The following is a 115,343-nucleotide window of genomic DNA, read 5'->3' as shown; positions in this document are numbered from 1 at the left end:
AAAAGTGAAACATTTCTGCAATATTATGCTGAACGACTTGAAGACCAGCTGCTGGCTCTTGCTCGCGCAGTTCAAATTGCGAAGCCTAACTTCCAAGGCGACGGCGATCAAAATGCTCTTGCTAAGCTCACTGAATCAATTAATAAGCATCGCGATTATGAACGGCGCTTGCTCGCACGCGTAAGGCAGTGCCAAAAGGCTGTAGAAGAAGCGCGCAGTGATCAATTCAGAGATCAGTGGCGAGGTTGGTTACATAAAGAAAAAGAGCGATTGCAGAAGTGTCGCAACGCGCTAACGCAACTGGAAGAGCAACTGACAGCGGCTCAGCGCCAACGAAGCTCACAATAGAGGATAAAATGAAAAGACTATTTCAATGTATCATCGGGATTAGCACTGCTCTTATTTGTCAGTTTGCTGTTGCCAACACGGAAGTTGATATTCCTGAGGTAATCGAAGTTATCAGCGTTGATGGTAAAGATCTTGGATTCCGCCTGCTAAACCAGCCAGAATCACTTACTTTAGCCCCCGGCGAGCACGTATTAGAGCTCAGATACAAAGATCTATTCGAGGACGATGAGGGGGCACACGCCGTTATAAAATCCGTTCCTCTTTATATCCGATTCGCTGCTATCCAGAACGGTGAGTTCTCGATAACTCTGGATGAACCCGAAGATGAAGAAGAAGCTGAGAAGTTTGCCAAGAACCCAAAAGTAGCGTTGATAAACAAACAAGATGGTCAGCCTGTTGTTTCCCGTCAGGTAACTCAGGTCAAACAGCAGCAAAACTGGTTGGCTAACCTACTGGCCCTGCCTGATAGTGAAGAAGTGTATGAAGCACCATCAGGTTCTGCCGTTGCAACGCCGGATCCAGCCACTGCGGTACCAGCAACCAAAGCCGGTGCAGTCGTAACAACACCAGCAGGAAAGTTGCCGCAGGAAGCGTCGCCAAAAGCATTGGAAATGCTCAGATATTGGTGGCAAGAAGCTGACGTTGAAACACGTCAGGCATTTATCAAAGAGATATTGAGTCAGTAACAGCACTTCTATTATCAGCCATCATTACTCGTTAAGAGTGTGATGGCTGACATTGCCAGTTCATCAAATAGTTAGCTATCTTCCAGTTATCTTTCTCGCAATAGCAGAGCTGTTAATATGAAGCTGGATTTAGATATCAAAAACTATTTTGAACACCTCGTCGCCGACCGTATTGCCAAGTTAAATATTGACGAATCCAATGACGTGGATTTCCAGTCAGATTTAATGTGCCTTGCGCTGAATCAGCTACCACCCAGGTATATCCGCCACGAAGTTGATATGGCTTTCTATCTGCCAGCCAATGAGCGTCTGCAAATGGAGATGCAGGCAAAAGATGCTGTCGAAAAGTCGTTGGGCTTTTTACGAGAAAGAGAAAACGAGAAAAACTAAAGAAAAGTGTTGGGGGTGGCGACCTTACCAGCCACACCCCGGCACACGAGTCATCTGCTGTGGCTGCTCCCTTCCGGGCCTGACCAGATTCACAAACTATCGTTGCGGGGGGACCAATAAGGCCACCATAACACAGCCCCGAAAGGCGCGGCGACTATAGCGTAAAGCCGCCGCGATATGCAAGTATCAAAGTCGTGATTTACAAAAAGTCGCCCAGTTTATCTTTCAACGATTTGAGCTTCTCGTTTTCCTTAAGCTTTTCGTCCAGTTTCCCTTCTAAATCACCCTTAAGTTTTTGGCTCATCGCCGATTCCAAATCCAATGAAATGTCAGGCGCGGTCATAGCACCGGATATATGCAGCGGGATCTCAACATCGGTCAGGTCATCGGTGCCTTTACCTCCCTGCCCTTCCAGGCTGGCAACAAGCGCCACCAACAGACGATAATCCATATCCTCTTTCAGTAAATTGACATTGCCTTTACCGTTGAGCCTAAGCAGCGGCGACATCATAAGAAGATCTGGGTTGGTAACTGAGCCATCTTTAATGTTGAAAGAACCGGTAAGAGAAGTGAAATCAGTTTTTTGAGGCGCATTTTGTTCAGCTTCGCTACCAGTCAATGTGGCATAAGTCGAACGGATCAAGTGAGGCACGTTGATGCCATTAACCGCACCGTCTTTGAATTCAAAATTCCCCCTGCCCTGCGCTTTCGCTTTGACTGCATCAGGTGTCAAACCGACCCCTTTCACCCGCATGCTCACGCTGGCTTTACCTGAAATAAGTTCTTTCTCTGCCAATGCTTTCACCAGAGGCAACGCCTCTACATCGCGAACCTGAGAACTCAACTCGTAACTTGCAGGATACGGATTACCATTCACATGGGCAGACAAAGCAATGTCGCCGCCATAAAATTTAGCCAGAAGCGGCGCAACGCTGGCTTGGCCCTCTGAAATTTTGACTGCCAACGATAGGTCCTGAACTTCCAGCCCACTCGCTTTGAGCAGTTTCACTGCCAGCGTGCCGGAAACATCTAACCCTTTAAGCCCTTGTAGATTGGGCTCCTCAGCTGGCCCAGCAGGAGCACCTTCCTCGTCAGCATGTTCAGCCTGACCTTCCTGTTGTGGTGGTAGCAATGCGTCAACATCAATGAGATCAGAGGCCAGCTCAAATCGAACAACTGGCACCGAATGATGGGCCACGGATAAACTGCCATCCAGGCGCTGACCATCAAGATCAATCGTTAACGGCTTGAGTGAAGCGAGCTTGTCTTCAAGCAGGTAGTTCAAATTGGTAGAAATCTCCAGCTTCGCTTTGCCCTTAGGTAAGGCTTCGCCCTCGGCCTCCAAATTCAACTCTAAACTGCTAATCGAGATCTGGTTCTGTTGCTCTGGGATGGTCAACTCACCGGTTAGTCCCAGAGCCGCAGTTAACTCTGGCGTACTCAAATCGATCTGACAATCAAGTCTTCCCTTCATACCTGCAGCAACCGGCCCCAGGAAACACTGCTCTACGACAACTTGTTGGCGTGTGTTGGCTGTTAAGTCTTCGGAAACCAGTGATAAATCGCTGAGCGATACACCTCCAAGGTAAAAACCGTTAGGAAGTAGTGACTTTTCAGCGGCCGGAGCCTGCGGCTCTTCAGGCTTATCCACTTCAGGCTCTGACTCTGAAGCTAGGTCATCTAGGTTAGTTACCCCGTCCTTGGTCTGGATACGAAGAGTCGCACCAGACAACGCGACTTCATCAATAACAATCTGCCCGCTTAGCAGAGGCATGAGATCTACCGCCACAGAAACTGATTCCACCTGCAACATGGGTTGCTCCGGAAAGCCCGCAGCATTACTCAGCGAAACGCCGTCGACGGCAAAACCGATGGATGGGAATAACTGTAAGCCGATATCTCCCTCAATACGCAGTGTCCTACCAGTATGTTGTTCCACTTGCGTAGTGATTTCTGGTTTGTATTTGTTGGGGTCAAAAATCATCAATACCACAACAATAATGGCGATCAATACGCCGACAACGATGGCTAAGCCTTTCAGTAATTTTCCCATCACGTTCACCTGATCACAGTTCCTTTCGTTAAGTGTAGGCAGAATTTGCGTTAGAATATGCCGCTAATGCAGCAAAATAAAATCATGTTAACCTTTTGAAAATGAAATAATCATTGCCGACTCAAATTTTCGAGTAGCAAGTGCGAAGTCTCAGGATGTGACAATGTTAAGAAGAGTAAGTTTACTATTGATGGCACTATTGGCTGCGCCTGTAATGGCTGAAATGCCAGATGGCGTATCTCCAATGGAGCAGGAGTGTTACCAGCAACTCGAAGGCTTTATTGTTCTGAACAATGCGCCAGAACAAGGAGAGCTGGAAGGTGTATCTCAAGTGGGCTTAAGCTCAGAAGAACTTCAGATCATCATAGATCAGGAAGGTTACTGTTCAGCATGGCAGGCATTAGTCGAATCTTATATCCGTCAGCACGGTGAGGTTTTGGACTCTGTTGAACGTATGACAGGGTTACCCACCCCGGGCAAGAAATAGATTTTTAGCGCTTTCTTGTTGATAAAAGGCCGCAGTCTCACACTGCGGTTTTTGCTTTAACCGTCGAACGTATGACTTCGGTTCGAGCAAAGTTCCCGGATAAACCAAGAATTAGCACTCAGCTAATCGACTTCGCTTAAGTTTGTACATCGAGTCGTCAGCATCTGCGAGAAGCTCTTCGGCAGTACGCTTAACCCCCAAAAACAATGATATCCCTGTGCTCACTGAGCCTTGATAGATAAGGTCATTCATCTGGAAAGGTTGCTGAATGGATGATTGAATTTTACTCGCTATTTCATCAGCATCTTTACGAGCCAGGTTCTCATCAGTTTCTAAACTCTCCAGCAGTACCACAAACTCGTCACCACCCAATCTTGCAACCGTATCGTAGTCTCGGACAACAGATTTGATGCGTTGAGCCACCTCAATCAGGTACTTGTCGCCAACCAAGTGACCATAGGCATCATTGAGAGATTTAAAGCGATCGATATCGACAAAGATCACCGCACCATATATTTGATGACGTTTGCTGATCAGTAAGGCGTGAGTCAACCGGTCATACAACATCCGTCTGTTTGCCAATCCCGTCAGTTCATCTGTTGAAGCCGCATGTTGCAACTTCTCTTCCAGCAATTTCCTGTCTGTTATGTCCGTCGAGATCCCCAATATCCCAATGATCTTTTCCGGCTCGGAAGTGCTTCTGACTGGCGTCTTTACCTCCCAATAAAACGTCTGACTACCATCAGGATTATCTACGGTTATCTCCTCCTGAGTATGCTCCCCAGCTAAAACTCTAAGATCGACTTCTCTTAAACGAGTTACCGTTTCGGGTGGAAAAAAATCGTTATCAGTGAATTCGAATAGAGTGGTCTCTGTACACCCGAAAAGGTCGAGCGTCAGACGGTTGGCATAAAGGTATTGGGAGTGTGCATTCTTGATGTAGACATATGCGGGCACGTTATCGAGCGCATACTTGAGCTGCTCAATCTCGACCTTTGCCCCATTATCAATCCGTTCTTTCATATCCAAAGCTATACAAACCTAATCAGGCAAAGTACTACTTATCTCTCTGCAATGTGTGCACATGCGAACAAAATCAAAAAGGTAAGACTCTGAAGATACGAAAAAAATCGGCTTAATTCGAAGACATAGATCAGAGATCTATAACCTGGCTACTTGGATGAGGGAAGCAAGTAGCCAAGTTGTGCGATCAAGCTGAAAGCTCGTCGCAAACCTCAGCAAAAAAAGGCTTGCGCCATGCCTGCGTTATGGCTGGCTCCCCTCGGGCCTGTTTCTCTTCTTCATCCCATTTCCATTGGTAACTGAGAAAGTCATTTAGCAGACGCTTTGACGCTACCAGTTCCACCGGAAGCCCCGTAGTTTCCGCAGCGGACTCAGCAGCCGCTCTTAGCTTCTTGAGCGCGGGTTTGTAATCGCTATAGTCGATCAAACGAGTGAGTTTTGCTGGATAGGCCTCTTCAGGCCAGGACTGACCATGTTCGATGGCCTCAAGTATCTTACTGCCGTACTTTCGAATAACCGAAGGAGGCAGGCCGCCCAACTGTCGTAGATCATGCATCGACTGCGGTTGTTTCTGCGCAAAAGCGATCAGCTGTTCATCCTTACAAACAAAACCCAGCGGTAAATCTCTCTCTCTGGCCTCTTGATTTCGCCAAACAGCCAGCTCCTGCAACACAGCCAACTCAGCGGGCTTTAACAACCAGCCGTTCTTAATATCCCTGTATTGCAATGACTTAGGTGTTTGTTTAAGCCGCTCATTCACAAAACGCTGGCACTCTTGCTGACAAGCCTCCAACCAATTCTGCGCGGTCAATTTCTCAAGCAACTGCGGGTAAATCTTAAAGAGAAAATCGACATCCAGCGCCGCGTACTCCAGCTGAGCATCAGACAGTGGCCGCTGCAGCCAGTTGGTACGTGCATGCTCTTTCGCCAGTACCTCGCCAAGCAGCAACTCCACCAGCTTGCCATAACCAGGGTTCACCGCTAATCCTGCAAAGGTGGCTGCGATCTGCGTATCGAATACAGGCGCGGGTACCACATTCAAATGGTGCCTAAACACTTCCAAATCCTCACCACAGGCATGCAGCACTTTAACGATGGATTGATCTGCCAGGATGGCGGCGAGATCCCGAAAGTCTTCGATTGGTAATGGGTCTATCAGGTAGGTACCAATATCATCGCAAATCTGAATCAAACCTAAGCGAGGATAAAGCGTTCTCTCCCTGACAAATTCAGTATCGATCGCCAGTACCTTGGCCTGACGCCACTGCTGACACAAAGCAAGAAGGCGAGTCTGGGAATCGACATATTCGGCCGATGAAAGGATATCTGTCACGGGAAACTACTTTGATTAAAAAAGGCGTTGCCCCGATCTTAACGGGGCAACACCTTTCAATAAAGCACTACGGCGTGTTTATCTTTGCCTATCAGCTAGAATCTTATCCGTAGATCAAGCTGTTTGAGCTTGCTTTAACTCCTCATCGCGAAGTTCGCGACGCAGAATTTTGCCAACATTGGTCTTTGGTAGTTCCTCACGGAACTCAACAATTTTTGGCACTTTGTAGGCGGTAAGGTTCTTACGGCAGTGGCGAATCACCTCTTCCTGGCCCAGCTTCTCGTCTCGACGAACGACAAACAACTTAACGATCTCGCCGCTGACATCATGGGGCACACCAATCGCCGCACACTCAATGACATCATTGTGCAGGGCTACCACGTCTTCAATCTCATTAGGGAACACGTTAAAGCCACTCACAAGAATCATATCTTTTTTGCGGTCAACGATGCGGAAGAAGCCCTCTTCATCACAGGTGGCAATATCCCCAGTACCAAACCAGCCGTCTTTCAGCACTTCTGCCGTAGCATCTGGGCGCTGCCAGTAGCCCTTCATTACCTGCGGCCCTTTCACCTGAAGTTCACCTGCTTCACCGATAGGCTGCTCCATGCCCTCTTCATTTACAATACGTACTTCCGTCGATGGCGCTGGAACACCAATGGTACCGCTGAAACCAGTGCAGTCGTATGGGGATACCGTCACCAACGGCGCACACTCAGTTAAACCATAACCTTCCAGCAATGGCTTACCCGTGGTTTCCTGCCAACGCTCTGCAACCGCTCGTTGCACGGCCATACCGCCGCCCAACGACAGACGCATCTGTTTGAAATTGAGTTCAGAAAAGCCTGGGGTATTTAGCAGCCCATTAAACAGGGTGTTTACGCCGGTTATCACGGTAAACGGGTACTTGGCCAACTCTTTGACAAAGTTAGGCATATCCCTTGGGTTGGTGATAAGTAAGTTCTTGGCACCTAACTGCATAAAGGTAAGCATGTTCGCGGTCAGAGCGAAGATGTGATAAAGCGGCAGCGCAGTCACCACGAACTCTTTGCCCTGCTCAAGCAGCGGCCCAATAACCTCTCGCACCTGTTCGAGGTTTGCTACCATGTTGCGGTGTGTCAGCATGGCCCCTTTCGCGACGCCAGTGGTGCCGCCGGTATACTGCAGGAAAGCCAAATCTCCACCGGTCAGTTCCGGCTTGATGTACTGCATATGTTTGCCGCGAGACAATGCACGACGCAATGACAAAGCACCCGGCAGATTGTACTTGGGCACTAAACGCTTAACGTAGCGAACAACAAAGTTAACCAATGGACGTTTAGGGCCACTTAGCTGGTCACCTAACTTGGTCAAAATAACGTGTTTAACCGGAGTCTCATCAACCACTTTTTCCAGCGTATGGGCAAAGTTCGACAAGATGACGATGGCTTTGGTGCCGGAATCGGTAAGCTGGTGCTTCAATTCTCGTGGCGTATACAAGGGGTTGACGTTTACCACCACCATGCCGGCTCGCAGAATACCGCAAAGGGCGATTGGGTATTGCAGCAGGTTTGGCATCATGACAGCAACACGATCGCCCTTCTCAAGGCCTAAATCCTGTTGCAAATACGCAGCAAAGGCGCGGGATTGTTCTTCTAGACGACGATAAGTCATCGTCTGCCCCATATTGATAAAGGCGGGTTGGTCGGCGTAACGACTAAAAGCGCCTTCAAAAATATCCAGCAGAGATGAATAGTGGTCAGGATCAATAAATTCTGAAACCCCTTTGGGGTATCGTTTTAGCCAGACCTTCTCCACGGGCTTCTCCTCATTTTCAGGCGTTTAAGACGCCACTCGTTATGATTATATGGGTGAATGTAGGGTTTGGGCATTTCACCTTAACAGGCAAGTATGCACACAAATGAGAAGAATATAAAACGCTTGTTTAAAGTATTTGCTCCAGCCCACAATTATTGGTGTCTGGATCAGGGTTTAAGAACGCTCTGACAAGTGTTGCCAGCCGATCCGCAGATTCCATATGGGGGTGGTGGCCCCCACCAATCCGCTCCAGTGTCAGCGTTTGAAACCAGGATCTTCGCTCACTGATTGCCTGCTTGACCATCTCATAGCCAGAAACACCTTCTACGACCAATGTCGGCGCCGACACTGCCCTCACCCAGGCTTCAGCCTGTGCAGGTGTCACCCTGAGTGGCGACAAGGTGCGAAGCTTAGGATCTGAGCGCCAATGCCAACCAGAATCTTTTTGCTCCAGATTACGTGTTACTAGCAACTTAGCAGCCGCCTCAGGCAGACATGGCTGTGCCGCAACACGCGCCTCAATTGCTTCTTGCTCTGTTTGATAGCTTGAAACAGCCCGTGGTTGGCGACGCCGGCTTAAAATCGCCTTACGCAGGATCTCTGGTGCTGTTTCTGGGGCCCAGGCCATGGGACCAACCGCTTCTATGGACACCAGGTGTTTAACTTTGTCAGGAAAGCTCCCTGCAAACATGGCTGCAGCCAGTCCGCCTAAACTGTGTCCCACCAAGTTCAATGGTTGGTTGCCAAACAATTGATAGAGGGCATAAACCTCATCGACATAATCGACAAAGTGATACTGCTCCTGCTTATGATAGGAGTGACCATGGCCAGGCCAATCGATTGCCAGCCAGGGTAGCTCTGGCGCGGCCTGCATCAGCGGAATAAAGCTGGCGGCATTGTCCAGCCATCCATGAAAACAGAGAATGGGTTGTGATGGTAACGCTTTATGTGTGGAAAGGGCCGCGATACTGCGGCCCTCAACATCTAGCAAATGCTCATGCATCATTTTGCGACTACTTTTTGACAAACTTCAGAGTCATGCGATCGCTCTCGCCTATCTCTAAATATTTCTCTCGGTCCTGCTCACCCAGCGCCAGCGTAGGGGGAAGCGTCCATACGCCTTTTGGATGGTCTTTGGTATCTTTGGCGTTGGCATTAATTTCCGAAGAAGCTACTAGCTCAAACCCGGCTTTTTTAGCCGCTTCGATCGTTCTTTCCTGACTGACGTAACCTGACTTAGCACGGGCTTTGTCATCATCGGTAACGGCGGAACGATGCTCAACAACGCCAAATACGCCGCCAGGTTTAAGCGCTTTATGGACGGCAGCAAACACCATCTCCATCTCGCCGTTCATTTCCCAGTTGTGCAAGTTGCGGAAAGTTAACACCATATCCGCACTGCCCTCGGGAGCAATATCCAGATGCGTAGGCGGCGCCAAAATGGTCTCTGTCACCGGGCCCCACCATGCTTTATTGGTCTCAATGGCTTCTCTATATTCTTTGCCGATCCTCGCGCGATAAGCCAAGCGGCGGTTGGATTCATCAATACCTTCTACCTGAAAACCCGCTGCAACAAACTGCCCTTCCTGTTTCAAATAAGGCGCCAGAATTTCGGTATACCAGCCACGTCCCGGCCAAAGCTCCACCACAGTCATGTCTGGTTGAATACCAAAAAACGCGAGGGTTTCGGCAGGGTGGCGATATTGGTTACGTGTGAGATTGGCTTCGGCACGACGACTATCTTCGGCCAGAACTTTTAAGGTTGCGACTTTAGGGTCCGCCTTCTCAGCAAATGCCACGGCACTACCTAACGTTAATGACGCAGCTAAAAACATCAGCGCTGACCGATTAAATCTGAGTTTCATTTTTTTCTCCCTGAAGCTTTTATTGTTTTTGTTTAAGTTGGTCTGTTGACCCTACAACTGGAAACATAAAGCAGATCACCTGCGATGTTTAATCAGCGTTGTAGCGGTACAAATAACAGATGGTTTAGGCGTAAAGATCAACACCTAAGATGTTACTAAGTTCTTCACGCTTGGGGGCCTCGTCTACTTGGCGGTATGCATCAACGGCTCTGAGATTACGATTACTAGGCTGATCGTAGCTGGTAGACTGGCTTTGCAGCAGTTGAAGTGCCAATTGTTGTTGATCAGAAACGGACGCTGAACCCGAACTTACGGGCGTGACGACAGAGGCAGCATCAACCGGTGAAGGCTGTTTTCCCGAGGTAGCAGAGCCTGTACCCGCCACATTCGAAGCAGGTAAAAAGCCAGTATCCGCTGGACCAGGGAAAGAGAAGAAAGGGTTAACAGTTTGTACTTGCACGGCCGTGTAGTGGTTAACTTTAACCTAACCACTACACCAGCTTTTTAACATTAAGGCAAGACTGCAGGCTTGGGTCTGCTAGCGTCCTGGCAGTTTTTTCCAGGTGACTTCGTTGCGCAGATAGATGGGCTCCACATCGGCGCAATCCTGCACTTCGCCCGCCAAAAGTTTTGGTAGTGCAAGCTTGGCCATGCTGGCCGCCGAAGGAAATTGAACTCTATCCGTGATCTCTAGCTCTGAAGCTAACCCTTTGAGTTGATCGCCATAGGTACCCCAGCCACTTCCAACGCCAATCCACTTCCCAGCCAGCGGCTCTGCTTGCTCAACCAGTACGTCGGGTTTGATCACTTGCTCTGGCCAACTAGGCTGACACTTGCCATCAGACACCTCATAAGCAGCCACATATATTTCTGCCATACGCGCATCAATCGCGGCAATCAACTGACGATGCTGGTGAAGTTCAGAGGCTTCCAATGCCATTGCCTCCAAGGTGGAGATGCCTATCATGGGCCGGTCAGCGCCCAGCGCCAGGCCTTGGGCAAAACCCACGCAGATCCTCACGCCGGTAAAACTACCCGGTCCACGTCCAAAGGCAATCGCATCCACATCACCAATTTTCAATTCCGCTTCTGCCAGCAGTTCATCCACCATGGGCAGCAACCGTTGGCTATGTTCTCGAGGAGAGATCGCATAACGGCTGATTAACTCTGCACCATCATACAGTGCCGCAGAACAGGCTTCGGTACAGGCATCCAGGGCCAAAATTCGGTTTTTACTCATCTGTTAGTCACTTTTATCGCCTAAGGCGAGCACATCAGGTTATTCAGTGGTTTCAGCTTTATCTGTTGTCAGCGACGCCAAAAACTCGGTGGCGCGCCCTTCTGTTCTTGTTCTCGGCATAGGCGGCAGGCTGGACAAGAAAATCTGGCCATAGCGCCGGGATACCAAGCGACCATCACAAATCATCAATACGCCTTGATCCTTTACATCTCGGATCAGTCTTCCGGCGCCCTGCTTCAAGGTTAATACGGCTTGTGGTATTTGCACTTCTGCAAAAGGGTCTCCGCCCCGTAACCGACAGTCTTCTATTCTTGCCTGCAAAAGCGGCTCATCCGGCGCGGCAAAGGGCAGCTTATCAATAATCACACAACTCAGTGTGTCACCTCGAACATCGACCCCTTCCCAAAAACTGGCGGTCGCTAGCAATACGGCATCACCAGCTTTCACAAACTGATCCAACAATAATCGCTTGGGCGCCGTACCCTGAACAAATACGGGGTGGTCAATCTGGTCCGGTAATAACTCAGCTATCTGATTCATCATCCGGTAGCTGGTAAACAGAAAGAAGCAACGCCCGCCACTGGCCTTAATCAGTGGCAATGCAGCCGCCAACAGGTCGGAGGCAGCTAATCGCGGGCCAGGCTCTGCCAGCTTTCTTGGTACATAAAGCAGGGATTGAGACTCGTAATCAAAAGGACTGGGTAAAAACAGTGTATTGGCATCTTTGAGGCCCAGTTGATCGCAGAAATGATCAAACTTCTCACCTACCTGCAAAGTCGCAGAGGTAAATACCCAACTGGCGGTCAAGTCATCCATGTGCTGACTGAAACGCTCAGCCACATTCAACGGCGTAATATGCAAAGCCACATGGCGTTTAGTGGTTTCATACCAGTAACTGAAGCCAAGCGCGCCAACATCGCACACCTTCTTCATTGCGGACTTATAGCTAGCGCCGCGCTCAAACAGTACATCCAGCTCTTTACTACGACCAATAGCCAGCTTCATCACATCATAGCCAAAGCCAATGGCATCATTCAGTCGCTCGATACCTACCTGTATCGCTTGCTCCTGACTTTTATTGCGCCAGTTACCACGTTCGGGATCAGCACCAAACAAAAGCCGAAAGTCTGCAGCGGCTTTTTCCAGCATGTCAGCCGCTTTACCCAGCTGCTTGGTATCTTTTAACTCAGTCAAATAGACGCGTCGGAGATCTTTAGACAAGTCGGATAATTGCCGGGTTGAAACATTCTCACCAAAATAACTGGCGGCGATATCAGGCAACTGGTGCGCTTCATCGAAAACGACCAATTGTGCATCAGGAATAAGCTCGCCAAAGCCTACGTCCTTTAGCACCATATCGGCCAAAAACAGGTGGTGATTCACTACCACCAAATCTGCATCTTTAGCTTTTTTTCGCGCCTTAGTGAGATAACATTTGGCGAAATCAGGACAATCTTTACCGAGACAGTTATCGACCGTGCTGGTTACGTATGGCAGTGCGCGGCTATCTTCCGCAATATCGGCCAGCTCACCGATATCCCCATCTTCGGTTTCATTACTCCAACGCTTAACTCTTACTAGCTCATCGATCAGAACCGGATCACGGATCTCCGACTGCTGAAACAGGTGCTGTTCTAATCGATAACTGCAGAGGTAGTTTGCTCTCCCCTTAAGTAATGCGATATCAATCGGCTTGCCGAGTGCGTCTCGAATCAGTGGAAGATCGCGATGAAAAAGCTGTTCCTGGAGTGCTTTGGTACCCGTCGACAAGATGACTTTTTTGCCCGACTCGATAGCCGGAACAAGATAAGCGAAGGTTTTACCCGTTCCCGTACCTGCTTCAATCACTACCTGTTTTTTATTGACAATAGCGTCACCGATGGCGGCTGCCATTTTTCGCTGTGATTCTCGAGGAGAAAAGCCTTTGATGGCCTTTGAAAGCGGACTGTCTTGTTCGAAAAAGCGCGCTACAGGGTGCAAGAATGGGCTCGACGGTTTGCAAAACGTGGGGGCATTCTACGTGAGATAAGCCCTGCCCCCAAGTGCTATCACTGGACCTTTTTCTGTTTCGCTATCTCACCGTTAACAAATACGGTATCAAAATGACTAAAGCCAATTTTGAACAGTAACTTGTTGGGGTAAACATCCTTGCGCATTGGCCACTCCAGCTCGTTATCAAATACCATACCGTACTCAGTAACGACGACGGCGTGAGGTACCTTCTTCGCATTGTAGGTAAACCAGACTTCCCCACCTATTTTCATCGCTAACGAATACGCAAAATCTTCACAGTCGCCTGCAAAGCGACTCTCAATATCAGTATAGATACGGACTTCATTAGCCTTGTCGGCAACGTAATAGAAGTTATCACGTGCTTCCTGAAACAGAGTGAGGTCTTCTTTAAGCTCCGAAAAGCTGGCATGAGCTTCTGTTCCCTGCAAAGTGAACAGCATAAGCCCACACACAATCCCAATAATTCGCATACAACGCACTTCGTTGAGAATGAGGAAGGCGTAACATAATGGATGTAAAAGGAATGTAAACAGAGCAAAATCAAATTAGCGACATACAACGCTAATATACTGTAAATCATATAGAAAAGCCGGCTTTACTTTAGAGTCTCCTAATTTTAAGCAAACAGATCTAATCCGCCGCCTCTGCCTTTTTCGTCTGGTTTTGTTTCTGACTGCTCTACTTGTTCATTATTTACGGCAGAGCCACTTGAGTGACTTTTGGTATCTCTACCTTCATTCACCTCTCCAGCATCAACAGCTTGCTCCAGCGCTTTTGCCAGACCATGTTTATTTGCGGGTAAAGCAGGTATAGAGCCTTCGGACTCCTCTTCAAACAGAGATTGCTGTGCGTGGGTCTCGTCATGAGCTTCACGCATCTGCTGTTTTAACGCATCGAGATAAGTGAGCGTTTCCAGCTGCTCTGTTTCGGTTCTATGCTCCTCATCCTTTTTGGCAATAGGGCGCTTCGTCACACGATTAACCTGCAGCTCCTGTTTCGACATTGGCCGCGTATGATTGATGTTCGGAATAAAGGGAATGAGTAAGTCCTGACTCACCTTAACCTCCCGTTGCTCTTGTGTGAAAACCAACTCCTTCTGGTTAAATTATCGTCAATTTTTGGCAAAACTTGAATTCTGCTGGCCATTTAACCCTCTGCAAGGCAGACTGCTGTTCTCAGATGCAAGGTTTTCTTCCCGTCGCCAGCCAACGAAAGCGCATCAAAAATCACTTTTTCTGCATCAATATTCGCTTTTTTATGGTTTTATGCTGAAAAAACACTTGAAATCCGCTTCAAGCTTGGTTAGCTTGAGCACTCGCGTAGGGCAGAGTGCCCATCAAACAAACGAGTAAAACGCACGGAATTAAAATGACAATCTTCCTAAGCACTGAAATTCATCACCATCATCACCACGAACAGTAGCCTTACAGGAAGATTGTTCGCTGGAGGCTATAAGAAGATGCCTTCCGGCGGTCACCGCAAATAAGACAACCCTCGGAATGCATCGCACCGAGGGTTTTTTAATTTTTGGACAAGGATAAACAGATGACTGACAACACGCGCCTTCGCATTGCGATACAGAAAAAAGGTCGCCTCAGCGATGAGTCGAAAAAGCTGCTAAAAGCTTGTGGCCTTAAGATCAACATGAAGGGCGAAAGCCTGATCGCCCATGTTGAAAATGCGCCGATAGATCTGTTACGAGTTCGCGATGACGATATTCCAGGCTTGATCATGGACGGCGTGTGTGATTTGGGTGTGGTTGGCGAAAACGTTTTAGAAGAAGAACTTCTAACCCGTCAACGTGCCGGTGAAGCCGCTGACTATGTGCCACTGCAAAAACTCGACTTTGGCGGTTGCCGCCTGTCGCTAGCCGTAGATAAAGATTTCGATTATCAGGGTCCCCAATCACTGGCTGGTAAACGTATCGCTACCACCTACCCCGAACTACTGCGTCGCTTCTTCGACGAAAAAGGCATTGAATTTGATGCCTGTCTGCTCAGCGGCTCAGTGGAAGTCGCCCCACGTGCAGGTTTAGCTGACGCCATCTGTGACTTGGTTTCCACAGGCGCAACACTGGAAGCCAATGGCCTTGTAGAGACTGATGTCATTTATCGTTCTCAAGCTCGCCTGATCCGTCGCAGTGGTGATTTCAATGCGGAAAAACAGGCTCTGCTGGATAAGCTCTTAACCCGCATGCAGGGTGTGATGCAGGCGAAAGAAACCAAGTACATCATGCTGCACGCACCAAAGACCAAGCTGGAAGAGATCACAGAGTTGTTACCAGCCGAACATCCGACTGTGATGCCTCTGGCACACGATGATGAAAACGTGGCTATTCACGTCGTCAGTACCGAAAACCTGTTCTGGGAAACCATGGAGCAGCTGAAAGCACTGGGTTGTAGCTCAATCCTGGTATTACCTATCGAGAAAATGATGGAGTAACTCGCTGTGCGTACAGTTAATTGGCAGCAACTATCAGCATCTGAGCAGGCGAGTGTATTGTCTCGTCCAGCTATCAACGCAGGTGAACAGATCCGAGAGTCAGTCTCAGAGGTGTTGTCTCAGGTAAAAAACCGAGGCGACGCCGCAGTTATCGAACTGACGGAAGCGTTCGACAAAGTCCAATTGTCTCAACTGCGAGTGACTCAGGCGGAGATAGATACCGCCGTCGCTAATGTTGACGACTCACTAAAAGCAGCGGTTGAACAGGCTTGCAACAATATTCGTGCGTTTCATGAAGCGCAAAAAGCCGCGCCACTTAGCGTAGAGACTCAGCCTGGTATCCGCTGTGAAATGGCTACCCGCGCCATCGAATCTGTTGGTCTTTATATTCCCGGCGGCAGCGCACCACTGGTATCGACCGTTACCATGCTGGCGATACCCGCTCAGATCGCGGGTTGTAAGCGAACCGTATTGACCTCTCCTCCGCCGATTGCGCCAGAGATTCTTTATACCGCTCAGTTGTGTGGTGTGGATGAGATCTATGCCATCGGCGGTGCCCAGGCGATTGCAGCAATGGCGTTTGGTACCGAAAGCATTGGCAAGGTCGATAAAATCTTTGGTCCCGGCAATAGCTATGTCACCGAAGCCAAACAACAGGTCAGCCAGAGCCACGCCGGTGCAGCTATCGATATGCCAGCCGGTCCATCAGAGGTTCTGGTAATCGCTGATGGCGAAGCCAACCCCGACTTTGTTGCCGCCGATCTACTATCACAAGCAGAGCATGGCGCTGACAGTCAGGTGGTTTTGGTGACACCTTGCGAAGGCATGGCAGGCGCGGTGTCTGCCGCAGTGGCTGAGCAACTGGCGCAATTGAGCCGAGAACAAACTGCCGCTAAAGCCATCGACAACTCAGTCATTATAGTGTGTGCCGACCTAGAAGAGGCTGTTGCTATCAGCAACTTATATGGCCCAGAGCACCTTATTATCCAAACCCGCGAACCTCGCGAGTTACTGGATAGCATCGAGCATGCTGGTTCAGTCTTTTTGGGCGACTGGTCACCAGAGTCCGTTGGCGACTACGCCAGCGGTACTAACCACGTGTTACCGACCTACGGTTATGTGCGCACCTACTCCAGCCTCAGCCTGAACGACTTCTGCAAACGCTTTACCGTTCAAGAACTGACTGCTGAAGGTCTAGCTGCGTTGGCCCCCTGTGTAACGCGCATCGCTGATGCCGAAGGACTGGATGCACACCGTCGCGCCGTAACAGTACGCACCGATTTTTTGGAGAACAGCTGATGAGTTTAGGTGAAAAACTGATCCGCCCAGCGCTGAAAGATCTGGTGCCCTACGAGAGTGCTCGCCGCATCGGGGGTAATGGTGATGTTTGGCTTAATGCCAATGAAAACCCATACAGCCAGAAGTACCAACTCGACTGCAGCCGTTTCAATCGTTACCCGGAGTTTCAACCGCCAGCGGTGATCCAAGGCTATGCCGAATATACCGGCTTGGCTCCAGAACAGGTGCTTTGCACGCGTGGCGCAGACGAGGGCATCGAGCTGCTGATACGCACCTTTTGTGAACCCGCAAAAGACAGAGTACTGATCTGCCCGCCAACCTACGGCATGTATGCGATCAGCGCAGAAACCAATGCAGTAGAAACCGTGAAGGTTGTGGTTGATAACGATTTTCAGCCAGATGTTGAGGCAATCAAAGCCAACTCAAAGGGTGTGAAACTGGTATTCCTCTGCTCGCCAAACAATCCAACAGGTCACCTCTTGGAACGTGAGAGACTGCTTGCATTGCTGGACTATTTTTCTGAGCAAGCGCTGGTGGTCGTCGACGAAGCCTACATCGAGTTTGAAGCAGAAACGTCGGTTCAATCGCTATTGGCTGATTACCCAAACCTTGTCATTCTCAGAACCTTGTCTAAAGCGTTCGGCCTGGCCGGATTGCGCTGTGGTTTCACTCTAGCGTCGAAAGATATTATTCAGCAGCTAAGTAAAGTGATCGCGCCCTACCCGGTACCCGAGCCTGTGGCTCAGGTGGCAGCGCAAGCGTTATCGACCGACGGGCTTTCGACCATGCGCGCGCAAGTCGCTGAACTAAACACATTCAAGCAACAGTTTATTGCCGAGCTAAGCGCCTTAGGTGCAGATGCCTGGCCCTCCGCAGGTAACTTTGTCATGGTCAAAGTTGATGACGCCAAAGCCTGCATGAAAGCCGCTTTGGACGCGGGCATCATTCTGCGAGACCAAAGCAAACAGACCAAGCTGGACGGCTGTGTGCGTGTCACCGTTGGCAGTAAGGTCGAGATGGAAAGAACACTGGAAGCGTTACGGCTATTTTTGAAGGAGGCCGCATGAGCGCCGAAAAGATCCTGTTTATTGACCGCGATGGCACGCTCATCGTTGAACCCCCCACAGATTTTCAGGTTGATACTCTGGAAAAACTGGAGTTCGAGCCTAAGGTGATCCCTGCCCTGCTTAAGCTGCAGGCTGCGGGTTATAAGTTGGTAATGGTAACCAACCAGGATGGTTTGGGTACAGATAGCTATCCGCAGGCTGATTTCGACCTACCCCACAATAAGATGATGCAGCTTTTCGAGAGTCAGGGCATCAAGTGGGATGACGTGCTTATCTGCCCTCACTTTGAAGAAGATAACTGTACCTGCCGTAAGCCAAAACTGGGCTTGGTCAAACCTTACCTGCAGCAGGGTAAAGTCGATTTCAAAAACAGCTACGTGATCGGCGACCGTGCAACGGATATTGCACTGGCTGAAAACATGGGCATTGAAGGTCTGCAATACAATCCAGAAACCTTGGGCTGGGATGCCATCGTTGATCTCCTGCTTTATCAAGAGCGTACTGCCAGCGTTAGCCGTAAAACCCGAGAAACTGACATTCTGGTAGAAGTGAATCTCGATAAACAGGGCGGCAATCAGTTTGCAACCGGCGTAGGCTTCTTTGACCATATGCTGGAACAGATCGCGACCCATGGCGGTTTCCAGCTCAAGCTCACCTGCAACGGTGACCTGCACATTGACGACCACCATAGCGTAGAAGATTGTGCCTTAGCCTTAGGTGCAGCTTTGAAAGAAGCTCTTGGAGACAAACGTGGTGTTGGTCGCTTTGGCTTTGTACTACCAATGGATGAACTGGAAGCCAGCTGTACGCTAGATCTGTCTGGCCGCCCCTATTTCGTTTTTGATGGTGAGTTCAGCCGTGAAATGGTAGGTGAGCTTGCCACAGAGATGGTACCTCACTTCTTCCGCTCACTGAGCGATACCCTGGCCGCAACCCTTCACCTGAAAGTAGGCGCGGGCAATTGTCACCATCAGGTAGAAGGTCTGTTCAAAGTGTTTGGCCGTACCCTGCGTCAGGCAATCACCGTTACGGGTGATGCCCTGCCCAGCAGTAAAGGAGTGCTGTAAACGTGACCTCTGAGAACGAGAGCCATGAAATGGCGAGTACCAAACAATCGATTGTTATTATCGATACCGGCTGCGCCAATATTGCCAGTGTCAAATACGCGGTGGAACGCTTGGGTTATCAAGTGACAGTCACCGCTGACCACGAGCAAATCCGCAGCGCAGACAAGGTGTTCCTGCCAGGTGTCGGCAGTGCATCAGAAGCGATGAAAAACATCAGTAAGCGTGACTTAATCACGCTTATCCAGAGCCTGACTCAGCCAGTACTTGGGATCTGCCTTGGTATGCAACTGATGGCAGCCTTTTCGGATGAAGGCGAAGTAGATTGCCTGGGATTAATTCCAGACCGCGTCGCACCGCTAAAAGGTGGTGACGGACTGCGACTACCCCATATGGGTTGGAATGCGGTAATACCAAAAGCCGATCATCCGCTGTTTGCGGGCATAGAATCGGGCACCTATTTCTATTTTGTCCATAGCTTCGCCCTGCCTGTGTCAGAGTACACAGCAGCAAGTTGCGAATACGGCCAACAGTTTTCCGCATCGGTCAGCCGAGATAACTTCTTTGGCGTACAGTTTCACCCTGAGCGCTCAGCTCAGGCTGGAGCCACTCTGATTAAAAATTTCCTGGAGATGTAACGGATGATCATCCCTGCGTTGGATTTAATTAATGGCGAAGTGGTTCGCCTTTATCAGGGCGATTACGCCCAGAAAACCACCTACAGTTTTGATCCCGTCACCCAGTTTCAGCATTACCAGCAGGCCGGTGCCGAATGGCTTCACTTAGTGGATCTGGACGGTGCGAAAGATACCAGTGCCCGTCAGTTGACTACCATCGCTAAACTGATCGCCGAAACAAACGCCAAGATCCAGGTAGGAGGCGGTATTCGCAGCGAAGACGACGTTAAGCAGTTACTCGATATTGGTGCTGAGCGCGTGGTCATTGGCTCGCTGGCAGTTAAGCAGCCTGAGCTGGTCGCCGAGTGGATGCGCACTTACGGCCCTGAGCGTATCGTTTTGGCATTGGATATCAATATTGATGACAGCGGCAACAAACACGTTGCGATATCAGGCTGGCAGGAAAGCTCCGCGATGACGCTGGAGCAGCTGATTGAACATTATCTCGAAGTGGGCCTTAAGCACGTGCTGTGCACTGACATCAGCCGTGACGGTACGCTGAAGGGGTCAAACGTTGACCTCTACACCGAGATGTCTGCTAAATACCCGCAGATTGCCTGGCAAAGCTCTGGCGGTATCGGTCAGTTGACTGATATCTCTGATCTGAAGCCTGCGGGTGTGGCAGGCGTGATCGTGGGACGTGCCTTGCTCGAGGGTAAATTCACTGCAGAGGAGGCATTCCAATGCTGGCAAGACGCTTAATCCCCTGCCTGGATGTCCGTGACGGCAAGGTTGTTAAAGGGGTGCAGTTCCGCAATCACGAGATCATCGGTGACATTGTGCCGCTGGCGCAACGTTATGCCGAAGCGGGTGCTGATGAGTTGGTGTTTTACGATATCACGGCGTCATCAGATGCCCGTGTCGTCGACAAAAGTTGGGTAAGCCGTGTTGCTGAAGTGATTGATATTCCTTTCTGCGTTGCTGGCGGCATCAAAACCGTCGACGATGCCCGGCGTATTCTTCTGAACGGCGCGGATAAGATCTCAGTTAACTCCCCTGCCCTGGCGGATCCTAACCTGATCAGCGAGCTGGAAGCTGCTTTTGGGAAACAGTGTGTGGTCGTTGGTATCGACAGCTACTTCAATAAAGAGAGCGGTCAATACGAAGTTTACCAGTTCACCGGTGATGAGAGTCGTACCCAAAAAACCCAATGGCAAACCGTCGATTGGGTGAAAGAGGTTCAAAAGCGTGGCGCAGGTGAGATCGTACTGAACTGCATGAATCAGGATGGTGTTCGCGAGGGCTACGACATCGAACAACTCGCCAAAGTACGCGAAGTATGTGATGTACCTCTGATCGCTTCTGGTGGTGCGGGTGCCATGCCACACTTTAAGGACGTCTTTCAGCAAGCCGACGTGGATGGCGCGCTCGCAGCCAGCGTGTTCCACAAAGCGATTATCGATATTCAAGAACTCAAGCAGTACTTGCGTGACGCTAACGTGCAGATCCGTCCGTAACGGAACTGCCCAAGGATTTGGAGTAAAAACTATGCTGGATCAACAGGCTCGCGACGCTCTCGCCTGGGAAAAAGTAGATGGCATGATGCCTGCCGTAGTGCAGGACATCTGCTCAGGAAAAGTTCTGATGCTCGGTTATATGAACCCGGAAGCGTTGGATAAGACCCTGGAAACAGGCAACGTCACTTTCTTTTCCCGCACCAAACAGCGTTTGTGGACCAAGGGCGAAAGCTCGGGCCATTTCTTGAAGCTGGTAGAGATCACCGCAGACTGTGACAACGATACACTGCTGGTCGGTGCCAACCCTATTGGCCCCACCTGCCATCTGGGACACGAAACCTGCTGGCTGCCAGAGCAAGAGCCGACACTTAGCTTTATCGGCCAACTGGAAAAGGTGATCGCCTCACGTAAAGGCGCTGACCCAGGCTCAAGTTACACTGCCAGCCTGTATGCCAAAGGCACCAAGCGTATCGCTCAGAAAGTGGGCGAAGAAGGCGTTGAAACGGCCCTGGCGGCAACCGTTCACGACAAAGAAGAATTGGTTAACGAAAGTGCCGATCTTATCTACCACTTGTTGGTCCTGTTACAGCAGGAAGATCTAAGCCTTGCAGATGTCGCAGCCAAATTGAAAGAGCGTCACAACGTCTCAGGTTAATCGCAGCACTTAGTAAAATCTGAGTAAGTTGAATTCAAAAAAGCCACCCTAGGGTGGCTTTTTTCTTGATAGCCGAACATGTAACTACTTGTCAGAGCTCGGTTTGACTTCGCAATGCTGACTATTAGGGTTGTATTCGAATCCGTCTGCACAGGGGTATCGGGGACTGTAGTCCTTTTTTCCTTTGCTAGGGCTGTTTACACCTGAGGCTGGCAACGCCGGTTTGGGTTGTTCAGCCAACAAAGGGTCGTCCTTCTCTTTAAAAAGTTGCCAGCTGGAGGGCGGTAAATCTCGTCTTGGAGGTAAGCTAACACGACCGTCTCTACCTTCAGCATAAGGCGCTACGGGTTGATAACCTCTATCGGCCGAGGGCAATATTCGCTCATTCATTGGTTTGGCACTGAATGGCTTCACATATTCTGGTGCGCGAGGTGAGTAGATCGAAGATTTCGCATTTTTAGCACAAACACCGCCCGCCATGAGCATCATGGCAAACACAATGACCAAACCAAAAAACCTATGCGCTGTTCGCTGTATCATTCATCCACCTTGCATCACGCATGCAACTACGAATCCAATACAAGTTTAGTCTGCTTCAACAGATCAAGGTTCAGCATCAATTAGCAGAGCTGTTGCTCAAAAAGAAAAAAGCCCGGTGAAATCACCGGGCAACCAAAAATAGTTGGTAAAAATAGTATGACTAAAATTAAAGCTCTTCAGCTTAAAATATATTTGTACCAGCCATAGGCTGTTGGTTTACCACCACGCCTCTACTTGAGCACCGACGCGAATGTTGCCATCATCGCCTCCTGAGTCACCAGCAGTGTTGTTTTCGGCTTGATCACCCCAGAAAGAACCTGCATACAGACGGATAGTCGGACGCGCCCAGAAGCTTCGACCCGCACTCCACTCTTGCGCAACCATCACTTTGTAGAGATCTTGTTTATCATCCATCCATGCTTCTTGAACCTTATCGTAACCAACCTCTAGGGTGGTCTTCATGATATCGTTCCACTTGTACATGGGGCGTGCAACAAAGCTCATGCGAGTCGCATCTGTTTCGGCAACATCATCACCACTTGCTGTCGCTGCCTGATATAGTGCCGAGTAACCTAATTCAATATCCTTGCTCAACTTAATCACACCAAAGTCCATGATCCGGTATGAATCTTTATACGAGCCATCCCACCAGTAATTATTCAAGGATTCACCACCACCGTGGTTAGCCCATGCGGCATGTCCCATGGAATCCTTACCGTATTGAGCAACAATTTTATTGAAGCCACCCAAAAGCCCATGACTGATCTCTGCAGTAAAGAAGTAGCCGTCATTGTCTGTATAGCCTGCGTCATCCTGATTTTCAGTCAAATCAGTCCAACCATATATACCAATAAGCTCTAGACTTGCACCACTCCATAGTGGGATCCCTGCATATCGAACATCCAATTTATTGTTTTGGATAGTTTCATCATCAACCTTATTGTCGCCCTCAATACGTGATGGCGTATCAAAATTAGTCCAGGCGATTGATGCCTTGCCCGGCCCCATGTCGATTCCTTCCAAACCAACACCGTAGCCCGAGTTATTCACATAATAGAGGTCTAACCAATGGACGTCTTTTCTTTGGTAATAGCGCTTACCACCCCAAAGGGTTGCTTCTGGTGCAAAACCTACAACACCTTTAGCCTGAATATTAAACTGGCGAAGTGCAAAGTCGCCTTCAGCCCAAGGTTCACCGCCTTCTTCCGAAGGGTTTAAGGACTGGTAATCATTACCTTGATCTTGAATATCGGTCGCCCACATAGCTTCGACTTTAAAACTCTTACCGTCTCGACTATATAGCTCTTGTGCCAATCCTAATTCGACGTAGGTATCACACTCATCACCTAATCGACCAACAAAGTGCCCAGCAGCGCCACTTCCGTAACAAAGCTGTTCACCACCTGACGCTGTTGTTGACATACCTGCACGACCATAACCGTGAAACTCAACGGCCACAGCTTGAGAAGAGATAACTGCCATTGCAACTGCAGACGCTAGTGGCAGGAGCTTGCTATTTATTTTTTTCATAACTACTTCCTTTCATATATTTGACCCCAAAATAGGTCAACGACTTAATAGCTCGCGGAAGATAGTAAGATTGAAAGTTCAATAAAAAATATAATTAGCAATAAATTGAGACAGGACTCAAACAAAAAATAGATTCAAAAACATATAAAAAATAAAAGAAAAACAAAAGCGACCAATAACTAGAACATAAAGTTAACAAATAAAATATGTTAAGTACAAAGGCCCAATTTAAAAAACATAGTCAACCAGTGCAATTAATAAGCAATAAAACATAATAACAACTAATGTAGGTGGTAAAAATAACAACATATACAAAATCAACACTTTTAATCGAATTTGATAGCTACCAGCTACATATAAAAAATAATTCAAACCTCATTGAAACATTAACTTAATATTTCTGACATATACTGGAGCAAAGTGCGTGTTTTAGCCAAGATCAAGAAAGCCAAAAAATCAGTTAAACTACACCATAGATCGTGGGTTTTTGGCATCCAGATCACAGCCTGACGCACAAGATATTGTGTTAGATTTAGGCGATGCTACTATTGGTCAAATAAAGGACAGGATAAAAAGACGTTGAAACGGTTACTCTCCAGTGCGCTGTTAGCGCTGACAGCAGTGACAAGCGCCCAGGTTAGCGCAGGTGTAATAGGAAGCGACGAGCGTTCCCGCGTCGTTAGCGCCCACGTCTACCCTTATCGAGCTATCGGCCTTATCCAAACCGAAAAAGCCACATGTACCGCTACGCTCATCGACAAAACCCACATAGTTACCGCTGCTCACTGTTTATTCGACGTTCAAGAAAACAAGCAGTGGAAGCGTAATCCCTACTTTATTCCTGGGAAGAATGGTAGTGCCGCCGGCCCCAACGGGGTGTATCAAATAAAGCGTGTCTTTGTGGACAAGCAGTACATCCGTCAGGCAAAAAAAATCAAACCTGTCGCTCTGGCCCAATACCACGAACAATCCAATGCTGCATTCCACTCTTTTCTGACTAACAAGTTGGATCTGGACATAGCGGTCGCAGAACTCGACCGACCAGTTGCCGAACGCGTTGGCTTTATGGAGCTGAAAAGCGTTAACCGTAAAAGCCTGGCCCCCTATATTCACCTGACTGGTTACCCTTCAGACAAAACATTGCACACTCAGTGGACAACCCACTGCCAAAGCGATTGGGATAAGGGTAAGACGAAAGCCGCAGATACATTGATTCATAAATGCGATACCAGTCCAGGTATGAGTGGTGCCGTGGCGTACGTCAAAGATTTTGATGATAAATACTATGCTGTCGGACTATTCTCTGTGGGCACCATGAGCCACAATTTTGCTACAGCTTTTGATGACGGCCTTAGGGAGCGCTTGTTAGGCTGGAAAAATGGTATTGAAGATAACAATACCCTAGTGCATGAGTTTAGCCACGAGAAGTTCCACAAGATACACCTGTCAAATCAATGCACCTTCCCAATATATGCAGCAATTAACTACCGTAACCTGAATGGCGAATGGATAACCAGTGGTTGGCGCCATCTGGATGCTGGAGAAAGCGCCTACGTTGCCAGTACCAAAGACAAGTCCTACTACGTCTATGCTAAGGCAACCCACAATACGGCTATCAATTGGAAAGGGACTGACAAGTTCGAAAAGATTGGGAGCAGTAAACACGCTAAAAAGCACGGGATGAAATCAGTGAAGATTAAAGACGAAGTGTTTACGCCCCAATATCACCCCTTCCCCTGCTGAATACACAAGTAAAAAGGCGCCTCAAGCGCCTTTTTTAATGGTTAGACATTTTACTAAATGGCTTTGAATTGGTTACTTAGAGGATCATAGGCGTATCCTATATCCGCCAGTCTGTCGCTGAGCGATTCAGCATTCATCTCATAACAGGTGCTCAGGTCCCCAATATCATCACACTCTATCCGCAATTTTTCGTTCACAATGCCCAACAGAATGTAAGGATCAATTGAATAAAAGTTGGTTAAATCCATGGCGCTTCCCCCTCACGCACAACAAACCTCTGTTTAAAAGTAGTCAAGGAAACAGATCGCCGCTAATCTTGCCCGCCAACTGGTACGAGGTGTTGATCACAATGTGATGCATCTGGCGGATGCTTACATATACGCCCTGTGCCAGAATGAGAGAAATAACCAATAAAGACGAAAGAGCCTATGACGTACGCTGAGATTGTTGGCTGGGGTAAATGTTTACCACCGGCGGAATTGACCAACCAAGACCTGAGCACTTTTATGGAAACCTCTGATGAGTGGATCCGTTCTCGCACAGGGATTGCCGCCAGACGCATCAGCCATGTAGATACCTCAGTGTTAGCCGAACACGCAGCGCGCCAAGCGCTTGCAGCAGCGGATATCGCACCAGAGCAGTTAGACCTTGTTATCTTAGCTACAGCCAGCCCGGATACACTGGTACCAAATATTGCATCCAAGGTTCAGAGACAACTGGGTGCAATCAATGCGGCCGCCATGGACGTAAATGCCGCTTGCACAGGATTTGTCTACTGTTTGGAGTTAGCCACCCGCATGATCCAGGGCGGTGCCTACAAGCGCGCACTTGTTATCGGCGCAGAACGGCTCTCCTTTCTGTTGGACTGGAGCCAAAGAGATACTGCTGTCCTGTTTGGCGATGGTGCTGGCGCAGCGGTATTACAAGAAACCGAGCAGCCTCTTGGTTTGTTGCAAGCCCAGCTAGGTTGCGACGCGGAAGGACGAGACATCCTGGCTATCCCTAACTTTGGCACGGCAATGGACCGCTTTGACCAGAACAATGGCTACTTCCAATTTAACTTTATCGGTAGAGAGATATTTAAGCGCGCGGTGAAAGGAATGTGTGGCGCTGCACAAACGGTACTGGCTCGCCAAGAATGGCAGCGAGAAGATATTGATGTTGTTATTCCGCACCAAGCAAACAAGCGCATTATTGAAGCACTTTGCCAGCAGATGGATGTCCCCATCGAAAAAGCTTTTGTAAACATTGAAAACTACGGTAATACATCAGCCGCCACCGTCCCTATCGCCCTATGTGAAGCACTGGAGCAAGGACATATTAAGCCAGGAGATAAGATCCTTACCGCTGCCTTTGGCGCAGGCTTAACCTGGGCTTCCGCTATCCTCAAATGGGGCGATAGAGTCACCCCAATAAAAACGGTTGAATCAATGCTACCGCCCTGTGATGAAACAGCATTGCAGTTACTGGCAGATGCCATCAAATACTGTTTTGAGCGCCCAGAAGGTAAATAACCATGTCAGAATTTGCCACCGCCGCTGAGATTGTACAGTTCTGGTTCGAAGAATGTACGCCAAAGCAATGGTGGCAAAAGTCAGAACAGTTTGATCGCTTGGTTGCTGGGCGCTTTGAGGCGACAGTCGTGGCCGCGGCTCAAGAACAGCTTACCCATTGGCCTGATAACGCTGAAAGTGCACTCGCCAGGATTTTGCTGTTGGATCAATTTACCCGCAATATCTGGCGAGATAAGAAACAGGCTTTTGCTTATGATTCGCTAGCGCTGTCGACAGCAGAGCAAGCAATAGCCAAAGGCTATGATAAACAGTACCCCATCAATCAACGCGCTTTTTTCTACATGCCTTTTATGCATAGTGAATCTGCCGCAGTGCATGAGCGTGCGGTTCAATTGTTTAGTCAGCCGGGACTGGATGACAACCTCTCTTTTGAACTACGCCACAAAGAGATCATCGACCGATTTGGAAGATATCCCCACAGAAATCAGGTTTTAGGTCGTAAAAGTACCCCCGAAGAGCTAGATTTTCTGACCCAACCTGGGTCTAGTTTTTAACCAGATCAAACCAAGGCTCTGACCAGCTGGCTCAAGGCTTGTCTACCCATCTCGCTTCATATACGCTTAGCGACATTGCGCGCTTGCCGCACCTATATACCAATCACGTTTAGCAAAGGGACCCCACTCATGTTTGAGCAGATCTCCGCCGCCCCGGCTGATCCAATTCTCGGCCTCACTGAAGCTTTCAAATCAGATACTCGCAGCAACAAGGTAAACCTTGGTGTTGGTATCTACAAAGATGAAGCTGGCCAAACGCCAATTCTGGCAACGGTGAAAAAAGCTGAAGCGATCCTGCTGGACAATGAGAAGACCAAGTCCTACCTAAGCATCGAAGGTAATGCTGCGTACGGTGCTGCGGTTCAGGCCCTGTTATTCGGTAAAGACTCTGACATCGTGACAGCCAAGCGTGGCCGCACTGCACAGGCACCAGGCGGTACCGGTGCGTTACGCGTAGCCGCTGAGTTCTACGCCAGTCAACTGACTAACAAGAAGATTTGGGTCAGCAACCCAACTTGGGCCAACCATAACAACGTATTTGCAGCGGCAGGTCTAGAGATAGCCCAATACACCTATTACAACGCCGAAACCAAGGACTTGGACTTCGATGCCATGCTTTCTTCTTTGGAAGGCGCAGTTGCAGGTGACTTGGTGCTGTTCCACGGCTGTTGCCATAACCCAACAGGTATCGACCCAACTGAAGCGCAGTGGCGTCAACTGGCAGCACTGAGCGCTGAAAAAGGCTGGTTGCCTCTGTTTGATTTTGCTTATCAGGGCTTCGCCAAAGGCATTGAAGAAGACGCCACTGGCCTAAGAATATTCGCGGAAAGCAACGCTGAACTGCTGGTCGCAAGCTCGTTCTCTAAGAACTTTGGTCTCTACAACGAGCGTGTGGGTGCCTTCACTCTGGTTGCTAAAGACAGTGAAGTGGCTGGTACCGCATTCAGCCAGGCGAAATCACTGATCCGAGCGAACTATTCTAACCCACCAGCCCACGGTGCAGCTGTTGTTACAACGATCCTTAACGACGACGCTCTGTATGCAGAGTGGGATAAAGAAGTTGCCGAAATGCGTGACCGCATCCAGCAGATGCGCGACCTGTTTGTTGCCACACTCAAAGAGAAAGGCGTAGACCGTGATTTCAGCTTCATCGCTCGTCAGAACGGTATGTTCTCGTTTTCTGGTCTGACTAAAGATCAGGTAGCTGCGCTTAAAGATGAGCATGGTATCTATATCGTTGGTTCTGGCCGCATTAGCGTTGCCGGTATGACCCGCGACAACATGGATCAGCTTTGCACGGCAATCGCTGCGGTGATCTAATTCGAGCCATTCCATTTGCTCTTGTATGAAGGCCGCTAATGCGGCCTTTTATTTTTTCCATCCGTAAATGAAGACCTGAGTTCTTCGACACCCACGACCTCCGTACCTAACCACTTTCAAAATGCTATTCTCTCTACGAGCGAGGGGGAGCTATGCAGATAAATGCTAATTTCGATGAAACCGTAATTATCAATGCAGAACAGATGCAGTGGCAGAAAAGCCCTTCTCCCGGCGTACACCGAGTCATGTTGGATCGCATTGGTGAAGAGAAAGCGCGTGCTACCAGCTTGGTCCGTTATGCCCCAGGGAGCCACTTTGATAGCCATCAACATCCTGCGGGAGAAGAGATCCTCGTGCTTGAAGGGGATTTCAATGATGAACATGGTAGTTATCCAGCCGGGACCTATTTGAGAAACCCTGATGGCACCTCCCACTCACCGTTCAGTAATAATGGCTGTGTACTCTGGGTTAAGTTGCGGCAGTTTCAGGCGGATGATCAGGTGCAAGCACGTTTAGATACCCTCAGCACTGTTTGGAGCTCGCTGGCTGAAAACATTGTCCGCCTGCCCCTGCACCGGCATAACGAAGAGAAAGTGCAACTGCTTGAGCTGCAGGCTGGTAGCAAGTTGCCTATTTGCCCTGAAAAAGGCGGACACGAGTTAGTTGTCTTAGGCGGGGCGCTGGAGCACAAGCAAACCAAACTACTTCCATACAGCTGGTTAAGGTTTGCATCTCATGCACATGATGAACTGACAGCGCTTGAGTTGACCAAGTTGTACTGGAAGTCAGGACACCTGCCCTAACTTCCAAACGTTGCACTAAGGTCTGTCGGACCAAACGGCAAACTCATTGCCATTGGGATCGGTGAAATGAAAACGGCGGCCGCCCGGGAACTCAAAAATATCCTGAATGATGCTGCCTCCACAGGCTTCCACTTTAGACAATGTTTGTTCAAGCGATTCGCTGTAAAACACGATCAGCGCACTACCCTGTGCAGTTCTAGCCTGATTATTGCTGCGATAAAATCCGCCATCGATACCCGCGCCACTAAATGCAACGTAGTCGGGGCCATAATCTTGAAACTGCCATCCAAACAACGCGTTAAAAAATGCTTTTTCCTGTTCAAGATCCGCTGCGGGTAGTTCCAGGTAATTTACCTTCTCATGCTCAGGCACGTTCGCCTCCTTTCAATTAACAGTCCAAATACAAGATGCTACAAGAAGGTCAGTGCGGAACCAACTGCCAATATAAGCGCTGTCATCAAGCACAGTTGCCACTTGATGCTGGTCGCTACTGCCATAGCAGGCCTATCGATAGCCATATTCCGGACCGATGTAGTTCCTAAAATAAACACGGCACTAAGCAAAGCGGTCAGAATACAACCAACAAATCCTGTCACGTTCCACCACAGCCAGGAAACGGAAGGTAAAAAAGCAAAAACAATATAGTTAACCAGCAAGCCACCAATAAAACCGAGAATCGCCGAACGCTGACCTATTACGGGTAAAAACAGAGCAATGCCAAACAAGCCTAACAGTGGCCCATTAGCCATAGATCCGATCTTATTGATTGCCTCAAGCACCGTAGGGGCGATCCGCTCTACCTGATAGGAAAATGCCACGGCAAACAGCCCCCATCCCAAGGTAACCAGCTTCGACAGAGTAAACAGGTGCTTTTCTGGTAGTGGCTTAAATCGAGCCACAAAGTCTTCCAGCGTGCTGGCCGACAGGCTATTTAATGCTGAATCGATTGAAGACATCGCCGCGGCAAACAAGCCAACAATCGCCAAACCCGCGAGTCCTGGGGCAAACTCCAGCGCAACAAATGCTGGGAACACCAGGTTGTAGTTGGGCTTGCCCGCTTCGGTTAGCGGTAGGCTTGCGACAAAGTCACTGTGCTCCAAGGCATAAGCCGCTAGTCCCAGCCCTACAAAACAGTATGCCAGGACCAGAGGGAATCTGAGTAACCCATTTAACGCCAACACTTTTTGTGTTTGTTTTGGGCTCTCTGCCGACAGCAACCTCTGCGCCTGGCTCTGGTCACAGCCGTAATAGGCCATGTAAAGAAACAACCCGCCAAAGAACATTGGCCAGAAACCATAACTGTTACCTGAGCTGATTCCCCAATCATTTACCAAGGCTGGCGTTCTGTGAGTAAGCTCAGAGAAATGTATTGTGAGCGGGTCATATAGAAACACCAGCGCCAGAATCACCGCACCAGTTAGTAAAACCATTTGAATAACGTCGCTGATCACGACTGCGCGCATGCCACCAATGAGGTCATAGGCGATCGTGACTCCCATCAAAATCAGAATTGCCATGTCAAAACTGATGTCTGCTATCAAGGCGACAACCGAACCCACACCATAAACGGTGACGCCTGTCGCCACACCGCGAAACAACAAAAAGCAGCCACTTGCCAACATACGGCTCGCCAAGCCAAGGCGCTGCTCTAAAAATGCGTAGATAGAGATGACGTTGGCGCGACGTATAGGCAAGAAGGCAAAACAGAGCAGTAACATCGCAAGTGGCACAGCCAATTCGTACTGCAACCACAACATGCCGCCCCCCGCTATAAAACCAACAAACGCAGGCGCACCCAACAAGCTATTGGTAGAACATTGAGTAGCAACGATGGAGGTAGCCAGAGTCCAACCCGGTAATTTATTACCGCCCAGGTAATAGTCGGTTCTGGAGCCTTGTCGCCAACCCAAATAAACGGCCAGCACCAGCATGCCCAATAGATAACCGCCAATCACCCACCAATCTAGACTACTCATTTCACCACCTTAAGACGTTGCTTCAGCCACAACTGCTGCAAACACAACGAAACATGGCTGCCCTGCTCAGGGCAGCCAGAAAAGGAGCGTGCAGAGCCAACACGCAGCGAGGTTTTCTCCAGGTAGGTAAATCCCTTTGCCAACGGCGGGATTTTTATCTGTTCAAATCATAACCAGCATCATAAGGTTCTGCGCAATTGAAACCATAAATTGAGAGCCCGCTCACGCTGTTTTTCGCCATTGAACAGCAACAAGATAAAAGATCAAAATGTTTTGAAAACAAAGAAATAGAGGTAATCGTCGTTGAAGTGAATACAACCGAGTTCAGTTGTACACCAGTTCTTTCCCCTGAAAAACGTCAAAAGTAATTCAAGGCCGTAAAAGTGGATTACACTGCACAATCCACCAACAATGAGCGTGTATTCAAGACAACCTCGTCAGTACGCGCATCCAACACCAAGGCTGAAAAATTGGACGCTTTTCGCTGCGGCAAAGGCCTGAAGTAATCCAGGTTTTGATAAAAATCAGACTCACAGTTTTCATCCCACCAACCTGGCACACCCAAAATCGGCAGTGGTGTTAACGAGCTATTGTTGTCGAGTAGGCCTATTTGCAACCCACCGGACAGCCAGACATCCAAAGTCTGATACTGCTTTTGCAGTGACAGCTGGCCAAACGCATCATCTACCAATACACACAGAGCTTTGCCACACCAACCGACAAAGGGTTTCAAAGCAGATTCATACACAGCATGTCCAAAAGTAAATGCACTGATACCCGAGCTCCAGCTGCTTTTTCTAGTCACAAAGGCCTCTTGCCAGCGATGCTGCTGAATAAGATCCGCTAACCTCTCTTCATTTATCGCCAACACGACACCACATTCATCAAACAAGGTTAGTGCGTTACGGCTCTGTGTTCGCGCTTTTAGTCCATGGGTAATAATGTCTTTTTCATGTAGTGCATTAATCACTCTTTTGGTCTGCGGGAATAGCGTCCAGATAAGCGCATTGAATAGGTCATGCCAATGTTGCGGGCGCGTCGGTACCCCCCCAGTTTGATAGATGCGCTGTTCGTAATAAATATCATCAGGCTGGGCATCAAGCTGTTTCTGACACACAAAATGAACACGTTTACCTGAGGCTGTTACCGCAGTGTCATCAAGCAACAGATCCAGTTCATCTGTCGTCGGCCATTGTGCCCATCTAGTAATTGGCAACAGACTGAAGAGATCCTGATATATGCCACAGGCAGGCGTTTGACGGAGTTTTGAACAGAAAGACATTTAGCAATTTATAAATTTGGGTAATAAATTCAACCTGCTGTATTCTACTCCGAGAGCAAAATAGGGCCACCTAATAGCAATCCGCATAAATATATTGTCAACTAACAAGCCTGAGCAAGTTCAATTCAAGGCGCAGTCACGCAGCGTAAGCTGATTTCGTCGCAGAACAACTATGCCTTCGATCACCTGCCTTGCCTAAAGTGATTTAAATTCCCGCTGGTAGATCATATTCTTATTCGGATTGGTATAGATCAGGAGGATGCTTGGATCCCGTCGTAATCGCTGCCGCCTTTGCCCTTGGATTAGTCGTAAGTCGACTTGGCTTGCCTCCCATGATTGGTTTTCTTGGATGTGGATTTGTTCTGCATGCCATAGGTTTTGAACCTTCGATAGCCATGGAAGAGATCGCGGATCTTGGGGTAACACTTCTGCTGTTTTCCATCGGCTTAAAACTGAACATTAAAAGCCTGCTTAAAGCTGAGGTTTGGGGCACCGCCTCATTACATATGGGAATTACCATCGGCTTTTTCACAGTCGTGCTTCTACTGTTGGGTTTATTGAAAATATCTCTGTTTGCTTCTCTGAGCTGGTCATCTGCCCTACTCCTCTCTTTTGCATTGAGCTTCTCCAGCACAGTATTTGCTGTAAAAGTATTGGAAGACAAAGGCGAAATGCAGTCGCTTTATGGTCGGGTCGCTATCGGTATTCTGGTCATGCAGGATATTTTTGCGGTGGTTTTCCTTACCTTCTCTACCGGCAAAATCCCCAGTGTATGGGCAATATGTTTGCTTGGTCTTCCATTGCTACGCCCTGTGATGTACCGACTTTTAGACCGCGCTGGCCACGGTGAAATGCTCATTTTGTATGGATTAATGATGGCACTGCTGCTGGGGGCGGGCTTGTTTGAGCTGGTCGGCCTGAAGCCAGACTTGGGAGCATTGATAATAGGAATACTGCTGGCGAACCACCCTAAGTCAGGTGAATTGGCCAAGTCCCTGTTTAGCTTTAAGGAGCTATTCCTCGTCGCCTTCTTCTTAAACATTGGTTTACAAGCCTTGCCGACCTGGGAAAGTGTCGCCATTGCGGTGGCACTATGTATCGTACTAGTTGTTAAGGTCGCTCTCTATTTTGGCTTATTGAGCTTCTTCCGCCTCCGCGCCAGAACCTCCACTCTGAGCGCATTAAGTCTGGCCAACTACAGTGAATTTGGCCTGATTGTTGGTGCTATCGGTGTCAGTAATGGCTGGCTTGACGCAGAATGGTTGGTCATCATCGCTATTGCGCTCTCGCTTAGTATGGCATTGGCCTCACCGCTGAATATTCACGCTTCTCGCCTATATCGCGCGAATAAACCTCGCCTGCACAAGTATCAGCGCCAGCAACTACTGAGTTACGACAGCAACATTGAGCTTTCAGGCGAACGCTGCATCATTTTTGGTATGGGTCGGATCGGTACTGGCGTCTATGACGAAATGCATAAGCGCTTTGGTGATGATGTCCTGGGTATAGAAACCGATATAGAGCGAGTAAACAGCCATGTTGCTGAAGATCGAAAGGTGATTCAAGGTGATGCAACAGACTCGGATTTTTGGGAAAAGCTCTCATCCGAAGGTATCGAGTTGGTTTACCTCGCAATGCCAAACCACCACGGTAACCTGTTTGCAGCACAACAGTTCCAGCGACGTCAGTTTAGTGGTCAGGTCGCAGCCATCGTGCAATATTCTGATGAAGGTGAAGAGTTAAAATCACTGGGCGTCAACGCGGTGTTTAACCTCTACGAAGAAGCCGGTGCAGGTTTCGCAGATCATGTCTCGGCTCAGCTGGTTACAGACCATAACCCATCAAAAACTCAGCGTGATACGGCCTGATCTTTCAAGCCAGTCATTGAAGCATTTTTGCGGTTATACCGTCATTAGACTAATGTTCTGCTGTGCCCCATCGACAATGAAGTCAATAATGCATTGCCATGATCAAGGTGTCTTGGCTTCAGCTGCAAGGAATGTTGATTAGTCGTCCATACGTAATGCAATCGTTAACATGGTGTTTAGATTGTATTTCAATTCTGGCATACACTAACCGATTGGTTTTATTAGTGATAACTATTCAAGTATGGTGGCTGTTCCGAGACTGACAAAGAATGCGTCAGCATAGATAATTTGGATCAAACAGGGATTGATTATTGGGGTGTTAGCTTTATATAGTGTTACCCCCTCTGTTACACTCAAAAAAGTTTTTGAACAGGCACGGCCTGACGCGGGAGCAAGCAAACATGGGTTTATTCAGCACTTTAAAGAAGCTGGTAAGCGACGAAAGCGATACGCTGGATGGAGTAAAAATCTTCGCCCCAGTCACGGGTGAGATTGTAGATATTGAAGAAGTGCCAGATGTGGTGTTTGCTGAGAAGATTGTTGGTGATGGTGTTGCCGTAAAGCCAACAGGTAGCAAATTAGTCGCGCCCTGCGATGGGGTTATTGGCAAGATATTCGAAACCAACCATGCGTTCAGTATTGAATCTCCTGAAGGGATAGAACTATTCGTTCACTTTGGCATCGATACTGTCGAGCTCAAAGGCGAAGGTTTCCGCCGAGTGGCTGAAGAAGGCCAGCAGGTAAAATGTGGTGATCCGGTTATTGAGCTGGATCTTCCTTTCCTTGAGGAAAAAGCGAAATCCACGTTAACGCCTGTCGTCATTTCCAACGTAGATGAAGTCAAACAATTGGCCAAGCACAGTGGCAAGGTCAACCAAGCCGAAGACGTCATCATCACCGTTATCAAATAGTAAAAAAGGCGCTCATCGGAGTGCCTTTTTTATTTACCTCAGATACTCTTTAGCCTTTCTCCCACTACACAGGCGAATGGCAACTCAATGACCACTCTGTACGGTATTAAAAACTGCGATACAGTCCGTAAAGCAGCAAAATGGTTATCACAGCAAGAAATCTCCCATGAATTTCACGACTTTCGCGTTGAAGGTCTAACTGAGTCAATGTTGATCAAGTGGGAAAGCCATGTCGGGTGGGAAATCCTGCTGAACAAACGCAGCACCAGTTTCAGGCAGTTAAGTGATAGCGAAAAGGCCGTAGCTAGTTCAGAGCAAGCCATTGCCCTAATGCTGGCGAATCCAACATTAATCAAGCGCCCAGTGCTTGAAGTTAATGGACTAATCGAAGTAGGTTTTAAGCCTGCCCAGTACGAACAGGTTTTTAAGCAAGCAGATTAGATATGAGTAACGATGTTTTATCACTCGCTAAAGAGCTGATTCGCCGACGCTCTGTTACCCCAGAAGATGCTGGGTGTCAGGAGTTTATGGGCAAGCTTTTGAGCCAGGTCGGATTTGATTTGGAAACCATGGTGTTTGAAGACACTACTAACCTATGGGCTAGACGGGGCTCTGACGGGCCGGTGTTTTGTTTCGCTGGTCATACCGACGTGGTTCCTAGCGGTCCAGAAGAGAAGTGGCATACCCCGCCGTTTGAGCCAAAAGTCATCGACGGTTATCTACATGGGCGCGGCGCCGCAGACATGAAAGGTAGCCTTGCTGCCATGTTGGTGGCTACGGAGCGATTTGTTAACCAATATCCTGACCACAAAGGCTCTATCGCCTACTTGATCACCAGCGACGAAGAAGGACCGTTCATCAACGGTACAACGCGGGTCATCGATACGTTGGAAGCACGCAATGAGAAAATCACCTGGTGTATTGTCGGTGAACCCTCAAGCACACACCACTGCGGTGACGTGGTAAAAAATGGCAGGCGAGGTTCACTCACTGGCGATTTGACAGTACATGGTCATCAAGGTCACGTGGCCTACCCGCATCTAGCAGAAAACCCAATCCATAAAGCTGCCCCAGCACTGACCGAACTTAGTCAGATCATATGGGACCATGGTAACGACTTCTTCCCACCAACCAGCTTACAGATATCCAATATCAACGGTGGCACGGGGGCATCGAACGTGATCCCAGGTGAACTCTATGTGCAGTTCAATTTTCGCTTCTGTACCGAGAACACTTCAAAAGGCTTAACCGAACGCGTTCACGCGCTGTTTGATGCACATGGCCTAGATTACGACCTGAAGTGGACCTATAACGGTGAGCCTTTCCTAACTGCCAAAGGCGAGCTGGTTGAAGCCGTACAGGCCGCCATTCTCGAGACCGTACATACACCGACTGAGCTATCGACTGCAGGTGGAACATCAGACGGTCGTTTTATTGCGCCAACCGGCGCAGAAGTGGTCGAGCTAGGTCCTTGCAATGCAACCATTCACAAAGTCAACGAATGTGTGAAAGTCGCGGATCTTGAGCTACTCACAGAAATGTACTTTAAGACCATGGAGAAACTGCTTGTCGACTAGTCTGACAAAGGCACAACTGACGGGCTTGGATGACAGCCACCTGGCCCTCGCCGGGTCAACTGACATTCTCGCCCATCATGAGGCGACGTCTGCACTGTCGTCCATGATGACCCATGCCCAGCGAGACGGTATCAACCTGCAACCAGCAAGTGGTTACCGAGACTTTTCGCGGCAAAAAGCGATTTGGGACGCAAAGCTAACAGGCAAACGCCCCTTGTTAGATGCGCATAGCGATCCGCTGGAGCTATTAGGCCTAACAGCAGAGCAAAAACTGGACGCACTGCTTTACTGGTCTGCAATTCCTGGTACCAGCCGACACCATTGGGGCTCGGATTTTGATTTCTATGATCCGATTGCTCAAGGGGATAAACCGTTTCAGCTGATCCCGGCTGAATACGCGCCTGGAGGTCCACAACACAGCACTTTTCAGTGGTTGCGAACTCACGCTATCTCCTATGGCTTCTTTTGGCCCTATGATAAGGCTCGGGGCGGTGTGGCCATTGAACCGTGGCACTTAAGTTATGCTGACGTCGCGGAGCCAGCACTATCCGCTATGACGCCCGCACTCATCGCAGAACTTCTGTCCCACCACCCAATAGAGCTTGCGGACCAAGTGATCAAACGACTAGATGAGTTACTCGATCGGTATGTATTCAATGTCAATCGCTGGAATACAATCAGATGACGGGGTGGCAATTAGCGCTGCTGATAGCCTGTGTATTGGGGGTAGTCGTTGGCAACATCATGCTGCTAAAACACACTGCCAACGTAAAGCTAGATAAGCGTCTTGATGAGTTAAAGCATGGCAGACAAATTAAGCCATCGGCCCAAGACGGCCATAAAAAGTCGCCATCCCAAACGGAGACTGAACAGAGGCCTTCTCGACGACTTTGAATTCTCCTTACCGCTTCCATACAAAAAAGCCCGCATGTCAGCGGGCTTTTTTTGTTGGGTAGTAATACGCTTAGTCCAGCGTCACTCCCAAGCGAGCGGCAACAGCTTCATACGCTTCAACGACGCCGCCCAAGCCCTGGCGGAAGCGGTCTTTATCAAGCTTGTCACGAGTCTCTTTATCCCACAGGCGACAGCCATCAGGAGTGAATTCATCACCCAATACGATTTCGCCTTTAAATACGCCAAATTCAAGCTTGTAATCAACCAAAATCAGGCCAGCTTCATCGAACAGCGCCTTGAGCACATCGTTGACCCTGAATGTCAGCTCTTTCATTTTGCTGACTTGGTCTTCTGTCGCCCAACCAAAGCTCTGGATGTGGTATTCATTGACCATAGGGTCGTGGAGAGCGTCGTTCTTCAGGAAGAACTCGAACGTAGGAGGCGTCAAATCTTTGCCTTCTTCAACACCTAATCGACGGCAGATAGAACCTGCAGCGACATTACGCACAACACACTCAACTGGGATCATGTCCAACTTCTTAACCAGTGCTTCGTCATCAGACAGCAGGCTATCCATTTGTGTTGGGATACCCGCCTCTTCCAGCTTAGTCATAATGAAGTGGTTGAACTTATTGTTCACCATGCCTTTGCGATCAAGTTGTTCAACTTTTTCGCCATCAAAAGCGGATGTATCGTTGCGAAAATGCAAAACCAAACGATCTGCATCTTCAGTGGCATAAACAGACTTTGCTTTACCACGGTACAACTCAGCTTTCTTTTCCATTGGATTATCTGCTCCGCTTAAACCAATTAATTGAATACGCCACGTTCCATGGCATCTGACAGCGCATCATAGATCTCTGCCAACCGCTCTTCACTGACCGGCCTGTTTTCAATAGACAATAAGGTAATTGAGGTAGTCTCCCCCAAGTCCCCCAATAATATCTGATATTGTGCTTTGGGGATATCAATGTCTATGCCATCTCCCCAAATTGACTCCCACAAGCTTTGTGAGCCAGAGTAGCGGACATAGTATGTACCGATAGATTTGTTTCTATCCTCAATTACAAACCCTAAATCAGAAAGTACTAATGCTAACCTAGACCAAGTCCGTTCAAATTTTGCTGATGCAATAAAAGCTGGCAGACCTGAAGCGTCTTTTCCTACCGAGAGTGTTATAGGTTTAAATCTCTGTTGCTCTTTTTCGTGAGCAACAACTCGCTTCTTAAATTCATAATGCCCAATAGCACCATTTAACAGATTTACTGTATAGCGGCGTTTATCCAAATCACTCAATGTATCCGCAACTTTGCGATTATCGATGGTCTCTTCATGCCCGAGGAGCAGAGCACTTAGCTTTGCAATATCACCTTTAGGGGTTACGTCCAGAGCAAACATGTAGCGTTGCCTGATATGAATCTCTTTTTCTCTAAACGTGATCGTGTCAAAGAAACTGTTATCTGGACTAATTTCTACATCAGAATGAAACCAATCAGTAATAAGGACACCGCCATCCTTGTCCCAAAAGCGAGCGCGAATGCCATTCTCGTAAAAATATTCCCAAAGAACTCGCCAGACTTCATCCCGAACGTTGCCACCCTCTTCCTGAAGCTCGAAATCAATGGATATGCGGCCACCGTCAGTCGCTACTTTACTACCTTCAACCAGAGGTAAAATCTGCGCAGGCGCTCGAATATCAAGTTCTCTGCCATACGCTGAGCTCGCTTTCTCAAGATCGGCCACGGAGAACTCTTGGTTTTGGCTTGGTGTGTCCAACCCCTCTGGGATAGCTAAGCCTCTTGACGGTTGAACCTTAAGGTATTCGAAATCACCACTGGCGGTACGTCTCTCTTGCGGTGTAGTACAACCCGCAAGCCCAGTAATGACCGCCAGAGAAAGAACTCCTAGCGTTAACTTCTTGATACCACTTGCACTCATTAAACTAATCCCGCGTGCTTTAATGCTTTTTCAACTTCTGATTGGGCGTTGTCACTCAGGGTTGTGAGAGGTAATCGCAAGCCTGGTTGTGGGATCAGCCCCATTCGATAGAGCGCCCATTTAACTGGAATAGGGTTCGCTTCGACAAACAATTTATCGTGAAGCAAGGATAAAGGCTCATCCAGTGCGGCTGCCTTTGCTTTTTCGCCACTACGAGCATGCTTACACATGGCAGCCATCGCTGCTGGTGCCAGATTGTTTGTCACAGAGATAACACCATCGCCGCCCTGAAGCAGAAATTCTCTGCCGGTCGCATCGTCACCACTCAGTAAAATGAAGTCATCATCTACCAAAGCCTTGATCTCATGCAGACGAGAAAGATCGCCAGTGGCTTCTTTAATACCAACAATATTGTCAAGCTTGGCTAAACGGGCGACAGTCTCAGGTAAGAGATCAACCGCAGTACGACCGGGTACGTTATACAGTATTTGAGGTAACCTTGACGCTTCGGCAATTGCCTTGAAGTGCTGGTACAAGCCTTCCTGCGTGGGTTTGTTGTAGTAGGGAGTCACACTCAAACAGCCCGAGATCCCGGAATCTTCAAGTTGTTTGGTTAAATAAATAGCTTCTGCAGTCGCATTCGCACCGGTGCCCGCTATCACAGGTATGCGCCCTGCCGCATACTCAACTATTTTTCGAACTACGCCCAGGTGCTCTTCAAAACTCAGTGTCGCACTTTCGCCCGTGGTACCAACGGCAACTATGCCATTCGTACCTGACTCAATATGAAACTCGACTAGCTTTTGCAGTGCATCGAAATCGACGGCACCGTCAGCATCCATTGGTGTCACTAAAGCGACAATGCTTCCAGCAAACATTCGGCGTTAACTCCTCAAAATCAAGGCGAACTATGGTACTTTTCGAGACCGGATAAGACAAGCGAATGACAAGCGATCCAAAGCCAACTTTTACAAGTAACAATGGTTTCGCACAAAATCATACCAATCTGAATCAAGATATGGTCAACCAAGAGGCTTGGGCAAGTTCAATTCAAGGCGCAGTCATGCAGCAATGGTTGCCCTCTTGTAAATGGCTGCAACGTAGAAGTGGACTTACACAGACTTACCCGTAGGGCGGACTTTGAATCCCTTTATGCAGCGTTAGCTGATTTCGGCGTAGAACACCCATGCCTTCAATCACCTGCCTTGCCTAAAGTTGTTTAAATTCCCGCTGGTAGCTCATATTCTTATTCGGATTGGTATTACAAAAATTGGGAGAATCAGACAGTGAACACACTCAGTCCTGGCGACAAAGCCCCTGCATTTGAGTTACCGGACCAAGATGGCAACTCCGTATCTCTGGCACAATTTGAAGGCTCAAAGAAGGTGCTGGTGTACTTTTATCCAAAAGCAATGACTCCAGGCTGCACGGTACAAGCCTGTGGTCTGAGAGATAGCAAAGCGGAATTGGATGAAGCGAACTTGGTGGTTCTGGGGATCAGCCCAGACAACAGCAAACGCCTAGCTAAGTTTGTTGAACGTGATCAACTCAACTTTACCCTGCTAGCAGACGAAGATCATGCTGTTGCCGATGCATTTGGCGTTTGGGGACTGAAGAAGTTTATGGGCAAAGAGTACGATGGTATTCACCGTATCAGTTTCCTGATAGATGAAAAAGGCACAATCACCCATGTGTTTAATAAGTTCAAAACAAAGGAGCACCACGATGTGGTGTTGGCAGCTTTAAACGATTAACGATTGTGGGAAAGCTTTCTAAAAAAAGGCGGTTCAAAACCGCCTTTTTTGTTTACGCACTTGCCTCATTTTCATCAGGGGGCGGTTCTTCATGAGAGGCATGGGTTGGCCACGCGTTAACCACCGCCTTCACAAGGGTTGCCAGCGGAATGGCAAAGAAAACGCCCCAAAACCCCCATACGCCGCCGAAAAACAGCACTGCGACAATAATGGCTACCGGATGAAGGTTGACCGCTTCTGAAAACAAAATGGGAACTAACACATTACCATCCAACACTTGGATAATGGCGTAGGCCAACATCAGATACCAGAACTCGGGTCCTAAACCCCATTGAAACAACGCAACCATCGCGACAGGAATGGTTACCACTGTCGCGCCTATGTAGGGGATTAATACGCTGAACCCAACAAGGAGCCCCAGCAAAGCTGGATATCTGAGATCCATTACCACGAAAGTAATGTAGCTGGCACCACCCACGATCAGTATCTCAATCACTTTGCCGCGAATGTAATTCATTATCTGACCGTTCATTTCGCGACCCACCTGGTAAGCCAGGTCACGATTGGTCGGCAGAAAACGATCGAGGCTGCTAAGTAGAATATCTTTGTCTTTGAGGAAGAAAAACAGTAGCAAAGGCACCAGGATGGCATAAACCAACAACGCAACCAAAGAGACCAAAGAGTTCAGAGACATTGAAATAATGCCCTCTCCCATCTCAATAATTTTTGTCCTCAGGGTCGCCATCAAATTATCTATCTGTTCAACCTGAATTAACCCGGGGTACTTTTCAGGTAGCGCAGACAGGTAAATTTGCGCTTCTCCAATCATGCTGGGAAGCTCTTTCACCAGATTAAAAGCCTGCTGCCAGATAATGGGCACAGCAACAAGTATCACCAGCAACGAGACACCAACGAAAGACATCAATACCAGCGAGGCAGAAAGCCCCCTGGGTAGTCCACGCTTAGATAGCTGACTAACTGGCCACTCAAGGAGGAACGCAATCACTATGGCGGTAAGAATAGGCGCCAGCAATCCACCAAAAAAATAGATAATGGCGAAGCCAGATAACAAAATGAAACTCAATGTAACCGCTGCGGGATCAGAAAACTTCCGCCGGTACCATCGATTAAGCATCTCCAGCATTTAAACAGCGCTCCTTTTAAGATGTAGTTACATCTTGGTAATGGTTATGGTCGGTGAATCGGTGTCGCATTGCTGTGGGCTAACCACATACCCCTTAGCTTCTGCGAAACTGGAAATATCTGAAATAGAAGTCATGTCAGCATCAAGAATAACCAGCTGCTGCCCCGGCACCATTTCTCTCAGTGCCAGCTTTGCCTCGATCAAAGCGGCAGGACACCGCACACCACCCAAATTTAAAACAAACTGATTTTCGCTCACGTACTTCTTGAAATCATGACAGTCTGGCATCCGACAAAGCCCCTTATATTGCAGGAGCCTATCGTAGACTTCGAGTAGCTCTCGCGTTACTGTAACCAATAAACAGAAAATAATCGAAAGGTGTCAGTCTGAAACCTTCAATACTTGCGTTGAAAAAGCTGTTTCCAAAATTCAAAACAAGCGCGATTACGGCAGCGCTCATTTTTTCGTTGGGCACCACTTCTACGGGGCATGCTGATAATCTGCCAGATATAGGCACAGCCGCTGTTGGTACGCTCTCGCTGCAAAAAGAAGCTGTCATTGGCGATTTTTACATGCGCCAAATGCGCGGTACGCAGCCTTTGGTGAGCGATCCCCTGTTGAGCGATTATGTGCAGGAGCTAGGCTACCGATTGCTCCGCAATGCAAGTGACATAAACTTTCCATTTACTTTCTTTGTCGTCAACAATCCTGAAATTAACGCGTTTGCATTTTTCGGTGGCCACATCGGGATTCATACCGGACTCTTCCTGTATGCCGAAACAGAAAGTGAAATCGCTTCTGTATTTGCTCACGAAATCGCGCACGTCACTCAACGACACCTAGCCCGCATGATGGAAGCGCAGGCCAAAGCTGCGCCAGCAACCATGGCCGCGATAGCGGGTTCTATCCTACTGGCGATTGTTAATCCAACGGCAGGGATGGCTGGCTTGAGCGGGACAATGGCTGCGAGCCAGCAAGGCAGCATCAATTACACTCGCTCTAACGAAGAAGAGGCAGACCGAATAGGAATGAAAAACCTGGCAGCATCAGGTTTTGATCCTCAGGGCATGCCAGATTTTTTTGGAAAAATGGCTGAAAGATACCGTTTTTCCAGTAAACCGCCCCAAATGCTGCTTACTCACCCATTACCGGAATCGCGAATCGCCGACTCCAGAAACCGAGCTCAACAGTATCCAAAACCTGCGCATAACAGTTCTTTGGCTTTCGAGCTGGCTAAAGCTCGGGTTATGGTCAGGTACAACCCAGAAAAGCCGCAAGTAATTCTGAACATTTTCCAACGTATGCTGCAAAAGCAGACATACAATGAAAAAGCTGCTGCCGAGTATGGCCTTGCGCTTGCTCTGACTGATGCAGGCCAAGACGCCAAGGCCAAAGAGATACTTGATCGCTTGCATAGCAACGATCCAAGCAACCTTTATTACATAGACACGCTGACCGATCTTGACACCAAAGCGAGGCGTTACGACAAAGCGGAGCAACGCTTACTTAAAGAGCAGAAGTTAAGACCTGACAGCAGTGTCATTAACATCAACTTGGCGTCCGTTTACCTGGAGCAGCGCAAGTTTAAAGAAGCGACAGCAGTCCTCGAAAAGTATCAGCCTCACGATAAGAACAATACACTGGTTTACGGTATGATGGTTCGCGCATACCAAGGCGCTGGTAAACAGCCTCAAATGCACCAGGCAAAAGCGGAGCAGTACGCCTTAGTAGGGGCTTTTAACCGTGCTGTGAAGGAGTTGCATCAGGCCCACCCACTACTTGAAGGCAACGTCATTGAGCAGTCAAAAATCGAAGAAAGGATCCGCCAGCTTCGAGAGCTTGATACACAAGTGAAGAACCTGTAATTCACAAGAACAGAAAGAAATCAGATATGAGTGACATTACCATTTATCATAATCCTCGCTGCTCAAAGTCACGCGAGACGCTTAAGCTGCTGGAAGCGCAGGGAATTACTCCTGAAGTCGTACTATATCTGCAGACACCTCCTAGCGAGCAAGAACTGGCCTCCATTCTCACTAAGCTGGGTCTGTCTCCACGCGAGCTTATGCGAACCAAAGAAGCTGAGTATAAAGAGCTTGCGCTGGCCAGTGTGACTGATGACGCTAAGCTGATCGAAGCGATGCATACCACCCCCAAATTGATTGAGCGCCCTATCGTGATCAAAGGTGAGAAAGCAGCGCTTGGCCGCCCACCCGAACAAGTGCTGGCGATCCTCTGAGGCTCTCACGCAGTAGTTATCTCTATGACAGAAATGCAACCCAAAACACGCCAACTGCAGAGACTGGCGCTTGTTTGTTATCTGGGGCTATTTGCCTGGGTCCCTCTTTGGCACCTCGTTCTCGCCCCTCACCCTGACATGTCGATAGGCTTTATCATAGGTGTTGGCTGGTTACCTCTTTGGTTCCCATTGCCAGGGCTGATAAAAGGCAAACCCTACACTTACGCTTGGGCAAATTTTATCATCGTGTTTTACATGGGACATGGCCTAACGGCGATCTACTCCAATCCCGGAGAAGCTTTGTGGGCCGCAGTCGAAATAGCATTGAGTACAGGCGCTTTCTTGGGTTCGATTTACTACGCTAAGTATCGAGGTCGCGAGCTCGGGTTGGGCCTCAAGAAGAGAAAAGAAAAAAAGGTGAAGGAGTAGCTGTATGAACTGTCGCCAACCACTCATATCTGCGGCAATGATGATTGCACTTCTCAGTGGATGTGGTGGTGGCGGTGGAAGTGGGGGGGAAAATGACATACCGGAAACGCCTCCAGCTTCGACTGACATACAGATTCTGCAGTCTGGGCAGATCACTTCCTCTGGCAGTATCGCGCTATACCTGGACGGTGTAGATCCGCAATCAGCCACTTGGCGGCAACTGTCGGGCCCCCCCCTGGAGGTTATCGATGAGTCACAAGGCTTGCTGGGGCTCTCGCTGGCATCCTCGGCTGGTGATTATAGTTTCGAGATAACGTATCAAAAGAATGGCGAGGCCAGCTCAGAAACTATTTCGTTTAGCAGTGAAGTTGGCAACCTTGATTTGCCCTTCGTTGTGCGCCAAGACAGAACGGTTATCGAAGGTACTGAGTTTTCTTTGCGAGCTGAGCTGTCAGATGGTACTCAGCTTGAAGAAGTAAACTGGCAACAAACAGATGGTCCTACTGTTTTGCTCGATGCTGATAACGAACTGCTTTTTGTCACAGCACCAAGCATTGCAGAGCCTGTGATATTGGCATTTGAGGCGACAGCAGAGCTTCAGGGTCAAATGGTTTCAGACACCGCATGGGTTCAGGTACTGCCTGCCGAATCGATTCCCGACAACGCTTACTTCGATGATCCAGTGGCAGATGTAACTCCTTTCACGGAAAGCGCTTACAGCGCCTCCTTGAGTCGCTGTGCCTATAACAATCAGCTCACCAGTAGCTGCCTGTTGGAACAATTGCCGTTGCTTGCTGAGGATGCAATGAGACAAGGTGCAAGCGCTCCGACTACGGATCAAATAATGGACCGCGTACTGGTCTCACACCAATGGATGGGAGAAGCGTTTAAGGACTTCTTGAATGCGCAGCAACACGATGACTTTCATCAACTTCTGTCTGCTGTGACCGCTGTCGTTATCAGTTATGACATTCGTCCTTCTTTTTACTGGGCTGCGACTGGCGCCATTTACCTCGATGCAGAAAACCTCTGGCGAACAGCGCAGCAGCGAGATTTTATTAACCAGCAACCAGACTATAGAAGTGGCTTTGGCCAAACACTTCAGTTCGATATGCTTTGGCGCTATACCAAAGACAACCAATATGCTTATCGCTCTATCCCTCGCACAAACAGAGACAGCAGAGCCATAGAAGATCTGAGCTATCGCTTCAGCGCATTGCTTTATCATGAGTTGGCCCATGCCAATGATTTCTTCCCTCCCAGCGAACATGCCAATCTATCACCTCAGGATTCAGCCCTGTCTGCAACGTTAAAGCTAACCTGGCTATCAGAAACTCTGAAACAAACGGATCCATTACAATCTGAAGAGATGGAAGAGTTAGCGCAGGTAGCCTTTCGTGGAGCCGAGGCAACGCCAGAGCAGGAGGCCTTGCTTCCCGATGATATCGCCCAGCTGTTTCCACCCGATAAGGCAATAGATTTCTATAGCTACAGTACTGAGCGAGAAGACTTTGCCATGCTGTTTGAAGAGTTGATGCTTCAATATCGATTGGGATTGTTCAGAGATGTATCAGTAACAAACAATCCAGGTACTGACGCAGTCGCTGAAGACTATGTGGTGACCTGGGGGCAACGTGGCAGAGTCGCAGAACCCTGGATAACCTCCAGAGCGTTTTGGGTTCAAAGTAATATTCTGCCCAGCCTGGGCCAGCAAGAGATTGCTGACAGCTTGAGCACTCCCATACCTATGCGCGCGGGCGACAACTGGGTTGAAAACCTTGAGCTGACTCCAAGTCCATTACGTTTGAATAGCCTCGATGCCAGCGCCAACAAAAATCTACCGATTGAGCGCTTGAGGCTGCATGGCAAGCCATTACCTCAGCAATAGTGAATTAATAACAATAATTGAGAATAGCAAAGCGTCCTAAAGGGACAACGCCTGTTTAACGAAAGGAACCGTAAGGCGACGCTGGGCAACCATAGAGGCCCGATCCAACTGATCCAGCGCTCTATTCAGCGCAACCATGTCTCTGTCGAGCCGCGTCAGCAGAAAGCGAGCCACTTCATCAGGCATCTTCATGCCACGGATTTTAGCTCGTTGCATCAACATACGGATTTTCTGCTCGTCATCCAGGACACTAAGCATATAAACCGTGCCCCAATTGAGACGGGATACAAGATCAGGTAAATCAAACTGACCATTTACCGGTGATGTCGAACTGGATAAAACTAAGCGTGCTTTGCCCTGTTCACCAACACGATTGTATAGATCAAACAGCGCTCTCTCCCATTCTGGCTGACCAGCGATCTTATCGATATCGTCGATAGCAATAAGGTCAACCAGCTCTAACCCATCACACATAGCGGGACTTAATTGCCCAGCCTGTGTCATTGGAAGATACGCGTATTGGAGGCCACTCTGGCTAATATTTGCGCAAGCGGCATGTAGCAGATGGGTCTTACCTGCGCCCTCCCCACCCCAAACAAAAATGGGACGACCGGATTCTTGCAGGTAATTTTGCAGATGCGCTACCGCAGCTTCATTTCCGGCTGTGTGGAAACTTTCGAAAGTCTCATCATCCGGCAGATTGAGAGCCAGCGGCAGCTGTTGGTTGAACTCTGTCAAAAGGTTCTCTTACCCACTTTTAAATACTAAGGCAGCCAAGCATAGTCGCGGCTTTCTTCTGTTATCTCTTCTGCAGCCACAGGAACAAGGTGCTCGTCCAGCTCAATCGCAGCTAACACTGAAGCGACATCTCCCAGCAATCCCAGTCGAAACTCAGCACGCGTGCCATTCAAACGTACCAACTCAACAGAAGACACTTGTGTCAGCGATGCGAGCTGTTTCATCACTTCAACATAAACATCCGGTTGCTCAACATTGACGACCGTAATAGTGAGCGAGTCTGACGCCAATGACCCACCTTTTACAGCATAAATACCAGCAAACTGATCCGCTAACTGATTTACCATCGCTGGCATCACTTCCTCTTTCGTTCCTGATACCTGACCAGTACCAAAGCCATCAAGAGTCTGCATATCAGGCAGTGTTAACAGTTGCCAATCCAATACCCAGCTCTCACCAGCTTGAAACAATTTAGCTACTACCATGGCATCAGCGGCATAACGGCTTGACGCTTGCGCCAGTGGAGACTGAAAGCGTCCCCAAACATCGGAAACAGACACTTGCATAGCGTCATCCAGATCCATCAGAGGCAGAAGTGTTGGCAATCCCCGTACATCTGAGGTGTGTTTAATTAACGCCGGTAAATCAGAGCTGGCACTGTCATTGATGATAGTGCGATTACCGCCTTCTTCCTCTACCAGCCAAACCATAACCAAAGGACGACGATTACCCCATACACCTTCATTTGCCTGACGTAGAAGTCTGTTAACACGTTCAGCATCAAACTCAGCACGCATGACCGTCTGCTCAAGTTCCTGATACCCAAACTGCAGCATGTAATCCTGAGCTTTTACTAATTGTGACTTTACCAACGGATTGTCCAGTACGGCATCGGTACCGCCGACACGAACCAGTACTTGCTCAAATGCCGTCTTTTGCGATGCCTGCATCTGTGCATTGGATTTCTCCTGCACCGGTACGTCAACCCGATAAAGGTGGCTCACCTCCACCGCAAGCGCACTGAACATGAATCCTGCACTAAATATCGCCAAAAATAGCCTGAAAATCCGTCTGTTAACCACTGACTTCACCCGTCCTATGATTTGCTGCGGCATCATACCATAACAATGAAGAAATGAACTGTAAGCCACTGCGGATCTTTCAACTCACATTCATACCTTCACGACCGCGTTTCCTAACAATATAGGCAGTTGATCGGCACCACGGTTAGTAAGCAAAGTGACCTGAACAGCTTGATTGGTCAGAAAAGAGCCTCCTGTATGAGTAAGTTGCTCCCTTTCATCGCAATGCTCTGCTAGAATTGCGCCCAATTTCTGACCCCATACTCAAACGAGGCAGTTGTGAGCGAACAAAAGCAATCACTCAGTTATAAGGATGCCGGTGTAGACATTGATGCCGGTAACGCGTTGGTAGACCGAATTAAGGGCGTTGCAAAGCGTACCTCACGCCCAGAAGTACTGGGTGGCCTCGGTGGATTTGGCGCTCTGTGTGAACTGCCTAAAAAATACAAAGAGCCTGTATTGGTAAGCGGTACTGATGGTGTTGGTACCAAATTGCGTCTGGCTATCGACCTTAACCGTCACAGCGGTGTCGGTGTTGATCTGGTTGCTATGTGTGTTAACGATCTGATCGTGCAGGGTGCTGAACCTCTGTTCTTCCTTGATTACTTCGCCACTGGCAAGCTCAATGTTGATACCGCAGCTGATGTTGTATCTGGCATCGGTGATGGCTGTGCGATGGCCGGCGCTGCGCTGATTGGCGGCGAAACTGCGGAAATGCCAGGCATGTACGAAGGTGATGACTACGATTTGGCTGGCTTCTGTGTCGGTGTGGCTGAAAAATCGAAAGTTATTGACGGCACCAAAGTTGCAGCAGGTGACAAACTGATCGCGCTTGCCTCATCAGGCCCCCACTCCAATGGCTACTCGTTGGTTCGCAAAATCCTCGAAGTAAGTGGTGCGGATACTCAGCAAGCGTTTGGCGAAGGCACGCTGGCCGATGCTTTGCTGGCACCTACGCGCATCTATGTTAAGCCTGTCCTAGCGCTGATGGAAAAACTTGATATCCACGCTATTTCTCACATCACAGGTGGCGGTTTCTGGGAAAACATTCCACGTGTATTGCCTGAAAACTGTAAAGCTGTTGTGGATGCGAATAGTTGGGAGTGGCCAGCCATCTTCAACTGGTTACAAGAAAACGGCAACGTTGAAACCCACGAGATGTATCGTACCTTCAACTGTGGTGTCGGCTTGGTAATCGCACTACCTGCTGCAGATGCAGATGCTGCGGTTGAAGCGCTGAACGCAGCAGGCGAAAACGCCTGGGTTGTCGGTGATATTGCTGCTAGAAACGGCGATGAAGAACAAGTCGAGATGGTGTAAGCCTGAATGTCGAACTGTCGAATCATAGTTCTGTTCTCAGGCAATGGTAGCAACCTTCAAGCGATCATAGACAAGTGCCACTTACAAGGTGGCGCTGAGATTGTGGCAGCAGTAAGCAATCGCGAAGACGCCTTTGGCCTCGAGCGTGCTAAAACCGCTGCGATTACAACAGAGGTATTGGATCACAAAGGGTTTGATAGCAGAGAAGCATACGATCAGGCATTAATGGCGTTGCTGGATAACTATCAACCAGACCTTCTGGTACTCGCTGGTTTTATGCGTATTCTTACGCCTGAGTTTGTCAGCCATTATCAAGGCAGGATGCTCAATATCCATCCTTCTTTGTTACCAAAGTATCAAGGCTTGAATACACATCAACGAGCCATTGATGCTGGCGACAAAGAACATGGCGCTTCAGTGCATTTTGTGACCGAAGAGCTCGATGGCGGACCTGTAGCTCTGCAAGCCCGAGTGCCAGTATTTGAAGATGATACTGCTGAAGATCTTGCAGCACGAGTGCATGAGCAGGAGCACCAGATCTATCCACTGGTTGTGTCATGGTTTGCTGCGCAACGCTTGTCGATGAGCGACGGAGCAGCGATACTGGATGAAAACAGATTGCCGCCAGATGGTTATGCCAACGACTAACACTATCAGGGCGCTTATTAGCGCCCTTTTTTTTGCTACCGCTTCTTGTGCTGTGTTTGCGTCTTCAAAACCCACTGCCGAAGCCGATATCGCCACGACATCAGAAGCGCCCGCCCCTGTTCGCCCCTACCATGCTGAATACAAAGTGTTTCGCGGCGGTAGCGAGTACGGTTCAGGCAAACGCACACTCAAGCAGGTCGAGGATAATCTGTGGTATTTAGAGACAGAGACAAACATCAGCTGGCTTTTTTTATCTGACAAGCGGAACGAAAAAAGCTGGTTTGAAGTTCATCCGGATCGTGTCACTCCTATTCAGTACCGCCAGTCTCGTGAAGGCACCGGTCCTGACTTTCTATCTTTGGTGGGATTCGACCATCGCCTTAAAAAAGTCAAAGAGTTTGGCGACTATGATGAATTTGAAGCGGTCTATGAAGATGGGATCCTGGACGGTGCCAGCTACCAGTTTCAGATGATGCGAGATATCGCGAGTGGAGAGTCTGACGCCAGCTACCCACTGATAATGAACGGAGAAAACAAACACTATCGCTATCGCGTTGTAGGTGAAGAACAGCTAACAACCCCTATGGGCGATATCAACACCGTCAAGTTAGAGCGGGTAAGAAGCAGTAAAAAGCGCCAGACATTCGTTTGGTTGGCCAAGGATTACGGCTACGTTGTCGCAAGAATATGGCAGGCAAAAAGCGGCTCTGAGCAAGCCGATCTTCAAATCAGTAAATTTGAGTGGTTGGCTGAAGGCGCTAACCCAGAGCTAAAGCAGGAACTCAGATTAACTGCTGCCCCTGGCGGAAAAGAGTAAATTCGCCAGGCTGCATCTTGTGCCAGGACTCATTGGTAGTCAGTGGCTGCGTCGCAAAGACGGTTACCACATCATTGGGCGTGGTTTCCTGTTTAAAATCCAACTGCCAATCCTGATCTTTCAATACCGCTTCGCCAAATGGCGCCTTGCGGGTTAGCCAGTGCAGATTATTGCTGCAGTAAGCCATCAGGTAATCACCATCTGTTAGCAACATGTTGTAAACGCCCAGCTCTCGCAACTGGTCACACAACGACGCAATGTATTTGAATACCGCTGACATATTGCCAGGCTTTCGACGATATTTAGCCGTTAACGCGTTGAGGATAAAGCAAAACGCGCGCTCGCTGTCCGTATCGCCCACGGGGGTAAAATCACCTACTTCCAACTTTTTGTAGCCGGACAATTGACCATTGTGAGCAAACGTCCATGAACGCCCCCATAACTCTCGAGTAAACGGGTGAGTGTTTTCCAGACAGATGCCACCACGATTAGCCTGCCGAATATGCCCTATCACGGCACAGCTCTTAATCGGATAGCTTTGCACAAGTTGAGCAATTTTTGACTCGGCCGCGGGTTGCGCATCTTTAAAGCTGCGGCATCCTTTCCCTTCATAAAATGTGATGCCCCAACCGTCTGTATGAGGACCGGTATTGCCACCTCTCTGCATCAAACCCGAAAAGCTAAAACAGATATCGGTCGGCACATTGGCACTCATTCCAAGCAATTCACACATAGCAGCTAAACATCGGCCTCGTTATTTGGGGGGAGCAGATTCTACTACAAGAATCAGGGTTACTCACCTTTGGCGATGAAGCACCTCCCCTCCCCAAAAAAAAGAGTGATGGCCGTCACTTTTTCACTTGAAAAATTAAGATCATAAATTTCATGCAGTTATGAGTATTTAACCAGTTTTTTTCCAAACCATGAACATCAGAACTTGAAGAAAACATTGATCTGAATCCATAATGAACTGATAAGAGGTCTGACCTGTATAAAGAACAGGGCAACAAAAAACATATAAAGGAGACACTATGAATGTTCTCATCTGGCTAGCGGCTGGCATCATTATTTTCGGGATTTTGGCCTACCACCGCGCTTCACTGGCTACCTTCACCGGCGCTATTGCTGCTGTTCTGATCGGAGCCACAATAACAGGCGATGCTGGCCAATGGTCATGGCTGGTATTTGCAGTGATTGCTGCTCCCCTCAATATCAGTGCGATCAGACAAACCTACATCAGTAAACCTCTGCTTGGCATGTACAGAAAAATCATGCCTGAAATGTCTTCGACCGAGAAAGACGCGATTGAAGCAGGCACCGTTTGGTGGGAAGGTGAACTTTTCAGAGGCGCACCTGATTGGAGTAAACTACACCATTACCCTGCCCCTAGGTTAAGCGCCGAAGAGCAGGCATTCCTTGATGGCCCAGTGGAAGAAGTCTGTAAGATGACTAACGACTGGGAGATCACCCACGAACGCGCAGACCTGCCACCCGAGATTTGGGATTACCTGAAAGAACACAAGTTCTTCGCCATGATCATCAAAAAAGAGTATGGCGGCCTCGAGTTCTCTGCATACGCACAAAGTCGTGTACTACAAAAGTTGGTCGGTAGCTCTGCTGTGTTGGCGTCAACAGTTGGTGTACCCAATTCACTTGGCCCAGGCGAACTTCTTCAGCACTACGGTACTGATGAGCAGAAAAACCATTATCTCCCCCGACTCGCTGCAGGAAAAGAAGTGCCCTGTTTCGCGCTGACCTCCCCTGAAGCTGGCTCTGATGCTGGCGCTATTCCTGACTTTGGCATCGTCTGTAAAGGTGAGTGGGAAGGCAAAGAAGTTTTGGGTATGCGCCTTACCTGGAACAAACGCTATATCACGCTGGCACCTATCGCCACCGTACTTGGCTTGGCATTTAAACTCCGTGACCCGGAAGGCCTGCTCGGAGATCAGGAAGAGCTGGGGATCACCTGTGCGCTTATCCCAACATCAACACCCGGTGTCGAAACTGGCAGGCGTCATTTTCCACTGAACGTGCCATTCCAGAATGGCCCGACACGCGGTAAGGATGTGTTTGTTCCGCTCGACTACATTATCGGTGGACCTAAGATGGCCGGCCAAGGCTGGCGTATGCTGGTTGAGTGTCTATCTGTGGGTCGGGCAATCACATTGCCTTCAAACAGCGCCGGCGGCACTAAGTCAGTAGCAATGGCAACCGGCGCATACTCGCGCATTCGTCGCCAATTCAAGCTTCCAATCGGCAAAATGGAAGGTATTCAAGAGCCGATGGCCCGCATCGGTGGTAACGCATACCTGATGGACGCGGTCACAACCATGACCACGGGTGCTATCGATCTGGGAGAGAAACCCTCCGTACTGGGTGCCATCTGTAAATATCACCTGACCGACCGTTCGCAAAAAGCGATTATCGATGCCATGGACATTCATGGTGGTAAAGGCGTTTGTATGGGCCCCGCTAACTACCTGGCGCGTGGTTATCAAGGCAGCCCTATTGCAGTCACAGTAGAAGGTGCGAACATTCTGACCCGCTCTATGATGATCTATGGTCAGGGAGCTATCCGCTGCCACCCTTACGTGCTGGCAGAAATGCAGTCGGCAATGCTCGAAGATGACCGCGAAGCGCTCGGTGGCTTTGATCGTGCCGTATTCGGCCATATCGGCTTTGCCATCAGCAACTTCTTCCGTGCAACCTGGCTTGGTCTCAGCGGTGCAAAATTTGTTAAAGCCCCGTTCAGAGATCAAACTGCCCGCTACTACAAACAGATGAGCCGCTTCAGTGCGACACTGGCATTGCTATCTGATCTGAGCATGGCGACACTGGGTGGCGACTTAAAACGCAGAGAGCGTATCTCAGCTCGTTTGGGAGACCTGCTAAGCCAACTTTATCTGGCATCAGCGACATTGAAGCGATTCAACGATGAAGGACGCCAAAAGGATGACCTGCCATTACTGCAATGGGCGGTGGAAGATGCGCTGTTCAAACTGCAAGAGTCGTTGAAAGACCTGCTGGATAACTTCCCTGTTCGTTGGCTGGGTGCGAGCCTCAAGGTTCTGTTGATGCCTTGGGGTACGCCACTGCGTAAGCCAAGTGATAAACTAGACAGAAAAGTGGCTGAGTTGATGCAGGTTCCGTCGGAAGCTCGCAGCCGACTGGGTCATGGCCAGTTCCTCACTGCCCACGAAAACAACCCCATTGGTCGCTTAGAAGAAACCCTGGAGTTGCTTTTGAAAGTTGAGCCTATCGTCGACACTATTGCCAAACAAAAAGGCAAGAAAGTACCGTTTATCTTCCTCGATAGACTGGCTGACGAAGCATTAGAGGCTGGCTGGATAGAGCAAGCAGAAGCGGATCTATTAAAGCAGGCGGAAGTGGGTCGCTTGTACGCCATCAATGTGAATGACTTTGACAACGATGAGCTCGTTGCTGATAAGTCCACCTTGGATCAAGGTCAGCAAACATCTGGCAAAGCCGCCTAACACCCTCCCCCGGTGGCAAAAAGCCCAGCCTTTGTGGCTGGGCTTTTTTTATGTACAGGAAGTACGGTATGTCGCGGGTGCATGGATGCACAGGAGCGACGATGTACAGGAAGTACGGTCGAAAACTGCTCCTACGTTTTCGACATTCCCACCATCCATGGTGGTCGTATGTCGCTTGCACTCGGGCGCGTTAGAGCGAAGACTATTGGTACTTTATTCCGGCCTAACCTCTCTTAACCATTCGCAATACTTTCTCAAAGCCCTCGTAACACCCTTCCGGCTGGAATCCCAATTTCCGGTACAGCTTGATTGCAGGTTCATTATGCTGATAAACATAGAGGCTATACGCCTGTGCGCGCCAAAGCCGCTCTCCCTGCTGCATCAGCCGTTTAATCAGCTGTTCTCCGAAACCTCGCCCTCTGCTTCCTGGTGAAATTATGAGCCTCGCCAAATGGCAGCAATCGGCCTCAGAATCGTTGACCAGATATCTCACTTGACCAAAACCGATAAATTCTGGGCCTTCATGCATTAAAAAAGATGGGCATTGCGGCCAGTTAATCATCCGATACCAATCCTGTTCAGTTCTGGCCCAGCCCATGGCCGGACCGCCCCACAACTGCAGTTCTTCAAGAGAAGTGAACCATTGCCTCAATTGGCTTATCTGACTTTGCTCAGCAGGAGATAACCTTATTGTTGTCATAGACCTAGTATCGACCAACCACATGCTGTCAGCCAAGCTAACACGCACGGAAGCCAAAACCAGCAACATAAGAGCGTTACGTGATATGAAATGATTAAGGATATTGGAGAGGGTATAAAAAAGCCCCGCAAAAGCGAGGCTATCTTATAGTTGGCGGAGTGGACGGGACTCGAACCCGCGACCCCCGGCGTGACAGGCCGGTATTCTAACCAACTGAACTACCACTCCGCACTTAACTGGTGCTGCAATGAATACACACTGGTACTCATGCTGAATCGGTTTCGGGATATTGGCGGAGTGGACGGGACTCGAACCCGCGACCCCCGGCGTGACAGGCCGGTATTCTAACCAACTGAACTACCACTCCGCAGAACCCGATTGTTTGTGCGCAACAACTGCAGTACAAACGAACTGTTCACATCGTTTGCCGATGTGGCGCGACAATAATTTATCGCTGAATAAGTTGGCGGAGTGGACGGGACTCGAACCCGCGACCCCCGGCGTGACAGGCCGGTATTCTAACCAACTGAACTACCACTCCACCGAAGAAATTGGCTGCTTGAGGATGCGAGGGAGTTGGCGGAGTGGACGGGACTCGAACCCGCGACCCCCGGCGTGACAGGCCGGTATTCTAACCAACTGAACTACCACTCCAGTTTCACTAGGGAACTCAACAAGATAACACTAGGCTTTTACAGCTCAGCCCCCTCAAGCGCGGCGAGGATAATACGGATTGGCCTGAGGGGAGTCAACACCTTTTTTACCGTTCGGTTAATCTTCAGGCAATGACAGGTCAATTAGCTCTTCATCGAGTTGTTCACTCTCCGGTTCTGCCTGTTTTTCCGCCTCCAGCGCAGCTTTTTGAGTACGCTTAAGAACCAGCCATTTGTATACAATCATACCAACTAGAGCCAGCAGAATGAGCCCGGCATTCAGACCGATGATCAACCACCAATTAACCTGAGGTGCGGGTTTATTAAGTTTCTCATCCAGCTCGTGAAGTTGACGATTAAATTCATCATCAACCTGGTTGAGTATCCGGTTCAAACCAGGATCAGATAGCGTCGGTTCAACCTCTAACCCTGCAACGTCGGCAACACGTTCCTGCGGTGTCGGCCCGTAGTTCACTACGCTGAACCGAACCGAATTGGTATTGAGGATCATATCCCGCCCGGTAACGACGTTTCGCCCAAAAACCTGTGCATTCATGGTGTAGTCACCTGAGATAGTCAGGTCAGATAGCGAGAATAGCGCGCGATCTGTTTCTTGTGAGCTCAGGGTAAACTCAGTACTGCGCCCATCAGAGGAGCTTATCTCACCAATGATATTGATATCTTTCAGTTCAATGGCGCTACCATCGAAGTCGAACTGAACCGCGCTGGGTTTGTCCTCCTCTTCAACCAGTTCGGCTCTGATTGGCGAGGGCAGCAAACGTAAAGAGTGGCTCAGGCTGCGCTCAAACGTCGGGTTATATACTCGAATGCTGACATCATACTGGTCTGCTGTAATGTTGAGATCGAGCGCACCGCTCAAAACACCATCGCCGGGCACCTCATCGAGCTCTTTACCATTGTCTTCAAATTCGGCCAGCTTCAATCCGTTGTAGGAAAGGTCGTAACTGCTGCTTAAACCGACAGCCCGTGCCCATACTTCCATCTTCAAGTTGGCCACGAATGGAGTGAGATCTATCACCTGCCCTCGGTTTTCAACACGACCGGTCAATTTCAGTTGCTCGCCCACAAACAACTCATCAGGAATAGTATCCAATACCAGACGCACATCTGACATGGTGATCATACGATTGCGCGGGTCAACACTGCCTACAACCTGCCATGGACCGGCCATAGGTTGCTTAAGCGTAATCAAATCGAAATTATCATCGTCGTACCACGCAACACGCTCCTCATCGTGCCGCGAAGCGTAGAGCTTACTGCCATCCGGTTGGATTAGGACCACAGGGGCGGAGCCCTTCTGTCGATAGATCACAAAGGTGATCTCTTCAATACCATGATCCAGGCGAAAACGGTTGTTAAGTAGCGGGCTAAAAGACTCCGCTACGGCATGCATTGTCAGCACGCTGAGTGTCAAAAAAACAAATAATCTTAAACCGCGCAGCAAGGTGGTTTCCTTCATCTGTCGAATCGGGTCAGGCTTTTACGCCTCACCTCTCCAAACACAACTACCTGCTTTCTTTTCGACACGATCCAGAGTTTCTTGATGTTTTTTCAACTCTTCTGCTGTCGCCATCACAACTTTCAGCGGAGCACGGTCAGCTGACAATCGACGAATTTCACTGCCGTCACCGCTAGCGCCCTCATTAGCATGGCTCAGTGCCAGGCTGGTCTGGCCGCCCGTCATACGGAGGTAGACATCCGCCAGGATCTCGGCATCAAGCAAAGCGCCGTGCAGCTCACGGTGTGAGTTATCTATGCCAAGACGCTTACACAAGGCATCAAGATTGTTCTTTTGCCCCGGATACATCTTCTTGGCCAACACCAAAGAATCGAGTACCCCACAAAACTCTTGTGTTGGACGGTAGTTAGCGCTGCCTAGGCGGGAAAACTCATGATCCATAAAGCCGACGTCAAACGGCGCGTTATGGATGACCAGTTCAGCACCACTTATAAACTCAACGAACTCATCGGCGACTTGGTGAAACCTTGGCTTGTCAGCAAGCATCTCATCTGTGATGCCGTGTACTTCAATCGCTTCTGGATCTACCGGCATATCGGGGTTTATATAGGCATGGTAGTGACGCCCAGTCAGCTTGCGATTAATTACCTCAACACAACCGATCTCGATAATCCTATGCCCCAGGTAAACAGGACCACCCGCCTGGTTCATACCGGTGGTTTCAGTATCTAATACCACCTGTCGCGTTACCGAAGTACTCATCTATCACTCCCATTGCTGACTGTCTGCGCCATCCCAGAAAAGGTTATACTGGGTGACCACAAATAATGGTATCAGTTAGATGTCTTCACTCAAACATGTTCATCTTTTTACCGACGGTTCCAGTCTGGGCAACCCTGGTCCCGGAGGTTACGGCGCGCTACTCAGATACAAAGGGTCTGAAAAACGTCTTTCTGCGGGTTTCAGGGTAACCACAAACAACAGAATGGAGCTGCTGGCAGCGATTGAAGGGCTTAAAGCACTGACGCAGACCTGCCGTGTGGATGTCACCACCGATAGTCAGTATGTGCGACAGGGGATCACCCAGTGGATCCACGGTTGGAAACGCAACGGCTGGCGAACCAAAGACAAGCAGGCTGTCAAAAACTGTGATTTGTGGCAGCAGCTGGACCAACTTTGTCAATCCCACCAGGTTGAGTGGCATTGGGTCAAAGGACATGCTGGGCACAGAGAGAACGAGATCGTCGATCAACTGGCTCGCGAAGCCGCTTCCGCTAACCCAGAAACCGAAGATACCGGCTATCGGCCTTAAACTACCTGTAGGGTCCCTAGCGACTTTGTCTTACCTGCCCGGCTAACGCTGGTGTTTTAATGCGCCGAGAGTAGGCCCTCATGGGTCGGATGGGGGTGACAGGAACTTCCCTTTTGCGGCTGATAATTAACTGTGCACCGGCGAACGGAGGGATCAGGCGGCCTGCCATCTTATCCCACCAAGGCCAAGAGGGACGTATCCCGCTGAGAGATCCATAAAACAGGGGCTCTTCCCATATCACTTCATGGCCTAACAAGCGCATCCAATCTTTCAATCTATGAGGGCTGAGCAACTGACTGGACCAGGGCTCGCGGCCACGGCTCCCCGGTAAAAAGCGCGCAATACCAAGTAGACTGTAGGGATTAAAGGTCAGGGTTATCAGGTGACCGTTGGCGATAAGCACGCGATGGGCTTCACGCATTAACTGATGCGGATCATTGGAAAAGTTAAGCGTAAACGCCATTAGGCAGGCATCGACGCTATGTTCGGCCAGTGGCAACGCTTCCAATTCAGCGGTCACCCCATAATCACCGTGTTCAGAGCCAATACTGATACAATGTTTGATAGGGCATGTTTTGTGATCAAGTTGCGCGCTTAGTCCACCTAACCGAACCAAGTGATAGCCAAACATACGCGGCCACCAGGGTGCTAAATGCGCTTCAACAATCTCTTTTAACCAGAGACCGTGAGGAAGTGCATGCCATGATGACACTTGTTTGATTGGCGAACTCACTTTAGAACCGTTAAACATGCGCTGAACTATTGATGTCCTTTATGCATAATAAGGTGCAGCTCATTATAAGCGAATACAAGGTGTTATATGATTCAAATATCACCCATTTCAGCCTTTAACGACAACTATATCTGGCTTATTGAATCTGACAACAAGGCTATCGTGGTAGATCCCGGCGATGCGAGTCCCGTGATCAATACAATTGAAGAGCGTGGCTTGCAGTTAGTTGCCATCCTGTTGACGCACCATCACGCAGACCACGTCGGTGGTATAAACCAACTGAAACAAACATACTCGAATGTTAAGGTCTTTGGCCCAGTCAAAGAAGCTACCGACTACAGCGACATTCAACTCGATGACGGTGACGCTTTCCCTCTGCCGGGTATTTCAACCTTGTGTCGCGTCTATGCAGTCCCCGGCCACACTTTAGGTCACATCGCTTACCATATTGGTGACCATCTATTCTGCGGTGATACGCTGTTTAGTGGCGGATGCGGACGCCTTTTTGAAGGAACTGCGGAGCAAATGCATCACTCACTGCAAACTCTGGCGAATCTGCCCGCCGATACCAAAGTTTACCCAGCCCATGAATATACACTGGCAAACCTTAGGTTTGCGCAAACCGTCGAGCCGGACAACCAAGCACTAGCGACTCATTTCAAAAGCTGCGAAAGCCTGCGCGAAAATGGTCAACCCACTCTGCCCAGCACGATTGAAACGGAAAATGCGATAAACCCTTTCCTACGTGTCGATCAGATCACGGTAGTGCAAAGCGTAAGCCGCTATCTTGAAAAGTCAGTCTCTGCACCAACTGAAGTTTTTGCAGGATTGAGAGGTTGGAAGGACAATTTTTAATCAACTTGCTTGATCAGCCCTGTCCACCTACTTAACATGTGCCGCCACTGAAGTTTGTGAGGTCACTAATGAAGCTGCTGTATTCTGCTTGTTTTTCTTTTGTCGCGCTTCTCACCACAGGATGCCAATCCACTACCGAAACGGCACTCCCTGAGAAAACTACTAATATCGAGACGGTAGAGGCCCCAGCCACTGCCCAAGAAGCCATTGAAGTTGCTGACGCAGCGGAGGAGTTGGCCGAGCAGCAAGCGCTGCAATCTGAGGCTGCTCCAGAACAACCCTCTTTGATCGCCGAAGCAGAGCCCGAGCTAACAGAGCCAGAATACACAGATCTTTGGCTGCGTATCAGCGATCAGCTGACCATTCCCGTTCCAGAAAACAAACGAATTCAAAGTCAACGCAATTGGTATAACAAACATCCGAGATACATGGACCGTGTTGCAAAACGTGCAGATCCCTACCTGTTTCTTATCGTTGAGAAGATAGAACAACGCAATCTGCCAATGGAACTGGCTTTGCTACCGATTGTAGAGAGCGCATTTGACCCATTTGCATATTCTCATGGTAGAGCCAGCGGTATCTGGCAGTTTATTCCGGGCACGGGTAAACGCTTTGGTTTGGACCAAAATTGGTGGTATGACGGTAGACGCGATATTGCAGCATCAACCGATGCCGCACTCGATTACCTCGAATACCTGAACCGTTACTTTAAAGGCGACTGGCTGCATGCACTTGCTGCGTACAACTCAGGAGAAGGCCGTGTTAGAAGCGCCATTCGCAAGAATAAGCGCCAAGGAAAGCCAACAGATTTTTGGTCATTAAGCCTACCAAAAGAAACCCGCGCCTACGTTCCCAAATTGCTGGCATTGGCAGACCTGCTCAAGCGTCAGCAAGAATTTGGTATGGTTTGGACACCGATTTCTAACGAAGCCAAAGTTGTAGAAGTTGATACAGGCTCTCAGATAGACCTTGCCCTCGCAGCCGATCTGGCCGGTTTAAGCGTCGATGAACTTCACAAATTGAACCCAGCTTTTAATCGTTGGGCAACCTCCCCTGATGGCCCACACAAGCTATTGATTCCTGTTGATAAGGCAGAAAGCTTTAGTGCCAAACTGAATGCGCTTGAACGCACAGAAAGACTGAATTGGGTCAGACACCGCGTGAAATCTGGAGACAGCTTAATCAAGCTCGCCAAGCAGTATCACACCACTGCAGGCATGATCCGTGAGGTGAACAAACTCAACGGCAATATGATCCGGGTAGGCTCCCATCTTCTAATACCAGTGGCGGCATCAGAGCTATCCGAATACCGCTTCAGTGCTGATCAGCGCTTGGCACGAACCCAAAGCAAAGCGAGAGCTTCCGAACGAATTGACTACAAGGTCAGAAATGGCGACAGCCTTTGGACCATCGCCAAACGTCACAAAGTAACGGTGCGACAACTGGCGAAATGGAATGGCATGGCACCAACCGATACACTCCGCCTGAATCAAAAGCTGGTGATTTGGCAAAAAGGTACATCAGGTACCAGCAAGAATGCAGCTACTACTCGCAAGATCGCCTATAAAGTACGATCAGGAGACTCATTGGCTCGTATCGCCTCAAAGTTTAAAGTCAAAGTGAGTGATTTGGTTCGCTGGAACCAACTTGATAAGAGCAAATACCTCCAGCCGGGGCAGATGCTTCGCCTATATGTAGACGTCACTCAAATCAGTTCTTAAACCTACTTGCAGCTTGCTGATGGCCACCGCTCCAGCGGTGGCTGGGCAGCGCCCTCGACAACACGCCACCGTTGCCGCCCCAATTGACTAATCTCGGTATAAACCAGATCTCCTGGCTGCAGGTACCCTAAAGCATCTGACGCAGCCATTTGCCGTTCTAGAAACAATTGCCTCGCACCGTCCAGACTAAAGCCGCCATCAACAAACAAACCCAATTTGTCACCCAGATCGGGTGACTTAATCGCTGTCCCACCAGGGGTCCCAGTGAGGATCAAACTGCCCGCGGGAAGAATACCATTTTCGCTGTACAAGGGGGCCATGGAGCCAAATCTATCGCGCATACAGGTCAATTTGTTTTTGCTGTACCTGTCGGCCAATACCTGTGCGATACGATAGCCATTGAATATCATCTGGCTACTCAGCCCCTGCTGCTCGGTCCTGATAAGGTAGTCCCCTTTATCCTGCACCAATAAGCTCATGGTAAGGGTATCTGTACCGCCCTTGCGCCATGTAGGATGCATATCATTGCCGTGAATCATCCAAGGCCCAAGAGGCAAGTAGCCTGGATGAGACTTTCCCTGCACATAACCGTGTTCAGGATCCATGATGATGGGTTCGCGGTCTGACAGATCATTACCGACCATGTAAGCCACGTTATTGTTGAAAACAAACTCGTTGGGCAGCTCTTTTAAATCGATATCTTTCAACAACACCAGGACAAGTTCGACTTCATAGTCGAGAAGACCGACATACTCGCTTTTACCCAGTCGATACCCCATCGGCACAGATTGATAAGCCCCTGTGGGGGACACGAGCTTAGCAAACAGTAGTAAATCGTTTTCTGAGGCACTGAGAGAAAACCCCGTTTCGGATCTATGATCGGAAAAATTCAATCCTGCACCGACAATTATTCTCTGTCGCTGTTTCAAACTCTCAGCTGAAATCTGTACCGGGCTTAGAAGGCGTTTAGCCAGAGAATCAGGGGTAAGATGTTCAATCGCGCTGCTATTAGGAGATCTTTTACGTGCAATCTCAAACGCCCTGCCTATCTTTGCAAGCTGAGCAGCATCTGACACTTCCCCGCAAAGACTGGGATCTGCCTTGCCTAGGTTTTCGATAAGGGTTGGCGCGCCATCAGTAGAACGTATAACCCTACCCATGCAGGGTACCCCGTTATCACTGACAAATCGCAGTACGCGTTGTGGTTCGGAAAACGCTTCCGAAGCAAACATCAGCAAGCATAGGCCCGTTGATAACAGCGTTAAACCTTTCCTCATGCTGCCCCCACTCTGTCACGGAATCAGATCATTCGAAGCACTTTTTTCATGGACTGCCAATGTTTGGATTTGTTCCGCTCATCCAAATGAGCATAGCAGTAACTTTCATAGAGCTTAGCAAGTTGTTGAAAATGTGATAATTGCAACTCTGCAGCGGCCCTTTCCAGCGTTTGAGTCAAAGGCTCACCCGGCAATGGAAATACACCTCTTTTTGCGAGCTTGGTGAGAGTTCGAAGCCGAAATTTTTCAATAGGGGTAAACCGTGGGCGCCAGCTAATCTTACTGACGATAAACAATATCAGCCCGCCAAACACAAATCCGCCAAGACTGATCGCCACCAGTTTCAACTGACTCAAATGACCAAACAACGACCTGAACAGAGAGAGTTGCTGCTCATTGCTGTAATTCAGTACCCAAACGGTCCATCTATAATCGATGACAGCCATTAAGTGGCGCATCTCAGTCAACCAACCTATGTTTCTATATCGCACCAAGCTAAAAGGATCACCACTAACAAACTCATCTGGTGCAGCCAGCGCATCTTCAAGCGAGCCGAGCACTCGTTCGGGGGCGACAGCCGCAGTAGGATCAACTCGCAACCATCCTTCACCCTCCATCCAAATCTCGCTCCAGGCATGGGCATCAAATTGATAAACGGCAAAGTAATCGCCACCGGGATTATATTCACCACCCAAGTAACCAGTGACGACACGTGCAGGTACACCTGCGGCTCTCATTAAAAAGGTGTATGCGCTGGCATAGTGCTCACAGAAGCCAGAACGGGTTGAAAACAGGAATTCATCCACGCTATGTCGACCAAGCAAAGGTGGCTTCAGCGTGTAAAAATATTCCTGCTCCCGAAAGCGGGATAAAATAGCCTCACTCAGATCTTCTATGGAACTGAATTGACTGCGCAATTGCTCCGCAAATGCGCGAGCATCCGGATTGATACCATCCGGTAATAATAGATTTCGACGCCGTTGTTCATCGCTCAGTTCGCTAGACTGTATTCCCGTAACCACACTTTCCACGTTGTATGCTTTGGTTTTACTGAGTATGCGCCTTGCATACAACGTGTTTCCTGGCGCGTTGAGCACACTGCGGTCCTGACTTGTAGGGTTATCCAAGCCAAACAGCCAATTGCGGTAGCTGGGCTCCGCAATCACCGTATATCGTACGCTTTCACCTTGGGCATTTGGCAATTGAGGAATAGCTTCACCTCGCAGTGCGGCCTCACGCCAACGCTTAACACTCGGGTGCAGTTGCCAACTACGACCATCAAAGGTTTCATGAGTCATTGCCCGCCAGTAAAGCTGATCCCTGGCAACAAAGCGGCCTTTAAAGTCAACCCGAAAAGCCAGCTTGCTGGAACGTCCAAGCTCAGCAATATCTCCAGGACTCACCTCTTCACTCAAGCCTGTCACCGACTTTCGTGCATCCGGCATCTTCCAAAGAGGCCCCATTCGGGGAAGAACCAGAAACAGAACCAGCGCCAACGGCAAAGCCGCCAAAAGTTGGTGCACCATAGGTTTGGTGGTGTCAGGCACATAAGTTTCTGGGGTGTGACACAGAAACAATGCATAAAAGGTCATCAAGGTGACCAACAGGAGGTAAATAGCCATACCAATTCCCTGTTGGAAGATAAAGCTCACTCCAATCAGGAAAAAGCCAATAAGTATCAGCGTGTAGATATCCCTGTGCGCTCGTTGTTCGATAAACTTAAGTGCATAGGCAAACATCAATAGATTGATCATTGTTGCAAGCAGCCCTAGCTGCCTTGCCAACAATACCAGTGCCAGCGCTCCCCCCAAGCTCAGGCAGTTAACGACAAGCTTGCTGGGCAATTTCCACTGATACCAGAGAGTGCCCCCCCGCCAACTGATGGCTAAAAAACTGATGACAAAAAACAGAGGATGAATCTGTTCAAAAATAGGCAGAATAACGGCCCAGTGCACGGAGACTAAGCAAAGGAAGAGTCGTCGACTTTGCAGGATCTCAGTCATCTGAGTCTCCTTTTCCACCCTCGAGTCTGCTCTCCTTGCCAAATAGGGCAAGCGCTTTCAAACAAGCCAACTTGTGCTTCTCGCCGCTGCCGGGAGAAACCCGTTCACTGCCAAGCTCCAGCCCGAAATATGTTCCCTGCTGGCTCAACTCGAGCACCCTGAAACAGAGTCGGGAAAGCCGCTCCTCCAACCCCTTGCCGGGGGTGCGAAGCAGAACGAGCCAACACTCTTCCTGCTCTGGCTGATCGAATTGCTTGGTCATCATTCCTCGCCCTTGGGCATACTGCTTCCATGCAACTTGTCTGAGCGACTCCCCCTGTTGATAACTTCTCAGCGATTCAAACTCTTCATTGCCTCTTGCACGGCTTTGATCTCCGCCCTCTTGCTCTTGACCGATAGTGTGTCCTTGAAGTAGTAGCTGGCAAGGCATGGGTTTTGGGTACACCAGCGTTTTAGCGCCAGTATCAAGGTGGGTCCAGGTACGAAACAGACCCAGTGGGTAAACACTTTCAACCGTTAAACGGCCCGGAGAGAAGAGCCCCCGTTCAAGCAGTTTGGCTTTTACCGTTAAGCGTATTTTTCCGGGCCGCTCTATACTCGCGAACGAGCGAGATCCTCGCTTAAATCTTGCCTGAATCATGATGTGTGGTTGTATGCCAACAAAACGGATGCGAAATACCCCATCATCTCCCTGGTAGCCCTTTTCAGTAGATTCGCAGCTAATCTGCAATCCAGCCAGATTGCGATAACTAAACCAGATACTGCCAACAAACACGCTGACGAGAAAGAACGCCAGAAACAGTGCAAGATTGTTAGAGTAATTGGTGCCCAGCAGGTAAACGGAAAGGATGGTAAACAGAAAGGCAAAGCCAAAGCGGCTGGGGAAAATAAAGACGTTCCCCTGCCCAAGCGTCACCATTTCTTGTTGTGGGATTCGGCGAGCCAGCCAACGCTCCCACATCGGAGTCATACGACGGCGAATCGAAGTCAGCATAAGAATTATGCGGCCTGATCAGGATCAACCTGACTTAGCAATCTGGCACTCAACTGGCCATCGCCTGAAGAGGATATCTCCAAACTGCTACGCAATCTGTGTTCCGCCACTGACGGGAGAACAGCTTGTAAATCCTGCGGTGTAGCAAAATCCCGTCCATCAATAAATGCCCAGGCTCGGGTTGCAGACAGCAACATTTTGGTCGCTCTTGGTGATAGCGGATTCGGATAGCGCCTGTCACTTCTTGTTTCATTTACCAACGCCAGTAAATAATCCAGCAAAGCATCCGAAACATGGATCTGCTGCACAGCCCGTTGCATTTCCAGCAGGTCATCCACCGTCATCAGGGCAGATAGCCCTTCAAGCACCTGCGCTTGCTCGCCTTGCTCTAGCAGCATACGCTTCTCTGCCGATGCATCGGGGAACCCCAGAGAGATACGCATCATAAACCTATCCAACTGAGATTCAGGCAAGGGAAAAGTGCCCGACTGGTCGACTGGATTTTGAGTTGCAATCACAAAAAAGGGCTTTGGTAACTTATAAGTATTACCTTCAACGCTGATCTGGCGTTCCGCCATTGACTCGAGAAGTGCGCTCTGCGTCTTGGGGCTGGCACGATTTATTTCATCCGCCAGCAGTAATTGGCTGAACAAAGGGCCCTTGTGAAAGTCAAAGCTCTGTGTTGTTTTGTTGAATATCGAGATCCCGATCAGGTCTGCAGGCAACATATCACTTGTGAATTGCACCCGCCGATATCCTAAACTAAGGACGTTGGCTAATGCGTGGCTCAATGTAGTTTTTCCCATGCCCGGCAGATCTTCGATAAGAAGGTGGCCCCCGGCGAACAAACATGAAGCGGCGAGACGAATTTGATGAGATTTTCCCAGAACCACTTGCTCAATGGCTTTAAGTACCTGCTGGACCTGATGCTGCATAGAAGGTTTTCCTGTCACCAGTTACTGCTTGATCATTCAAGTTTACTCCTGATTGCTTCGAATGAAAGAGCCAGCAAACAGGCGGTTACAAATTACAAAATGAAATCGGCCTTTGTTTTTTTCATTGCAGCTACTTTTTTGTTAATAACCCAACAAGCGACTGCAGAGGATGGCGGCAATTTAGCCACTCAAAGAAATCAGTACGCGGATGCGCTAAAAGCGATCGAAAACAAAGATTGGCCAGCTTACGAGAAGTTAAGAAAACAGCTAAACCACTATCCCTTAGCCATCTATCTTGATTATTACCGGCATGTGCCTTCACTCAGCCATAGTTCGGGTGACGAGATAATGGCTTTTATCAATCTGAGTCAGGGTACCCCCCTATCAGTTAGGATGAAGGGAAAGTTTCTGTTTAAGGCCGGTGCCGAGAAACGTTGGCAGGATTACCTCACGGTCAGCCCGACACCACCTAATGACGTGAGACTGCAGTGCTATTACTACCGAGCGCTCAATGCCACAGGCAGAAATGAAGAAGCCTGGCAAGGTGCAAGGTCCCTCTGGGTTCATGGTAAGTCTCGTCCTAAAGTATGCGACCCTTTATTTAGCGCTTGGAAAAAAGCTGAGCCACTCACTGATGAACTGATCTGGTCCCGGATGTTGAAAGCATTTGATGCCCGCCAGAGAACTCTGCTCAATTATCTGGCAAAACAAACCAGTGATAGCCTCAAACCGACAGCTGAACACCTCAAAAGGCTCTATCGAGATCCCATGTTACTGGCTTCCGATATGCCAGCGCCTGACAGTAGATATGCCGCAGATACGCTAACCCATAGTCTTAAAGCACTGGCAAGAGAGGATGCTGAAGCAGCTCTCTCAATTTGGCAAAAGGCACAGCTGAACTATCGCTTTACCCCGCAACAGCAGGCGAGTGTTGTACGTTTTATTGCACAACGTAGTAATTTTCAGAAAGCAGAACAGAATAAAACCTGGTTAGACAAACAATTGCCCCTCCTGAAAGACGATGTCATAACAGAAACCCGCATACGCTGGGCTCTGAAGGAGGAGGATTGGCACAGTGTCTCAAAGTTAATCACATATCTGGCACCATCCAACCAACAAAAAGACAGCTGGCGATTCTGGCGGGCACTCAGCTATCAGGAGCTAGGTTTAAATCAAGCGGGTAAACCTATTCTCGAACAATTGGCTAACAACCGCTCCTACTACGGTTTTCTCGCCGCAGATATTCTAGGTCAGGCTTATCAACTGAATCACGAAAAGGTCACTCCCGCAGGCCATGGCCAGGCTCAACTTGCCAATTTGCAGGGTTATAACAGAGTCACAGAGTTGATGTATCACGATGAACGTCAGCTAGCTTCAAGCGAATGGCGTTTTTTATTGCAAGGCGTGAAGCAAAGTGAGCAGTTGCAGTTAGGGCTATTGGCATCGAAAAACGGTTGGCACAATTTGGCAATCTCAGCAGCCAATACAGCAAAAGCCTGGGATACTTTGGATCTTAGGTTTCCTACGCCCTATCTGACAACATTCGAACATTATGCGAAACAAAGGGGAGTAGAGAAAACTGAGCTGATGTCGATCGCCCGCCGAGAAAGTGCATTTTATCCATTTGCGGAGTCGAGAGTGGGTGCCAGAGGACTGATGCAGCTAATGCCCAACACCGCAAAGCAGGTTTCCCGTAAGTTGGGGCATAGCAAGCCAAGTAAGCGAGCACTGTTCGACATCGATACCAATATCATGCTTGGAAGTGCTTACTACAAAGAGCTGCTGGACCGCTTCTCTAACAACCGTATATACGCCATGGCGGCTTACAATGCAGGCCCACACCGAGTAGACCGCTGGAAAGGAGATCCTCAAAGCGGTGTTAGTGCCGCGTTATGGATCGAAACCATTCCCTACAAAGAAACCCGCGGTTATGTGCAGGCTGTGCTGTCCTATAACGTTGTGTTCCAGCACATGATGGGCAAGCCAGTGCCTCTTCTTAATGAAAATGAACTCAGTACGCTGTACTAACCGTATTAAAAAGGCCCCATTTGGGGCCTTTTTTATCGACGAAAGAGGTTTACTTCAGCTCTTTAAACAGCCTTTCAGAGAAACTCTTTTCGCAGTAATGGCACTTAAGCTTTACTTTCGATTGCTTCACTGCAACATAAAACTTGCTATCAACCGGCTCATCATGGCTGATACAGTTGCTGTTAGGGCAACTAAGCACGGCATTAATCTGATCAGGCAAACTCACGCGAAACTTATCAACCACTTCATAGTTATTGATTAGGTTCACCGTTGCGTTAGGTGCAAACAGCGCCAACTGGTTTGCTTGTTCAGCAGTAAAGACCGTATTCTCAATCTTGATGATGTCTTTGACGCCACTGTTTTTACTTCTTAGGTTTAAGCCTACCGTGATTCTTTCCTGTCCATCAGTCAACTGAAAAAATCGAAGAATACGTACACCCTGGCCAGCAGGAATATGGTCGATTACGGTGCCATGTGTAATCGCCTCTACGGTCATTTTGGTTTCCATCACCCGCTCCTTATACCTGCTCACTTAAAACCAAGGCCAATAAAGCCTGACGCGCATACACACCGTTTTCTGCCTGCTCGAAATAGTAGGCATATGGGGTATGGTCAACATCCGTTGTGATCTCGTCTACGCGAGGCAGAGGATGCAATACGCGCAAGCTGGGTTTGACGTCAGCCAGCATGCTTGCGGATAACACGTAGTTGGATTTCATGTGCTGGTATTCAGTCGGGTCAAAACGCTCTTTCTGAACCCGGGTCATATACAGAATATCCAGCTGCCCCACTACTTCCTCAATGGTTTCAACCTTACTGAAACGTACACCAGCATCCGTCAGCTCTTCGCAAATATAATCCGGCATGCTGAGCGCATCCGGTGCGATGAAATAGAACTCACAATCGAACAGTGATAGAGCTTGCGCCAGCGAGTGCACGGTACGCCCGTATTTCAAATCACCTACGAAGGCGACTTTCAATCCTTCCAGCGTCCCTTGAGTTTCATAAATGGTGTAGAGGTCCAGCAAGGTCTGCGTCGGATGCTGATTACTACCATCGCCGCCATTAATGACAGGCACAGTGGAAAACTCTGAAGCCAGACGCGCAGCCCCCTCTTTGGGGTGGCGCATAAAAAACGCATCTGTGTATGAAGAGATAACTTTGACAGAGTCAGCAAGTGTTTCGCCTTTTTGAGCCAGCGAAGTATTACCTGCAGTATCAAAACCGATCACACTGCCACCTAAACGTTGCACCGCCGTCTCAAAGCTGAGACGGGTTCGGGTGGACGCTTCAAAAAAGCAGCTTGCAACCACTTTGTTCTTTAATAGTTCTGGGCGAGGTGTTTGTTTGATCTGGTGGGCAGTTGAAACAATCAGTTCCAATTCATCCCGTGAGAGATCTGATATCGAAATAATATGCTTGTTATAGAGCGGGTTGGTCATGGTGCATCCCTTGGCGAGTTCCGGCAATGATCTAAGGTCACTGTCAACCGGAGCGCAAGTATATCAAAACCATCACAATCAGGTGAATGACACAGCACAATTCTCTTTGATTCAAACAAAGCGCAGCTGTAACTATCCTGAACCAACAGCGCTTGGGGCTTTGTCTTCTTCCGCCTTTATTAGCTCTCAGCCTCGAGCCACTCCGCAAAACGATTATAAGTATATTCAGCGGCTTCATAATCAAACATATCGAGGGCATCAAGCAGCGCTTGGCAAAGCTCAGCTCCTGTGGAATCAGGGTTGAACGTTATAAATTCTTGTAAGGGAGACGTGTCTATATAGTCATGCCCTATCAATGCCTGTTTAAGTTCCACCATAAAAGCTTCGAGAGCAGCGGCATCTTGTTCTGCATCTCTGGCAATAACCTCGCTATCTCCACTTTCCCCTGGGAGTACTACCTGCTCAGCCCTTGTTAAATAGTCAGTCATTGCCAGAGTAAGAGACATCAAATGATTCATATAGATCTCATCATCAAATGTTTCCTGCTTGCCATTAAGCCCAAGCTCCATAGCCCCGGCAACGTCAGCAGCCTGCTGCGCGCCAAGGTTTCCCGCTACCCCCTTAAGTGAGTGCATTTTTTTGGAAAGCTCTAGTGCAACCTCCTTAACACTCTCGCCGGGCAGATACGCTTTTAGCTCTGGTAGAAGCAGCTGCCATTGCTTGTTTAGTTGCGCAACTAATCGCCGGTACATTGCAGCATCCTGCCCACATTGCAGTAAACCCATCTCAATTTCGGCATCATCCACCAGCGCACTACGATCCTGATTGGGGAACTGTTCTGTTATCTGATAAGCTTCATCATCGGCGAACGCTTCATCACCCAGCTTTTCAACAATAATCTGGTATAGCTCAGCCTGTCTGACGGGCTTGGTAACATGCCCTGACATGCCGGCAGTTGCAGCTTTATCGCGCTCTTCCGCCAGCGCATTGGCTGTCAGTGCTATGATAGGTGGTGGTGAAATCAAATTCTGCTTGATGGTTCGAGTAGCTTCATACCCATCCATGATGGGCATCTGGATATCCATGAATATAAGATCAAACGTTTCCTGGTTAGCTTTCGCAACCGCATCGGCGCCATGCTCAGCGACAGTGACGCGAGCCCCCAATCGAGTCAGCATGCCTAAAGCGACTTCCTGATTCACGACATTGTCATCCACCAACAAAATGTGGCAGTTAAGAGGTCTAAACCTGCGCTTTTCTTTTCGGATGGTTTCTGGCGCAATTTCACTAACTGGTAGAGTCAGTTCGAATCGAAAACAACTGCCTAAACCCGGCTGACTTTCAAGCTCAATGCGACTTCCCATCAACGAAACCAGTTGCTGGCTGATAGTAAGTCCCAACCCTGTACCGCCAAATGCACGTGTGGTTGTGCTGTCGGCCTGTGTAAATGGCGTAAACAACCTGGCAATTTGCTGTTCGCTCATCCCAATCCCAGAGTCTTTGACCGACAGTAAGAGCTTAGCCTCCTGGCTATCTCCACTGATGATTTCACAAGATACCATGATGCCGCCTTCCTGAGTAAACTTCATGGCATTACCCAGCAGGTTTGACAACACCTGACGAAGCCTGACCGCATCGCCCATTAAAGGGGGTACAGGAGTCGACGGAAGACGTTTCTCAAACAATAGTCCCTTGCCTCGGATCGAGGTCTCAAATAGATCTCCCACGTCATCAATCAAAGCAGAGATATCAAATGGTTCAGAAACCAGCTCCAGCTTTCCTGCTTCAATTTTGGAGTAATCGAGAATGTCGTTAATGATTGAAAGAAGATGCTCAGTTGACCCCTGCACACGCTCCAAATATTTGTGTTGTTGCTGTGTTAACTCACCGTCAAGCAGCAATTCCACCAGTCCAACGATGGCATTCATCGGCGTGCGGATCTCGTGACTCATATTCGCTAAGAAGCTACTTTTAGCTTCTGTCGCGGCTTCGGCAGCGCTTTTCGCCTCTTTTAACTCCTGCTCACGCTGAATACGCTCAGTCACATCCTGGTATGTTCCCAGAACACCGATAACCTCTCCTTGTGGGTTAGTCAGCGGAACCTTGGATGTTTCCAACCAGGTTAACCCCTCCTTCCTTACTTGCGACTCAATGTAATTAATTTGTGGTTTGCCACTTTCCATGACCGCCAAGTCGTCCGCCTTAAACGCGGCGGCAGATTCGGTCCAAACCAGTTCAAAGTCAGATTTTCCTATGATCTCTTCAGGTGAAGATAGGCTTGCGTCTGCGGCAAAAAGCGAATTACAACCCAAGTAGGTTGATTGGCGGTCTTTCCAAAAAACGCGAGCGGGGATCGCATCCAACACCTTGTGCAATAATAGCTTGGACGCCATCAACTCATTGTTGGCGATACTGAGTTGCTCAGTACGCTCCTGTATTTGGTTGTCCAACTGTTGGTGATGCCGTTCAATAAGGCGGTATTGACTGGCCAATCCGCTTGCAAGTTTTTGAATTTCAACGGCGGAATGATCAAACAAGTGTTCATCGATCATCCCAACCTCATCACGCCTGACCAGATTAGCTAATTGTTCAAGCGGTTTGGTTGACAATCTAGCAAACCAGCCTGCGAAAACCAGAGTGATCATGGTTCCCAACAGAACGACACCTAGAAAAACCAGATAGCGCTGTTGATTATCGGTCAGCTCTTTTTGGTAGTCCCTCATCACCAGAATACGCCAGCCGTTGTTCAGATTAGTTTCTTCCAACAGATACAGTGGCGCACTGGGACTGTCGGATATTCTCACCGAGGGTAGTGAAAAAATATTGGCTCTGGGAGGCTGAATTGTAAGAGCCATCTCTTCAAAAGCGGCAATATTGAGCAAGTCGTCGGCAAACAGAGTTCGCCCATTACGATCAGTAATTAGCCAAAGGTAGTCCTGTTGTTGATTCAGTCCTTCCAATACAGCTAATTCATTTAGGTTCAACGAACCTTCGACCACGCCCTGAAACTGCTCATCGACAAAATACGGAGCACTGACCGCCACAATCACATCATTGCCAAAACCACGCCCCTGTATCGCTTCCGATATATAGGGAAGGCCGCTGGACTTTGGTTGAATGAAATAACTTCTGTCACTGACATTAAGGTTTACGTCATCTGTCAGTGGCGCTGCCAGCAGTGACTTAGGACTGGCCGCGAGAATATCCCCTTCGCCATCACTGATTAACATGGTCAGAAAACTTTCATTCGCCTGATGCACACTTACTAACAACGCGTTTTTTTCCTTGGGCGGAAGGTTTCTGTCCTGTAGGTAATTTGCCAGCGCAGCAACACTATCTTTGCTGGCAGAAAGTTTTAGCTCGAGATCGCTCTTTAAATCTTTGACCAGTGAGTTCATCTCTCTTTTCAGGTAATCAGCTTGGTCACGAACCAAGAACTGCTCTATCAGCAGCCCCAAAAACAACACAGAGACAAACATCATGCTCAGCAGACTTTGTGATATCTGACTTCTGAATGTTCGTATCTCAACAAATTGGTTGAGCAAAAGTGTTCGTAATGGTGTGAGGTGGAGTAATGCCAGCGCCACCAAAGTGTAGCTTGCGCCATTGACCAGTTGCTTCAGCAATAAGTGGACGACATATTCGCTGGCCACAGGCTGAATAAAGAGAACAATAATGGAGATGATAGGTATGCCGATGAACAACCAGTAAAGGATATCGGCAAACAGCATGTTAAAGCCTCGCCGCACCAGCAGAGCAACGGCAAAGGCTTCAAGGGTAAAGGTAATCAGAACGAAGTGGTTGCCCCAGCTCGTAGCAAGCGATAAAGCAGCTATAAACGCTGTGAAAGCGACAAGGAGTGGTCGGCAACGATACACCAGGAGCAAGGGGAAAAGGTTGCCGCAAACCAACTCCAGGTTACCAAACACCGGCAAGGTAAATCGATATGCCAATACACCAGCAATCGCCATCACAGCGATCCAAAACCATTGCTGTTTAATCAATTGGTTAGCTGAGCTGTCTCGTTTGGTCACTGCCACTACTGATCTGTAAAAAGAGTTAACACTGAGCCTTGCTGATAGCGATATCGAGATCAAGTTGTGTACGCCCAATAGACTAAGAAACGGGAGCTTAGTCACCTCAATTCCTTGTAATCCTTGTGCCTACTTGGTCATGCTCAGCTATTAATTGGAAAATAGTATGAAATCCACTCTGATAGCTAATTAGCTGCTCTATCTGAATTGAATCCACCCCCCAACAAATCAGCGGACAAAAAAACGCACCATGCAGTTGCTTTTTAACTAGAATTTTAAAAATTAAATGCTAGGATGCGCGTTTTTAAAACGTCGGTACATTCGTGCCGGCATCTAGTGGGGTAGCCATCCGGCTGACCCCATGGAAAAGATACATCAGTAAAGGTGATCGCCTATGTCTCGGGTTTTGATTATCGGCGCCGGCGGCGTCAGCTCAGTTGTCGTTAAAAAGTGTGCTTCTCTGCCTCAGTATTTTTCTGAGATTTATCTTGCCAGCCGCACGGTTAGCAAGTGTGAGAAACTGCAGCAGGAAGCAGGGGCCGACCGTGTAAAAGAGGTATTTGCGGTCGATGCTGATAATGTACCGGAATTGGTAAGCCTGATTAATAAAGTCAAACCTGACTTGGTGATTAATGTCGCCCTGCCCTATCAGGATCTGACTATCATGGATGCCTGTTTAGAAACAGGCGTTCATTACCTTGATACCGCCAATTACGAGCCGAAAGATGAAGCCAAATTCGAATACTCCTGGCAGTGGGCGTATCAGGATAAATTCAAGCAAGCGGGCTTGATGGCGCTGTTGGGCTCAGGTTTTGATCCGGGTGTGACGAACGTATACACAGCCTATGCAGCAAAGCACTATTTTGACGAGATCCACTACCTGGATATTGTTGACTGCAATGGTGGTGATCACGGGCAGGCGTTTGCGACCAACTTCAACCCAGAGATCAATATTCGTGAAATTACCCAACGCGGGCGTTTCTGGGAAAACGGGGAGTGGAAAGAAACCGATCCTCTGTCTGTTCGTGAAGATCTGGATTACCAAAATATTGGTGTACGTGCTTCATACCTGATGTTCCACGAAGAGCTTGAATCTCTGGTCAAACACTTCCCTACGTTGAAGCGTGCACGCTTTTGGATGACCTTCGGCGACGCCTACCTGACACACTTGCGCGTATTGGAAGGGATTGGCATGACTTCCATCGAGCCAATTGAATTCCAGGGCCAGCAGATTGTACCGCTCGAGTTTTTGAAAGCCGTACTGCCTGATCCAGGCTCACTCGCAGAGGGCTACACAGGTAAAACCTGCATTGGTACCTACATCACCGGCCTCAAGGACGGCAAAGAAAAAACGATCTTTATCTGGAACAACTGTGACCACGCAGCATGCCATGACGAAGTAGGCGCACAGGCGGTTAGTTACACCACAGGTGTCCCTGCGATGATTGGCGCTTCTCTGATGCTGGAAGGACAGTGGATGAAACCTGGCGTATGGAATATGGAACAATTCGACCCAGACCCATTCATGGAGCGTCTGAATCAATATGGTCTGCCTTGGCAGGTCATTGAGTGCGACTCCCCCTTTGCCAAGTAAACATTCACTTACTTGATGCTGGAATCTACAAAGGGAAGCCAGAGCTTCCCTTTTTTGATCAAGACTCAGATTTGGAAGGTTCACCATGAGTAATCCGTTTCACAACCCCTCTATCCCGTCGCCATGCTATGTGTGTGAAGAGAGCAAGTTAGAAGCAAACCTAGCGTTAATGGGGCACGTCCAGAAAGAGAGTGGTGCTCGTATTATTCTGGCGCTGAAAGGGTTTTCTATGTGGAGCACCTTTCCATTAGTAAGTCGTTACTTACCTGGCTGCACCGCTAGTTCGGTATGGGAGGCCAAGCTCGCCAAACACGAATTTGGCGGCGAAGTACATGCTTACTCGCCCGCATATAAAGCCGCTGACATGGACGAACTGCTACCCCTGGTCGACCACATATCTTTCAACAGCTTGACTCAGTGGCAACAGCACAAAGAGAAAGTACTCGCCAGCGGCGTTTCTGCGGGTCTCCGTGTCAACCCGCAACATAGAGAAGCCGATACTGAGCTGTACGACCCTAGTGCACCGGGCTCACGTTTGGGTGTATTGGCTGCCGATCTGCACGATGCAGATTTGACCGGCATCGAAGGACTGCATGTACATAACCTATGCGAGTGCGACTCTTATGCACTGCAACGAACGCTTGCGGCAGTAGAAGAGAAATTTGGTCACCTGCTTCACCAGATGAAATGGCTTAACCTGGGCGGTGGCCATCTTATGACCAGAGATGGTTATGATGTTAACCACCTGATTGGACAGCTAAAACGCCTGCAATCTACTTATGATCTGCAGGTGATATTAGAGCCTGGCAGTGCGGTGGCATGGCAGACTGGGCCACTGGTTTCTGAAGTCGTTGATATTGTTCACAACGAAGGTCCCATTGCAATCCTGGATATCAGCGCAACCGCACACATGCCAGATGTGCTTGAGATGCCCTATCGACCGGTCATTACCGATGCCGGTGAAGCCCACGAGCATGCATTTAACTACAAACTAGGGGGTAATTCCTGTTTGGCTGGTGATGTTATCGGGATATACAGCTTTACTGATGCGCTCAAACCCGGGGACCGCGTCATATTTGAAGATATGATCCATTACACCATGGTCAAAACCACCTTCTTCAATGGTGTCGAACACCCGGCAATAGGTATCCTGAAAAAAGATGGAAGCTTTGAGCTGGTAAAACAGTTCAGCTATGAGGAATTTCGCGCGCGCCTGTCTTAATACCCATCCGCATAAATTTATAGTCAGATTCTTATGCAGATTGATATACCAAGGCGCTCACCGAATTTCAGACATAAAAAAACCACCCTTACGAGTGGTTTTTTTATCTGGTGGAGCTAGGCGGGATCGAACCGCCGACCTCTTGCATGCCATGCAAGCGCTCTCCCAGCTGAGCTATAGCCCCAAATGTGGCGTCCCCTAGGGGATTCGAACCCCTGTTACCGCCGTGAAAGGGCGGTGTCCTAGGCCTCTAGACGAAGGGGACTAGAAACTGGTTGTATGAAGAAATGGCGTCCCCTAGGGGATTCGAACCCCTGTTACCGCCGTGAAAGGGCGGTGTCCTAGGCCTCTAGACGAAGGGGACCCAAGAACTTCATGGCGATTTGTAAGTGGCGTCCCCTAGGGGATTCGAACCCCTGTTACCGCCGTGAAAGGGCGGTGTCCTAGGCCTCTAGACGAAGGGGACAGGACATACTTACAAATCTATTTAATGTGATTGGCGTCCCCTAGGGGATTCGAACCCCTGTTACCGCCGTGAAAGGGCGGTGTCCTAGGCCTCTAGACGAAGGGGACGCAACTAACACATTAAATCGTGGTGGAGCTAGGCGGGATCGAACCGCCGACCTCTTGCATGCCATGCAAGCGCTCTCCCAGCTGAGCTATAGCCCCACGACTGTTTCGGTTAATAGCCACTGAAGCAGTGAACTCTGCCCCGAAACGCGAGGCGCATTCTATGCATGCCCCCTAAACATGTCAAACAATTTTTTAGATTGAAGCGCCCCTTATTAATAAGGGCTAAAAACTTAACAAAAAACGCTCAACTCGCCGACAAATTAACCACTTAGCTCCTTCTTGTGCAAATTACCATCAAACCGGCCAATCTTTGCCCAAGCTGTCATTTTGGCTTAATAAATCGGTTGACACTAAAAAGCGCCTGCCTATAATACGCCACCTGTGAACGATGGGCGGTTAGCTCAGTTGGGAGAGCATCGCCCTTACAAGGCGAGGGTCACTGGTTCGAGCCCAGTACCGCCCACCATCCTTCACAACACTCAAAGTGGGCGGTTAGCTCAGTTGGGAGAGCATCGCCCTTACAAGGCGAGGGTCACTGGTTCGAGCCCAGTACCGCCCACCACTTTGAGCCTGATACCTAGATGGGCGGTTAGCTCAGTTGGGAGAGCATCGCCCTTACAAGGCGAGGGTCACTGGTTCGAGCCCAGTACCGCCCACCATCTCGGTATCTCAGACTTCCCTATGGACGGTTAGCTCAGTTGGGAGAGCATCGCCCTTACAAGGCGAGGGTCACTGGTTCGAGCCCAGTACCGTCCACCATCTACCCATTATTTTCCCCTGCATACGCTCAACTAAGATCTATACTGCTGTTATCTAACGGTAATTAGCTGCGGTGAGATGATATGAAGCTATGGGGTCTGCTCTTTGCGTGCTTGATGACCTTTTCAACAAGCGCTACTCAACTCACCATCTGGCATCAAAAAGAGGCCGCCCGCGACTGGCTTGTTGAACTCTGCAAGGTATATGAGCAAAAAACCGGAGTTAAAATTAATGTGGGTTATCTCCCGACGGGCGAACTTAAAACATCCCTGGTTCGCTCCGTGATTGATGGTGATGCACCCGATATGGCTTGGGTACCTTCAGATTTTATCGGTGATTACCAAAAACTTGAGTTTTCAGTCATCCCTCCCGAACTCATTACCGCTACCTCTGCCACCAACCATCTGCAAACTGTCACTTATGACAACCAGCATTACGGCATTCCATTAACGGGTGGAAACCATTTACTGCTGTATTACAACAAGAAGTATGTTGAGAAACCCGCCACCAGTTGGGAAGAGTTAGTCAATCAAGCTGACCAGCTGAAGGCAAAAGGCGTAAAACCCATTGGTTGGAAGTACAGTGAAAGTTACTGGTTTGTGGCATTTATTCCACCGTTCGGGGGCTTCCCTGTAGAAAACAACCTGCTGACGCTGAACACGCCATCCATGCAGGAAACACTGACGTTCTACCGCGACATGACCACATCACCACTTCAAGTGGATGCCAGTTGCGATTACGACTGCAGTTTTGCTCGGTTTAATAACGGTGAATTTGCTTACACCATCAATGGCGACTGGGCATACACTGATATTGCTAAAGCGCTGGGGGAAGACTTTGGTGTCGCCCTTCTTCCCTCGCTCAATGGAAAGCCCATTCAATCTATGTATGCCACCATGTCACTGGTATTTCCAAATCAGAGTCTGTCGGGTGAGAAAAGGAAGGCGCTGATAGACTTTGCCAACTATATGCAGTCGTTTGAGATACAGCAGCGTCTGTTCTCAGAGATCAGTTCGTTTCCTGTTCATGAACAAGTGGTCGCAGCGCTTGAAAACTCAGCAGACCCTGCTCTCAAAGTCTTTTTAACACAGATGCAGAAATCAAAAGGCGCGCCACCAACGCCGGCCATGTCGGCAGCCTGGATCGGCATCAGAAAAGGCTTTGACCTCTATATGAGTGGTCACGCAAGCCCAGAGGAAGCAACGGCGCTGATGCAACGCGTTGGGGAACATGAATTGAAAAAATCGCAGAAACAATCAGCAATTAAATAGGGTTAGAGTACCGATGCAGTTAAGTGGATTTCGCTCACTTAGAAGTACCCTCAGTTGGAGCATTCTGGCGCTTGCGCTGATCCCTACCCTGCTGACCTCTTTCTATCTCATCAGCCGATTCCAACAGCTCGCTGAAGAGTCGGCATTTTCGACCCTTCGTCAAACAGCCAACATACTGGCGAATGATATTGAACGTGACTATCAACTTCTGTTTACCGGCCTGCGCAGCGTAAGCAAAGATCCTGATGTCATCTACGCGTCTTACACAGGCGTATTCGGCCCTAAGGCCAAACTTAAGTTGGCGGATCTTGCTCATATGCACCCATCTGCCTACGGTATTTTTCTTGTCGACAAGAGTGGTTGGCCGGTAGAAGTGGTGCCGACACAGTTTGAACTGCTCGACCTCTCCCCCATCAGTGCCCGCATTGACGACTATTTTGCCAACCCAATAGATGCCACACAGAAAATTGAAACCATTAAGGATGCGAAATTTTTGGATCGGGTATTCAAACTTCACGCCCCAAATATCAAACAGGTAAAGCGGGTCAGTGACCACATGTTCGTTATCTACGCTCCGCTTTGGTTATCTGCTGTAGATAGAGCGGAAGTTCATGAACTGGTAGGCGCGTTGGTGGTACTGATGCCGGTTCATGCCATTTACGAAAACGCCAATAAAAAGCTCAAAAGTGCAGGTTCTGGCGAAACCAGCATGCTGGATATTATCTCCGAAGACTCTTTGCTGAATCTGGAGTCTCACCAGTTGGTCCACGATAATTTTCTGTCTGTTAAAGCACCGCTTACTCTCGCCAAACACCAAGCGCCCGTGCAGATTGAGATGGGGATAGACAGACGCAATGCGCTGGCAGCCATTGCCAATCTGGAACTCAAACTCTGGGCTATTGTGGGGTTCCTGATCTTATTGTTTGCAGGTGTTGCTCTGATCGCTTCGCGCCGAATTGTCAGTCCACTACACAAAATCAGCGGCTTAGTAGAGCAATACTCTCGTGCTGACTATCACACCTACCCGTTGCAGCTTCGTTTTGTCGAACTGCAGCGCATCGTTTTGGTATTGGATCAGATGGCAGAACGGATTCAGGAAGACCAGCGGGAGTTAGAACAGAGGGTTGAAGACAGAACTCATGAACTAAAGACCACCAATGAAGAACTGACGCTGACCATGGAGCGGCTAAAAGCCACGCAGTCGCAACTGGTGGAAGCAGAAAAGATGTCACAGTTGGGCCAGTTGGTGGCTGGGGTTGCCCACGAAATAAATACCCCTGTCGGTGTGAGTGTCACCGCAGCAACCTTGCTGCAAGACGAAATGGGCAATATCCAGGCACAGATTTCAGAGGGCAAGCTAACCCGATCAGGGCTGGACGAGCACATAGCCAAGACCAATCAATGTGCAGAAATGATCTTATCGAATCTGAACCGAGCGGCAGAGTTGATCAAGAATTTCAAAGAGGTTGCGGTAGACCAAAGTAGCGAACAGCTCAGGGAATTCAACCTCCACTCCTACATCCGAGATCTGGTGAGCAGCTTGAGACCAGAGTTTAAACACCATAAGGTTTCTGTTGATGTGCGTGGAGATGAAAGCCTGATGCTATTCAGCTACCCCGGTGCATTCAGTCAGATCCTGACAAACATGATGGTCAACTCGGTTCGCCATGGATTTGACCAAGACAACGAGCACCATATCTGGGTTGGATTTAGAGTAAAGGACTCGTTTCTAGAGCTGACCTATCATGATGATGGCAAAGGCGTCGACGAGGAAAACTTGAAACGGTTGTTCGACCCTTTCTATACCACCCGCAGAGCGTCAGGTGGCACAGGCCTGGGGCTGCATATCGTTTACAACGTGGTAAGTCAAAAGCTAGGCGGCACCATAGGCGCAAGCAGCGCGCCAGGAGAAGGTATCACCTTTACATTGGTCCTACCCCTGACACCACCAGTCCAGTCGGTTACCGCTGTTGAGTAATGGTATTAAACGTCATGTTTCTCAAACAGCGCGATCAAAGCTGCTTCATCTAAAATTTCGATACCCAGATCCTGCGCTTTGGTCAGTTTTGAGCCGGCAGCATCTCCTGCAACAACGGCGTGAGTTTTCTTGGATACACTACCGGCGACTTTAGCTCCTAACAGTTGCAATTTAGCCTTTGCTTCGCTGCGACCCATCTCTGTTAAAGTCCCGGTTAATACCCAGGTCTCTCCATCCAGCGGCTGCGCACTCGTCTCAGGAATCACCACGTCGGGCCATTCGACCCCAGCCTGTCTCAGCGCCTGGATCACCTCCAGGTTATGTGGCTGCTGGAAAAAGGTCACAATATGGTGAGCAACAATAGGACCGACATCATTGACACTTAATAGTGCTTCTTCATTGGCCTGCATTACAGCGTCTAACTCACCAAAGTGATTGGCGAGGTTCAGCGCCGTTGCTTCTCCCACTTCACGAATGCCCAACGAATAAAGGAACCGAGCAAGTGTGGTCAGCTTACTCTTTTGCAGTGAAGCAAGGAGGTTTTCTGCAGATTTTCGGCCCATACGGGGCAAACCCGAGAGTTCTACCACACCTAACTTAAACAGGTCAGCAGGGGTTTGAATCAACTCCTCATCCACCAGTTGCTCTACCAGCTTGTCACCAAGGCCATCGACATCCAACGCTTTTCTTGAAGCGAAATGTTTAATCGCTTCTTTTCTCTGAGCACCGCAATATAGACCACCACTACAGCGGCTTACCGCTTCGTTCTCTGCCCGTTCAACTACAGAGCTGCATACAGGACATTCTGAGGGAAACTCAATGGCTCTGGCTTCGTCTGGTCGGCGCTCAGTCACCACGGAGACAACTTGGGGAATAACATCGCCAGCACGGCGGATAATGACAGTATCACCAATCTTCACATCCAGACGCGCTATCTCATCGGCGTTGTGCAGTGTGGCATTAGATACCGTAACCCCACCAACAAACACCGGCCTTAAGCGGGCAACAGGCGTAATAGCACCGGTGCGTCCAACCTGAAACTCAACATCTTCCAGCAGTGTCAGCTCCTCTTCTGCAGGGAACTTAAACGCCGTCGCCCAGCGAGGTGCACGACTGACAAAACCCAGAGTTTGTTGCTGAACCAAGCTGTCGACCTTTAATACGACACCGTCAATCTCGTAGGGAAGTTCAGCCCGGCGAGCCAGAATATCTTTGTAGTACGCCACCACGTCGCTTTCTGTCGTCATCACTTTGACTTCAGTACTGACGGGCAATCCCCAGGATTTAAGACGCATCAGGCCCTGGTAGTGGGATTCCGGCGGCTGATTATCGCCCTCAATAACACCTGTTGAGTAGGCATAAAAAGCCAGCGGCCGTTTAGCGGTGATTTTACTATCTAACTGCCGAAGGCTACCTGCTGCGGCGTTACGCGGATTTGCAAACTGCTTCTCACCCAATTGCGCGGCACGTTTGTTCAACTGCTCAAATCCCGCTTTCGGCATAAATACCTCGCCACGAACTTCAAGGCGCACCGGGATCCCCTCACCACGCAACTTCAAGGGGACTGAGGTAATAGTTCTGACATTGGCGGTAATATTTTCGCCAGTTTGGCCATCGCCCCGCGTCGCCGCACGCACCAAGACGCCATTTTCGTACAATATGCTAACGGCCAAACCATCGAGCTTGGGCTCACAGCAAAAGCTGACGTCTGACGTGCCCAATCTGTCCTGCAATCGTTTGGTGAATGCCAAAAAGCCCTCGTCATCGAAAACATTATCCAGCGACAACATAGGTACTTCGTGCGCCACCTGTTCAAACGCAGACAACGCTTCGCCACCGACTTTTTGCGTAGGTGAGTCAGGCGTAATCAGGTCAGGATGCTCATTCTCTAAGCCGATAAGTTCTCGCATTGCACGATCGTATTCGGCATCAGGCACGCTTGGGTCGTTCAGCACATAGTACTGATAGTTGTATTCTTCGATCTGCGCGCGAAGCGTTGCGATTTGGGAGACTATGTCAGACATGAATAACTCGGTAACAGATTAAAAAGCCCCCAAAGTGGGGGCTTGAACAATAAGGTTGGCGCTAGATGGTCAGCAGCTTTTTGCGTTCAAACTCTCGGATCCGCTCTTGATAGTGCTGAATTTTCTGTTTGGTGAGCACATTGCGCTGATCGTCCAGTACCTGTCCACCTAACTCAGATGCTAATTGCTCTGCCGCTTTCAGCATCAGACTGAAATTTTTTTGTGCCTCGCCGTAACAAGGCAAGGTCATAAACAGCGAGACCCCTTGGGTTGAGAAGCTCTCCATACCGTCCGGGTCAAAGGTTCCAGGCTTAACCATGTTCACCAGACTAAACAGCACAGGGCCAGTGCCCGCAGGTGTTTCATGACGATGGAAGATCGACATTTCGCCAAACTTAAAGCCCAATGTCAGCAGGCATGGCAACATGATCGCGCCTCGCAACTCACCACTGGGTCCAGCCACTACGTTTAAGACCATCACATCCTGGGGCTCTTCAGCAACAGGTGCTGGCTCGGCTTTAGGCTGAGGTTTATCCGTTTGAACGTCCGCAGGCTTGGCTTCAACTTGTTTCGTTGCAGCTGTTTCCGCTGCTATAGGCTGTTCCAGTTTGGACTCATCCAACTCTGGTTCAGCGAATAGATCTACCTGTTCCATCATCGGAGCCGTGGGCTCGTCATCAATGTGGGAAGCAGAAAAACTTGGCTCAACTTTCTCTTTCGGTTTTGCAGGGGCTGCACTTGGCGCACTAAACGCAGGCTCAACTCTTGCGCTAGGTTGTTGCTCGACGGCAAGCGGTTGATCATCAAGATCGTAGTCATCATCAGATTGCGCACTGCCAACCACTCTGACTTTACCAATACCATCTTGGTCAAATCCCTCATTGTCGAGGGAAGTACCATCCTGCCCTACGGGAAAGTCACCAGACTTGATTCTGTTTTGACTACTTTGCTTGCGAATAGACCAGAGCCCATGAATCAAAATCGCACCAATGGCGATGGCTCCAACTATGATGAGAACGATACGAAATCCATCCATATGCACACTTGCTACTAAATAACTTGTCTTAGCCTATCCCAGCTCTGCCAAGGCGACGGCTTGCTCTACGTCAACCGCCACAAGTCGTGACACGCCCGGTTCCTGCATGGTGACGCCAGTCAAATGACTCGCCATCTCCATAGATACTTTATTGTGACTGATAAAAATAAACTGAACAGTCTCCGACATCTCTTTTACAAGATTACAGAATCGTCCAACATTGGCATCGTCCAGAGGCGCATCCACCTCATCCAGCATACAAAACGGCGCTGGATTCAATCGAAAAATTGCGAACACCAATGATAAAGCGGTCAATGCTTTTTCGCCACCCGATAAAAGGTGGATTGTGCTGTTCTTTTTACCTGGCGGCTGAGCCATGATGGTAACACCTGTCTCTAACAGGTCATCATCGGTCAGCGCCAGCTGCGCGCTACCGCCGCCAAACACTTTCGGGAACAGGCGCTGGAGGTCTTCATTCACCTGATCATAGGTCTGACGGAATCGTTGACGGGTCTCCCGGTCAATTTTACGGATCGCTGTTTCAAGCGTATCCACCGCAGACTCTAAGTCCTCGTTTTGACTATCCAGATACGCTTTCCGTTCAGCCTGTTGCTCATATTCTTCAATTGCTGCGAGGTTGATCGCACCTAAGCGACTGATCGCTTGCGAAGTTTTGTCGAGCTGTTCCTGCCAATCCGCTTCAGAATATTCGGCAGGCAACTCACTGAGCACCTGTTTGAGATTAACGTTCATCTCCTGCAGCGTTTCCAGTACTGAACGTGCTCTCACCCGAAAACCTTCGGCTTCCAACTTCAAATCAGAGATCTTGGCACGCTGCTTTTCCAAATGTTGCAACACATCCCGCTGCCCCATCTCCATGTCTCTGGTCTGCTGTTCCAGTTCCGAAATCGCATCGGTTAACAATGATAATTCAGCATTGAGTTCCAGCCGCTCTGAAAGCAGCAACTCTAGTTGTTCTGCCTGTTCAAGCTCTGGTGTGTGGTCCTGAGTGAGCTCTTCTTTCAGTACCAGCTGACGCTTTTGTACTGCGTCCAGATCTACTTGAGTGCGCTGTTTGGCAGACACTAATGCATTTAGCTGTGCTTTGAGTCCTTCTTGGCGGACAGCGACTTGCTGCAGCTGCTGTTGGAATTGAGTAAATTGCTGCTGCCTTTGCTGGCGAATCTGCTCCAATGATTCTTTTTCACTTTCCAACGCATAGGATTCGGACTCATCCGCCAACTGCTCTTCTAGCATCAACAACTGTTCCGAAAGCAGTTCACGTTCAGCCTCATGCTCAGCAAGCTGCTCCTTAAGCATCTCCTGCTCTTGCTGAACGCGTTCACGCCGATGACGCTTTTCAGTGAGTTTTTGTTCGGCAAAATGGCGTTGCTGGCGCACCTGAGCCAATTCGGCTTCCATCTTTTGGCATGCCTGCACTGCTAACTGATGAGATTGCTGCACTTGCGCTACTTGCTGCGCACACGCCTCAACCGCAGTGCGTTGCTCTGCCATCAGCGCTTCAATTTCCATTAACTGCGCATCCAACTGCTGCGACTGCTGCTGCAACCGCAATGGACCGTCACTACTCTGTTGCGATGGTGCCTGCCAGTTAACCCCTAACCACAAGCCCGACGGCGCTATTACGCTTTGGCCCATCTGTAGCGATGGTTGCCGAGCCCAGGCCGACTCGTCATCGTCCGCACATTCGACTCCCCATAGCAGCGGTGCCAAAGCACTTTTGGCTGGTCCTGACACTTTGGCCAATAACTCATTTTGTTGAAACAAAGCATCTTGAGTTTCAGAGGCGTCGGTGTTTTCACTTAAAAGGCTGACCCGGCCGGCCGCGCCCTGATCCTGCGAAGTGAGACTTTCACTGACAAATGACCGGGAAAAACTCCCCAAAACCCGCTCAACCGCAACGGCCCAGTCCTCAGCGACATTCAACTGTTGATACAGGTGATGACGTCCCTCAGGCAGCGCTTCGGCCTGCTCCAAGTTTGAAAGCTGGGATTGGATAGCATCTCGTTGAGCCTGCCATCCGGCCTGCTTCAACTGAGATTGATGTATGTTCTGCTCAGCTGACGACATGGCCTGCTGCTGTTCAGCGAGCTCGGATTTTGCCTGTTCCGTTATCAGTTGCTGTTCAGCCAACTGTTCACTTTGCAAGGCTAAGGCCTCGGCGAGCTGGTTAAGCTCGAGTGTGAGTTCAGATTCGTCCAACTCTGTTAATTCATCGCTAACCTGAGTTAAACGTTGTCGCTGCTGCTGTTCTAACTGTCCAAGGTGGGTCTGTTTATTTTGCGCAATGGCCTGCTGCTGACGAACATTGGCACTTGCTTGTTCGCTGGCCTGCCAACGCTGCTGCCAATCAGCCAACGCCTGCTCAGCCTCATCCAGAGACAGTTGCGACTGTTCGAGCTGCTCGTTGAGCATCAAGCCACTTTCTTCAAGCGCTTCAAGCTCGGCCTGGGTGACATCCAGTTGCTCAGATTCGGTGGCAATCAGCTCTGCCAACTGTTCCTGCTTTATTGCCAGCTGCGCAAGCTCATCTTCCACCCGAGCTTTATGCTGGCGGCTCGCCATCATCTGTTGCTCTAAGCGGGTAATGTCCGTAGTGAGCTGGAATAATTTACGCTGACACTGTTCCTGATCCGCTTTTTTCGCGGCATGTTCAGTTTGCAGCTTGACCAGGTGGGTCTCTTTGCCCTGCTGTTGCGCATTGAACTGTTCCAGCGCTGTTTCCTGCTCAGCTTGCTCTTTCTCGCAACGATTGAGCTGCTCATTAAGCTGATACCAGCGGATCCCGTACAGTTCACTTTTAAGCTGACGCTCTTTGGCTTTTAACTCTTTAAATCGACGGGCAGCCGCGGCCTGACGCTGCAACTTTTCCAGCTGTTTGCCAAGCTCTTCCCTGACATCACCCAATCTCTCCATGTTTTCACGGGTGTGTTTAAGGCGGTTTTCAGTTTCTCGGCGGCGCTCTTTGTATTTTGAGATCCCCGCAGCTTCTTCGATAAAAATACGAAGCTCCTGCGGTTTTGATTCGATCAACCGGGAAATCATGCCCTGCTCAATAATGGCGTAGCTGCGAGGCCCCAAGCCCGTCCCAAGGAAAAGATCAGTAATATCACGCTTACGACACTTGCTGCCATTGAGCAGGTAAGTCGAAACCGCATCCCGCGTCACTACACGCTTAACCGATATCTCGTTGAAATTGGCGTAGTTGCCACCGATTCGCCCCTGATGATTTTCGAATACGAGCTCAACACTGGCTTGGGAAACGGGTTTACGACCGCTCGATCCATTGAAAATGACATCCGTCATCGCATCGCCGCGGAGGTTCTTCGCCGAGCTTTCGCCAAGCACCCAACGAACAGCATCAATGGTATTGGATTTACCACAGCCGTTGGGGCCGACGATGGCCGTCATATTACCGGGGAAAGGCACCGTGGTTGGGTCAACAAACGACTTAAACCCTGCCAGCTTGATCTGTTTCAGTCTCATTGTGGCTTTGGTGCGATGGCTATCTGATAAAAGGGGACACGCGGCGACTCTATCAGATTGTTTTAAAGTTTGTAACAACACCGGCATTTTACTGAGAGACAGCTCTCTCTATACTGGTGCCAATGAGATTAAAAGGAATCGAATAGAATGTCTCAACAGCTCGTACAACAAGGCCATAGCGGTGCCAGTTACTTTTTTCGTGGCTTTGATCTGATAAAAACGCCAGGACTGCGAAAATTCGTTATTTTGCCGCTGGCAGTCAACCTACTGCTTTTCAGCGGTGCCTTTTATTACCTGTTTTTGCAAATCGAAGAGCTTATTGGTTGGGTTAACGGTTATCTGCCTGACTGGCTCAGCTGGCTTAACTACTTACTCTGGCCACTGCTGGTGTTAACCACCTTACTGGTGTTTTCCTATATCTTCAGTACGGTCGCAAACTGGATCGCCGCCCCCTTCAACGGGTTACTGGCAGAAAAAGTGGAGCTGATGCTCAGCGACCGGCCGTTTGATACAGGCGGCATGATGGATATGGTTAAAGATTTACCAAGGATCTTTAAGCGGGAATGGCGCAAACTTCTCTATTATCTGCCAAGGGCCATCGCCTGTTTACTCCTGTTTCTGGTGCCAGTTATTGGACAAACCCTTGCCCCAGTGGTGTGGTTCCTATTCACGGCCTGGATGATGAAGATCCAGTATGCGGACTACCCTTTTGATAATCACAAGATCTCATTTGAGCAGATGCGCGCACAACTCGCAGAGCAAAAGGGTGCGAGTTTGAGCTTTGGCGCCATCGTTACGCTGTTTACTATGGTTCCAATTCTAAACCTGGTAGTAATGCCGGTTGCTGTCTGTGGCGCAACTGCTATGTGGGTAGAGCAATATCGGGACAAAGCGCTGGCAAGCCGTTAATTTTTATCATTAACAAAAAAGCCGCATATTGCGGCTTTTTTATTTGTGCAGAGCAATAGCCCGCGCGATAAATGGCTATAACAGAAATCGCTCTGCGGCAATCATGCCCCATATTGCAGCGACATTGATCAGTGAAATCATCACGGCTGCTGAGCCCATATCTTTTGCTTTACCGCTCAATTCATGGCGCTCCATGCCGACTCTGTCGGTAACCGCCTCAACTGCAGAGTTTAGCAGCTCAACAATCAGCACCAGCAATACGCTACCAATCAACAATCCGCGCTCAACCGCATCAGTTCCCAACCACACTGCCAACGGCAACATCACCAGAACCAAAATCAATTCTTGGCGGAAAGCCTCCTCCCCTATCCAGGCGGCTCTCAATCCTTGCCAGGAATAACGGGTCGCATTGACGATTCGTCTAAATCCTTTGACCTGATTCACCCACAATCCTCTTAAACGCCGAACGTTTAGTTGAAGCGGATGAGTGTATATAGCCAATCTCAAGTTTGCCACCATGCAGTCAAATAATGCAGGAGAAGAACTTGCCGAAGAATAAAGTGCGCCTAGTCAACACATGCACTTGTGCTGAGACTATAATGTGCGCGGCTTTTTTCACTGATTTATCAGATCTAAGGAAATGTGAATGATTGGTACGCCAGGCGCGTCTAAAGCAACCAAAGCATTGTTGCTGGGTAGTGGAGAGTTGGGTAAAGAGGTCGTCATCGAATTGCAGCGCCTGGGCGTTGAAACGATCGCGACAGACAGATACCCACACGCTCCCGCCATGCAGGTCGCTCACCGCAGTTATGTTATCGATATGCTTGATGGCGAAGCACTTCGAGAGATTGTGGCCAAGGAAGCACCCGACTTTATCATTCCTGAAATTGAAGCGATCGCCACAGACACCCTGGTTGCGCTGGAGCAGGAAGGGATAAAAGTTGTACCAAACGCCCGCACCACGCAGCTGACCATGAATCGCGAAGGTATTCGTCGTCTGGCAGCTGAAGAGCTGTCTATTCCAACATCGCCTTACCAATTTGCCGATACCCTGGAGCAGCTCAAGGCGGGTGTTGATCAGGTTGGCACGCCCTGCGTCATCAAACCGATTATGAGTTCATCGGGGAAAGGGCAAAGTGTTATTCGCAGCGAAGCTGATATCGAGTCAGCCTGGCAGTACGCCCAGGAAGGCGGTCGTGCTGGTGGTGGCCGTGTCATTGTTGAGGGCTTTGTCGATTTCGATTACGAGATCACGCAGCTGACAGTGTTTGCCACTGACGGCGTTCACTTTTGCGATCCTATTGGTCATCGGCAGGAAGATGGAGATTACCGCGAAAGCTGGCAACCACAAGCCATGTCTGAACAAGCGTTGGCCGCGGCGAAAGAAGTATCAGAAAAAGTCGTTCGTGCCTTAGGTGGTTTTGGCTTATATGGCGTTGAACTGTTTATCAAAGGGGACGAGGTATTGTTCAGCGAAGTGTCCCCGCGCCCACATGACACAGGCATGGTGACGCTCATTTCTCAGGACTTATCTGAATTTGCCTTGCATGTACGAGCGATACTTGGGCTTCCGATCGGTGAGATCACCCACAACGGACCCAGCGCTTCTGCTGTATTGCTGCCAGAAGGCAACTCAAACGATGTGGTCTTCACCGGCATAGCGGACGCGCTGACAGTGCCAACATCGCAACTACGCCTGTTTGGTAAGCCTGAATTGACCAATAAACGCCGTATGGGCGTCGCTCTGGCCAGAGGTGAGAGTACAGAGCAGGCTAAGCAGCGTGCACTGGACGTTATCAGCAAGATCGGTGTCGAACTCGGATAACCTAGGCTTGTTAAAACAGAAAGCCCAAGCTGACTAGGTCGCTTGGGCTTTTTTAGTTAATGCGCTGCAACGGCACAAAGCACTATCGCAACAGAAGAAAAAGGCTAAAGAAAACTGGCGCGACTGCGAACTAAAAAAACACTTTCGCCAGCAACGCCAGCCCCGCAAGAATCGTTACAACTTCAAATGCACGCTTGATCCAGGCACTGCCTTTGGCAATAGCCAGATGCGCACCTGCGTAACCTCCCAGCAGCGAGCCTGCCAGCAATGCCGGTAACCAGTTCCATTGCACTTCCCCCAAGACGCCGAGCACAACTGCGCCTGAGCCATTCCATACCACACCAACCCAGACCAGCGTAAAAGCAACCGCGCGTTTGTAATCCAGGCCATACCAAAGCACGAGCCAGAGAGTAACAAATAGACCTGTACCGGATGTCAGCGAGCCATTGAGCACACCAATCATAAATAATCCCGTGCCACCGACCAGCGTCGTGGTTGCACTGGTTGTCCTGAGCGCTAACTCAACCCCCAGTTGCTTTTTAGTTGCCGAATAGATGCCCAGGCCAATGGTTAATATTCCCAACGCCGTCTGAGCTATCCGCTCCGGTACATCCAGAATCACCCTCGCGCCTAGGAGTACTCCGGGTACACCAAATGCGAGCATCTCAACAGACAATCTAAGCGTTAATGTGCGCTCACGGGCATGCCGCAACATAGCGCCGACACCTAACGCCACACTGGCTATTTTGTGGGTAGCTAATGCAATGGCAAAAGGCAGCCCGAGAAAAATCAGTAAAGGGAACTGGAGCAAGCCAGCGCCACCACCTGAGAACGCAGAAAACGTATTGGCAATAAAGGAGACAACAAACAGGACGGCTTGCTCTAGCATGGCTTCTGCAAATGTGGATACGGGAAAGAAAACAAGACCTTAGCCGGGTAGCCGATATCTGGTCAACTGAAACTGCGGAATACCACTGGACCGACTTCTCCACGTACAGTGATCCCCGCAACCATCCCGATCACAAAATGTACAAATTCATCATATTTTAACTTGCGATTAACAAATAAATGTCAAATAATTTTACACATGCTGATAAAGGCAAACCAATCGAAAGGTTGGGACGCAAAGCCACCGGTCTAAGGGGAAGCCTAAGATAGCGGGGCCGCCGGTAGACGTTGAGCAACTCTGGTCAACGCCAAATCACTTTTCAGCATCGTGTGACTAACCCGACCCTAGGCTCACAAATTGAGTTAAAAGGAGATACACAATGCTTTGCTTTCAAAATCTCGCCGCTCTATCCGCACTGATGATAGTGCTGGTCATAGCTGGCTGACGCCGGGCTTTGGCGATTATTTGGGATGACATTGGTCTGACGACCAACCAACATGACACTTTTGCCGCAAGGCGGCTTGGACACGCATCGGCGCATGCGGGGGTTACCCGCCCCTACGCGATGTAGAAAGGCACGGAGGCCTACTTCCTACCATGCGTTCTCCCGACGCTTATTTGCGCCGGTCACTGACCTGACCGGCGCCTTGTTTTATCTGCATATCTCTAACATTGCTACCTATCCCCTTTTCCTCACTCTAAACTCATATTAATCTTGCCGTTTTATCTCGTTAGAAAGGTTACGGAGTTAACATGCCAACAGCGGAAGCGTATGAATCGGCCTGTCATCAGATCAAACAGGCCCATGACACGCTTGGCCACAAGTTAGGTTGGCAGTTTCTTACCTCACCAAAAAACACCTTTCACCCCAAGGTTGATATTGGCTTCTTCACCCTATTACCGCTGACCGAATACCACTGTGAACAGACCTACTCTGCCAGTGCGGAGCAAGGCAGCATCTTCGCCACCGAACAATGGGGTAACCATGCCGTTGGCCGAGCGCCATTGCAAAAGCAAGTTCAGGCGATGTTCCGGCAGTTCTCCCGGCTGTTTTACTGCTCTGGTGATGCATTACTGCAAAGAAGTTTAACCGCTCACCTGATCCCGTTTCGGGCAGAGAGTATCGAGAAGCTTCAGGCCGCGGACGATTCCAAGCAATTTGCTCAAGACTTATGGCAAAAACTACTACCTGAGCTGGAGGCCAAGCTGGTTATCTGCATTGATGACTACTCGTCCCAGGTGCTCTATCAACTACTGACTAATGGGCAGATAAAACAGGCCAAGCCCGACACAATCAAGCTGAACTGGGGAAATGTCAGTGCCAAGGTCTACCGGCTGCCAGAAGGAAGTCCCAGTCGTGCACTTATCAGACTTCCTCAGTTAGCCAGGTTTACCGTCTTCGATAGGGAAAAATCGCAATCAGCAATCAACGAGTTAATTGCCCTACTCCATACCGTGCTCAATGAGCAGCCTCAGCCTACTGCAGCAAAGAAAGAGGCTCCCCCGAGCAAAAAGAAGCAACAAGCTGCATTCAGCAAAGCGGACAAAGAAGAATCAGTCCCGTCTGTTGAAACGGCTGCACCAGCTGAAACCAGTGCAAAGAGTAAGACCAGTAAGGCGATCTCTGATACTACCAAGGCTGCAACGACAAAACCTGAGTCGGGTAAAGAGACGGATAAACCGGACCCCAAAAGTGAAGAACAACCAGAGGCAGTCGCAGAATCACAAACAAGTGAGGACGGTCAGGCGAAGAATTCTGAACACCGGGCAATTATAGACTCAAGCAACGCCCAGCCGGAGGTCAGTAAGAGCCCTGAGATCCCCCATAACCAGGACGGTATGGAGGATGAGATCCAACTAACCCAAAGAAGCCAGGTTCTTCCCTCTGAGGGGGCCAGCCACCTTGCAGACCAAATCAGTTCGAAGTCCGATATTGCAGCTGACGGCTCTGCTGACGACAAAACCGAAAAAACGTCGGCCAGCCAAACAACGACAACTGAAAAAGAGAGTGAATCAGATCAAGCTGAAGCGGCTAAAGAGGCTGTTGCTGAGTCCAAAGAGCTCGACGCTCCTTCCCCAGCCATTGCAGCTCGACTGGAACAGCCCTTTGAAAGCGATAAAAAAATCAATAAACCTGAATTCTCAGAAAAAGAGCTTTATGCAGATGAGCCTGTATCTAAAAGTTCTCTTATCGTAACGGCACTTGAAGTGGTGATATTCACTACGGCGGCTGCAGTGATGATCGCCTACGTACTGCGCTAGTCTGTACGTTTTTTAACAAGCTTATGATTTAACGAAATATTAAAGAATTATTTCAAACAAGTTGCCGGGAATGGTTTCTATTCGCTTATGCGATAACGATATAACAAAATATAACTTTATATTATTTAGTTTGGTTGAGTATGCTTGTCAGTGAACTACACCATTAACGTCGGAACTCAAGGGACGAACCAAAATGAAAGTCTTTGAAGATAATTCACAAACCATCGGTCGTACACCGCTGGTCAAGCTAAACCGCGTTACCGGCGGTAATGTTTTCGCTAAAGTTGAAGCTCGCAACCCAAGCTTCAGCGTAAAGTGCCGTATCGGTGCCAACATGATCTGGGACGCCGAACAGCGTGGCGACCTGACAAAAGATAAAGAGCTGGTAGAGCCTACCTCTGGTAACACAGGTATTGCATTGGCGTTCGTAGCTGCAGCCCGTGGCTATAAGCTAACTCTGACCATGCCTAACACCATGAGCCTTGAGCGTCGTAAGCTGCTCAAAGCTTTGGGTGCCAATGTTGTTCTGACTGACGGTGCCAAAGGTATGAAAGGTGCGGTCGCTAAAGCAGAAGAGATCCGCGATTCAGATCCTTCTAAGTACATTCTGCTCCAGCAGTTTGATAACCCAGCAAACCCAGAGATCCATGTGAAGACCACTGGCCCAGAGATCTGGGAAGATACTGACGGCGAAGTAGACGTATTTGTCGCGGGTGTGGGTACTGGCGGTACCATCACTGGTGTTAGCCGTTACCTGAAACTGGAAAAAGGCAAAGATGTCGTTTCAGTTGCTGTTGAACCGACAGAGTCGCCAGTCATCACCCAAGCAAAAGCGGGTGAAGATCTGACTCCTGGTCCTCACAAAATCCAGGGCATCGGTGCAGGCTTCATTCCTGGCAACCTGGATCTGGAAATGGTTGACCGCGTTGAGCAGGTTAACAGTGCTGACGCCGTTGAGATGGCACGCCGCCTGATGGAAGAAGAAGGTATCCTGGCGGGTATCAGTTCTGGTGCTGCAGTAATCGCAGCGAAGCGCCTGGCAGAATCTGACGAGTTCAAAGATAAGAACATCGTTGTTATCCTGCCAAGCTCTGGTGAACGTTACCTGTCTAGCGTATTGTTCCAAGGCATGTTTACTGATGCAGAGAATGTGCAGTAAGCTATGGCCTGCTAAGTGGGTCCCATTCGGGACTCACTTAATCTCTCCCCCTGTTTTTTTGTTTTATTCCCTTTACTCTTCGCCACTGCATAAAAACTACATATTTATGCGGTAAAAGTGACTTTTTACTTGCTTTTTAGCCTTAAACTGGCACAGTGCTAAAACCCTTACTTGATGGATGGACAGTATGTTACTGTCGATATCACGCCCATCAGAGACGTATTCAGGAGACAGGGAACGGTATGTGTTCGATTTTTGGTATTTTAGACATTAAAACCGACCCGGCAGAGTTGCGTAAACAGGCACTTCAGCTTTCTAAGCTGATGCGCCACCGTGGCCCTGACTGGTCCGGCATCTACGCAAATGATAATGCGATTTTGGCGCACGAACGTCTGGCTATTGTTGACGTTAATACTGGCGCTCAGCCACTTCTCAACCCGGAACAAACACACGCTCTAGCGGTAAATGGTGAGATCTACAACCATAAAGAGCTGGAAGCGAACCTGAATGTCGATTTTCAGTTTCAAACCAAGTCTGACTGTGAAGTTATCCTCGCTCTGTATAAAGAAAAAGGCATCGACTTTATTGATGATTTGAACGGTATGTTCGCGTTTGCGCTTTATGACGCTGAAAAGAACAGTTATCTGATCGCCCGCGACCACATCGGTATTATCCCGCTTTACATCGGTTGGGATGAGCACGGCAACTTCTATGTTGCGTCAGAATTAAAAGCCCTCACGCCAGTGTGTAATAAGGTTCAGACCTTCCCCCCTGGGCACTACCTGAGCAGCGAAGACGGTGAAATCCGCCCTTACTACAAGCGTGACTGGCAGAGTTATGCTGAAGTTCGAGACAATGAAACCAGCCGAGAAGAGTTGCGTGCTGCATTAGAAGCGTCGGTTAAGCGTCAACTGATGTCTGACGTACCTTATGGCGTGCTGCTGTCGGGTGGTTTGGATTCTTCAGTTGTATCTGCTATTGCCAACAAATACGCTGCACGCCGTGTCGAGGATGACGAAACTACGCAGGCGTGGTGGCCTCGTCTGCACTCATTTGCGGTAGGCTTGAAAGGCTCACCGGATCTGAAAGCAGCACAGGAAGTCGCCAAGCATATCGGTACTCAGCACCACGAGATACACTTCACGGTACAGGAAGGCCTTGATGCTGTACGTGATGTTATTTATCACCTGGAAACCTACGACGTAACGACCATTCGTGCGTCTACCCCGATGTACCTGATGGCCCGTAAAATTAAGGCCATGGGTATCAAAATGGTATTGTCAGGGGAAGGTGCTGATGAGATCTTCGGTGGTTACCTCTATTTCCACAAAGCACCTAACGCGCAGGAATTCCATGAAGAACTGCTGCGTAAGCTGGAAAAACTAAACCTGTTTGATTGCCTGCGCGCCAACAAAGCCATGGCGGCTTGGGGTGTTGAAGCTCGCGTACCTTTCCTGGACAAAGAGTTCATGGATGTGGCGATGCGCATCAACCCTGAAGATAAAATGTGTCCTGGCGATAAGATTGAAAAGCAAGTATTGCGCGAGTGTTTCGCTCACTACCTGCCAGAGTCTGTCGCTTGGCGCCAGAAAGAGCAGTTCTCTGATGGTGTAGGTTATTCATGGATCGATACATTGAAAGAGATCGCAGACGAAGAGATCTCAGACCAGCAGCTTGAAAATGTTGAGTATCGCTTCCCGATCCACACGCCGGACAGTAAAGAAGCGATCATGTATCGCGAGATCTTTGAAGAGCACTTCGGAAACAACGAAAGCGTGCTGCGTACGGTACCACACGGTAAGTCAGTTGCGTGTTCAACACCTGAGGCGCTGAAGTGGGATGAGAGCTTCCAAAACCTAAACGACCCATCTGGTCGTTCCGTGGGTGTTCATAACGACGCCTACTAGCTTTCTGCATCTATGCAAAAGATTGAGTAGTAAAAAGGCAGCCAAATGGCTGCCTTTTTTAATTCTGATACACAGAGGTTACACCAACTCATTCAAACGTCGCTCAGCTGCCTCTATCGCGATTTTAGCGCCCTCTTCCCCCATCGCTAAACCCTCCGCATAAGCAAATTCGACATCTGAAATCCCTAAGAAGCCAAGTACGTCTCGCAGGTAAACTGTTTGGGTGTCTTTTGGCGTTCCCTGATACATGCCCCCTCTTGCCGCAGCAACCACTGCTCGTGTGTTTTTGACCAAGCCCTCGGGACCGTTTTCAGTGTATCTGAATGTCACTCCTGCACGGGCAATATGGTCTATCCACGCTTTGAAGCTGGATGGCACACCAAAGTTGTACATGGGCATGCCAATCACAATCACGTCAGCTGACATAACTTCTTCAATTAATAGGTCACTGCGCTGAGCCAACTCACGTTGTTCTGCTGTCTGCTCCTCTGCAGGTGTGGCCCAAGCGCCTAAGGTATTGCCATCTAAGTGTGGGATAGGCTCTGCCCCTAGATCCCGAACGGATACTTCACCATCTAAATTGGCCTTTAACCATGCTTCAGCGTAAAGATCTGCCAAGCGAGAAGATTGGCTGTTATCTGCAAGAATACTGCTCTTTACCACCAGTAGCTTTTTCATGTCACGTCCTCCAATTGAGATAGGACCTATTATCCAAACTAAATACCAAATTAAAATCGCAATAAAACAGCCATTTCATTCTAATTTTTAGAATGTTTTAGAAAAAATGTGACTTCGGCTTTCATTGTTTGCACAGATGTTTAAGATGCTGCAAAAATGTAGCCTGAGAAACCTGAAGGGAACCCGACCTATGACCAAACTCGGACGTATAGCACTGACTTCTTTGCTGGCTGGCGCTTCATTCCAAGCCGCAGCCATTGTACCCATCGATACCAAAGCCAACCCAGAAGATGGCTGGAGCGGTAACGTCGGCCTGGGTTTGAAAGGCAAATCCGGCAGTAAGGATGAGCAGGAATACAATGTTAACTTCCTGCTTCGTAACGTAAAAGGCGAGCGAACCGCCTTGTTGCTTACCGACTATAACTACGCCGAGACCAATGACAAAAAAGATGAAGACGATCTTTTTGTCCATGGTCGCTGGATCGAAAACAACTTCTTCCGACCTATGTTGGACTGGGAGCTATTCGCTCAGTATCAGTATGACGAGTTTGACGACCTTTCCAGCCGCAAGCTCGCAGGTACCGGTGTTCGCTGGCGTTTCGAAGATGAAACTGAAAACGGCAAGCTCCACACCAGTTTTGGCGCAGGTGGCTTCCTGGAAGAGGAAGAAGCGGAGAGCACTGGCGAAGAAGACACAAACTGGCGTGGTAACTTCTACGGCAAATGGGTATGGGATAGAAACGGCGAGTTCCCCTTCAGCCTCTATGGTCGACTCTATTTCCAACCAGTGTTAGATGACTTGGGAGACATCAGAGCCACCGGTAATGGCGGTATCAAGTTCGGTATTACCGAAGATTTAGCCCTGCATGTGGAAGCAGAAGTTGAGTACGATTCAGAACCTTTCGATGAAGCTGACAGCACCAACGTTGAGTACGGCGTAAAGCTAAGTTACGCCTTTAACTAAGCGCGACCGCTATTAGTATCAAAACGCCTCCAGATGGAGGCGTTTTGATTTGCAATAGGCTTAACATAGCCCCATCACGTAATGTACAAATGGCGTCGCTTCATTTAGGTCGAAGTAACCGTCTTTCTTCTTTGTCGCTCTCAGATATTGATACGTGGCGACGATCACTTTCATTAGCTTTTCATTCGTCAGGTTTAACTCGTTCTGCTCAGCAAGATCTGTGGTCAGCTTCATCGCCTTTTCCAGCGCTTCCATATCTACCACTTCGGCTTTGCGGTACTGGTAGCCGCACCCGGTCGCCAACCACTCGAGTGAAACATTGGCCTTCAAGGCTATTTGGTTCGCTTTGGCCAAGCTAGGTTCCGAGCCTTTAAGGTATTTGCGGATCAAGCTTTCACTTAGTTCGACTTTTCGTGCGAAAGCGCTGACGCTTTGCTCACCCATCAACTCTCTTAATCTAGTCGCAAAACCATTCTCTTCGCTCATTCTCAAACCTCTCTCGCTGCCAGGTGACTGCCGTAGCTATTTAAACCAACCCTCGAACCAAAGTTCGAAAAAGCTCGCACCACAGGCTTGAAAATAGCACTAGTTGGACGAAAATGCGATTAAAACCTTACTGGAGCAAAGATATGGACTCTCTTATTGGACGCACAATCATTATCACTGGTGGCGCAAGTGGAATCGGCTTGGGCATAGCGGAAGCCTTGGTAGCTCAAGGCGTCAATGTCGTGCTTAGCTCTCGTCGCATAGAGCTTCTTGAGCAAGAAGCTCAACGTCTGTCTGAAATAGGTCCCGGCAAAGCCATTGCCGTTGCAGCAGATGTTCGAGTTAAAGCAGAGGTTGAAAATGTCGCAACACAGGCCCTCAACCACTTTGACCGAATCGACGGACTTATTAATAATAGTGGCTTGGGCGTTCAAGATAGTATCGAATCTTGCCCGGAAGAAAACTGGGACCTGGTCATGGATACCTGTGCCAAGGGTACCTTCTTGATGACACAAGCTGTACTACCAACATTAAGGGAACAAAAGTCTGGCCATATCGTTAATGTTGCTTCACAAGCAGCCAAAAATGGCTACGCTAACGCGGGGCCTTACTGCGCGGCCAAATTTGCTGTTGTGGGTTTTGCCGCAGCACTGCAAGAAGAAGTAAGAGAGCATGGTATCAAAGTGCATAGCCTTTGCCCTGGCTTGGTACAGGTACCAAAACCAGCAAATGCAGCTGACCAGATGCAAGGCTGGTTGCAGGTAGAAGATATGGCCGAGGCAGTGATTTACGTGCTCAAACAGCCACGACGAGTATTCCTGGAGAATATCGGGCTATACGGCTTCTAATCCAACATCACAAGCTGGCACGTTAAATGCAGCACTCCTGCTGTCAGGCATTTTCGCCGAACTTTTGACGCAGGAGTATATGATGAGTAATCAAAACGATTCAAAGCGATTACAAGAAATCGCTAACGCGGTTGCAGAGCACTGTCAGCAGACGGAGCCAAATTGGCAGGAAGTGTTAACTTTAGCGACCGAAGCCGATGGCATTTGTCAGCGCCACGACATAGACTGCCCATTTGATGTTAACTACATTCGCTCTATCGCGGAGATCGCCTCTGCCGCTTGAGCGAGATAGCGGAGAGTTATGAAAGCGATAGTGACTGGCGCCAACGGCACCCTTGGCAAGCACCTGTGCAGCCACCTACGTAACTTAGGTTGGCAGGTATTGCCATGGGATCGCCATGCCGTTGAGGTCAATAACTGGGACCAAAGTTATCAGTTTCTGCAACGAATTAAGCCTGATGCAATTTTTCACCTGGCAATCGCGTCCACCAGCACTGGTATGGATAACGAAGGCTGGCGAATAAATCATGATTGGCCATTACAGTTAGCGGATCTATGCCGCGAGCTGAACATTGAATTGATCTTTACCAGTACTGCCATGGTGTTTTCCGATTTCGCCATTGGACCTTTCACCCCCAACTCAGTACCCGACGCTCCTGAAGGCTATGGCTTTGAAAAAATGCGAGCGGAGGAAGGCGTGCGCGCTAAGCTACCCACAGCAAAGATCGTTCGACTGGGTTGGCAAATCGACGAAACGCCCGGCGGGAATAATATGCTGGAAAACCTATGCCAGCAGGCTAAACAAGGAAACGGGACAGTTTCGGCCAGTGAGCGTTGGTACCCCGCCTGCTCGGCTATCAAGGATACAGTTGCAGGCCTGGCACAAGCATATGACTTACCCGCAGGCACCTATATGCTGGATAGCAACCGCCAATGGACCTTCTTTGACGTAGTCAGGGCGATTAATGCCAAACATGATATGAAATGGAATGTGGTCGCTAATCAGGATTTCGTATTCGATCAAAGGATGCAGGACCCTAGGTTACCTGTGCCCTCCCTCAGTGAACGCTTCCCTTTGCTGAAAAGCCTTTAAGTAGTTTCCAGAATATAAACCCTCGCGTACGAGCGAGGGTTTAACCAAGCGCTCCCAACAATCGCCGTTACCAGCCTACCAACTGCTCTTTAACCAAGGTCACCATCATCTGAATATGGCAGGGACTGTCGTTCAAACAATCTATGTAGCGATACTGTTCGCCACCCGCTTCTTCAAAGTATTCGCAATTCTCTTCTTTAATCTCTTCCAGAGTTTCGAGGCAATCAACCGAGAATGCAGGACAGATAACATCTAGATTTTTAATGCCTTTTGCTGGCATACCTTTCAAAGTCTCATCCGTGTATGGCATTAGCCATTGTTCACGACCGACTCGACTCTGAAAACTAATGGTCCATTCAGAGTCTGAGAGCCCCAATGCCCCAGCAATCGCTATGGCCGTTTCATGGCAATGGCGCTCATATGGATCGCCTTCATCTGCATAACGTTGTGGTATGCCGTGAAAGCTCATAAGCAAGTGTTCCCCCTTCCCATTGGCTTGCCAGTGCGCCCTCACCTTGCCCACCATTGCGCTAATGAACGCCGGGTGGTCATGGTAGTGATGGATAGAGCGTAGTTCGGGGATCAAGCGTTGTTTTTTCAGAGCATCTGCAATGCCATCAAATACAGCGGCGGTGGTACTGCAGGAGTATTGTGGGAACAGCGGCAGCACCACGACTTTATTAACTCCAGCATCAAACAAACGCTGAAGTGCGCCGGGAATCGACGGATTGCCGTAAGTCATAGCTAGCTCAACCTGGAGCTTATGCCCAGTGCCAAACAAAAGCGCATTTGTCAGCGCTTTTTGCTGCTTTTCACTGATAACTCGGAGTGGAGAGCCTTCATACCACCATATCGATTGGTATGCTTTAGCGGCGCGAGGAGACCGAAAAGGTAAGATGGCACCTTTAAGGATGCATTGCCATAGCCACTTCGGCACATCGACCACTCGAGGATCAGAGAGAAACTGGTTAAGGTAACTTCTGACAGCTGGCGTTGTCGGTGCATCTGGCGTTCCTAGATTCACCAATAGCACACCGTAATTTTCAGCCGCGTGTTTTAACTCCATGAAGACTCCAGATCCAAGCTTGAGCCATCATTACGCAGCAAATTCTTAATCAGATCAACCAGTAGCGTTAAGTCAAAATCAACTGCTCAATCTTTATCCAAGAGAAGTCAATAGCCGCCTGGCAATGCGATAGCAAAAGCGACTGAGCTAAAGAGAAATAGATTCGGTAAGAAGGTATGTCGTTCGCCCTGAACACAGCGTGCCCCGCGAAGCGCAGTGGGTATCGCCGCTCCAGTACATTTGCATGCCCCACGAAGTGTTTTGGGTACCATGTACCCGCGGCAAAGCTCACCCCGCGAAGCGCTGTGGGTGTACGACCGCCATGGATGGCGGAAATGTCGAAAATGCATGGAGCAATTTTCGACCGTTCGTCCTGAACATCGCCGCTCCCGTACATCCATGTACCCGCGGCATACCGTTCGTCCTGAACATAAAAAGCCCACCAATTGGTGGGCTTCTAAACAAATCTCGATTAACCGAGTTAACCTTAGCCGAGTTGCTCAGCCAATTCTGCGCTGATGGCTTCAACGGCTTTAGTACCGTTGATTTTCAGATATTTGGTATTACCCGCTTCTGCAACTTTGCCGTAGTAAGCGATCAGTGGTGCAGTCTGTTCGTGGTAGATACCCAGCCGCTTGCGCACTGTGCTTTCTTCGTCATCAGGGCGGATAACCAGGTCATCACCGGTCTCATCGTCCTTACCTTCCACTTTAGGTGGATTGTAAACTACGTGATATACACGGCCGGAACCAGGATGCACTCGACGACCGCCCATACGGTCAACAATCACGTCGTCTGGCACATCAAACTCAATCACACAGTCTACGTCGATACCGCTTTCAGCCATCGCGTCAGCCTGTGGAATAGTGCGCGGGAAGCCATCCAACAGGAAACCTTTCGCACAATCGTCCTGCGCAATACGCTCTTTAACCAAGCCAATGATCAGTTCATCTGAGACCAGTTGACCCGCATCCATCACTTTCTTTGCTTCCAGGCCCAGTGGCGTACCGGCCTTGATTGCGGCACGTAGCATGTCACCGGTAGAGATTTGAGGGATGCCATACTTGTTCATGATGAACTGCGCTTGGGTGCCTTTACCTGCACCAGGAGCGCCTAGCAGAATAATACGCATTTGCTTTGTTTCCTCTTGCGTGAGACATGCGCCTCAGCAGAATTAAAGTCGAATAATCGATCGATTATGAACCGGCAATTCTAACAGCCAATGTTGTTAAAACAAGTTAAAGCAATTCATTCAGATCAATGGAAATTCAAAAAACGGGGAGCAAGCTCCCCGTTTCAAATCATAGTCCAACGTGAGAACTTACTGAGCCGCTTTTAACAACATGGTATTCAAACGGTTAACGAATGCCGCAGGATCTTCCAGGCTGCCTCGCTCTGCCAGTGTTGCTTGCTCCAGCAGCAGCTGAGCCCACTCTCCGAACGCTTCCTCATCCTGCATATTATCCACGAATTTAACGATATCGTGGCTTGGGTTCAGTTCAAAGATGGCTTTAACTTCTGGCACAGGCTGCCCAGCCGCCTGCATCAGCTTAATCATCTGACTGGACATATCGTGCTCATCGGCAACGATACAAGCTGGTGAGTTCGTCAGGCGGTGGGTAATACGAACATCTTTTACCTTCTCGCCCAATGCACCTTTCACACGCTCAACCAATCCTTCATATTGCTTGGCTTCCTCTTCCTGCGCTTTTTTCTCATCTTCGTTGTCCAGCTCGCCCAGATCGAGCTCACCACGAGTCACAGACTGGAACTGCTTCTCTTTGTAGTCGGTCAGATGGCTCATCAGCCATTCATCGATGCGCTCATGCATCAACAGGACTTCAACGCCTTTCTTTTCAAACACTTCTAGGTGTGGACTGCTCTTTGCTGCAGCATAACTGTCTGCAACGATGTAGTAGATCTTGTCCTGCCCCTCTTTCATTCGCTCGACATAGGCGTCCAAAGAGACGTTGTCGACACTGCTATCGTTATGAGTCGATGCGAAACGCAACAGACCAGCCACTTTCTCTTTGTTGGCAAAATCCTCAGCAGGGCCTTCCTTCAGCGTATTACCAAACTCGCCCCAAAAGCTCTGATATTTCTCATCATCGTTTTTAGCCAAACGACTCAGCATATCCAGTACTTTCTTAGTACAGGCTTTGCGCATCGCATCCGTTACCGCATTGTCCTGCAGGATCTCGCGGCTTACGTTCAAAGGCAGATCGTTTGAATCCAGCACACCTTTTACGAAGCGCAGGTAAGTCGGCATAAACTGCTCAGCGTCGTCCATAATGAACACGCGCTGAACGTACAGTTTCAAGCCATGCTTCGTTTCGCGGTGGCCCAGATCCCAAGGAGCCTTGGCTGGGATATACAGCAAGCTAGTGTAATCGTGCTTACCTTCAACACGATTGTGAGACCACAGCAGCGGCTCTTGGAAGTCATGGGAGATATGTTTATAGAACTCCTGATACTCTTCCTCTTTAACCTCGCTCTTATTGCGAGTCCAGAGCGCAGTGGCACGGTTAACTTGTTCCCACTCACCCGGCTGAGCTTCAATCTTCTCGCCATCCGGCCCTTCGCTTTCGGGTACTTCATCTTTCCAGAACTGAACCGGTACGCTGATATGATCTGAGTATTTGCTTACGATAGAGCGCAACTTCCAGCTATCCAGATACTCATCTTCGCCTTCACGCAGGTGAAGAATGATCTCTGTGCCGCGCTCTGGGCGGTCGATATCTTCGACGGTGAAACTGCCCTCGCCTTCTGATTGCCATTGAACACCGCGATCGGATGTTTCACCTGCTGCGCGGGTCTTAACTGTAACCTTGTCGGCAACGATAAATGCAGAGTAGAAACCAACACCAAACTGGCCGATCAATTGTGAATCTGAAGCTTGGTCGCCAGAAAGCTGCTTAAAGAAGTCTGCCGTGCCTGACTTGGCAATAGTGCCCAGATGCTCAACAACTTCGTCACGGGTCATACCGATGCCATTATCGATAATGCTGACAGTACGGGCATCTTTGTCTGCACTGATGCGAACGCGCAGATCGCCCTCTTTCTCATAGAGGTCTGCGTTGCTCAGCGCTTTAAAGCGCAGCTTGTCTGCCGCATCGGACGCGTTCGAAACAAGCTCACGCAGGAAGATCTCTTTGTTGCTGTAAAGGCTGTGGATCATCAGCTGAAGCAGCTGTTTTACTTCGGTCTGGAAACCGTGAGTTTCTTGATGTGCCATATCTGACTTTCTTCTCAACAGGGTTAACACAAATACGATATGAGAAGGAATTTGGGGCTGGCGATTTCGATTTCAAGAGACAGAGGGTAAATTCACAACCAATTGCACAATCCTTGCTCACAAAGTTAGTTATGGGCTGATCTGAATCAGACATAAAAAAACCCGCTAATTAGCGGGCTTTTATAAACCTGGCCGGTGTTGATTAGTCGCTACCGAACAGATCTCGTGTGTACACTTTCTCAGCCACGTCGCGGATATCGTCCACCATACGGTTGGCAACAATCACGTCGCAAGACGCTTTAAACTCTTCCAGATCTTTGATCACTTTCGAGTTAAAGAAATCGTCTTCTTTCAGCACTGGTTCGTAAACCACAACTTCGATACCTTTAGCCTTAATACGCTTCATGATTCCCTGAATCGAAGAGGCACGGAAGTTATCAGAGCCAGCTTTCATAATCAGGCGATATACACCTACACGCTTCGGCTGCTTAGCAACGATAGAATCTGCAACGAAGTCTTTACGTGTGCGGTTGGCATCCACAATCGCTTTGATGATGCTGTTTGGTACGTTTTCATAGTTTGCCAGCAACTGCTTGGTATCTTTCGGCAAGCAGTAACCACCGTAGCCAAATGAAGGGTTGTTGTAATGGTTACCAATTCGTGGGTCCAGTCCAACCCCTTCGATGATCTGACGACTGTCCATACCGTGGGCTTCACAGTAAGAATCCAACTCATTGAAGTAAGCAACACGCATCGCAAGGTAGGTATTGGAGAACAGCTTAACGGCTTCTGCCTCAGTAGAGTCAGTAAACAGCGTTGGAATATCTTCTTTAATTGCGCCCTGCTTAAGCAGTTCCGCAAACTTCTCTGCTCGAGCAGACTGCTCACCAACGATAATACGAGATGGGTGCAGGTTGTCGTATAGCGCTCGGCCCTCACGCAGGAACTCAGGCGAGAAGATGACATTCTCAGTTTCAAGGCGTACTTTAACGTCCGCAGTGAAACCAACAGGTACTGTCGACTTGATTACCATCACCGCTTCAGGGTTAATTGCTTTGACATCCTGGATCACTGCTTCCACAGATTTAGTGTTGAAGTAGTTCGATACAGGGTCGTAATCGGTAGGCGTAGCGATCACTACATACTCTGCGCCTTGATAAGCCTCTTCTTTGCTCAACGTCGCTTTAAGGTTCAGCGTTTTATTGGCCAGAAACTCTTCGATCTCAGCATCAACAATGGGCGAACGCTGGTCATTAATCAGGTTCACCTTCTCTTCAACCAAGTCTACTGCCACCACTTCATTGTGTTGTGCGAGCAGCACAGCATTAGACAAACCCACATAGCCAGTACCGGCAACAGCAATTTTCATGATCTTTCTACCCTGTAGTCCTAACATAGGCGCCAAAGTCCGTGGCGCCACGGTCATTTCTCTAATTAGATTTAGCCTGCAAGCTTACGAACCATTTTCAGCGACTGGTCGACGTAACTTCTTGCTTGCTCGAAGGTATCCGCCTCAGCGTAACAGCGCAGCTCCGGCGCATTCCCGGAAGGTCTTAAGTGCACAATACAGCCATTTGAAAGCGTCATTCTGAGACCATCTGTGATATCAACTGATGTAACACTCACCTCTGTAATACCCAGTTTTTCAATCAGCGACTGTGGCGCCTCGGCTCCCTCAGCCAAAATCTGCTGACTTTTTTCTGTTGCAAACTCTTTAATACGATCTGAGTGAGTAAAACGCTGCGGCAATGCTTCAACCAAACTCGAAATCGGCGTACTTCTTGATGCTGCCAATAACATTAATGCTGGCAATAGGGCATCTCGCGTTGGCAGCGCTTTAAGTTCGTGCCCATCGACATACATATCCGAACCAAGCAAGAAACCACCGTTAGCTTCAAAGCCAGCTACGGAAGAAAACTGCTCGCTAAGCTCAGGAAACGCAGCGATGACATAGGGTGAGCCAATCTTGGTTCGAGCGACTTTGGCAAATCGTTCAGATTTTTCTATTGCGGTATTACAACTAACTGGAACTGCCAGCGCTTTAACATTGAGGGCGTCGGCACACAATAATCCCAGTATGTCACCACGCAACCACTCTCCCTTTTCGTCCGAAATCAGTGGGCGATCGCCATCGCCATCAGTAGAGAAAATGGAATCAAAGCCGTATTGCTCAACCCAGCCTCTCGCCTTCTCACGGTCAGCATCTGATACTGCCTCAGTATCGATAGGTACAAACTCATTGCTACGCTCCAACGCAACAACCTCGGCACCAAGTTCCTCAAACAGTGTTGCGTAGAGATCTCGGCCAGCGCTTGAGTGTTCGTAAACACCTATTTTGCGGCCTTGTAACCATTGCCCATCAAAAAGAGACTGATAACGCTTAACGTACCGTACGCCTGCAGAGACATCCGCAGACAACGATGGAATCTCAGAAATCGCAGCAAACTCCACATCGGCCGCTAATATGTCGCTTTCATCCTGCTTGGATATTTCGCCATCTGGGCGGTAAAACTTGAGGCCGTTGCGATCAAACGGAATGTGACTGCCTGTCACCATAATGCAGGGTATTCGATCTTCCATTGCCACATAGGCAAGCGCAGGAGTCGGAACCACACCATAATAAACAGGCTCTATACCTAGTTGCTCAAGAGCCCTAGCGCACGCCATGGCCATATCATAACTACTCGGGCGGTTGTCTATAGCGAGCGCAAGCCGATCGAACTCAAACGAACCTTTCATGACTGTAGCGAAAGCGTGGGTGAACGCCGCACAAACATCTGGGGTAAAGTCCGTTACCAGACCACGAGCACCACTGGTGCCAAATGCAACACCACTCGTGGCGATGACTTTAGAACTACAAAACATAAAAATCTCTCTGATTTCCCTGTCAATGAGTCACATTATTCCGAAAAAATGTTACAGAGACCACATAAAACAGAAAATTTATGAAGAAGGGTTGTAAGCAGGCCTCGAAAAGGCAGGCCCGCTCGCGTCTTAAACGTAAGCGCTGCAGCAAGATTTGATAGGCGCAACATCAAGCCGCTCGAAAACAACTAGCATCTGATGTTTTTCGATTAGGGATATCAAGCCGCCAGCACACCATGATGCTTAAGCGCACTTTTAACCTGTTCACACTGGCCAACAGCTGAGGTCGGAGAAGTAGACAGCCGTGCCGCCCACAAATAGTGAGAAAAGTGAAAATCGCACTGCTCTGATGGTGGCTGTAGAAGCGCTTTGGCGTAATCATCAGCCATGCCCCAACGTTTCAACGTAATCTGCAAATACTTGTCACTAAGGCCAAGCAACTCATCGATCGTCGACATGCCCAAGCGCTGTTCGCCAGCATCTGGCACATCATTAGCACTGCGAGCCACAACCTGATCTGCTGCAGTCAACACCGCGAGCGTACCTACACCAGACATAATCGCCGCGGTCAAAATGTCAGAAGCATCCAACTTTCTACACTTTGCTGGTTCACGGTGACGATGCTGCCAGTACAGCTCAGTCGCAACCTGCCCCAGATTCCAACTTTGCTGCCAATTCATTCGCATTCTCTCTGCAATATTCGCATCAACGCAGCGGGCATCATGTAACTGCTTAGCCGCATAAATCATCGCCAACTCACCAACGGCGTGGATACCGATACGACGGATCGCATCAGCTATCTGGTGACAAGTCTGTTTGCCGGTACCATATAACGCGCTATTCGCTAACTTTAAAAGATATCCACTGAATGCAGGATCTTTCAGTACAACGGATTCAACGTCGTAGATATCTGACTTAGGATTGACACACAAGCGCCTGACCGCAACAACCTGCTCAGGCAGAGCCAAGAGGTGTTGCTCTGATTTAAACAGGGCATTCATCGCCCCAGCGAACTTTTGTAATGGCAAACTGGCCTCTCATACGTCCTAGGCGGTAGAGCGCCCTATTTTGCCTGTCACTAAAAAACATGCCAAGCGACCCAGCCCACGCTTTTCATTATCAGCATTTCGCGCGACAATATGCTCATAAGATATAAGCGACACGGAACCGTCTCCTTGAGCACTTTCTTCATGAAAAAACTGTTTAGACGTCAGGCAGCTTCAGTCATTTTAGCTGGTGCATGCCTATCCGCAGCCAATGCAGCGCCTTGGGTATCACCTGACGATATTCACCTGCGCGCTGATATTCAAATGCTTGCAGACGCCGGAATCATCACAGTGCCGGTAAACACATTCCCGTTGATGTGGAGTGGGATTATTCAGGATTTGGAAAAGGCATCAATTTCCAGTGAGCAAGAAGCTATCCGCCTGGCCATACACCGCGTTCGTCATGCCTTCACACAACAGAATGATAAGCGCGGCGTAACCAAGTTTTCAGCCGGAGCAGCAACAAATACAGCACGCTTTCAACACTTCGGCTCTCCTCTCAGAGAAAAGGGCGAAGCCTCCATCAGCCATGAAGGTATGGGGAATCGTGTTGCCTACAAAGTAAAGGCGACCTACGCCTATCACTCTCAAGACGATGAAGACGTCCGACTGGACGGATCTTATTTCAGCATAGTGCTTGGCAATTGGGCTTTTACAGGCGGTGTTATTGATCAGTGGTGGGGTCCGGGATGGGATACAGCTCTAACCATGAGCACCAACGCTCGTCCTATCCCTACAATGATGGTAAGCCGTAATCAGGCAGAAGCATTTGATCTACCAGTCCTCGAGTGGCTTGGCCCCTGGACACTTAGCACGGGTGTAGGTTGGCTAAATGATGACGACCGCCATGTTGAAGATGCGTTGCTCTGGACTTTTAGAGCGACAATCAAACCTCTCCCTCAATTGGAACTAGGTGTATCACGCTCAGCTCAACTTTGTGGCGACGATAGAGATTGTGGGCTTAGTACATGGGGAGACATGCTCGCAGGTGATGATAATGCGGTTGGCTCAGAGGGTAGTACAGAGGAACAACCTGGCAACCAGTTGGCAGCTATCGATTTTCGATGGGGTGATACAGCTTGGGGGATTCCATATGGTATATATGGTGAAACCATGGGAGAAGATAATTTTAGCCCAAGCAAGTTTCCGCCATTTTCAGCCAAAAGCTACCTTGGTGGAGTAGACGTCACTTACCACATTGGCAAACAACAGATCCGAACATTCTTTGAATACACAGACACAGGCGCAGAGTGCGGCTCAGGATACAACTGTGCGTACGAGCATCACCTATATCAAAGCGGATACCGCTATTGGAAAAGAAGTATCGGCAGTACTTATGACAACGATGCAAAAACTTACACTCTAGGTTTCGTTGGCACTCGCCTAAATGGTCACCAGTGGAAAACTAACCTTCGTTACTTAGACCTGAACTTTGATAATTCGAACAAAAATGCCCCTGGCGGAAATACCGTTGCGCCAATCGCAGAACAAGCGAAGCAGATTGATGTGAGCTATCTATTGCCCTTCTTTAATGGACGTCTAGAGCTCGGGATGGACTACACCCATTCATCTTTTGACAATGCTGGTGAAGATTCAGATGGCAGGTGGAATGGCTGGGCGAAGTATGAGTTTGTTTTTTAAATAAACATCAAATTAATAAATATGCCCCCAATAATAAACCTCTCAGCAGAGAGGTTTATTATTGGTACAAGGCAGCAATTATCAATTCCAACACTGAGACGGGCTTTTATCTAACTTCGCCCGTACAAATCTTCAAAGCGAACAATATCATCTTCCCCCAGATATGAACCTGATTGAACCTCAATCAGCTCCAATGGTACTTTGCCAGGATTCTCCAGTGCATGTACTACGCCCACAGGGATGTACGTTGATTCGTTTTCAGTAACCAAGAAGGTCTTATCACCGTTGGTCACTTTAGCGGTGCCGGAGACCACAATCCAGTGCTCTGCTCGATGGTGATGCATCTGCACACTAAGCTTGGCGCCGGGTTTAACGGTAATGCGTTTCACCTGATAGCGCTCGCCGTTATCGACCGAGTCATATTTACCCCACGGACGGTAGACTTCGCGGTGTATTTGGAACTCACTACGACCGTCGTCCTTTAGTTGCTCAACGATTTTCTTGACGTCCTGCACTTTGTCTTTGTGGGCGACCAATACAGCGTCTTTGGTATCGACAATCACAATATCTTCCAAGCCCACGGTGGCAATCAGGCGCTGTCCCTCTTGTTCACTTGAGCCATGAACCAGACAGTTTTTGCTGTCATACAGAATCACATCACCGCGACTGGCGTTACCATTTTCGTCTTTTTCGTCCACTTCCCACAGCGCAGACCAAGAGCCGATATCATTCCAGCCAGCGTCTAACGGCACCACAACCGCATCAGATGTTTTTTCCATCACGGCATAGTCGATTGAGTCTTCCGGGCACTTGAGAAATTCGGCTTTATCTACGCGGACAAAATCCAAATCTTTTTCTGTGTGCTTGAGTGATGCTTCACAGGCCCCTGCGATATCCGGACGGTGAGTTTTCAGCTCGTCTAAGTAACGGCTGGCTTTGAACAGGAACATGCCACTGTTCCAATAATATTTGCCACTGTCGAGGTACTGCTGGGCGGTGCCAGCATCAGGCTTCTCTACAAACTGGCTCACATTATAACCCGCATCTACGTTATCGCCGCGCTTGATGTAACCATACCCGGTATGGGCTGACTTCGGCACAATGCCAAAGGTGACAAGCTTACCCTGCTCCGCCAGTGGAATAGCCTTTTCGACGGCAGCGGTAAATGCCGCCTCATCCTGAATAACATGGTCGGCGGCGAGCACTAGCAACAGGAGGTCAGCATCCCCATTTCGGTGTGCAGTAATATTTGCGGCCAGCGCAATAGCAGGTGCTGTATTACGCCCCAGGGGCTCAAGTACGATGGTGCCCAAGTTATCGAGCGTGCGCAGCTGCTCAGCAACGATAAAGCGGTGCTCTTCGTTACAGATGGTCACAGGCTCCGCCGTATTTAGCTGCCCTAAGCGGCTGATGGTTTCCTGCAGCATGGTGCAGCTTCCGGTCAACGGCAGAAACTGCTTTGGGTAAAGAGCACGGCTCAAGGGCCAAAGCCGGGTGCCGGAGCCGCCGGCCATAATCACAGGTACTAACATGTTTAATTTCCAAGAACTAAGAACGTTTAATCAATTTTTTTCTGTGTTGTCTATTTTAGCTGGTGGGACTATCACACTATCTACAGCAATAGCAGAACATCAGCTTGCTTACCGGCTTCACTTATAAACGACTGTGCTTATGAACAACATCACTATTCAATATCTCTGACTCAGAATGCCAACGGTAATCACTGTGCTGCGCATCCTGCATCACTACTGGAATCTCCGGCGACGTTCACATCGAGCTCAACATCCAGTAAACAAACAAATGCCTATTCAACTCCTTCATCCTTGACGATACGCCCACCAGGCACATACCACCAATTTATGGGCGGACGACCGGCTCGTTTGCCCGGCAGTATGAGGCCATCCGGCGCACGTAATACCAAGTCGATGAACACCTTCTGAGTATCGGTCACAGAAGCTTTTACAATGTCCAACGATTGTAGGGGTATTTGGTTCACCTTGGCTACGGTCTCAACTAACTCACGAATGGTGCAGTCGACATCGGTACCGAAATCCATGGAATACAAGCTTTCGTCTATGTGCCTGCAGTGAAAACGACCTAAACAATACCTACTAGGTCCTAATGTAATACAAGAACAGTATCAAGCTGCATTTCCACGAGTTGGTATATATGTTGCAGTGGCAGTTGCTGGGTGTGGAAGTGTTCATAAGCGGCTGTATTAACGAAATACAAAGATATGGTTATCGCGGTACGGCAATAGAAAAGATGGCTTATCACTTGGGCGAAAACTCGCTAGCGCCAAAAAGCCGGTAGATGTTTTGATGTACGTGAAGAGCAAGCTCTAAACGCAATGATGCATAATGTGCAACCGGAACATAGGTAACACTTTAAACCGGCAACATGGGTTACACCTTTTCAAAGGTTGAGCAACGCCATTCGG

At 49.1% G+C, this 115,343-nt stretch carries 101 protein-coding genes, 14 tRNA genes, 1 other RNA gene and 1 riboswitch (1 of these 117 running past the window's edge); of the genes, 54 read left to right on the top strand and 62 right to left on the bottom strand.

Translation table 11 applies throughout. From position 1 onward, the window contains the following. The 3 genes from priC to ABEA14_RS19045 all read left to right on the top strand — a co-directional run. A protein-coding gene (priC, locus tag ABEA14_RS19055) for a primosomal replication protein PriC (RefSeq protein WP_345342398.1) crosses the window boundary here: on the top strand, window positions 1-348 show its 3' portion. 198 nt of this gene lie to the left of the window's left edge; only the last 348 of its 546 coding nucleotides appear in the window; the start codon falls outside the window, past its left edge; the stop codon is at window positions 346-348. 8 nt (window positions 349-356) lie between these two features. Further along, window positions 357-1,034 (top strand): DUF2057 family protein, encoded by a 678-nt coding sequence (locus ABEA14_RS19050; protein ID WP_345342395.1) that lies wholly within the window; start codon window positions 357-359, stop codon window positions 1,032-1,034. A 117-nt stretch (window positions 1,035-1,151) separates the two neighbouring features. Then, window positions 1,152-1,424, top strand: a complete 273-nt coding sequence (locus ABEA14_RS19045) for a late competence development ComFB family protein (protein ID WP_345342393.1) — start codon at window positions 1,152-1,154, stop codon at window positions 1,422-1,424. A 22-nt stretch (window positions 1,425-1,446) separates the two neighbouring features. On the opposite strand, the gene ffs is transcribed toward ABEA14_RS19045, so the two are convergent. After that, an RNA gene (ffs, locus tag ABEA14_RS19040) (signal recognition particle sRNA small type) lies at window positions 1,447-1,543 on the bottom strand. A gap of 80 nt (window positions 1,544-1,623) precedes the next feature. Continuing rightward, complete coding sequence (locus tag ABEA14_RS19035; protein WP_345342391.1) at window positions 1,624-3,477, bottom strand: AsmA family protein; 1,854 nt, start codon at window positions 3,475-3,477, stop codon at window positions 1,624-1,626. Between the two features lie 163 nt (window positions 3,478-3,640). Between ABEA14_RS19035 and ABEA14_RS19030 the strand changes: the two genes are divergently transcribed. Next, complete coding sequence (locus tag ABEA14_RS19030) at window positions 3,641-3,964, top strand: hypothetical protein (protein ID WP_345342389.1); 324 nt, start codon at window positions 3,641-3,643, stop codon at window positions 3,962-3,964. A 111-nt stretch (window positions 3,965-4,075) separates the two neighbouring features. On the opposite strand, the gene ABEA14_RS19025 is transcribed toward ABEA14_RS19030, so the two are convergent. The 10 genes from ABEA14_RS19025 to ABEA14_RS18980 form a co-directional block, all read right to left on the bottom strand. Continuing rightward, entirely contained in the window at window positions 4,076-4,987 is a 912-nt protein-coding gene (locus ABEA14_RS19025; RefSeq protein ID WP_345342387.1) for a diguanylate cyclase domain-containing protein, read from the bottom strand. Between the two features lie 187 nt (window positions 4,988-5,174). Next, entirely contained in the window at window positions 5,175-6,320 is a 1,146-nt protein-coding gene (gene rnd, locus ABEA14_RS19020; RefSeq protein ID WP_345342385.1) for a ribonuclease D, read from the bottom strand. Between the two features lie 114 nt (window positions 6,321-6,434). Continuing rightward, complete coding sequence (gene fadD, locus ABEA14_RS19015; protein WP_345342383.1) at window positions 6,435-8,117, bottom strand: long-chain-fatty-acid--CoA ligase FadD; 1,683 nt, start codon at window positions 8,115-8,117, stop codon at window positions 6,435-6,437. A gap of 127 nt (window positions 8,118-8,244) precedes the next feature. Beyond that, window positions 8,245-9,123, bottom strand: a complete 879-nt coding sequence (locus ABEA14_RS19010; protein ID WP_345342381.1) for an alpha/beta fold hydrolase — start codon at window positions 9,121-9,123, stop codon at window positions 8,245-8,247. 7 nt (window positions 9,124-9,130) lie between these two features. Beyond that, window positions 9,131-9,982 carry a class I SAM-dependent methyltransferase gene (locus ABEA14_RS19005; RefSeq protein ID WP_345342379.1) on the bottom strand — a complete coding sequence of 284 codons (852 nt, stop codon included), beginning with the start codon at window positions 9,980-9,982 and terminating at the stop codon, window positions 9,131-9,133. Window positions 9,983-10,106: 124 nt separating this feature from the next. Beyond that, window positions 10,107-10,442, bottom strand: coding sequence for a hypothetical protein (locus tag ABEA14_RS19000; protein ID WP_345342377.1), 336 nt, complete (start codon window positions 10,440-10,442; stop codon window positions 10,107-10,109). Window positions 10,443-10,520: 78 nt separating this feature from the next. Beyond that, window positions 10,521-11,222: a tRNA (adenosine(37)-N6)-threonylcarbamoyltransferase complex dimerization subunit type 1 TsaB gene (gene tsaB / locus ABEA14_RS18995; protein WP_345342375.1), complete on the bottom strand. Its 702-nt coding sequence runs from the start codon at window positions 11,220-11,222 to the stop codon at window positions 10,521-10,523. Between the two features lie 39 nt (window positions 11,223-11,261). Then, complete coding sequence (yoaA, locus tag ABEA14_RS18990; RefSeq protein ID WP_377776264.1) at window positions 11,262-13,202, bottom strand: DNA repair helicase YoaA; 1,941 nt, start codon at window positions 13,200-13,202, stop codon at window positions 11,262-11,264. 68 nt (window positions 13,203-13,270) lie between these two features. Next, window positions 13,271-13,705 (bottom strand): hypothetical protein, encoded by a 435-nt coding sequence (locus tag ABEA14_RS18985; protein WP_345342369.1) that lies wholly within the window; start codon window positions 13,703-13,705, stop codon window positions 13,271-13,273. A 146-nt stretch (window positions 13,706-13,851) separates the two neighbouring features. Continuing rightward, window positions 13,852-14,292 carry a hypothetical protein gene (locus tag ABEA14_RS18980; RefSeq protein ID WP_345342367.1) on the bottom strand — a complete coding sequence of 147 codons (441 nt, stop codon included), beginning with the start codon at window positions 14,290-14,292 and terminating at the stop codon, window positions 13,852-13,854. 488 nt (window positions 14,293-14,780) lie between these two features. On the opposite strand from ABEA14_RS18980, the gene hisG reads away from it, so the two are divergent. Genes hisG through hisIE form a run of 8 tightly spaced genes read left to right on the top strand, consistent with a single transcriptional unit; the run spans window position 14,781 to window position 21,896 of the window. Beyond that, window positions 14,781-15,677, top strand: a complete 897-nt coding sequence (gene hisG / locus ABEA14_RS18975) for an ATP phosphoribosyltransferase (RefSeq protein ID WP_345342365.1) — start codon at window positions 14,781-14,783, stop codon at window positions 15,675-15,677. Window positions 15,678-15,683: 6 nt separating this feature from the next. After that, a complete protein-coding gene (hisD, locus tag ABEA14_RS18970; protein WP_345342363.1) occupies window positions 15,684-16,976 on the top strand; it encodes a histidinol dehydrogenase in 1,293 nt (430 codons plus the stop codon). Next, window positions 16,976-18,043, top strand: coding sequence for a histidinol-phosphate transaminase (gene hisC / locus ABEA14_RS18965; protein ID WP_345342361.1), 1,068 nt, complete (start codon window positions 16,976-16,978; stop codon window positions 18,041-18,043). The genes hisD and hisC overlap by 1 nt, the downstream gene beginning before the upstream one ends. Next, window positions 18,040-19,110: a bifunctional histidinol-phosphatase/imidazoleglycerol-phosphate dehydratase HisB gene (gene hisB, locus ABEA14_RS18960; protein WP_345342359.1), complete on the top strand. Its 1,071-nt coding sequence runs from the start codon at window positions 18,040-18,042 to the stop codon at window positions 19,108-19,110. Before hisC ends, hisB begins: the two co-directional genes overlap by 4 nt. A 29-nt stretch (window positions 19,111-19,139) precedes the next feature. Then, window positions 19,140-19,745: an imidazole glycerol phosphate synthase subunit HisH gene (gene hisH, locus ABEA14_RS18955; protein WP_345342489.1), complete on the top strand. Its 606-nt coding sequence runs from the start codon at window positions 19,140-19,142 to the stop codon at window positions 19,743-19,745. A 3-nt stretch (window positions 19,746-19,748) separates the two neighbouring features. Further along, complete coding sequence (gene hisA, locus ABEA14_RS18950; RefSeq protein WP_345342357.1) at window positions 19,749-20,486, top strand: 1-(5-phosphoribosyl)-5-[(5-phosphoribosylamino)methylideneamino]imidazole-4-carboxamide isomerase; 738 nt, start codon at window positions 19,749-19,751, stop codon at window positions 20,484-20,486. Then, window positions 20,468-21,241 (top strand): imidazole glycerol phosphate synthase subunit HisF, encoded by a 774-nt coding sequence (gene hisF / locus ABEA14_RS18945; protein ID WP_345342355.1) that lies wholly within the window; start codon window positions 20,468-20,470, stop codon window positions 21,239-21,241. Before hisA ends, hisF begins: the two co-directional genes overlap by 19 nt. Before the next feature lie 31 nt (window positions 21,242-21,272). Further along, complete coding sequence (gene hisIE, locus ABEA14_RS18940) at window positions 21,273-21,896, top strand: bifunctional phosphoribosyl-AMP cyclohydrolase/phosphoribosyl-ATP diphosphatase HisIE (RefSeq protein ID WP_345342353.1); 624 nt, start codon at window positions 21,273-21,275, stop codon at window positions 21,894-21,896. 84 nt (window positions 21,897-21,980) lie between these two features. Here the strand turns inward: hisIE and ABEA14_RS18935 are convergent, their stop codons facing one another. After that, on the bottom strand, window positions 21,981-22,436 hold the full coding sequence (locus tag ABEA14_RS18935; protein WP_345342351.1) for a hypothetical protein: 456 nt from the start codon (window positions 22,434-22,436) through the stop codon (window positions 21,981-21,983). A 216-nt stretch (window positions 22,437-22,652) separates the two neighbouring features. Then, the gene (gene lamB / locus ABEA14_RS18930) at window positions 22,653-23,966 is read right to left on the bottom strand and encodes a maltoporin LamB (protein ID WP_345342349.1); all 1,314 of its coding nucleotides are present in this window, start codon (window positions 23,964-23,966) and stop codon (window positions 22,653-22,655) included. 579 nt (window positions 23,967-24,545) lie between these two features. Between lamB and ABEA14_RS18925 the strand changes: the two genes are divergently transcribed. Then, entirely contained in the window at window positions 24,546-25,709 is a 1,164-nt protein-coding gene (locus tag ABEA14_RS18925; RefSeq protein WP_345342347.1) for a trypsin-like serine protease, read from the top strand. A gap of 53 nt (window positions 25,710-25,762) precedes the next feature. On the opposite strand, the gene ABEA14_RS18920 is transcribed toward ABEA14_RS18925, so the two are convergent. Then, window positions 25,763-25,957: a DUF4250 domain-containing protein gene (locus ABEA14_RS18920; protein WP_345342345.1), complete on the bottom strand. Its 195-nt coding sequence runs from the start codon at window positions 25,955-25,957 to the stop codon at window positions 25,763-25,765. A 180-nt stretch (window positions 25,958-26,137) separates the two neighbouring features. Here ABEA14_RS18920 and ABEA14_RS18915 point away from each other — a divergent pair, with 180 nt between their 5' ends. The 4 genes from ABEA14_RS18915 to ABEA14_RS18900 all read left to right on the top strand — a co-directional run bounded on the left by ABEA14_RS18915 (window position 26,138) and on the right by ABEA14_RS18900 (window position 29,900). After that, entirely contained in the window at window positions 26,138-27,223 is a 1,086-nt protein-coding gene (locus ABEA14_RS18915; RefSeq protein WP_345342343.1) for a ketoacyl-ACP synthase III, read from the top strand. 2 nt (window positions 27,224-27,225) lie between these two features. Continuing rightward, window positions 27,226-27,777: a DUF924 family protein gene (locus ABEA14_RS18910; RefSeq protein WP_345342341.1), complete on the top strand. Its 552-nt coding sequence runs from the start codon at window positions 27,226-27,228 to the stop codon at window positions 27,775-27,777. A gap of 129 nt (window positions 27,778-27,906) precedes the next feature. Continuing rightward, window positions 27,907-29,097: an amino acid aminotransferase gene (locus ABEA14_RS18905; RefSeq protein WP_345342339.1), complete on the top strand. Its 1,191-nt coding sequence runs from the start codon at window positions 27,907-27,909 to the stop codon at window positions 29,095-29,097. 152 nt (window positions 29,098-29,249) lie between these two features. Next, on the top strand, window positions 29,250-29,900 hold the full coding sequence (locus ABEA14_RS18900; RefSeq protein WP_345342337.1) for a cupin domain-containing protein: 651 nt from the start codon (window positions 29,250-29,252) through the stop codon (window positions 29,898-29,900). A gap of 15 nt (window positions 29,901-29,915) precedes the next feature. Here ABEA14_RS18900 and ABEA14_RS18895 read toward each other — a convergent pair whose 3' ends face one another. The 3 genes from ABEA14_RS18895 to ABEA14_RS18885 form a co-directional block, all read right to left on the bottom strand. Further along, window positions 29,916-30,272, bottom strand: coding sequence for a VOC family protein (locus tag ABEA14_RS18895; protein ID WP_345342335.1), 357 nt, complete (start codon window positions 30,270-30,272; stop codon window positions 29,916-29,918). Between the two features lie 38 nt (window positions 30,273-30,310). Next, window positions 30,311-31,876 carry a sodium:solute symporter family transporter gene (locus ABEA14_RS18890; protein WP_345342333.1) on the bottom strand — a complete coding sequence of 522 codons (1,566 nt, stop codon included), beginning with the start codon at window positions 31,874-31,876 and terminating at the stop codon, window positions 30,311-30,313. A 388-nt stretch (window positions 31,877-32,264) separates the two neighbouring features. Next, window positions 32,265-33,092 (bottom strand): DUF3025 domain-containing protein, encoded by an 828-nt coding sequence (locus ABEA14_RS18885; protein ID WP_345342331.1) that lies wholly within the window; start codon window positions 33,090-33,092, stop codon window positions 32,265-32,267. Between the two features lie 329 nt (window positions 33,093-33,421). On the opposite strand from ABEA14_RS18885, the gene ABEA14_RS18880 reads away from it, so the two are divergent. From ABEA14_RS18880 to ABEA14_RS18855, 6 genes are all read left to right on the top strand, one after another. After that, on the top strand, window positions 33,422-35,026 hold the full coding sequence (locus ABEA14_RS18880; RefSeq protein WP_345342329.1) for a cation:proton antiporter domain-containing protein: 1,605 nt from the start codon (window positions 33,422-33,424) through the stop codon (window positions 35,024-35,026). A 401-nt stretch (window positions 35,027-35,427) separates the two neighbouring features. After that, window positions 35,428-35,937: a PTS glucose transporter subunit IIA gene (gene crr, locus ABEA14_RS18875; protein WP_345342327.1), complete on the top strand. Its 510-nt coding sequence runs from the start codon at window positions 35,428-35,430 to the stop codon at window positions 35,935-35,937. Window positions 35,938-36,024: 87 nt separating this feature from the next. Further along, window positions 36,025-36,378: an ArsC family reductase gene (locus ABEA14_RS18870; protein WP_345342325.1), complete on the top strand. Its 354-nt coding sequence runs from the start codon at window positions 36,025-36,027 to the stop codon at window positions 36,376-36,378. 2 nt (window positions 36,379-36,380) lie between these two features. Beyond that, complete coding sequence (gene dapE, locus ABEA14_RS18865) at window positions 36,381-37,514, top strand: succinyl-diaminopimelate desuccinylase (protein WP_345342323.1); 1,134 nt, start codon at window positions 36,381-36,383, stop codon at window positions 37,512-37,514. Further along, the gene (locus ABEA14_RS18860) at window positions 37,504-38,199 is read left to right on the top strand and encodes a M15 family metallopeptidase (RefSeq protein WP_345342321.1); all 696 of its coding nucleotides are present in this window, start codon (window positions 37,504-37,506) and stop codon (window positions 38,197-38,199) included. The genes dapE and ABEA14_RS18860 overlap by 11 nt, the downstream gene beginning before the upstream one ends. Further along, on the top strand, window positions 38,196-38,408 hold the full coding sequence (locus tag ABEA14_RS18855) for a DUF2897 family protein (protein ID WP_345342319.1): 213 nt from the start codon (window positions 38,196-38,198) through the stop codon (window positions 38,406-38,408). The genes ABEA14_RS18860 and ABEA14_RS18855 overlap by 4 nt, the downstream gene beginning before the upstream one ends. Window positions 38,409-38,478: 70 nt before the next feature. Here the strand turns inward: ABEA14_RS18855 and purC are convergent, their stop codons facing one another. The 3 genes from purC to dapA are packed head-to-tail and all read right to left on the bottom strand — an operon-like array spanning window position 38,479 to window position 41,224. Next, on the bottom strand, window positions 38,479-39,192 hold the full coding sequence (gene purC, locus ABEA14_RS18850; protein WP_345342317.1) for a phosphoribosylaminoimidazolesuccinocarboxamide synthase: 714 nt from the start codon (window positions 39,190-39,192) through the stop codon (window positions 38,479-38,481). 26 nt (window positions 39,193-39,218) lie between these two features. Beyond that, the gene (gene bamC / locus ABEA14_RS18845) at window positions 39,219-40,346 is read right to left on the bottom strand and encodes an NlpB/DapX family lipoprotein (RefSeq protein ID WP_345342315.1); all 1,128 of its coding nucleotides are present in this window, start codon (window positions 40,344-40,346) and stop codon (window positions 39,219-39,221) included. Then, window positions 40,346-41,224, bottom strand: coding sequence for a 4-hydroxy-tetrahydrodipicolinate synthase (gene dapA / locus ABEA14_RS18840; protein WP_345342313.1), 879 nt, complete (start codon window positions 41,222-41,224; stop codon window positions 40,346-40,348). The genes bamC and dapA overlap by 1 nt, the downstream gene beginning before the upstream one ends. A gap of 408 nt (window positions 41,225-41,632) precedes the next feature. On the opposite strand from dapA, the gene bcp reads away from it, so the two are divergent. Further along, a complete protein-coding gene (gene bcp, locus ABEA14_RS18835) occupies window positions 41,633-42,100 on the top strand; it encodes a thioredoxin-dependent thiol peroxidase (protein ID WP_345342311.1) in 468 nt (155 codons plus the stop codon). Window positions 42,101-42,152: 52 nt separating this feature from the next. On the opposite strand, the gene ABEA14_RS18830 is transcribed toward bcp, so the two are convergent. Next, the gene (locus ABEA14_RS18830; RefSeq protein ID WP_345342309.1) at window positions 42,153-43,244 is read right to left on the bottom strand and encodes an AI-2E family transporter; all 1,092 of its coding nucleotides are present in this window, start codon (window positions 43,242-43,244) and stop codon (window positions 42,153-42,155) included. A gap of 27 nt (window positions 43,245-43,271) precedes the next feature. Next, window positions 43,272-43,532 (bottom strand): sulfurtransferase TusA family protein, encoded by a 261-nt coding sequence (locus tag ABEA14_RS18825; RefSeq protein WP_345342307.1) that lies wholly within the window; start codon window positions 43,530-43,532, stop codon window positions 43,272-43,274. A gap of 119 nt (window positions 43,533-43,651) precedes the next feature. Between ABEA14_RS18825 and bepA the strand changes: the two genes are divergently transcribed. Genes bepA through ABEA14_RS18805 form a run of 4 tightly spaced genes read left to right on the top strand, consistent with a single transcriptional unit; the run spans window position 43,652 to window position 47,800 of the window. Continuing rightward, the gene (bepA, locus tag ABEA14_RS18820) at window positions 43,652-45,109 is read left to right on the top strand and encodes a beta-barrel assembly-enhancing protease (protein ID WP_465252818.1); all 1,458 of its coding nucleotides are present in this window, start codon (window positions 43,652-43,654) and stop codon (window positions 45,107-45,109) included. A gap of 26 nt (window positions 45,110-45,135) precedes the next feature. Next, the gene (gene arsC, locus ABEA14_RS18815; RefSeq protein WP_345342303.1) at window positions 45,136-45,483 is read left to right on the top strand and encodes an arsenate reductase (glutaredoxin); all 348 of its coding nucleotides are present in this window, start codon (window positions 45,136-45,138) and stop codon (window positions 45,481-45,483) included. A 24-nt stretch (window positions 45,484-45,507) separates the two neighbouring features. After that, window positions 45,508-45,912 (top strand): DUF2069 domain-containing protein, encoded by a 405-nt coding sequence (locus ABEA14_RS18810; RefSeq protein WP_345342301.1) that lies wholly within the window; start codon window positions 45,508-45,510, stop codon window positions 45,910-45,912. Window positions 45,913-45,916: 4 nt separating this feature from the next. After that, window positions 45,917-47,800 (top strand): hypothetical protein, encoded by a 1,884-nt coding sequence (locus ABEA14_RS18805; protein WP_345342299.1) that lies wholly within the window; start codon window positions 45,917-45,919, stop codon window positions 47,798-47,800. Between the two features lie 36 nt (window positions 47,801-47,836). Here the strand turns inward: ABEA14_RS18805 and hda are convergent, their stop codons facing one another. Next, window positions 47,837-48,538 (bottom strand): DnaA inactivator Hda, encoded by a 702-nt coding sequence (gene hda / locus ABEA14_RS18800; RefSeq protein WP_345342297.1) that lies wholly within the window; start codon window positions 48,536-48,538, stop codon window positions 47,837-47,839. A 26-nt stretch (window positions 48,539-48,564) separates the two neighbouring features. After that, the gene (locus ABEA14_RS18795) at window positions 48,565-49,566 is read right to left on the bottom strand and encodes a DUF2066 domain-containing protein (protein WP_345342295.1); all 1,002 of its coding nucleotides are present in this window, start codon (window positions 49,564-49,566) and stop codon (window positions 48,565-48,567) included. Between the two features lie 333 nt (window positions 49,567-49,899). Here ABEA14_RS18795 and purM point away from each other — a divergent pair, with 333 nt between their 5' ends. Genes purM through ABEA14_RS18780 form a run of 3 tightly spaced genes read left to right on the top strand, consistent with a single transcriptional unit; the run spans window position 49,900 to window position 52,405 of the window. Beyond that, window positions 49,900-50,940, top strand: coding sequence for a phosphoribosylformylglycinamidine cyclo-ligase (gene purM, locus ABEA14_RS18790; protein WP_345342292.1), 1,041 nt, complete (start codon window positions 49,900-49,902; stop codon window positions 50,938-50,940). A 6-nt stretch (window positions 50,941-50,946) separates the two neighbouring features. After that, window positions 50,947-51,588 (top strand): phosphoribosylglycinamide formyltransferase, encoded by a 642-nt coding sequence (purN, locus tag ABEA14_RS18785; protein WP_345342290.1) that lies wholly within the window; start codon window positions 50,947-50,949, stop codon window positions 51,586-51,588. Then, on the top strand, window positions 51,548-52,405 hold the full coding sequence (locus tag ABEA14_RS18780; RefSeq protein ID WP_345342288.1) for a DUF3108 domain-containing protein: 858 nt from the start codon (window positions 51,548-51,550) through the stop codon (window positions 52,403-52,405). The genes purN and ABEA14_RS18780 overlap by 41 nt, the downstream gene beginning before the upstream one ends. On the opposite strand, the gene ABEA14_RS18775 is transcribed toward ABEA14_RS18780, so the two are convergent. Further along, window positions 52,371-53,138 (bottom strand): class II glutamine amidotransferase, encoded by a 768-nt coding sequence (locus ABEA14_RS18775; RefSeq protein WP_345342286.1) that lies wholly within the window; start codon window positions 53,136-53,138, stop codon window positions 52,371-52,373. The genes ABEA14_RS18780 and ABEA14_RS18775 overlap by 35 nt on opposite strands. Before the next feature lie 298 nt (window positions 53,139-53,436). Between ABEA14_RS18775 and fadE the strand changes: the two genes are divergently transcribed. Next, window positions 53,437-55,899, top strand: a complete 2,463-nt coding sequence (gene fadE, locus ABEA14_RS18770; RefSeq protein WP_345342284.1) for an acyl-CoA dehydrogenase FadE — start codon at window positions 53,437-53,439, stop codon at window positions 55,897-55,899. A 223-nt stretch (window positions 55,900-56,122) separates the two neighbouring features. Here the strand turns inward: fadE and ABEA14_RS18765 are convergent, their stop codons facing one another. The 7 genes from ABEA14_RS18765 to dnaQ all read right to left on the bottom strand — a co-directional run bounded on the left by ABEA14_RS18765 (window position 56,123) and on the right by dnaQ (window position 59,494). Then, entirely contained in the window at window positions 56,123-56,668 is a 546-nt protein-coding gene (locus ABEA14_RS18765) for a GNAT family N-acetyltransferase (RefSeq protein WP_345342282.1), read from the bottom strand. Between the two features lie 82 nt (window positions 56,669-56,750). After that, a tRNA-Asp gene (locus ABEA14_RS18760) sits at window positions 56,751-56,827 on the bottom strand. A gap of 62 nt (window positions 56,828-56,889) precedes the next feature. Beyond that, window positions 56,890-56,966, bottom strand: a tRNA-Asp gene (locus ABEA14_RS18755). Between the two features lie 97 nt (window positions 56,967-57,063). After that, window positions 57,064-57,140, bottom strand: a tRNA-Asp gene (locus ABEA14_RS18750). Window positions 57,141-57,176: 36 nt separating this feature from the next. After that, window positions 57,177-57,253, bottom strand: a tRNA-Asp gene (locus ABEA14_RS18745). A 117-nt stretch (window positions 57,254-57,370) separates the two neighbouring features. Continuing rightward, window positions 57,371-58,666: a hypothetical protein gene (locus ABEA14_RS18740; RefSeq protein ID WP_345342280.1), complete on the bottom strand. Its 1,296-nt coding sequence runs from the start codon at window positions 58,664-58,666 to the stop codon at window positions 57,371-57,373. 87 nt (window positions 58,667-58,753) lie between these two features. Next, window positions 58,754-59,494 carry a DNA polymerase III subunit epsilon gene (dnaQ, locus tag ABEA14_RS18735; protein ID WP_345342278.1) on the bottom strand — a complete coding sequence of 247 codons (741 nt, stop codon included), beginning with the start codon at window positions 59,492-59,494 and terminating at the stop codon, window positions 58,754-58,756. Between the two features lie 79 nt (window positions 59,495-59,573). Here dnaQ and rnhA point away from each other — a divergent pair, with 79 nt between their 5' ends. Then, window positions 59,574-60,044 carry a ribonuclease HI gene (rnhA, locus tag ABEA14_RS18730; RefSeq protein ID WP_345342276.1) on the top strand — a complete coding sequence of 157 codons (471 nt, stop codon included), beginning with the start codon at window positions 59,574-59,576 and terminating at the stop codon, window positions 60,042-60,044. A gap of 16 nt (window positions 60,045-60,060) precedes the next feature. On the opposite strand, the gene ABEA14_RS18725 is transcribed toward rnhA, so the two are convergent. Beyond that, window positions 60,061-60,795, bottom strand: coding sequence for a class I SAM-dependent methyltransferase (locus ABEA14_RS18725; protein WP_345342274.1), 735 nt, complete (start codon window positions 60,793-60,795; stop codon window positions 60,061-60,063). Between the two features lie 69 nt (window positions 60,796-60,864). Here ABEA14_RS18725 and gloB point away from each other — a divergent pair, with 69 nt between their 5' ends. Further along, a complete protein-coding gene (gloB, locus tag ABEA14_RS18720) occupies window positions 60,865-61,632 on the top strand; it encodes a hydroxyacylglutathione hydrolase (protein WP_345342272.1) in 768 nt (255 codons plus the stop codon). 68 nt (window positions 61,633-61,700) lie between these two features. Next, complete coding sequence (locus tag ABEA14_RS18715; protein WP_345342270.1) at window positions 61,701-63,353, top strand: LysM peptidoglycan-binding domain-containing protein; 1,653 nt, start codon at window positions 61,701-61,703, stop codon at window positions 63,351-63,353. A 2-nt stretch (window positions 63,354-63,355) separates the two neighbouring features. On the opposite strand, the gene ABEA14_RS18710 is transcribed toward ABEA14_RS18715, so the two are convergent. The 4 genes from ABEA14_RS18710 to ABEA14_RS18695 form a co-directional block, all read right to left on the bottom strand. Then, window positions 63,356-64,513, bottom strand: coding sequence for a fumarylacetoacetate hydrolase family protein (locus tag ABEA14_RS18710; RefSeq protein WP_345342268.1), 1,158 nt, complete (start codon window positions 64,511-64,513; stop codon window positions 63,356-63,358). A 140-nt stretch (window positions 64,514-64,653) separates the two neighbouring features. Next, window positions 64,654-66,633: a transglutaminase TgpA family protein gene (locus tag ABEA14_RS18705; protein WP_345342266.1), complete on the bottom strand. Its 1,980-nt coding sequence runs from the start codon at window positions 66,631-66,633 to the stop codon at window positions 64,654-64,656. Further along, window positions 66,626-67,627, bottom strand: a complete 1,002-nt coding sequence (locus ABEA14_RS18700; protein ID WP_345342264.1) for a DUF58 domain-containing protein — start codon at window positions 67,625-67,627, stop codon at window positions 66,626-66,628. Before ABEA14_RS18700 ends, ABEA14_RS18705 begins: the two co-directional genes overlap by 8 nt. 5 nt (window positions 67,628-67,632) lie before the next feature. After that, on the bottom strand, window positions 67,633-68,562 hold the full coding sequence (locus tag ABEA14_RS18695) for an AAA family ATPase (RefSeq protein ID WP_345342262.1): 930 nt from the start codon (window positions 68,560-68,562) through the stop codon (window positions 67,633-67,635). A gap of 138 nt (window positions 68,563-68,700) precedes the next feature. Between ABEA14_RS18695 and ABEA14_RS18690 the strand changes: the two genes are divergently transcribed. Then, window positions 68,701-70,590, top strand: coding sequence for a transglycosylase SLT domain-containing protein (locus tag ABEA14_RS18690; protein WP_345342260.1), 1,890 nt, complete (start codon window positions 68,701-68,703; stop codon window positions 70,588-70,590). A 49-nt stretch (window positions 70,591-70,639) separates the two neighbouring features. Here ABEA14_RS18690 and pyrI read toward each other — a convergent pair whose 3' ends face one another. From pyrI to ABEA14_RS18675, 3 genes are all read right to left on the bottom strand, one after another. Further along, a complete protein-coding gene (gene pyrI, locus ABEA14_RS18685) occupies window positions 70,640-71,098 on the bottom strand; it encodes an aspartate carbamoyltransferase regulatory subunit (RefSeq protein ID WP_345342258.1) in 459 nt (152 codons plus the stop codon). 10 nt (window positions 71,099-71,108) lie between these two features. Further along, window positions 71,109-72,032, bottom strand: a complete 924-nt coding sequence (gene pyrB / locus ABEA14_RS18680; RefSeq protein ID WP_345342256.1) for an aspartate carbamoyltransferase — start codon at window positions 72,030-72,032, stop codon at window positions 71,109-71,111. Window positions 72,033-72,211: 179 nt separating this feature from the next. Beyond that, a complete protein-coding gene (locus tag ABEA14_RS18675; protein WP_345342254.1) occupies window positions 72,212-76,072 on the bottom strand; it encodes an ATP-binding protein in 3,861 nt (1,286 codons plus the stop codon). A gap of 388 nt (window positions 76,073-76,460) precedes the next feature. Between ABEA14_RS18675 and ABEA14_RS18670 the strand changes: the two genes are divergently transcribed. After that, entirely contained in the window at window positions 76,461-77,660 is a 1,200-nt protein-coding gene (locus tag ABEA14_RS18670; protein ID WP_345342252.1) for a saccharopine dehydrogenase family protein, read from the top strand. Between the two features lie 85 nt (window positions 77,661-77,745). Then, complete coding sequence (gene nspC, locus ABEA14_RS18665; RefSeq protein ID WP_345342250.1) at window positions 77,746-78,882, top strand: carboxynorspermidine decarboxylase; 1,137 nt, start codon at window positions 77,746-77,748, stop codon at window positions 78,880-78,882. 108 nt (window positions 78,883-78,990) lie between these two features. On the opposite strand, the gene ABEA14_RS18660 is transcribed toward nspC, so the two are convergent. The 6 genes from ABEA14_RS18660 to ABEA14_RS18635 all read right to left on the bottom strand — a co-directional run bounded on the left by ABEA14_RS18660 (window position 78,991) and on the right by ABEA14_RS18635 (window position 79,551). Beyond that, a tRNA-Ala gene (locus tag ABEA14_RS18660) sits at window positions 78,991-79,066 on the bottom strand. 5 nt (window positions 79,067-79,071) lie between these two features. Then, window positions 79,072-79,147: transfer RNA gene (locus ABEA14_RS18655), tRNA-Glu, on the bottom strand. Window positions 79,148-79,170: 23 nt separating this feature from the next. Continuing rightward, window positions 79,171-79,246, bottom strand: a tRNA-Glu gene (locus tag ABEA14_RS18650). 26 nt (window positions 79,247-79,272) lie between these two features. Beyond that, window positions 79,273-79,348 (bottom strand) — tRNA-Glu (locus ABEA14_RS18645). 31 nt (window positions 79,349-79,379) lie between these two features. Beyond that, window positions 79,380-79,455 (bottom strand) — tRNA-Glu (locus ABEA14_RS18640). Between the two features lie 20 nt (window positions 79,456-79,475). Then, window positions 79,476-79,551 (bottom strand) — tRNA-Ala (locus tag ABEA14_RS18635). A 294-nt stretch (window positions 79,552-79,845) separates the two neighbouring features. Between ABEA14_RS18635 and ABEA14_RS18630 the strand changes: the two genes are divergently transcribed. The 6 genes from ABEA14_RS18630 to ABEA14_RS18605 all read left to right on the top strand — a co-directional run bounded on the left by ABEA14_RS18630 (window position 79,846) and on the right by ABEA14_RS18605 (window position 83,463). Beyond that, window positions 79,846-79,921, top strand: a tRNA-Val gene (locus ABEA14_RS18630). A gap of 20 nt (window positions 79,922-79,941) precedes the next feature. Next, a tRNA-Val gene (locus ABEA14_RS18625) sits at window positions 79,942-80,017 on the top strand. A gap of 21 nt (window positions 80,018-80,038) precedes the next feature. Then, a tRNA-Val gene (locus ABEA14_RS18620) sits at window positions 80,039-80,114 on the top strand. A 24-nt stretch (window positions 80,115-80,138) separates the two neighbouring features. Next, a tRNA-Val gene (locus ABEA14_RS18615) sits at window positions 80,139-80,214 on the top strand. Between the two features lie 116 nt (window positions 80,215-80,330). Further along, complete coding sequence (locus ABEA14_RS18610; protein WP_345342248.1) at window positions 80,331-81,485, top strand: sugar ABC transporter substrate-binding protein; 1,155 nt, start codon at window positions 80,331-80,333, stop codon at window positions 81,483-81,485. Window positions 81,486-81,498: 13 nt separating this feature from the next. Next, the gene (locus ABEA14_RS18605; RefSeq protein ID WP_345342246.1) at window positions 81,499-83,463 is read left to right on the top strand and encodes a sensor histidine kinase; all 1,965 of its coding nucleotides are present in this window, start codon (window positions 81,499-81,501) and stop codon (window positions 83,461-83,463) included. A gap of 5 nt (window positions 83,464-83,468) precedes the next feature. Here ABEA14_RS18605 and ligA read toward each other — a convergent pair whose 3' ends face one another. The 3 genes from ligA to smc all read right to left on the bottom strand — a co-directional run bounded on the left by ligA (window position 83,469) and on the right by smc (window position 90,030). After that, window positions 83,469-85,487, bottom strand: a complete 2,019-nt coding sequence (gene ligA, locus ABEA14_RS18600) for an NAD-dependent DNA ligase LigA (RefSeq protein WP_345342244.1) — start codon at window positions 85,485-85,487, stop codon at window positions 83,469-83,471. Between the two features lie 61 nt (window positions 85,488-85,548). Continuing rightward, complete coding sequence (gene zipA / locus ABEA14_RS18595; protein WP_345342243.1) at window positions 85,549-86,523, bottom strand: cell division protein ZipA; 975 nt, start codon at window positions 86,521-86,523, stop codon at window positions 85,549-85,551. Between the two features lie 33 nt (window positions 86,524-86,556). Next, the gene (gene smc / locus ABEA14_RS18590) at window positions 86,557-90,030 is read right to left on the bottom strand and encodes a chromosome segregation protein SMC (protein WP_345342242.1); all 3,474 of its coding nucleotides are present in this window, start codon (window positions 90,028-90,030) and stop codon (window positions 86,557-86,559) included. 147 nt (window positions 90,031-90,177) lie between these two features. Between smc and cysZ the strand changes: the two genes are divergently transcribed. Next, complete coding sequence (cysZ, locus tag ABEA14_RS18585) at window positions 90,178-90,939, top strand: sulfate transporter CysZ (protein WP_345342240.1); 762 nt, start codon at window positions 90,178-90,180, stop codon at window positions 90,937-90,939. A gap of 75 nt (window positions 90,940-91,014) precedes the next feature. Here cysZ and ABEA14_RS18580 read toward each other — a convergent pair whose 3' ends face one another. After that, window positions 91,015-91,383 (bottom strand): diacylglycerol kinase, encoded by a 369-nt coding sequence (locus tag ABEA14_RS18580; RefSeq protein ID WP_345342238.1) that lies wholly within the window; start codon window positions 91,381-91,383, stop codon window positions 91,015-91,017. Between the two features lie 202 nt (window positions 91,384-91,585). On the opposite strand from ABEA14_RS18580, the gene purT reads away from it, so the two are divergent. After that, window positions 91,586-92,764: a formate-dependent phosphoribosylglycinamide formyltransferase gene (gene purT / locus ABEA14_RS18575; protein ID WP_345342236.1), complete on the top strand. Its 1,179-nt coding sequence runs from the start codon at window positions 91,586-91,588 to the stop codon at window positions 92,762-92,764. Between the two features lie 130 nt (window positions 92,765-92,894). Here the strand turns inward: purT and ABEA14_RS18570 are convergent, their stop codons facing one another. Continuing rightward, complete coding sequence (locus ABEA14_RS18570) at window positions 92,895-93,653, bottom strand: sulfite exporter TauE/SafE family protein (RefSeq protein WP_345342234.1); 759 nt, start codon at window positions 93,651-93,653, stop codon at window positions 92,895-92,897. 199 nt (window positions 93,654-93,852) lie between these two features. Next, window positions 93,853-93,935: riboswitch (cyclic di-GMP riboswitch) on the top strand. Window positions 93,936-94,406: 471 nt separating this feature from the next. Between ABEA14_RS18570 and ABEA14_RS18565 the strand changes: the two genes are divergently transcribed. The 3 genes from ABEA14_RS18565 to asnB all read left to right on the top strand — a co-directional run bounded on the left by ABEA14_RS18565 (window position 94,407) and on the right by asnB (window position 98,981). Next, on the top strand, window positions 94,407-95,915 hold the full coding sequence (locus ABEA14_RS18565; RefSeq protein WP_345342232.1) for a hypothetical protein: 1,509 nt from the start codon (window positions 94,407-94,409) through the stop codon (window positions 95,913-95,915). 193 nt (window positions 95,916-96,108) lie between these two features. Beyond that, complete coding sequence (gene cysK, locus ABEA14_RS18560; protein ID WP_345342230.1) at window positions 96,109-97,074, top strand: cysteine synthase A; 966 nt, start codon at window positions 96,109-96,111, stop codon at window positions 97,072-97,074. Between the two features lie 242 nt (window positions 97,075-97,316). Further along, complete coding sequence (gene asnB, locus ABEA14_RS18555; RefSeq protein ID WP_345342228.1) at window positions 97,317-98,981, top strand: asparagine synthase B; 1,665 nt, start codon at window positions 97,317-97,319, stop codon at window positions 98,979-98,981. A gap of 78 nt (window positions 98,982-99,059) precedes the next feature. Here asnB and ABEA14_RS18550 read toward each other — a convergent pair whose 3' ends face one another. Beyond that, a complete protein-coding gene (locus ABEA14_RS18550; RefSeq protein WP_345342226.1) occupies window positions 99,060-99,659 on the bottom strand; it encodes an FMN-dependent NADH-azoreductase in 600 nt (199 codons plus the stop codon). A gap of 190 nt (window positions 99,660-99,849) precedes the next feature. Between ABEA14_RS18550 and ABEA14_RS18545 the strand changes: the two genes are divergently transcribed. Beyond that, a complete protein-coding gene (locus tag ABEA14_RS18545; protein ID WP_345342224.1) occupies window positions 99,850-100,623 on the top strand; it encodes a DUF481 domain-containing protein in 774 nt (257 codons plus the stop codon). A 60-nt stretch (window positions 100,624-100,683) separates the two neighbouring features. On the opposite strand, the gene ABEA14_RS18540 is transcribed toward ABEA14_RS18545, so the two are convergent. Beyond that, window positions 100,684-101,109, bottom strand: coding sequence for a helix-turn-helix domain-containing protein (locus tag ABEA14_RS18540; protein ID WP_345342222.1), 426 nt, complete (start codon window positions 101,107-101,109; stop codon window positions 100,684-100,686). Window positions 101,110-101,252: 143 nt separating this feature from the next. Between ABEA14_RS18540 and ABEA14_RS18535 the strand changes: the two genes are divergently transcribed. From ABEA14_RS18535 to ABEA14_RS18525, 3 genes are all read left to right on the top strand, one after another. Next, on the top strand, window positions 101,253-101,957 hold the full coding sequence (locus ABEA14_RS18535; RefSeq protein WP_345342220.1) for an SDR family oxidoreductase: 705 nt from the start codon (window positions 101,253-101,255) through the stop codon (window positions 101,955-101,957). An 82-nt stretch (window positions 101,958-102,039) separates the two neighbouring features. Next, window positions 102,040-102,240: a hypothetical protein gene (locus ABEA14_RS18530; protein WP_345342218.1), complete on the top strand. Its 201-nt coding sequence runs from the start codon at window positions 102,040-102,042 to the stop codon at window positions 102,238-102,240. Between the two features lie 18 nt (window positions 102,241-102,258). Next, a complete protein-coding gene (locus ABEA14_RS18525; RefSeq protein ID WP_345342216.1) occupies window positions 102,259-103,050 on the top strand; it encodes a sugar nucleotide-binding protein in 792 nt (263 codons plus the stop codon). A 67-nt stretch (window positions 103,051-103,117) separates the two neighbouring features. Here ABEA14_RS18525 and hemH read toward each other — a convergent pair whose 3' ends face one another. The 6 genes from hemH to ABEA14_RS18495 form a co-directional block, all read right to left on the bottom strand. Further along, window positions 103,118-104,116 (bottom strand): ferrochelatase, encoded by a 999-nt coding sequence (gene hemH / locus ABEA14_RS18520; RefSeq protein ID WP_345342214.1) that lies wholly within the window; start codon window positions 104,114-104,116, stop codon window positions 103,118-103,120. Between the two features lie 487 nt (window positions 104,117-104,603). Next, complete coding sequence (gene adk / locus ABEA14_RS18515; protein WP_345342212.1) at window positions 104,604-105,248, bottom strand: adenylate kinase; 645 nt, start codon at window positions 105,246-105,248, stop codon at window positions 104,604-104,606. A gap of 189 nt (window positions 105,249-105,437) precedes the next feature. Next, window positions 105,438-107,351: a molecular chaperone HtpG gene (gene htpG / locus ABEA14_RS18510; RefSeq protein ID WP_345342210.1), complete on the bottom strand. Its 1,914-nt coding sequence runs from the start codon at window positions 107,349-107,351 to the stop codon at window positions 105,438-105,440. Between the two features lie 202 nt (window positions 107,352-107,553). Further along, window positions 107,554-108,720: a nucleotide sugar dehydrogenase gene (locus ABEA14_RS18505; RefSeq protein ID WP_345342208.1), complete on the bottom strand. Its 1,167-nt coding sequence runs from the start codon at window positions 108,718-108,720 to the stop codon at window positions 107,554-107,556. A gap of 71 nt (window positions 108,721-108,791) precedes the next feature. Further along, on the bottom strand, window positions 108,792-110,216 hold the full coding sequence (locus ABEA14_RS18500) for a phosphomannomutase (protein ID WP_345342206.1): 1,425 nt from the start codon (window positions 110,214-110,216) through the stop codon (window positions 108,792-108,794). Between the two features lie 218 nt (window positions 110,217-110,434). Then, entirely contained in the window at window positions 110,435-111,244 is an 810-nt protein-coding gene (locus ABEA14_RS18495) for an HDOD domain-containing protein (RefSeq protein WP_345342204.1), read from the bottom strand. A 162-nt stretch (window positions 111,245-111,406) separates the two neighbouring features. On the opposite strand from ABEA14_RS18495, the gene ABEA14_RS18490 reads away from it, so the two are divergent. Further along, entirely contained in the window at window positions 111,407-112,903 is a 1,497-nt protein-coding gene (locus ABEA14_RS18490; RefSeq protein ID WP_345342202.1) for a capsule assembly Wzi family protein, read from the top strand. Between the two features lie 110 nt (window positions 112,904-113,013). Here the strand turns inward: ABEA14_RS18490 and ABEA14_RS18485 are convergent, their stop codons facing one another. Next, window positions 113,014-114,435, bottom strand: a complete 1,422-nt coding sequence (locus tag ABEA14_RS18485; RefSeq protein ID WP_345342200.1) for a mannose-1-phosphate guanylyltransferase/mannose-6-phosphate isomerase — start codon at window positions 114,433-114,435, stop codon at window positions 113,014-113,016. Window positions 114,436-114,707: 272 nt separating this feature from the next. After that, window positions 114,708-114,959, bottom strand: coding sequence for an NUDIX hydrolase (locus ABEA14_RS18480; RefSeq protein ID WP_345342198.1), 252 nt, complete (start codon window positions 114,957-114,959; stop codon window positions 114,708-114,710). Window positions 114,960-115,343: the final 384 nt, after the last annotated feature.

The organism is Corallincola platygyrae, from assembly GCF_039544265.1.
Lineage (GTDB): Bacteria > Pseudomonadota > Gammaproteobacteria > Enterobacterales > Neiellaceae > Corallincola > Corallincola platygyrae.
Note: the sequence above shows the minus strand (reverse complement) of the source record. Positions and strands in the feature narration are given on the sequence as shown.

What these genes read in the sequence shown, in the direction of transcription:
- ABEA14_RS19050 (WP_345342395.1), top strand. Translation starts at nt 357, where the DNA reads ATGAAAAGACTATTTCAATGTATCATCGGGATTAGCACTGCTCTTATT.
- ABEA14_RS19045 (WP_345342393.1), top strand. Translation starts at nt 1,152, where the DNA reads ATGAAGCTGGATTTAGATATCAAAAACTATTTTGAACACCTCGTCGCC.
- ABEA14_RS19035 (WP_345342391.1), bottom strand. Translation starts at nt 3,477, where the DNA reads ATGGGAAAATTACTGAAAGGCTTAGCCATCGTTGTCGGCGTATTGATC.
- ABEA14_RS19030 (WP_345342389.1), top strand. Translation starts at nt 3,641, where the DNA reads ATGTTAAGAAGAGTAAGTTTACTATTGATGGCACTATTGGCTGCGCCT.
- ABEA14_RS19025 (WP_345342387.1), bottom strand. Translation starts at nt 4,987, where the DNA reads ATGAAAGAACGGATTGATAATGGGGCAAAGGTCGAGATTGAGCAGCTC.
- ABEA14_RS19010 (WP_345342381.1), bottom strand. Translation starts at nt 9,123, where the DNA reads ATGATGCATGAGCATTTGCTAGATGTTGAGGGCCGCAGTATCGCGGCC.
- ABEA14_RS19005 (WP_345342379.1), bottom strand. Translation starts at nt 9,982, where the DNA reads ATGAAACTCAGATTTAATCGGTCAGCGCTGATGTTTTTAGCTGCGTCA.
- tsaB (WP_345342375.1), bottom strand. Translation starts at nt 11,222, where the DNA reads ATGAGTAAAAACCGAATTTTGGCCCTGGATGCCTGTACCGAAGCCTGT.
- ABEA14_RS18985 (WP_345342369.1), bottom strand. Translation starts at nt 13,705, where the DNA reads ATGCGAATTATTGGGATTGTGTGTGGGCTTATGCTGTTCACTTTGCAG.
- hisG (WP_345342365.1), top strand. Translation starts at nt 14,781, where the DNA reads ATGACTGACAACACGCGCCTTCGCATTGCGATACAGAAAAAAGGTCGC.
- hisC (WP_345342361.1), top strand. Translation starts at nt 16,976, where the DNA reads ATGAGTTTAGGTGAAAAACTGATCCGCCCAGCGCTGAAAGATCTGGTG.
- hisB (WP_345342359.1), top strand. Translation starts at nt 18,040, where the DNA reads ATGAGCGCCGAAAAGATCCTGTTTATTGACCGCGATGGCACGCTCATC.
- hisH (WP_345342489.1), top strand. Translation starts at nt 19,140, where the DNA reads ATGGCGAGTACCAAACAATCGATTGTTATTATCGATACCGGCTGCGCC.
- hisA (WP_345342357.1), top strand. Translation starts at nt 19,749, where the DNA reads ATGATCATCCCTGCGTTGGATTTAATTAATGGCGAAGTGGTTCGCCTT.
- hisF (WP_345342355.1), top strand. Translation starts at nt 20,468, where the DNA reads ATGCTGGCAAGACGCTTAATCCCCTGCCTGGATGTCCGTGACGGCAAG.
- hisIE (WP_345342353.1), top strand. Translation starts at nt 21,273, where the DNA reads ATGCTGGATCAACAGGCTCGCGACGCTCTCGCCTGGGAAAAAGTAGAT.
- ABEA14_RS18935 (WP_345342351.1), bottom strand. Translation starts at nt 22,436, where the DNA reads ATGATACAGCGAACAGCGCATAGGTTTTTTGGTTTGGTCATTGTGTTT.
- lamB (WP_345342349.1), bottom strand. Translation starts at nt 23,966, where the DNA reads ATGAAAAAAATAAATAGCAAGCTCCTGCCACTAGCGTCTGCAGTTGCA.
- ABEA14_RS18920 (WP_345342345.1), bottom strand. Translation starts at nt 25,957, where the DNA reads ATGGATTTAACCAACTTTTATTCAATTGATCCTTACATTCTGTTGGGC.
- ABEA14_RS18915 (WP_345342343.1), top strand. Translation starts at nt 26,138, where the DNA reads ATGACGTACGCTGAGATTGTTGGCTGGGGTAAATGTTTACCACCGGCG.
- ABEA14_RS18910 (WP_345342341.1), top strand. Translation starts at nt 27,226, where the DNA reads ATGTCAGAATTTGCCACCGCCGCTGAGATTGTACAGTTCTGGTTCGAA.
- ABEA14_RS18905 (WP_345342339.1), top strand. Translation starts at nt 27,907, where the DNA reads ATGTTTGAGCAGATCTCCGCCGCCCCGGCTGATCCAATTCTCGGCCTC.
- ABEA14_RS18900 (WP_345342337.1), top strand. Translation starts at nt 29,250, where the DNA reads ATGCAGATAAATGCTAATTTCGATGAAACCGTAATTATCAATGCAGAA.
- ABEA14_RS18890 (WP_345342333.1), bottom strand. Translation starts at nt 31,876, where the DNA reads ATGAGTAGTCTAGATTGGTGGGTGATTGGCGGTTATCTATTGGGCATG.
- crr (WP_345342327.1), top strand. Translation starts at nt 35,428, where the DNA reads ATGGGTTTATTCAGCACTTTAAAGAAGCTGGTAAGCGACGAAAGCGAT.
- ABEA14_RS18870 (WP_345342325.1), top strand. Translation starts at nt 36,025, where the DNA reads ATGACCACTCTGTACGGTATTAAAAACTGCGATACAGTCCGTAAAGCA.
- dapE (WP_345342323.1), top strand. Translation starts at nt 36,381, where the DNA reads ATGAGTAACGATGTTTTATCACTCGCTAAAGAGCTGATTCGCCGACGC.
- ABEA14_RS18855 (WP_345342319.1), top strand. Translation starts at nt 38,196, where the DNA reads ATGACGGGGTGGCAATTAGCGCTGCTGATAGCCTGTGTATTGGGGGTA.
- purC (WP_345342317.1), bottom strand. Translation starts at nt 39,192, where the DNA reads ATGGAAAAGAAAGCTGAGTTGTACCGTGGTAAAGCAAAGTCTGTTTAT.
- bamC (WP_345342315.1), bottom strand. Translation starts at nt 40,346, where the DNA reads ATGAGTGCAAGTGGTATCAAGAAGTTAACGCTAGGAGTTCTTTCTCTG.
- dapA (WP_345342313.1), bottom strand. Translation starts at nt 41,224, where the DNA reads ATGTTTGCTGGAAGCATTGTCGCTTTAGTGACACCAATGGATGCTGAC.
- ABEA14_RS18830 (WP_345342309.1), bottom strand. Translation starts at nt 43,244, where the DNA reads ATGCTGGAGATGCTTAATCGATGGTACCGGCGGAAGTTTTCTGATCCC.
- ABEA14_RS18825 (WP_345342307.1), bottom strand. Translation starts at nt 43,532, where the DNA reads ATGCCAGACTGTCATGATTTCAAGAAGTACGTGAGCGAAAATCAGTTT.
- arsC (WP_345342303.1), top strand. Translation starts at nt 45,136, where the DNA reads ATGAGTGACATTACCATTTATCATAATCCTCGCTGCTCAAAGTCACGC.
- ABEA14_RS18810 (WP_345342301.1), top strand. Translation starts at nt 45,508, where the DNA reads ATGACAGAAATGCAACCCAAAACACGCCAACTGCAGAGACTGGCGCTT.
- ABEA14_RS18805 (WP_345342299.1), top strand. Translation starts at nt 45,917, where the DNA reads ATGAACTGTCGCCAACCACTCATATCTGCGGCAATGATGATTGCACTT.
- ABEA14_RS18795 (WP_345342295.1), bottom strand. Translation starts at nt 49,566, where the DNA reads ATGTTCAGTGCGCTTGCGGTGGAGGTGAGCCACCTTTATCGGGTTGAC.
- purN (WP_345342290.1), top strand. Translation starts at nt 50,947, where the DNA reads ATGTCGAACTGTCGAATCATAGTTCTGTTCTCAGGCAATGGTAGCAAC.
- ABEA14_RS18780 (WP_345342288.1), top strand. Translation starts at nt 51,548, where the DNA reads ATGAAAACAGATTGCCGCCAGATGGTTATGCCAACGACTAACACTATC.
- ABEA14_RS18775 (WP_345342286.1), bottom strand. Translation starts at nt 53,138, where the DNA reads ATGTGTGAATTGCTTGGAATGAGTGCCAATGTGCCGACCGATATCTGT.
- fadE (WP_345342284.1), top strand. Translation starts at nt 53,437, where the DNA reads ATGAATGTTCTCATCTGGCTAGCGGCTGGCATCATTATTTTCGGGATT.
- ABEA14_RS18765 (WP_345342282.1), bottom strand. Translation starts at nt 56,668, where the DNA reads ATGTTGCTGGTTTTGGCTTCCGTGCGTGTTAGCTTGGCTGACAGCATG.
- ABEA14_RS18740 (WP_345342280.1), bottom strand. Translation starts at nt 58,666, where the DNA reads ATGCATGCCGTAGCGGAGTCTTTTAGCCCGCTACTTAACAACCGTTTT.
- dnaQ (WP_345342278.1), bottom strand. Translation starts at nt 59,494, where the DNA reads ATGAGTACTTCGGTAACGCGACAGGTGGTATTAGATACTGAAACCACC.
- rnhA (WP_345342276.1), top strand. Translation starts at nt 59,574, where the DNA reads ATGTCTTCACTCAAACATGTTCATCTTTTTACCGACGGTTCCAGTCTG.
- ABEA14_RS18725 (WP_345342274.1), bottom strand. Translation starts at nt 60,795, where the DNA reads ATGTTTAACGGTTCTAAAGTGAGTTCGCCAATCAAACAAGTGTCATCA.
- gloB (WP_345342272.1), top strand. Translation starts at nt 60,865, where the DNA reads ATGATTCAAATATCACCCATTTCAGCCTTTAACGACAACTATATCTGG.
- ABEA14_RS18715 (WP_345342270.1), top strand. Translation starts at nt 61,701, where the DNA reads ATGAAGCTGCTGTATTCTGCTTGTTTTTCTTTTGTCGCGCTTCTCACC.
- ABEA14_RS18710 (WP_345342268.1), bottom strand. Translation starts at nt 64,513, where the DNA reads ATGGGTAGGGTTATACGTTCTACTGATGGCGCGCCAACCCTTATCGAA.
- ABEA14_RS18705 (WP_345342266.1), bottom strand. Translation starts at nt 66,633, where the DNA reads ATGACTGAGATCCTGCAAAGTCGACGACTCTTCCTTTGCTTAGTCTCC.
- ABEA14_RS18700 (WP_345342264.1), bottom strand. Translation starts at nt 67,627, where the DNA reads ATGCTGACTTCGATTCGCCGTCGTATGACTCCGATGTGGGAGCGTTGG.
- ABEA14_RS18695 (WP_345342262.1), bottom strand. Translation starts at nt 68,562, where the DNA reads ATGCAGCATCAGGTCCAGCAGGTACTTAAAGCCATTGAGCAAGTGGTT.
- pyrI (WP_345342258.1), bottom strand. Translation starts at nt 71,098, where the DNA reads ATGGAAACCAAAATGACCGTAGAGGCGATTACACATGGCACCGTAATC.
- pyrB (WP_345342256.1), bottom strand. Translation starts at nt 72,032, where the DNA reads ATGACCAACCCGCTCTATAACAAGCATATTATTTCGATATCAGATCTC.
- ABEA14_RS18670 (WP_345342252.1), top strand. Translation starts at nt 76,461, where the DNA reads ATGTCTCGGGTTTTGATTATCGGCGCCGGCGGCGTCAGCTCAGTTGTC.
- nspC (WP_345342250.1), top strand. Translation starts at nt 77,746, where the DNA reads ATGAGTAATCCGTTTCACAACCCCTCTATCCCGTCGCCATGCTATGTG.
- ABEA14_RS18610 (WP_345342248.1), top strand. Translation starts at nt 80,331, where the DNA reads ATGACCTTTTCAACAAGCGCTACTCAACTCACCATCTGGCATCAAAAA.
- ABEA14_RS18605 (WP_345342246.1), top strand. Translation starts at nt 81,499, where the DNA reads ATGCAGTTAAGTGGATTTCGCTCACTTAGAAGTACCCTCAGTTGGAGC.
- ligA (WP_345342244.1), bottom strand. Translation starts at nt 85,487, where the DNA reads ATGTCTGACATAGTCTCCCAAATCGCAACGCTTCGCGCGCAGATCGAA.
- zipA (WP_345342243.1), bottom strand. Translation starts at nt 86,523, where the DNA reads ATGGATGGATTTCGTATCGTTCTCATCATAGTTGGAGCCATCGCCATT.
- smc (WP_345342242.1), bottom strand. Translation starts at nt 90,030, where the DNA reads ATGAGACTGAAACAGATCAAGCTGGCAGGGTTTAAGTCGTTTGTTGAC.
- cysZ (WP_345342240.1), top strand. Translation starts at nt 90,178, where the DNA reads ATGTCTCAACAGCTCGTACAACAAGGCCATAGCGGTGCCAGTTACTTT.
- purT (WP_345342236.1), top strand. Translation starts at nt 91,586, where the DNA reads ATGATTGGTACGCCAGGCGCGTCTAAAGCAACCAAAGCATTGTTGCTG.
- ABEA14_RS18570 (WP_345342234.1), bottom strand. Translation starts at nt 93,653, where the DNA reads ATGCTAGAGCAAGCCGTCCTGTTTGTTGTCTCCTTTATTGCCAATACG.
- ABEA14_RS18565 (WP_345342232.1), top strand. Translation starts at nt 94,407, where the DNA reads ATGCCAACAGCGGAAGCGTATGAATCGGCCTGTCATCAGATCAAACAG.
- cysK (WP_345342230.1), top strand. Translation starts at nt 96,109, where the DNA reads ATGAAAGTCTTTGAAGATAATTCACAAACCATCGGTCGTACACCGCTG.
- asnB (WP_345342228.1), top strand. Translation starts at nt 97,317, where the DNA reads ATGTGTTCGATTTTTGGTATTTTAGACATTAAAACCGACCCGGCAGAG.
- ABEA14_RS18550 (WP_345342226.1), bottom strand. Translation starts at nt 99,659, where the DNA reads ATGAAAAAGCTACTGGTGGTAAAGAGCAGTATTCTTGCAGATAACAGC.
- ABEA14_RS18545 (WP_345342224.1), top strand. Translation starts at nt 99,850, where the DNA reads ATGACCAAACTCGGACGTATAGCACTGACTTCTTTGCTGGCTGGCGCT.
- ABEA14_RS18540 (WP_345342222.1), bottom strand. Translation starts at nt 101,109, where the DNA reads ATGAGCGAAGAGAATGGTTTTGCGACTAGATTAAGAGAGTTGATGGGT.
- ABEA14_RS18535 (WP_345342220.1), top strand. Translation starts at nt 101,253, where the DNA reads ATGGACTCTCTTATTGGACGCACAATCATTATCACTGGTGGCGCAAGT.
- ABEA14_RS18530 (WP_345342218.1), top strand. Translation starts at nt 102,040, where the DNA reads ATGAGTAATCAAAACGATTCAAAGCGATTACAAGAAATCGCTAACGCG.
- ABEA14_RS18525 (WP_345342216.1), top strand. Translation starts at nt 102,259, where the DNA reads ATGAAAGCGATAGTGACTGGCGCCAACGGCACCCTTGGCAAGCACCTG.
- hemH (WP_345342214.1), bottom strand. Translation starts at nt 104,116, where the DNA reads ATGGAGTTAAAACACGCGGCTGAAAATTACGGTGTGCTATTGGTGAAT.
- adk (WP_345342212.1), bottom strand. Translation starts at nt 105,248, where the DNA reads ATGCGTATTATTCTGCTAGGCGCTCCTGGTGCAGGTAAAGGCACCCAA.
- htpG (WP_345342210.1), bottom strand. Translation starts at nt 107,351, where the DNA reads ATGGCACATCAAGAAACTCACGGTTTCCAGACCGAAGTAAAACAGCTG.
- ABEA14_RS18505 (WP_345342208.1), bottom strand. Translation starts at nt 108,720, where the DNA reads ATGAAAATTGCTGTTGCCGGTACTGGCTATGTGGGTTTGTCTAATGCT.
- ABEA14_RS18500 (WP_345342206.1), bottom strand. Translation starts at nt 110,216, where the DNA reads ATGTTTTGTAGTTCTAAAGTCATCGCCACGAGTGGTGTTGCATTTGGC.
- ABEA14_RS18490 (WP_345342202.1), top strand. Translation starts at nt 111,407, where the DNA reads ATGAAAAAACTGTTTAGACGTCAGGCAGCTTCAGTCATTTTAGCTGGT.
- ABEA14_RS18485 (WP_345342200.1), bottom strand. Translation starts at nt 114,435, where the DNA reads ATGTTAGTACCTGTGATTATGGCCGGCGGCTCCGGCACCCGGCTTTGG.
- ABEA14_RS18480 (WP_345342198.1), bottom strand. Translation starts at nt 114,959, where the DNA reads ATGGATTTCGGTACCGATGTCGACTGCACCATTCGTGAGTTAGTTGAG.